106 protein-coding genes and 2 tRNA genes (2 of these 108 running past the window's edge) are annotated in these 115,343 nt (G+C 54.9%); 53 read left to right on the top strand and 55 right to left on the bottom strand.

Features of this window, described 5'->3' with window-relative positions; translation table 11 throughout:
* Together BVC71_RS03100 and BVC71_RS03105 are read right to left on the bottom strand one after the other, a co-directional pair.
* Nucleotides 1–550 carry the 5' portion of an FAD:protein FMN transferase gene (locus BVC71_RS03100; protein WP_165767713.1) on the bottom strand. 317 nt of this gene lie to the left of the window's left edge, so 550 of the gene's 867 nt are visible here — the first part of the coding sequence; it begins with the start codon at nt 548–550; its stop codon lies beyond the left edge, outside the window.
* On the bottom strand, nt 547–2,607 hold the full coding sequence (locus BVC71_RS03105; RefSeq protein ID WP_086450150.1) for a 4Fe-4S binding protein: 2,061 nt from the start codon (nt 2,605–2,607) through the stop codon (nt 547–549). Before BVC71_RS03105 ends, BVC71_RS03100 begins: the two co-directional genes overlap by 4 nt.
* Nucleotides 2,608–2,722: 115 nt before the next feature.
* Between BVC71_RS03105 and BVC71_RS03110 the strand changes: the two genes are divergently transcribed.
* Nucleotides 2,723–3,487, top strand: a complete 765-nt coding sequence (locus BVC71_RS03110) for an ABC transporter permease (RefSeq protein WP_086450151.1) — start codon at nt 2,723–2,725, stop codon at nt 3,485–3,487.
* A gap of 84 nt (nt 3,488–3,571) precedes the next feature.
* Nucleotides 3,572–3,952: a c-type cytochrome gene (locus BVC71_RS03115; protein WP_086450152.1), complete on the top strand. Its 381-nt coding sequence runs from the start codon at nt 3,572–3,574 to the stop codon at nt 3,950–3,952.
* A gap of 54 nt (nt 3,953–4,006) precedes the next feature.
* On the opposite strand, the gene nhaA is transcribed toward BVC71_RS03115, so the two are convergent.
* Nucleotides 4,007–5,191: a Na+/H+ antiporter NhaA gene (gene nhaA / locus BVC71_RS03120; RefSeq protein WP_086450153.1), complete on the bottom strand. Its 1,185-nt coding sequence runs from the start codon at nt 5,189–5,191 to the stop codon at nt 4,007–4,009.
* Nucleotides 5,192–5,301: 110 nt separating this feature from the next.
* Here nhaA and BVC71_RS03125 point away from each other — a divergent pair, with 110 nt between their 5' ends.
* Both BVC71_RS03125 and BVC71_RS03130 read left to right on the top strand, forming a co-directional pair.
* Nucleotides 5,302–5,982 (top strand): molecular chaperone DjiA, encoded by a 681-nt coding sequence (locus BVC71_RS03125; RefSeq protein WP_086450154.1) that lies wholly within the window; start codon nt 5,302–5,304, stop codon nt 5,980–5,982.
* The gene (locus BVC71_RS03130) at nt 5,983–6,996 is read left to right on the top strand and encodes an endonuclease/exonuclease/phosphatase family protein (protein WP_086450155.1); all 1,014 of its coding nucleotides are present in this window, start codon (nt 5,983–5,985) and stop codon (nt 6,994–6,996) included.
* On the opposite strand, the gene BVC71_RS03135 is transcribed toward BVC71_RS03130, so the two are convergent.
* From BVC71_RS03135 to BVC71_RS03210, 16 genes are all read right to left on the bottom strand, one after another.
* The gene (locus BVC71_RS03135) at nt 6,993–8,540 is read right to left on the bottom strand and encodes a Ppx/GppA family phosphatase (protein ID WP_086450156.1); all 1,548 of its coding nucleotides are present in this window, start codon (nt 8,538–8,540) and stop codon (nt 6,993–6,995) included. The two genes, BVC71_RS03130 and BVC71_RS03135, sit on opposite strands and share 4 nt — an antisense overlap.
* 46 nt (nt 8,541–8,586) lie before the next feature.
* Nucleotides 8,587–10,752 carry an RNA degradosome polyphosphate kinase gene (locus BVC71_RS03140; protein WP_086450157.1) on the bottom strand — a complete coding sequence of 722 codons (2,166 nt, stop codon included), beginning with the start codon at nt 10,750–10,752 and terminating at the stop codon, nt 8,587–8,589.
* Nucleotides 10,753–10,792: 40 nt separating this feature from the next.
* Nucleotides 10,793–11,467 (bottom strand): P-loop NTPase family protein, encoded by a 675-nt coding sequence (locus tag BVC71_RS03145; RefSeq protein ID WP_086450158.1) that lies wholly within the window; start codon nt 11,465–11,467, stop codon nt 10,793–10,795.
* The gene (locus BVC71_RS03150) at nt 11,467–12,600 is read right to left on the bottom strand and encodes an AI-2E family transporter (RefSeq protein ID WP_086450159.1); all 1,134 of its coding nucleotides are present in this window, start codon (nt 12,598–12,600) and stop codon (nt 11,467–11,469) included. The genes BVC71_RS03145 and BVC71_RS03150 overlap by 1 nt, the downstream gene beginning before the upstream one ends.
* A 72-nt stretch (nt 12,601–12,672) precedes the next feature.
* Nucleotides 12,673–14,049 (bottom strand): siroheme synthase CysG, encoded by a 1,377-nt coding sequence (gene cysG / locus BVC71_RS03155; protein ID WP_086450662.1) that lies wholly within the window; start codon nt 14,047–14,049, stop codon nt 12,673–12,675.
* A gap of 11 nt (nt 14,050–14,060) precedes the next feature.
* Entirely contained in the window at nt 14,061–15,020 is a 960-nt protein-coding gene (locus BVC71_RS03160) for a glycosyl transferase family protein (protein WP_086450160.1), read from the bottom strand.
* Nucleotides 15,017–17,614, bottom strand: a complete 2,598-nt coding sequence (locus tag BVC71_RS03165) for a nitrate reductase (RefSeq protein WP_086450161.1) — start codon at nt 17,612–17,614, stop codon at nt 15,017–15,019. The genes BVC71_RS03160 and BVC71_RS03165 overlap by 4 nt, the downstream gene beginning before the upstream one ends.
* Nucleotides 17,614–17,949, bottom strand: a complete 336-nt coding sequence (gene nirD / locus BVC71_RS03170) for a nitrite reductase small subunit NirD (RefSeq protein WP_086450162.1) — start codon at nt 17,947–17,949, stop codon at nt 17,614–17,616. Before nirD ends, BVC71_RS03165 begins: the two co-directional genes overlap by 1 nt.
* Nucleotides 17,946–20,384 carry a nitrite reductase large subunit NirB gene (gene nirB / locus BVC71_RS03175; protein WP_086450163.1) on the bottom strand — a complete coding sequence of 813 codons (2,439 nt, stop codon included), beginning with the start codon at nt 20,382–20,384 and terminating at the stop codon, nt 17,946–17,948. The genes nirD and nirB overlap by 4 nt, the downstream gene beginning before the upstream one ends.
* A complete protein-coding gene (locus BVC71_RS03180) occupies nt 20,381–20,806 on the bottom strand; it encodes a globin family protein (RefSeq protein ID WP_086450164.1) in 426 nt (141 codons plus the stop codon). The genes nirB and BVC71_RS03180 overlap by 4 nt, the downstream gene beginning before the upstream one ends.
* Before the next feature lie 5 nt (nt 20,807–20,811).
* Complete coding sequence (locus BVC71_RS03185; RefSeq protein WP_086450165.1) at nt 20,812–22,497, bottom strand: ABC transporter ATP-binding protein; 1,686 nt, start codon at nt 22,495–22,497, stop codon at nt 20,812–20,814.
* A 6-nt stretch (nt 22,498–22,503) separates the two neighbouring features.
* On the bottom strand, nt 22,504–23,583 hold the full coding sequence (locus tag BVC71_RS03190; protein ID WP_086450166.1) for an ABC transporter permease: 1,080 nt from the start codon (nt 23,581–23,583) through the stop codon (nt 22,504–22,506).
* 58 nt (nt 23,584–23,641) lie between these two features.
* Entirely contained in the window at nt 23,642–25,009 is a 1,368-nt protein-coding gene (locus BVC71_RS03195; protein ID WP_086450167.1) for a CmpA/NrtA family ABC transporter substrate-binding protein, read from the bottom strand.
* 263 nt (nt 25,010–25,272) lie between these two features.
* Complete coding sequence (locus tag BVC71_RS03200; protein ID WP_086450168.1) at nt 25,273–26,448, bottom strand: CmpA/NrtA family ABC transporter substrate-binding protein; 1,176 nt, start codon at nt 26,446–26,448, stop codon at nt 25,273–25,275.
* On the bottom strand, nt 26,445–27,029 hold the full coding sequence (locus BVC71_RS03205) for an ANTAR domain-containing response regulator (protein ID WP_086450169.1): 585 nt from the start codon (nt 27,027–27,029) through the stop codon (nt 26,445–26,447). Before BVC71_RS03205 ends, BVC71_RS03200 begins: the two co-directional genes overlap by 4 nt.
* Nucleotides 27,030–27,151: 122 nt before the next feature.
* A complete protein-coding gene (locus BVC71_RS03210) occupies nt 27,152–27,811 on the bottom strand; it encodes a GntR family transcriptional regulator (protein ID WP_086450170.1) in 660 nt (219 codons plus the stop codon).
* 298 nt (nt 27,812–28,109) lie between these two features.
* Between BVC71_RS03210 and BVC71_RS03215 the strand changes: the two genes are divergently transcribed.
* The 9 genes from BVC71_RS03215 (at nt 28,110) to BVC71_RS03255 (ending at nt 35,866) form a co-directional block, all read left to right on the top strand.
* Nucleotides 28,110–29,363 carry a Zn-dependent hydrolase gene (locus BVC71_RS03215; RefSeq protein ID WP_086450171.1) on the top strand — a complete coding sequence of 418 codons (1,254 nt, stop codon included), beginning with the start codon at nt 28,110–28,112 and terminating at the stop codon, nt 29,361–29,363.
* 155 nt (nt 29,364–29,518) lie between these two features.
* Complete coding sequence (locus BVC71_RS03220; RefSeq protein ID WP_086450663.1) at nt 29,519–29,914, top strand: tautomerase family protein; 396 nt, start codon at nt 29,519–29,521, stop codon at nt 29,912–29,914.
* A gap of 103 nt (nt 29,915–30,017) precedes the next feature.
* Nucleotides 30,018–31,472, top strand: a complete 1,455-nt coding sequence (gene hydA / locus BVC71_RS03225; protein ID WP_086450172.1) for a dihydropyrimidinase — start codon at nt 30,018–30,020, stop codon at nt 31,470–31,472.
* Nucleotides 31,473–32,246, top strand: a complete 774-nt coding sequence (locus BVC71_RS03230; RefSeq protein WP_086450173.1) for an ABC transporter ATP-binding protein — start codon at nt 31,473–31,475, stop codon at nt 32,244–32,246.
* Complete coding sequence (locus BVC71_RS03235) at nt 32,239–32,490, top strand: hypothetical protein (protein ID WP_086450174.1); 252 nt, start codon at nt 32,239–32,241, stop codon at nt 32,488–32,490. The genes BVC71_RS03230 and BVC71_RS03235 overlap by 8 nt, the downstream gene beginning before the upstream one ends.
* The gene (locus BVC71_RS03240) at nt 32,487–33,437 is read left to right on the top strand and encodes an ABC transporter permease (protein WP_086450175.1); all 951 of its coding nucleotides are present in this window, start codon (nt 32,487–32,489) and stop codon (nt 33,435–33,437) included. The genes BVC71_RS03235 and BVC71_RS03240 overlap by 4 nt, the downstream gene beginning before the upstream one ends.
* Nucleotides 33,434–34,276 carry an ABC transporter permease gene (locus BVC71_RS03245; protein WP_086450176.1) on the top strand — a complete coding sequence of 281 codons (843 nt, stop codon included), beginning with the start codon at nt 33,434–33,436 and terminating at the stop codon, nt 34,274–34,276. The genes BVC71_RS03240 and BVC71_RS03245 overlap by 4 nt, the downstream gene beginning before the upstream one ends.
* A 20-nt stretch (nt 34,277–34,296) precedes the next feature.
* Nucleotides 34,297–35,280: an ABC transporter substrate-binding protein gene (locus BVC71_RS03250; RefSeq protein ID WP_086450177.1), complete on the top strand. Its 984-nt coding sequence runs from the start codon at nt 34,297–34,299 to the stop codon at nt 35,278–35,280.
* Between the two features lie 94 nt (nt 35,281–35,374).
* Complete coding sequence (locus tag BVC71_RS03255) at nt 35,375–35,866, top strand: DUF2867 domain-containing protein (RefSeq protein WP_086450178.1); 492 nt, start codon at nt 35,375–35,377, stop codon at nt 35,864–35,866.
* Here BVC71_RS03255 and BVC71_RS03260 read toward each other — a convergent pair.
* Nucleotides 35,863–36,447, bottom strand: a complete 585-nt coding sequence (locus tag BVC71_RS03260) for a YdeI/OmpD-associated family protein (protein ID WP_086450179.1) — start codon at nt 36,445–36,447, stop codon at nt 35,863–35,865. The genes BVC71_RS03255 and BVC71_RS03260 overlap by 4 nt on opposite strands.
* A gap of 61 nt (nt 36,448–36,508) precedes the next feature.
* Nucleotides 36,509–38,701, bottom strand: coding sequence for an NADP-dependent isocitrate dehydrogenase (locus tag BVC71_RS03265; RefSeq protein ID WP_086450180.1), 2,193 nt, complete (start codon nt 38,699–38,701; stop codon nt 36,509–36,511).
* 191 nt (nt 38,702–38,892) lie between these two features.
* On the opposite strand from BVC71_RS03265, the gene BVC71_RS03270 reads away from it, so the two are divergent.
* Together BVC71_RS03270 and arsH are read left to right on the top strand one after the other, a co-directional pair.
* A complete protein-coding gene (locus BVC71_RS03270) occupies nt 38,893–39,195 on the top strand; it encodes an ArsR/SmtB family transcription factor (RefSeq protein ID WP_086450181.1) in 303 nt (100 codons plus the stop codon).
* 44 nt (nt 39,196–39,239) lie between these two features.
* The gene (arsH, locus tag BVC71_RS03275; RefSeq protein ID WP_086450182.1) at nt 39,240–39,938 is read left to right on the top strand and encodes an arsenical resistance protein ArsH; all 699 of its coding nucleotides are present in this window, start codon (nt 39,240–39,242) and stop codon (nt 39,936–39,938) included.
* On the opposite strand, the gene BVC71_RS03280 is transcribed toward arsH, so the two are convergent.
* Nucleotides 39,935–41,041 carry a THUMP domain-containing class I SAM-dependent RNA methyltransferase gene (locus tag BVC71_RS03280; protein ID WP_086450664.1) on the bottom strand — a complete coding sequence of 369 codons (1,107 nt, stop codon included), beginning with the start codon at nt 41,039–41,041 and terminating at the stop codon, nt 39,935–39,937. The genes arsH and BVC71_RS03280 overlap by 4 nt on opposite strands.
* Nucleotides 41,042–41,181: 140 nt before the next feature.
* On the opposite strand from BVC71_RS03280, the gene BVC71_RS03285 reads away from it, so the two are divergent.
* The 4 genes from BVC71_RS03285 to BVC71_RS03295 all read left to right on the top strand — a co-directional run bounded on the left by BVC71_RS03285 (nt 41,182) and on the right by BVC71_RS03295 (nt 45,111).
* Nucleotides 41,182–42,618: a mannose-1-phosphate guanylyltransferase/mannose-6-phosphate isomerase gene (locus BVC71_RS03285; RefSeq protein WP_086450183.1), complete on the top strand. Its 1,437-nt coding sequence runs from the start codon at nt 41,182–41,184 to the stop codon at nt 42,616–42,618.
* 3 nt (nt 42,619–42,621) lie between these two features.
* Complete coding sequence (locus BVC71_RS03290) at nt 42,622–43,752, top strand: phosphohexomutase domain-containing protein (RefSeq protein WP_338036450.1); 1,131 nt, start codon at nt 42,622–42,624, stop codon at nt 43,750–43,752.
* Nucleotides 43,753–43,815: 63 nt separating this feature from the next.
* Nucleotides 43,816–43,992, top strand: coding sequence for a hypothetical protein (locus BVC71_RS15630; RefSeq protein ID WP_338036451.1), 177 nt, complete (start codon nt 43,816–43,818; stop codon nt 43,990–43,992).
* 108 nt (nt 43,993–44,100) lie between these two features.
* Nucleotides 44,101–45,111 (top strand): NAD-dependent epimerase/dehydratase family protein, encoded by a 1,011-nt coding sequence (locus BVC71_RS03295; RefSeq protein ID WP_086450184.1) that lies wholly within the window; start codon nt 44,101–44,103, stop codon nt 45,109–45,111.
* Nucleotides 45,112–45,144: 33 nt separating this feature from the next.
* Here the strand turns inward: BVC71_RS03295 and BVC71_RS03300 are convergent, their stop codons facing one another.
* The 4 genes from BVC71_RS03300 to BVC71_RS03315 form a co-directional block, all read right to left on the bottom strand.
* Entirely contained in the window at nt 45,145–46,773 is a 1,629-nt protein-coding gene (locus tag BVC71_RS03300) for an acyl-CoA synthetase (protein WP_086450185.1), read from the bottom strand.
* Nucleotides 46,774–46,965: 192 nt separating this feature from the next.
* Nucleotides 46,966–47,736, bottom strand: a complete 771-nt coding sequence (locus tag BVC71_RS03305) for a phage head spike fiber domain-containing protein (RefSeq protein ID WP_086450186.1) — start codon at nt 47,734–47,736, stop codon at nt 46,966–46,968.
* Between the two features lie 143 nt (nt 47,737–47,879).
* Entirely contained in the window at nt 47,880–48,146 is a 267-nt protein-coding gene (locus tag BVC71_RS03310) for a spike base protein, RCAP_Rcc01079 family (RefSeq protein WP_086450187.1), read from the bottom strand.
* A gap of 150 nt (nt 48,147–48,296) precedes the next feature.
* A tRNA-Cys gene (locus BVC71_RS03315) sits at nt 48,297–48,370 on the bottom strand.
* Nucleotides 48,371–48,510: 140 nt separating this feature from the next.
* Here BVC71_RS03315 and BVC71_RS03320 point away from each other — a divergent pair.
* From BVC71_RS03320 to BVC71_RS03330, 3 genes are all read left to right on the top strand, one after another.
* Nucleotides 48,511–49,164, top strand: coding sequence for a protein-L-isoaspartate O-methyltransferase family protein (locus BVC71_RS03320; protein WP_086450188.1), 654 nt, complete (start codon nt 48,511–48,513; stop codon nt 49,162–49,164).
* Nucleotides 49,165–49,217: 53 nt separating this feature from the next.
* Nucleotides 49,218–50,573, top strand: a complete 1,356-nt coding sequence (locus BVC71_RS03325; RefSeq protein WP_086450189.1) for a TolC family outer membrane protein — start codon at nt 49,218–49,220, stop codon at nt 50,571–50,573.
* Nucleotides 50,574–50,657: 84 nt separating this feature from the next.
* On the top strand, nt 50,658–51,374 hold the full coding sequence (locus tag BVC71_RS03330; RefSeq protein WP_086450190.1) for a hypothetical protein: 717 nt from the start codon (nt 50,658–50,660) through the stop codon (nt 51,372–51,374).
* Here BVC71_RS03330 and BVC71_RS03335 read toward each other — a convergent pair.
* Nucleotides 51,365–52,822: a cobyric acid synthase gene (locus tag BVC71_RS03335; RefSeq protein WP_086450665.1), complete on the bottom strand. Its 1,458-nt coding sequence runs from the start codon at nt 52,820–52,822 to the stop codon at nt 51,365–51,367. The two genes, BVC71_RS03330 and BVC71_RS03335, sit on opposite strands and share 10 nt — an antisense overlap.
* A gap of 125 nt (nt 52,823–52,947) precedes the next feature.
* The gene (locus BVC71_RS03340; protein ID WP_086450191.1) at nt 52,948–53,271 is read right to left on the bottom strand and encodes a DUF6280 family protein; all 324 of its coding nucleotides are present in this window, start codon (nt 53,269–53,271) and stop codon (nt 52,948–52,950) included.
* Between the two features lie 226 nt (nt 53,272–53,497).
* On the opposite strand from BVC71_RS03340, the gene efp reads away from it, so the two are divergent.
* Nucleotides 53,498–54,061: an elongation factor P gene (gene efp / locus BVC71_RS03345; RefSeq protein WP_086450192.1), complete on the top strand. Its 564-nt coding sequence runs from the start codon at nt 53,498–53,500 to the stop codon at nt 54,059–54,061.
* 51 nt (nt 54,062–54,112) lie between these two features.
* Here efp and BVC71_RS03350 read toward each other — a convergent pair whose 3' ends face one another.
* Nucleotides 54,113–55,294 (bottom strand): pyridoxal-phosphate-dependent aminotransferase family protein, encoded by a 1,182-nt coding sequence (locus BVC71_RS03350; protein ID WP_086450193.1) that lies wholly within the window; start codon nt 55,292–55,294, stop codon nt 54,113–54,115.
* A gap of 127 nt (nt 55,295–55,421) precedes the next feature.
* Between BVC71_RS03350 and BVC71_RS03355 the strand changes: the two genes are divergently transcribed.
* Both BVC71_RS03355 and ygfZ read left to right on the top strand, forming a co-directional pair.
* Nucleotides 55,422–57,170 carry an ABC transporter ATP-binding protein gene (locus BVC71_RS03355; protein WP_476738573.1) on the top strand — a complete coding sequence of 583 codons (1,749 nt, stop codon included), beginning with the start codon at nt 55,422–55,424 and terminating at the stop codon, nt 57,168–57,170.
* A gap of 36 nt (nt 57,171–57,206) precedes the next feature.
* Entirely contained in the window at nt 57,207–57,935 is a 729-nt protein-coding gene (ygfZ, locus tag BVC71_RS03360; RefSeq protein ID WP_086450195.1) for a CAF17-like 4Fe-4S cluster assembly/insertion protein YgfZ, read from the top strand.
* Here ygfZ and BVC71_RS03365 read toward each other — a convergent pair.
* From BVC71_RS03365 to BVC71_RS03375, 3 genes are all read right to left on the bottom strand, one after another.
* On the bottom strand, nt 57,932–59,134 hold the full coding sequence (locus BVC71_RS03365) for an MFS transporter (protein WP_086450196.1): 1,203 nt from the start codon (nt 59,132–59,134) through the stop codon (nt 57,932–57,934). The two genes, ygfZ and BVC71_RS03365, sit on opposite strands and share 4 nt — an antisense overlap.
* A gap of 66 nt (nt 59,135–59,200) precedes the next feature.
* The gene (locus BVC71_RS03370; protein WP_086450197.1) at nt 59,201–62,116 is read right to left on the bottom strand and encodes a valine--tRNA ligase; all 2,916 of its coding nucleotides are present in this window, start codon (nt 62,114–62,116) and stop codon (nt 59,201–59,203) included.
* 69 nt (nt 62,117–62,185) lie between these two features.
* Nucleotides 62,186–62,653, bottom strand: coding sequence for an Lrp/AsnC family transcriptional regulator (locus tag BVC71_RS03375; protein ID WP_240516764.1), 468 nt, complete (start codon nt 62,651–62,653; stop codon nt 62,186–62,188).
* Between the two features lie 84 nt (nt 62,654–62,737).
* Between BVC71_RS03375 and BVC71_RS03380 the strand changes: the two genes are divergently transcribed.
* Together BVC71_RS03380 and BVC71_RS03385 are read left to right on the top strand one after the other, a co-directional pair.
* A complete protein-coding gene (locus BVC71_RS03380) occupies nt 62,738–63,892 on the top strand; it encodes an alanine racemase (protein WP_086450198.1) in 1,155 nt (384 codons plus the stop codon).
* 76 nt (nt 63,893–63,968) lie between these two features.
* A complete protein-coding gene (locus tag BVC71_RS03385) occupies nt 63,969–65,024 on the top strand; it encodes a DUF2235 domain-containing protein (RefSeq protein WP_086450199.1) in 1,056 nt (351 codons plus the stop codon).
* Here the strand turns inward: BVC71_RS03385 and metF are convergent, their stop codons facing one another.
* Entirely contained in the window at nt 65,025–65,891 is an 867-nt protein-coding gene (gene metF / locus BVC71_RS03390; protein ID WP_086450200.1) for a methylenetetrahydrofolate reductase [NAD(P)H], read from the bottom strand.
* A gap of 91 nt (nt 65,892–65,982) precedes the next feature.
* Between metF and BVC71_RS03395 the strand changes: the two genes are divergently transcribed.
* Nucleotides 65,983–66,897, top strand: a complete 915-nt coding sequence (locus tag BVC71_RS03395; RefSeq protein ID WP_086450667.1) for a LysR family transcriptional regulator — start codon at nt 65,983–65,985, stop codon at nt 66,895–66,897.
* Here the strand turns inward: BVC71_RS03395 and BVC71_RS03400 are convergent.
* Nucleotides 66,851–68,812: a putative bifunctional diguanylate cyclase/phosphodiesterase gene (locus BVC71_RS03400; RefSeq protein WP_086450201.1), complete on the bottom strand. Its 1,962-nt coding sequence runs from the start codon at nt 68,810–68,812 to the stop codon at nt 66,851–66,853. The genes BVC71_RS03395 and BVC71_RS03400 overlap by 47 nt on opposite strands.
* 150 nt (nt 68,813–68,962) lie before the next feature.
* Between BVC71_RS03400 and BVC71_RS03405 the strand changes: the two genes are divergently transcribed.
* A complete protein-coding gene (locus tag BVC71_RS03405; protein WP_086450202.1) occupies nt 68,963–69,754 on the top strand; it encodes an inositol monophosphatase family protein in 792 nt (263 codons plus the stop codon).
* Here BVC71_RS03405 and BVC71_RS03410 read toward each other — a convergent pair whose 3' ends face one another.
* Nucleotides 69,755–70,501, bottom strand: coding sequence for a rhomboid family intramembrane serine protease (locus tag BVC71_RS03410; protein WP_086450203.1), 747 nt, complete (start codon nt 70,499–70,501; stop codon nt 69,755–69,757).
* 71 nt (nt 70,502–70,572) lie between these two features.
* Entirely contained in the window at nt 70,573–73,935 is a 3,363-nt protein-coding gene (gene putA, locus BVC71_RS03415; RefSeq protein ID WP_086450204.1) for a bifunctional proline dehydrogenase/L-glutamate gamma-semialdehyde dehydrogenase PutA, read from the bottom strand.
* Nucleotides 73,936–74,046: 111 nt separating this feature from the next.
* Between putA and BVC71_RS03420 the strand changes: the two genes are divergently transcribed.
* Together BVC71_RS03420 and BVC71_RS03425 are read left to right on the top strand one after the other, a co-directional pair.
* Nucleotides 74,047–74,532, top strand: a complete 486-nt coding sequence (locus BVC71_RS03420; RefSeq protein WP_086450205.1) for an Lrp/AsnC family transcriptional regulator — start codon at nt 74,047–74,049, stop codon at nt 74,530–74,532.
* Between the two features lie 45 nt (nt 74,533–74,577).
* A tRNA-Leu gene (locus BVC71_RS03425) sits at nt 74,578–74,662 on the top strand.
* Nucleotides 74,663–74,677: 15 nt separating this feature from the next.
* On the opposite strand, the gene BVC71_RS03430 is transcribed toward BVC71_RS03425, so the two are convergent.
* The 4 genes from BVC71_RS03430 to BVC71_RS03445 form a co-directional block, all read right to left on the bottom strand.
* Nucleotides 74,678–75,199, bottom strand: a complete 522-nt coding sequence (locus BVC71_RS03430; protein ID WP_086450206.1) for a tetratricopeptide repeat protein — start codon at nt 75,197–75,199, stop codon at nt 74,678–74,680.
* A gap of 124 nt (nt 75,200–75,323) precedes the next feature.
* Nucleotides 75,324–77,063 (bottom strand): SulP family inorganic anion transporter, encoded by a 1,740-nt coding sequence (locus BVC71_RS03435; protein WP_086450207.1) that lies wholly within the window; start codon nt 77,061–77,063, stop codon nt 75,324–75,326.
* Nucleotides 77,064–77,120: 57 nt separating this feature from the next.
* Nucleotides 77,121–78,794 (bottom strand): bifunctional protein tyrosine phosphatase family protein/NAD(P)/FAD-dependent oxidoreductase, encoded by a 1,674-nt coding sequence (locus tag BVC71_RS03440; protein WP_086450208.1) that lies wholly within the window; start codon nt 78,792–78,794, stop codon nt 77,121–77,123.
* Between the two features lie 26 nt (nt 78,795–78,820).
* Nucleotides 78,821–79,705 (bottom strand): MBL fold metallo-hydrolase, encoded by an 885-nt coding sequence (locus tag BVC71_RS03445; RefSeq protein ID WP_086450209.1) that lies wholly within the window; start codon nt 79,703–79,705, stop codon nt 78,821–78,823.
* Nucleotides 79,706–79,978: 273 nt separating this feature from the next.
* On the opposite strand from BVC71_RS03445, the gene BVC71_RS03450 reads away from it, so the two are divergent.
* Together BVC71_RS03450 and BVC71_RS03455 are read left to right on the top strand one after the other, a co-directional pair.
* Nucleotides 79,979–81,235 (top strand): MGH1-like glycoside hydrolase domain-containing protein, encoded by a 1,257-nt coding sequence (locus BVC71_RS03450; RefSeq protein WP_086450210.1) that lies wholly within the window; start codon nt 79,979–79,981, stop codon nt 81,233–81,235.
* A gap of 192 nt (nt 81,236–81,427) precedes the next feature.
* Complete coding sequence (locus BVC71_RS03455; protein ID WP_086450211.1) at nt 81,428–81,682, top strand: hypothetical protein; 255 nt, start codon at nt 81,428–81,430, stop codon at nt 81,680–81,682.
* On the opposite strand, the gene BVC71_RS03460 is transcribed toward BVC71_RS03455, so the two are convergent.
* Nucleotides 81,675–83,306 carry an alpha-D-glucose phosphate-specific phosphoglucomutase gene (locus tag BVC71_RS03460; protein WP_086450212.1) on the bottom strand — a complete coding sequence of 544 codons (1,632 nt, stop codon included), beginning with the start codon at nt 83,304–83,306 and terminating at the stop codon, nt 81,675–81,677. The genes BVC71_RS03455 and BVC71_RS03460 overlap by 8 nt on opposite strands.
* 78 nt (nt 83,307–83,384) lie before the next feature.
* Nucleotides 83,385–84,032, bottom strand: a complete 648-nt coding sequence (locus BVC71_RS03465) for a nucleoside/nucleotide kinase family protein (protein WP_086450213.1) — start codon at nt 84,030–84,032, stop codon at nt 83,385–83,387.
* Nucleotides 84,033–84,138: 106 nt separating this feature from the next.
* Between BVC71_RS03465 and BVC71_RS03470 the strand changes: the two genes are divergently transcribed.
* From BVC71_RS03470 to BVC71_RS03520, 11 genes are all read left to right on the top strand, one after another.
* Entirely contained in the window at nt 84,139–84,948 is an 810-nt protein-coding gene (locus BVC71_RS03470; protein ID WP_086450214.1) for a YihY/virulence factor BrkB family protein, read from the top strand.
* 141 nt (nt 84,949–85,089) lie between these two features.
* A complete protein-coding gene (locus tag BVC71_RS03475; protein ID WP_086450215.1) occupies nt 85,090–88,545 on the top strand; it encodes an Ig-like domain-containing protein in 3,456 nt (1,151 codons plus the stop codon).
* A 70-nt stretch (nt 88,546–88,615) separates the two neighbouring features.
* Nucleotides 88,616–89,941: a TolC family protein gene (locus BVC71_RS03480; protein WP_165767714.1), complete on the top strand. Its 1,326-nt coding sequence runs from the start codon at nt 88,616–88,618 to the stop codon at nt 89,939–89,941.
* A complete protein-coding gene (locus tag BVC71_RS03485) occupies nt 89,938–92,151 on the top strand; it encodes an ATP-binding cassette domain-containing protein (protein WP_086450217.1) in 2,214 nt (737 codons plus the stop codon). Before BVC71_RS03480 ends, BVC71_RS03485 begins: the two co-directional genes overlap by 4 nt.
* On the top strand, nt 92,151–93,323 hold the full coding sequence (locus BVC71_RS03490) for a beta-barrel domain-containing protein (RefSeq protein ID WP_086450218.1): 1,173 nt from the start codon (nt 92,151–92,153) through the stop codon (nt 93,321–93,323). Before BVC71_RS03485 ends, BVC71_RS03490 begins: the two co-directional genes overlap by 1 nt.
* Before the next feature lie 207 nt (nt 93,324–93,530).
* Complete coding sequence (locus BVC71_RS03495) at nt 93,531–94,151, top strand: ATP-dependent Clp protease proteolytic subunit (RefSeq protein WP_086450219.1); 621 nt, start codon at nt 93,531–93,533, stop codon at nt 94,149–94,151.
* A 109-nt stretch (nt 94,152–94,260) separates the two neighbouring features.
* On the top strand, nt 94,261–95,529 hold the full coding sequence (gene clpX, locus BVC71_RS03500; RefSeq protein ID WP_086450220.1) for an ATP-dependent Clp protease ATP-binding subunit ClpX: 1,269 nt from the start codon (nt 94,261–94,263) through the stop codon (nt 95,527–95,529).
* A 100-nt stretch (nt 95,530–95,629) separates the two neighbouring features.
* On the top strand, nt 95,630–95,989 hold the full coding sequence (locus BVC71_RS03505; protein ID WP_086450221.1) for a RidA family protein: 360 nt from the start codon (nt 95,630–95,632) through the stop codon (nt 95,987–95,989).
* An 82-nt stretch (nt 95,990–96,071) separates the two neighbouring features.
* The gene (locus BVC71_RS03510; protein WP_086450222.1) at nt 96,072–96,455 is read left to right on the top strand and encodes an NADH:ubiquinone oxidoreductase subunit NDUFA12; all 384 of its coding nucleotides are present in this window, start codon (nt 96,072–96,074) and stop codon (nt 96,453–96,455) included.
* A 13-nt stretch (nt 96,456–96,468) separates the two neighbouring features.
* Nucleotides 96,469–96,915, top strand: a complete 447-nt coding sequence (gene mlaD, locus BVC71_RS03515; RefSeq protein ID WP_086450223.1) for an outer membrane lipid asymmetry maintenance protein MlaD — start codon at nt 96,469–96,471, stop codon at nt 96,913–96,915.
* A complete protein-coding gene (locus tag BVC71_RS03520) occupies nt 96,912–97,268 on the top strand; it encodes a DUF2155 domain-containing protein (RefSeq protein ID WP_086450224.1) in 357 nt (118 codons plus the stop codon). Before mlaD ends, BVC71_RS03520 begins: the two co-directional genes overlap by 4 nt.
* Here the strand turns inward: BVC71_RS03520 and aat are convergent.
* The 8 genes from aat to BVC71_RS03560 all read right to left on the bottom strand — a co-directional run bounded on the left by aat (nt 97,232) and on the right by BVC71_RS03560 (nt 105,228).
* Nucleotides 97,232–97,882, bottom strand: coding sequence for a leucyl/phenylalanyl-tRNA--protein transferase (gene aat, locus BVC71_RS03525; protein ID WP_086450225.1), 651 nt, complete (start codon nt 97,880–97,882; stop codon nt 97,232–97,234). The genes BVC71_RS03520 and aat overlap by 37 nt on opposite strands.
* 65 nt (nt 97,883–97,947) lie before the next feature.
* Nucleotides 97,948–99,297: an acetyl-CoA carboxylase biotin carboxylase subunit gene (gene accC / locus BVC71_RS03530; protein WP_086450226.1), complete on the bottom strand. Its 1,350-nt coding sequence runs from the start codon at nt 99,295–99,297 to the stop codon at nt 97,948–97,950.
* A gap of 10 nt (nt 99,298–99,307) precedes the next feature.
* Nucleotides 99,308–99,808, bottom strand: coding sequence for an acetyl-CoA carboxylase biotin carboxyl carrier protein (gene accB / locus BVC71_RS03535; protein ID WP_086450227.1), 501 nt, complete (start codon nt 99,806–99,808; stop codon nt 99,308–99,310).
* Nucleotides 99,809–99,997: 189 nt separating this feature from the next.
* Nucleotides 99,998–100,747, bottom strand: a complete 750-nt coding sequence (locus BVC71_RS03540) for an ABC transporter ATP-binding protein (RefSeq protein WP_086450228.1) — start codon at nt 100,745–100,747, stop codon at nt 99,998–100,000.
* Between the two features lie 11 nt (nt 100,748–100,758).
* Entirely contained in the window at nt 100,759–101,517 is a 759-nt protein-coding gene (locus BVC71_RS03545) for an ABC transporter ATP-binding protein (RefSeq protein ID WP_086450229.1), read from the bottom strand.
* 12 nt (nt 101,518–101,529) lie between these two features.
* A complete protein-coding gene (locus BVC71_RS03550; RefSeq protein WP_086450230.1) occupies nt 101,530–102,726 on the bottom strand; it encodes a branched-chain amino acid ABC transporter permease in 1,197 nt (398 codons plus the stop codon).
* A gap of 2 nt (nt 102,727–102,728) precedes the next feature.
* Entirely contained in the window at nt 102,729–103,760 is a 1,032-nt protein-coding gene (locus BVC71_RS03555) for a branched-chain amino acid ABC transporter permease (RefSeq protein WP_086450231.1), read from the bottom strand.
* Between the two features lie 106 nt (nt 103,761–103,866).
* Entirely contained in the window at nt 103,867–105,228 is a 1,362-nt protein-coding gene (locus BVC71_RS03560) for a substrate-binding protein (protein ID WP_086450232.1), read from the bottom strand.
* A 223-nt stretch (nt 105,229–105,451) separates the two neighbouring features.
* On the opposite strand from BVC71_RS03560, the gene BVC71_RS03565 reads away from it, so the two are divergent.
* From BVC71_RS03565 to BVC71_RS03585, 5 genes are all read left to right on the top strand, one after another.
* On the top strand, nt 105,452–106,738 hold the full coding sequence (locus BVC71_RS03565; protein WP_086450233.1) for a helix-turn-helix transcriptional regulator: 1,287 nt from the start codon (nt 105,452–105,454) through the stop codon (nt 106,736–106,738).
* A gap of 101 nt (nt 106,739–106,839) precedes the next feature.
* Nucleotides 106,840–107,208: a response regulator transcription factor gene (locus BVC71_RS03570; RefSeq protein WP_086450234.1), complete on the top strand. Its 369-nt coding sequence runs from the start codon at nt 106,840–106,842 to the stop codon at nt 107,206–107,208.
* Between the two features lie 9 nt (nt 107,209–107,217).
* The gene (locus tag BVC71_RS03575) at nt 107,218–107,478 is read left to right on the top strand and encodes a hypothetical protein (RefSeq protein ID WP_086450235.1); all 261 of its coding nucleotides are present in this window, start codon (nt 107,218–107,220) and stop codon (nt 107,476–107,478) included.
* Nucleotides 107,478–110,147: a sensor histidine kinase gene (locus BVC71_RS03580; protein ID WP_086450236.1), complete on the top strand. Its 2,670-nt coding sequence runs from the start codon at nt 107,478–107,480 to the stop codon at nt 110,145–110,147. The genes BVC71_RS03575 and BVC71_RS03580 overlap by 1 nt, the downstream gene beginning before the upstream one ends.
* A 49-nt stretch (nt 110,148–110,196) precedes the next feature.
* A complete protein-coding gene (locus tag BVC71_RS03585) occupies nt 110,197–111,138 on the top strand; it encodes a FliM/FliN family flagellar motor C-terminal domain-containing protein (RefSeq protein WP_165767715.1) in 942 nt (313 codons plus the stop codon).
* Here BVC71_RS03585 and BVC71_RS03590 read toward each other — a convergent pair.
* Genes BVC71_RS03590 through BVC71_RS03600 form a run of 3 tightly spaced genes read right to left on the bottom strand, consistent with a single transcriptional unit; the run spans nt 111,103 to nt 112,412 of the window.
* Nucleotides 111,103–111,528: a protein tyrosine phosphatase family protein gene (locus tag BVC71_RS03590; RefSeq protein WP_086450238.1), complete on the bottom strand. Its 426-nt coding sequence runs from the start codon at nt 111,526–111,528 to the stop codon at nt 111,103–111,105. The two genes, BVC71_RS03585 and BVC71_RS03590, sit on opposite strands and share 36 nt — an antisense overlap.
* A gap of 9 nt (nt 111,529–111,537) precedes the next feature.
* A complete protein-coding gene (locus BVC71_RS03595; RefSeq protein WP_086450668.1) occupies nt 111,538–111,969 on the bottom strand; it encodes a DUF6691 family protein in 432 nt (143 codons plus the stop codon).
* The gene (locus BVC71_RS03600; protein WP_086450239.1) at nt 111,969–112,412 is read right to left on the bottom strand and encodes a YeeE/YedE family protein; all 444 of its coding nucleotides are present in this window, start codon (nt 112,410–112,412) and stop codon (nt 111,969–111,971) included. The genes BVC71_RS03595 and BVC71_RS03600 overlap by 1 nt, the downstream gene beginning before the upstream one ends.
* Nucleotides 112,413–112,627: 215 nt before the next feature.
* Here BVC71_RS03600 and BVC71_RS03605 point away from each other — a divergent pair, with 215 nt between their 5' ends.
* From BVC71_RS03605 to BVC71_RS03615, 3 genes are all read left to right on the top strand, one after another.
* The gene (locus BVC71_RS03605; protein WP_086450669.1) at nt 112,628–112,945 is read left to right on the top strand and encodes an ArsR/SmtB family transcription factor; all 318 of its coding nucleotides are present in this window, start codon (nt 112,628–112,630) and stop codon (nt 112,943–112,945) included.
* An 88-nt stretch (nt 112,946–113,033) separates the two neighbouring features.
* On the top strand, nt 113,034–113,246 hold the full coding sequence (locus BVC71_RS03610; RefSeq protein ID WP_086450240.1) for a hypothetical protein: 213 nt from the start codon (nt 113,034–113,036) through the stop codon (nt 113,244–113,246).
* A gap of 126 nt (nt 113,247–113,372) precedes the next feature.
* Nucleotides 113,373–114,707 (top strand): enoyl-CoA hydratase-related protein, encoded by a 1,335-nt coding sequence (locus BVC71_RS03615; protein WP_165767717.1) that lies wholly within the window; start codon nt 113,373–113,375, stop codon nt 114,705–114,707.
* On the opposite strand, the gene BVC71_RS03620 is transcribed toward BVC71_RS03615, so the two are convergent.
* Nucleotides 114,704–114,919, bottom strand: coding sequence for a hypothetical protein (locus BVC71_RS03620; RefSeq protein ID WP_086450242.1), 216 nt, complete (start codon nt 114,917–114,919; stop codon nt 114,704–114,706). The genes BVC71_RS03615 and BVC71_RS03620 overlap by 4 nt on opposite strands.
* A gap of 107 nt (nt 114,920–115,026) precedes the next feature.
* Here BVC71_RS03620 and BVC71_RS03625 point away from each other — a divergent pair, with 107 nt between their 5' ends.
* Nucleotides 115,027–115,278, top strand: a complete 252-nt coding sequence (locus tag BVC71_RS03625) for a DUF2312 domain-containing protein (protein WP_086450243.1) — start codon at nt 115,027–115,029, stop codon at nt 115,276–115,278.
* 27 nt (nt 115,279–115,305) lie between these two features.
* Here the strand turns inward: BVC71_RS03625 and BVC71_RS03630 are convergent, their stop codons facing one another.
* Nucleotides 115,306–115,343: the end of a hypothetical protein gene (locus BVC71_RS03630; RefSeq protein WP_086450244.1), read on the bottom strand. Its footprint extends 838 nt past the window's final position; 38 of the gene's 876 nt are visible here — the last part of the coding sequence; the start codon falls outside the window, past its right edge; its stop codon occupies nt 115,306–115,308.

Here is a 115,343-nt window from a genome sequence, read left to right on the forward strand (position 1 = left end):
CACGGTATTCGCCGATATTGACCAGCACGTCTTGTAGCCCAAACTTCTTCAATAGGTCTGTAATCCTGTCTGTAGCGTAGCCTTGGGCGATGCCGTTGAGCGTGATGGATTGCGTGTCACCGATGGAAATTCGGGAAGGGTTGAAACGAACCTGATCCCAGCCCATTGATTGTAGACTAACGGGGCCACCCGACGCCATATCGCGCCACATTGCGCCAATCGTTGGATCGAACAATCCGCCCGTGTCACGATAAGCGCGATCAGCGTGGTCCATGAGGTCAACAAACATTTTATCGGGCGCGTTCAGGGCTTTGCTGCGATTGAGTTCGCGAATAGCGGATGTGCTGTCGAACAGGTTAAATTGCGCCTCTAACTTGCGGATTTCGGCAATGGCGGCGCGCAATGCTGCGTCGGCGGTTTCATCTGGGGCATCCAGCCTGATCGACGTGTCAGCGCCAAAGGCATAGCCCGTCCATTCATGTGCTTGCGCCGTTCGGGGCAGCATAGATGCAGCGGCAATGGTGATGAAACGGCGGCGGGATAGTATCATGGACGGGCCTGTTTTTTCGCCTGAAGGATCAAAGGAACACATTTCGTTGGATCGTCATGGATCGTCACGCAGTCGAGGCATTGAAAACATTCAGAATATTGGATCGATCCATCTTTGCGGATTGCATCATAGTTGCATTTGACGCGGCATAATTGGCAGGGCGATCCGCATTCAGCGCGTCGGGCAATCCACTCGCGTCCTCGGATCAGGCCGCCGATCGCCATAACAGCGCCTAAAGGGCAGACATATCGGCAGAATCCTTTGAACGTGACCATGGATAGGATCAACAATCCGGCAGCATAGACGACGTAGTACCATTCGCGGATGAAAAACGTTGTGACGGCGGTTTTAAAGGGTTCAACTTCGATCGCGGTGTCCAGATGCGCGGGGGCTGACACAGCCATCACGACAAGCAACGCTAGAACGCCGTATTTGATCCATTTCAGGCGGTCGTCCCATTTGCTGCTAGGGTTCCACGTTGGTAACCACAGAATGCGGCCCAGATGATGTGCAAATTCCTGCATCGCACCAAAGGGGCACAGCCAGCCGCAAAACAGCCCACGACCCCACAGCGCAAATCCAAAAATCGCGATTGCCCAGATCAACAGGGAAAACGGATCGTACAGCAAGAAAGCAAAACTGCCGCCCGATGTGGCCGTTCGAATGATAGCCAAAGGTGTTGCAATAGATAACTGTCCTTGGCCCCACCAGCCGATAAATCCCATGACAAAGGCAAGGATGGTTAGCCGTATCGCCGTGAAATATTTGGCCCCGGCCAAGCGGTTCAGGTTCAAACCCAGCCCAGTGACGAGTGCCGCCAAAAACAGGCCAAGCACGACCAAATCAGCGCTGCGATCAAGAATCGCCTGTTCCCATGGGGCGCGTTGTTTCGGTGCGGTGGGTTTGATGTAAAACCGTTCGGGCGACTGCACAGTTGTTTCAAACGTGGTCGAACCGATTTCGGGTTGGAATACGCCGTGTTCGCGTAACGCTTTGATCTGTATTGTCCATTCAGTTGTGGGATCAAACCCCAGTCGTCGATCCGTGCGCAGGATCAACGCGGGTGCATCTTGCAACGCGGCAGGCGCGTCATCCGACAGTCCGACCAAAATATCGGCATCCCGCAAAGCGATCGGAAATCCAGATTGTTCTGCGCTGATCAGGTCCGGCGCGGTGTTGCGAATGAAATCATCGGTGATCAACCCATGGCGACCAGCGTCGATGACAAGGATCGGTTCGTCCATATCAGCAATGGCCATGAACGCCTGCAATTCGTCTAATGCGTTATCATCCAAAACGGCGCGGGCGACGGACGGTGGGCCAATGTCGATGACCCATAAATCCAGATACAAATCGTCTGGGTTTGCGGTCGCAACAGGATCGTCGTTTTGCCATTTCGTGCCTTCAAATGCCTGATTTACCTCGGCGTTTGTGACCTGCAACCGATGCGCGATGCCGTCCAGATCATCCCAAGTCAGCGTTTCATCGATGGATGGATCGGGGTAGGCGGGCGGTCCTGCCGATACGCCCTGCATCTTTTCTCGGGCGACTTTGAGCGTGGCCGCCAATAGGCTTTCGTGTGCGATACGGATGGAGGCCGTGGCTTTGGTCACGCCGTCTAAATAAATCAATGCCGACCCGTCGGAGGCCCCCCCATAGGGCGTTCCCACCACCAAACTGTCCGAAATCGAAAGACCCCGATATTGTTCGAAAAATGCATGAAACGGCGCTTCGCCTAGGCCAGATACAAAAATAGGTTCGTTATGTGAAAGCAGACGCACATCCAAGAAACGCCCGTCCAAATCTAACACAACCAGCATATTGATTGGCGCGCCTGAAAAACCAGGTAGGGGGGCCATGTTTTGGGTTTCGAAAACATATCCCGCGACCGCGCCGCCCGAATTCAATAGCTCCCATACGCCATCTTCGGTCAATTGGTCGCCGATAGACATTGGCGGCGTCACATAAGGTTCCAAGGCTGATTTCGGCAAAGCGTCAGCCTGCAACAGCGTCGCAATGCTGATCAACGCCGCGCATAAAATCCAAATAAGTTTCATTCGTCCGTACATGGTTGAAACACTATGGATCGATCGTGAATGTCCCTATGCGACTTAGGTCTTGGGCGGTGCGAAACGTTTTGGATCGCGCGGACAAATATGCGACCAATTTGCTATGGCACAACCGTCTGACCCCAAATCCGTTCCCATTGTCCTGCTGTCTATTGCGGGGTTCATCGTGTTTTGGGCGCTGTTATCCATCGCAAAGGCTGATCCCATGGTATTGCCGTCACCTTTGGCCGTTGCGCAAATCATTGGGGATGAATGGACCAAAGGGGCGTTGCAAAAACACCTTTGGGCCACGTTGGTGCGTGTAGCGGCAGCCTTTGGTTTGGCAATGGTGCTGGGCACTGTGATTGGGATTGTCATGGGCGCCAGTAAACAGGCAGACCGTTGGTTCGGGGCGTGGTTGGTTGTGTTTTTGAACATCCCTGCCTTGGTGGTGATTGTGCTGTGCTATCTATGGATCGGACTGAATGAAACCGCGGCGATCACGGCAGTTGCGTTGAATAAAACCGCTATGGTTGCTGTCACAATCCGCGAAGGCACACGCGCGTTAGATCGCAGGTTGTGGGAAATGGCACATGTGTTTCAAATGCCCCCAGTGCGGCGGTTTGTTCATGTGACCTTGCCTCAGTTATGGCCCTATATCGCATCGTCTATGCGCAACGGGATCGCAATCATTTGGAAAATCGTGCTGGTCGTTGAATTTCTGGGCCGCAGTAGCGGGGTCGGATTCAAAATCCACCTGTATTTCCAGCTGTTCGAAATTGGTCATGTTCTGGCCTATTCCGTCAGTTTCGTCGCGGTCATGTTATTGATCGAATACACGGTTATTTCGTCCATCGAACGCCGCGCGACGCGGTGGCGCAGCCCATAGAGACTAAGAGACTATGGTCGGATAGAGCGCACCATATCGCTACGATAGTGTCCCCAGCGGGAGATAAACCAAGGGGAGCTATCTATGATCCGTACATTCGTATTGGCTGGCGCATTGGCAACTGTTTCGTCTTTTGCACTCGCCGAAGGTGATGCCGAAATGGGCGAACGCGTATTCCGTAAATGCCAGTCCTGTCACCAAGTCGGTGAAGGCGCTGCAAATCGCACCGGTCCGACGCTGAACAACATCGTAGGAGCCCCGATGGGCGCTCATCCTGATTTCGGGTATTCGGATGCTTTGGCTGATATGGCTGCCGAAGGCGGCGTTTGGGATCTCGAAACACTGACCGCATTTCTGGCAAATCCGCGCAGCGCGATGCCGGGGACTCGTATGTCCTTTGCCGGTTTGCGCAAGGAACAGGAAATCGCGGATGTGATCGCGTATCTGGCGACATTCAGCGAATAAGCTGAACAGGTTCTAAAATGAAAAGGCCCGCCAATTTGGCGGGCCTTTGTGGTTTTATGCTTCTTTCGCTTTCGGCTCTTCTTTGGCGGGGGCGCTTTGCAGCACCAGATAGCCAGTGATTGCCGAAATGATCGAACCGCCCAGAACACCGATGCGGACTTCGTTCATTAGCGTACCTTCGCCAAAGCTAAGGCCACCGATGAACAGCGACATGGTAAAGCCGATGCCAGCCAGACAGCTGACGCCGTAGATATGCCGCCAAGTTACACCATACGGCAGCTGCGCCAGTCCCGATTTAACCAACAGCCATGTCGTTCCGAAAACACCAATCTTTTTGCCCAAGTACAGACCCAGTGCGATACCGATCGGAAGCGGAGCAAACACCTGATCCCAAGTGATACCAGCCAGAACCACACCTGCGTTCGAGAAAGCAAAGATCGGTACGATCAGGAAAAACACATATGGGGATAGACCGTGTTCAATCGAATGTAGTGGGGATTTGCCGTATTTATCTTTGAGCGGGATAAAGAATGCGGTGATCACACCAGCCAGCGTTGCGTGAACGCCAGACTTCAGGACAAAGAACCACAGGATAACGCCTAGCAAAATCGACGGCGCGATGCGGTGCAGACCATAGTAGTTGCGCAGCCACAGACCCGTCAGCGGGATAAGCGATAGCCACAGATAGTCGATTTTCAGATCAGCGGTGTAGAACAGCGCAATGATGACGATGGCACCCATGTCATCCAGAATAGCAAGCGTCAAAAGGAAGATTTTGATGCCTGATGGCGCTTTGGACCCGACCAGAGCCAAAACACCAATCGCAAATGCGATGTCGGTTGCCGCCGGAATGGCCCAGCCGTGGATTGTTTCTGTGTTGCCCCAGTTAAAGGCCACGAAAATCAGTGCTGGAACGACCATGCCGCCAACGGCTGCCATACCTGGCAAAAACACGTCGCGAGGGTTCTTGAGTTTTCCCTCTAGCATCTCGCGTTTCAATTCGAGACCGATCAGGAAAAAGAACACAGCCATCAAACCGTCGTTGATCCACAAGATCAGCGGCTTTTGCAGGCCTTCACCACCGAATTGGACGGTGAAATAGGTGTTCAAGAAACCATGATAAGCATCGGTCAAGCCAGAGTTGGCAATGATCATTGCCAAAACCGCCGAAACCATCAATACGATACCACCAGCGGCATCGTGGCTAAAAAAACGGTCCAAAGCCCGCGCAAGTGACATATCATTCCCCATAAATTTAGTGCATGCTAGCTAGGACTTAGTGGCTTTTTCGCCTGCATCAACGCGATACGGTCCAAAACCCGAGTAAAACGAAAGGAATTTTGTCGCATATGTCGATTTGGTCACGAATTGCGGATGCTTTGGCAGCTTTGCGAAGCGGGGAAAGCCTGTCGACGGTGTTTGACCGGTTACGCACGCCGCCCGAAAAATCGGTCGGTTTTACCATTGCGGTGATCGCGCTGGGCGCAAAAATGGCCAAAGCGGACGGCCAAGTGACGCGCGATGAAGTTGCGGCCTTTCGTGAAATTTTCACCATTGCACCCAAAGACGAAGCGCAGGCAGGGCGTTTGTTCAATCTGGCCCGCCAGGATGTTGCCGGATACGAAGAATACGCCAAACGCGTCGCCGCAATGTTTCGCGATGACATGGACCCGCTGTGCGACCTAATGGAAGGTCTGTTCCACATCGCTATGGCGGACGGCGTTTATCATGATGGCGAGGACGCGTATTTACAAAATGTTGCCGAAATTTTCGGGTTTGATGAGGCAAAGTTCAAAGCGATACGCGCGCGGTTTGTCCCTGATGCCGAACGGGATCCCTATGATGTATTAGGGGTGACACCAGACACGCCGATGGACGACATTCGCAAAGCTTGGCGTAATGCCGTACGTGCAACGCATCCAGATCAGATGATCGCCCGAGGTGTGCCAGAAGAGGCGGTTAAACTGGCTGAGGCGCGATTGATCGCCGTGAACAATGCTTGGGAAACCATCGTCGGGCAGGCGCGGTAAATGCGGATCGCGACCTATAACGTCGAATGGTTCAACAACCTGTTCAACAACCAAGGAACGCTGTTGCGCGACAGTGAATGGTCTGGGCGGTACAATGTGACACGCGGCGATCAGGCGGACGCTTTGGGCGCTGTTTTTGCAGCTATGGATGCCGATGCGATTATGGTGATCGAAGCGCCAGATGATAATCGCCGCAGGTCGGGTGTAACTGCCCTGAAAAACTTTGCCGCCTTTTATGGTTTGCGGACAACCGAAGCGGTGATTGGGTTCTCCAATGACACCCAGCAAGAAATTTCATTGTTGTTCGACCCAACATTGATGACCGTTCAGCACGATCCCATCGGGGACACCTCTGACCCCTATGCGCCCCGTTTCGACGGGCGGTTCATGTACGATCTGGATACGGATGCCGCGCCGGAACCCGTGCACTGGTCGAAACCTCCGTTCGAGGCGCGGCTGGATACGGCATCGCAAGTAACGGTGCGGTTGATCGGTGTTCACGCCAAATCCAAAGCGCCGCATGGGGCCCGCAATGCAGATGAGGCCATGCGCATTTCTATCGAAAATAGGCGCAAGCAGCTGGCGCAATGTGTTTGGTTGCGCCGGCGCGTAGATCATCACGTAGAGCAGGGGGATCATCTGATCGTATTGGGTGATTTCAATGATGGCCCCGGTTTGGATGAGTATGAAAAACTCTTTGGCCGGTCTGGGGTAGAGGTGGTCATGGGCGAAGGGAACAAACAGTGCCTGTATGATCCCCATGCGCGCATGGCCCTGTCGCAACGGGTAGGCGCGGCGCCGACCACAGCCCGATTTAGCGTAGGAAAAGATCAGCCCTATCTAAATGCGCTGTTGGACTACGTTATGGTGTCACCGACGTTGATGGACAAATCGCCCCGTTGGACGATTTGGCACCCCTTCGATAACCCCAGGTGTTATGCAGACGTTCCACTGCGCGAGGCTTTGTTGGCGGCCTCGGATCATTTTCCGGTGACGTTGGATATTGATCTTTAGTCTACGAATTCGATGTTTTTATCGATCGCCGACAAAGAATTTGCCAAGGAATTAAACCGCGATGCGGGCACTTCGCCCCATAAGGCGTGCGCATGTTCCGTCAGGCGCAATTCCAATTCGCGTTTTTTGGGTTTCCAGACCAATTCACCCGGCAATTCGTCGTCTTTGAGCCAAAGCATTGCACCAAGCCGCATGGCTTTACCCAAGATTTCGGCCTCTTTGATTTCTTGTTCTGTCAATAACCCGAACAATGGTTCAAAGCGCGACCCTTCGCGTTTGTTTTTATAGCGGTGAAACAACGACAGACCGACGAAAACGCGTTCGGAATGTTTCAGGCCGCCAAGGTTCGCGCGGGTGACGTTTTCAAAGGCAACTTCGTCGCGGTAATCAGGGTGCGCGCGCCAGCTAACATCGTGTAGCAGCGCGGCCGCTTTGATCAGGCGTTTTTTCTGCCAACTGACATTCGGGAATAGGGGGGTGACGAAATCATACATCACCTTGCCAAATCCGGGCAGACGGGAATCTTTGGCTTCGGCATAGCGACAGGCTTCGATCAGCGGGTCGCGATCGCGCAGTTCCTGTGGCATTTGCTGATACAGCAGGCCTTCGCGTATGCCGTAGGATGATACTGTGATGTCTTTGGGTTTAAAGGTTTTGACGACTTCGCGCAGAACCTGAACCGCGATTGGGACCAATGCCATACGGTCCGATGAAATGCTGCAACGTCCGCGCAGATCATCCAGATTCGCCGCACCGATATAGTCTGCGGTGGTCGAAATGGCGCGGCTGGTCATGCGGTATTCGTGCAGAACGGTCATCGGATAGCCGCGGCGTTCCATATCTACGCGGGCAATAGCGCGCCATGATCCACCCACCAGAAACAGACGTTTACCCGTTTCATTGCCCATCTGGTCATGCAGGCCTTTGACGATGGATTTGATGTGCTCTTTGAGCTGTTTCTTACCCTTGATGTCTCGCAATTTCAGCGGGCCCAGCGGCGATGTCAGGCGATTGCCTACCTTGCCTTCTGCGATCACAGCCAATTCCATCGACGACCCGCCGATGTCGCAGACCAGACCATATGATCCGGGCCAGCCTAGCAACACGCCTTGGGCGGATAGGCGGGCCTCTTCAGCGCCGTCGATGACGTGCAGTTTTACGCCCGTTTCGCGCAGGACTTCTTCTTGGAATTCGGGGCCATCTTCGGCCTCGCGCGCGGCGGCAGTGGCCACTGCGGTCAGTGGTAGGGCGCCCATGCTTTCGGCAAGCGCCGCAAAGCGTTTGATAGCAGACAGGGCGCGTTCGCGGCCTTTGGGGTTCAGGCGGCCCGTTTCAGATAGGCCAGCGCCCAAACCTGCCATTACCTTTTCGTTAAAGAAATAAGCTGGGCTGCGTGCGGCGCCATCAAATACGACCATACGGACAGAGTTGGACCCAACGTCCAAAACTGCGACCCGCGCCAATGCCTTGGCCAGATCTTTGTCGAACAGCGGACGGCCAAAGGGCCCCCAATCGGTCACGTCATCTGTGGTCGTATCGGTCATTTGATCTCCGGTCTTGTCAGAGGTTTGACCCGACCGGCCACTGGTGTCAATCGTCGGCGTGGGTAAGTTTTACCACGTCAGACGCGCCAGCCGATCCGCGACCCGACAAAGACGGCGTTTCCATAAAGAATTTATGGCAATTAAACGCGAATCCGTCTTCGGGAATTTTGGCACGAATGAATTTGCCATTCGGCTGCATTGTCCAGCTTTGGGCGATGTCGGCCATGTTGGCGGCCATGATCTGATCGACGATCTGCGCCTTAACCGTTGGGTTCATCGCCTCGACCAGCGTTTCGACACGGCGGTTCAGGTTGCGGCTCATCCAGTCGGCAGAGCTAAAGAAAACGCGCGCCTTTTTACCGGGCAGGCCGCCGCCATTGCCGAAACATACAATGCGGCTGTGTTCCAGAAAACGACCCACAATGGATTTGACGCGGATGTTTTCGGACAGGCCTTTGATCCCTGGGCGAATGCCGCAGATACCGCGCACAACAAGGCTGATTTTCACGCCCTCTTGGCTGGCGCGGTATAGGGCGTTCATCACGTCCTCTTCGATCAGGCTGTTCATTTTTGCCCAGATGGTTGCAGGGCGCCCCGCGCGGGCATGTTCGATTTCAGCGTCGATCATTTCGATCAGGCGGGGTTTTAGGGATTTTGGCGAAATCGCCAAATTTTCCAGTCCCACAGGTTCGACATAGCCCGACAGATAGTTGAACACTTTGGTAGCATCCCGGCCCAATGCAGCGTCGCAGGTAAAGAATGACAGGTCGGTGTAAATCTTAGCCGTGATTGGGTGGTAGTTTCCCGTGCCATAGTGGGTATAGGTGACCAATTGGTCGCCTTCGCGGCGGACCACAGTGCTGATTTTGGCGTGGGTTTTGTACTGCGTGAACCCGTATACCACATGCGCGCCTGCGCGTTCCAAACGGCGCGATTGGCGGATGTTCGCGGCTTCGTCAAAGCGGGCTTTTAGTTCGACCAGCGCGGTGACCGATTTGCCGTCTTCGGCGGCTTCGCACAAGGCTTCGACGATCGGGGATTTTTTCGACGTGCGGTACAGCGTCTGTTTGATCGCCACGACATTCGGATCGGTCGCCGCCTGATTTAGAAACCGCACCACCATGTCAAAGGTTTCATAGGGGTGGTGCAGCAGCATGTCCTTTTGTTTGATGGCGGCAAACATATCGCCGTCATAGTCTTGAACGCGTTCGGGCACGCGCGGCGTGTAGTTGGGCCACAGCAGATCAGGGCGGCTGTCTAGAACCAGTTCGTTTAGGTCCGCCATGCCGATCAGGCCATCAACCTCGATCACTTCGGATTCATTGACGTGCAGTTCGTCCATGATCATCTTGCGCAAACCTTTGGGCGCGCCTGACGTCATTTTCATCCGCACAACTTCGCCGCGGCGGCGACGTTTCAGGGCGACTTCGAATTCGCGAACCAGATCTTCGGCTTCGTCTTCGACCTCTAGATCGCTGTCACGCAGCACGCGGAACGCACAGCTACCTGTCAGGCGATAACCGGGGAACAGCTGGTGAATTTGCATCAACAGCAATTCTTCTAGCGGAAGGAACCGTTTTTCATCACCGGGTAGGCCAATGAAACGGTCAATCTGTGCAGGCACAGGCAGCAGGGCCCGCATAACGCGTTTGTCCGATGTGCGTTCTAATTCCAACGCCAGCGCAAAGCCCGTGTTTGGAATAAACGGGAACGGGTGTGCTGGGTCCACGGCCAATGGGGACAAAACCGGAAACACGTTATTCAGGAATACGTTTTCCAAATATCCTGTATCGCCATCGGCCAGTTCGTGACGGGTCAGGATGCTGATCTGTTCGGTTTTTAACAGTGCCTTTAGGTCGTTGAAAACAGCCTGCTGTTTAAACATCAACTGGCGGGCGTCTTCGTCGATCAGGGTCAATTGTTCCGATGGTGACAGACCATCCAAGGCGGGCGTCGTATTCCCCGCATGGGCCAATTCGCGCAGGCCCGCGACACGGACGGTATAGAATTCATCCAAATTCGTCGCCGAAATCGACAAAAACCGCAGCCGTTCCAATAGCGGGACACGCGGATTTTCGGATTCCTCTAGCACGCGCCAGTTGAACGATAGCCAGCTGAGTTCGCGGTTATAAAAACGCGCGGGGCTGTCCAGATCGAAATCTGGGTCTACGGGGGCGGGAAACGGGGCGTTTAGAAAATCAGCGGTGTTCATGGGGTGCTTATGCTGCGGGATTGCAACGGATTGGTGACGATTATGCGTCGTGTTCGCCAGAAATGTCCAGAATAGCCCGCGCGAGGCTAACGGTAACCTTGGAACCTTTGGCCAATGCCTCTTTATCCAGCAGCGCGACCACGTCGGCGGCGGATGTATAAGACCGCTCCATGTTCTTTAGCAGGTAGGCGATCACATTGGGTTTGGGGAACAACTGCCTGTCGGCAAAGAGTTTCATCAGTACCGCCGACAATAGCCGGTCATCAGGGTTGCCGATGTCGACTGCGGGGGCAGCTTGCATGCGGCTGGCCAAATCGGGCAGGGCGATGTCCCAGCGGGCAGGCGCAGATTGCGCGGTCATCAGCAGTGGTTTGCGCCGCGCCCTTAGATGGTTGTGCAGGTGGAACATGTCCTCTTCTGCTGTGCGGGGCAGGGTTTCCATGTCTTCGACGACAATGGCCGTATCGGGCAGATCATCCATGTCCGCCAAATCGCTGGCCGTTAAAATCGCAGCGCCGGTGACATGCTGGAATACGCGGGCCAGATGGGATTTCCCGCTGCCTTTGGGGCCAACGACAACCAATTTACCTTCGGCCCAGCCGTCGGGCAGTGTCGCCATTGCATAGGCATGTGCATTCGCACCTGACACGAAATAATCGTCAGGGCCCAACGACACTTGTGCAGGCAGGTCAAAAGATAACTGTTTGGGGGTCATTATTCGTCGGCGTCTTTTTCAGCAAAGCCTTTGTACAGGCGTCCGTCTTTGTAGCTGCGCACGGCATGACGTGCAACGACGCCGATCATTGCGGCGACAGGCACAGCAACCAACATGCCCACAAATCCGAACAACGTGCCGAACAAAGACAGCGCAAAGATCAGCCAAACAGGGTGCAGACCAACGGAACTGCCGACCAATTTCGGGGTCAGGAAATTCCCTTCTAGGAACTGGCCAATACCAAAAATGGCGGCAACGATACCGATGCGGATCCAATCAGGGTGGGTTGTTGTAATGTCGCCCGATGTGACCTCGACCCCGTTCCAGAACTGAAACAGCGCAAGACCGATAGACAGCAGGCCGCCAACCAAAGCGCCAACATAAGGAATAAACGTCAGCAGACCCGCGATCGCGCCTGCGACCAGTCCGAATTGCAGACCGACCAACATCAGGCCAAGGGCATAAAAGACGCCCAAAATCAGGCAAACGGTGCCTTGACCGCGAATGAACGATGCAAGCGTTTGGTCAATTTCTTTGGCAACGTCGCGGATTGTGCCCACGTGATCACGCGGTAGCAGGCGGTCGATTTCGGCCACCATGCGGTCCCAATCATACAGCAGGTACACGGCAACGACCGGCACGATAACCAATAAAACAACGACGTTCAGGAGGCTCATCGCTGAGGTCAGGATGCCGTTCATCAGGTCGCCGCCTTTGGATTGAACAGCCTCTGCTACAGTTTGTAATTGGCCCGATAGGGTGATGTCGTATTGCGCCAGCATCGGGAATGTCTGTGACAGCCATTCATCCAGATCCTGCAACATGGATGGTGCACCATCGACAGATGTGCCGATGAATTCAAACAGCGATGCAGTTTGTTGCAGCAAAACCGGAATAATCAGCAGAACGCCCAAAACAAAAATCAGGGTTCCGATAAAGGAAATGATTGCCACGGATGTTGCGCGGGAAAAGCCAGCGGCTTCGAACCTGTCAGCGACAGGGTCCAACATATAGGCTACCGCACCGCCCAGCACGAATGGCAGGATTACGTCGCCGACGAAATACATCAAGAAAGCAAAGGCAGCCGCAGCAAAGCCCCAATATTTGACTTGATCCCTGACCGGCAAACCCATGGCAGTGTCCCTAGAAATTAATTCGCGCAATACACAACGACTTAGGGGGCAAAGCCTATGCCTGCAAGTAAATCAGGCTTTTTTCGCTTGATCGGCTGAAAATTCGCCCTTGCGCCATGTGAACATGATGATCGCGCAGCCGCCGACATCATGCGATTTCAGGTCTTCGACCAATGTGCCCAATGCCACGTCGAAAATATGTTCGGATTTATGGGTCACATTCGCGCAAATGTGGCCTGTTGCATCGGCAGGCAGACCCGATTCCAGCAATTTGTCACGCAGCGCTGCCGCCTGAGACACCGCCATGTAGTAAATCATCCGGGTGCCAGGGTGAACGTGGTGATGCCACAATGGCGCGTCCGCGCCTTGGCGGCTATGGCCAGTTGTGAACACAACGCTGTCGATTTCGCCGCGTTCCGTCAGGCTGCGGCCCATCGCGGCGGCAGCGGCGCTGGCGGCGGTGACACCGGGGATGATTTCAGTGGGGATGCCCAGTTCGCGGGCGGATTCCAATTCTTCGGTCGCGCGGCCAAAGATCGACGGATCACCCGATTTCAGGCGAACAACACGGCGGCCTTTGCGAGCTTCGTTTACGATCAGTTGGTTGATGTTGCTTTGCGGGATGGCATGAGCGCCCACGACTTTGCCAACATAGACGCGTTCGGCGTCGCGGCGGGCCAGTTCCAGCACGTCAGGATCAACCAGACGGTCATAGAATATCACATCAGCCTCTTGCAGGCGTTCAACGGCTCGCAGGGTCAGTAGATCACGCGCACCGGGGCCTGCGCCAACCAGAGAAATCTGACCTTCGGTCTGTTTAGCACCCGTTTCAATGGCGGTTTTCAGCAGCTCGGCTGCCTCGCGTTCTGCGCCGCGTTTGAATGCCTGCCAAGGCGCATCGTTAAACGCCCAACGCCAGAATTCGCGGCGGTTTTCACGGGCGACCTTTTGCGCGACGCTATCGCGCAAGCGACCCGCCAGCGCGACGTAATTCCCCAAACGCGGGTCCAGCATTTTTTCGATCTGGGTTTTGATCGAACGGCCCATGACGGGCGCGTTGCCTTCGGTGCCGATGGCGATGACGACGGGGTCGCGGTCAACGATCGACGGCGTTGTCGCATCGCAAAGGGCTGGTTGGTCGACAACGTTGACCAAGGCGTTCACGGATTTCGCAATCGCATGGATCGAAGCGTCCACCGCAGGGCAGCCCGTGCCGATCAGAACCATCGCGACATCGCGGAATAGATCAGCGGTAATCGGGCCTGTGTGATGATCGGCGCGGCCTTTGTCGACCAGCGCCTGTAGTTCGTCATCCAGTTCGGGCGCAGCGATGGTGATCGCGGCATCCGTTTTCAGCATAAGACGCGATTTTTGCGCGGCTTGTTCGTCCCCTCCAACGATCACAACGCGGCGATCGGCCATTTTGATAAACATTGGAAAGGACTGCATTGGGATGGCTCCTAGTTGGCTATGCGGCGATTGCGCGCCGCCCATAGATCAGCGGCCGTTTCAGACGCGCCAATCGTTTGCAGCGCCAGATCCGCCGTGCCCAGCACGACCGACAGCGCGAAATCATCGGTTAATTCCCCTGTCCACAGCGCAGGCAGCGCGGCAGGGTTGGTGTTTTCTGTCCCTTCGGCTAGGCGAACGTGGTCGGCGTTAATCACGGGGGCGTCTGCCTCCCACGCTTTGCCGCCCCGCAGGCCGAATAGGGCGACGCCTTTGGATGGGTTGCGTTCAAATTCGCCACCGCCGCCTTTTAGGACTGTCATGGATTGCTGGCCCAGAATGACGCCTGCATCCATCTGCAATTCGCGATAGGGCGGGTGGAATACGCCCTGAACGGACGCAGGGGCGGATGCTGGGTTCAAAACGCGCAGCACAGTGTTCACGCAGGACCGCAGGTTGAACACATCGCGCAGGCGCAGCAGGTCGAACATGATCGGCGACAGGGTTTCCAGCGGCAGATAGCCGATGTTGCCGTCCAATTTGTCGAATGTGGCCGATGCCAGCGTCGGGATGCCAATGCCGTCCAACGCGCCGCGCACGGATGCAACGGGGTTCTGGTGGCTGTTCCAGCCGTGCATCAAAACAGGATACCCAGCCGAGGCAACCAATTTCGCCGACAACAGGAACCACGGCAAACCGCGTGTACGGCCCGCCGCATATGACGGCCAATCTAACGCGACATTGCCGACGGCAGGTGCCACAACGCGTGCAGCGCGCACGAACCCCGCGATTTCCTGTGCCTCTTCGCCCTTCATCCGCATGAGCATCAGCATGGCGCCTACCGCTTCGGGGGCTGCTTCTCCGCGCAAGACGATTTCCATCGCCTCTTGGGATTCCTCGAGCGTCATGGAACGGGACAGGTTGGCCCCACGTCCTAAAATGCGGACATAGGGGGCAAGGGCGGTTTTCATTCGGCGGCCTCTTTGACGGTGCATTTCGCAATCAGCGCCGCCAGTTCAGGTTTACACGAACCACAGTTCGTTCCCGCAGAAAGTGCAGCGCCAATAGCGTCTACAGTCATCAGCCCGTCCGCTTCAATAGCGTGCAGAATGGAATTCACCCCGACCGAGAAACAAGAACACACAATCGGCCCCGGATCAGGGCGATCGCCACCCGGACGGCCCGCCAATACATCGGCATAATCGCCGCCCAGCAGACCCGCCAAATGTTCGCGCGATACGGCGACAGGTTCGCGGCCCGCGAAAAGCGCGCCGATCAGACGTCCGCCACTGACCACCGCCACACGAGCGATCCCGCGGGCAGGGTCAATGACGGACACGGTTTCGCCGTCCCCAAACAGCGATTTGGCGTATGCGTCCCAATCTGTCGGAGCTGTGCCAGCCAGCTCCATACGCCAACCGTTTTCAACCCGCGCTTTTGCCCAATAGGTGCTGTCGGGTGTAATTTCCTGCGCCGAAACCGCGAAGGCATAAAATTCAGGATCAAATGGCGCAACAGCGACAGTCGATGCTTTGCTTTCTGGTTGGCCCGATACGGGGTCAACATATCCTGTGACCAAAGCATCAACGCGGCCCGTAGGGGCTGTTTCGCCTGTCCAGTGGATCGGCACGAATACCTCGCGACGGCGCACGCGGTCGGTGACCAGCGCGCGAACAATCGCGGTGCCATGATCCGACGTCAGTTTTACAAGATGCGCAGGTTTGATGCCCAAACGGCTGGCGGTATCTGGGTGGATTTCAACGAATGGTTCGGCCAAATGTTGCGACAAACGTGGGCTGCGCGCAGTACGGGTCATTGTATGCCAATGGTCACGCACGCGGCCCGTGTTCAGGCGGAATGGACGGTCGGTCGTGATCGCCGATTTCGGTGCGCGCGATTTCAAGGGCAGCATTTTTGCCTTTTTATCAGCGTGATAGAAGCCACCGTTTTCAAAGAAACGTTCAGTGCCCCAGCGGCGCGGGAACATGGCGTTGTAATCGTCGGTCCAGTCCGAGATGTCGAAATCGCGTTCAAATTTTGTGGCGATCCCCGATAGGGCGGCGTATTCGCGGAACACGTCTTCGGGCGTGGCATAGTCGAATGCGTCTTTCCAGCCCATACGCCGACCAACATCTGCCATGATGTCCCAGTCGTTGCGGGCCATTCCCGGTTTGGGCAGGAACGGACGTTGGCGGCTGACGGTGCGGTCCGAATTGGTGACCGTGCCGTCTTTTTCGCCCCAGCCCGTGGCGGGCAGCAGGACATCGGCGCATTTCGCGGTATCGGTGGTGGCGAACATTTCGGACACAACGACAAAATCGCAATCCAGTAGCGCCTGACGAACTTTGTCCGCCTCTGGCAGTGACACAACAGGGTTGGTGCACATGATCCAGATCGCTTTGATCGTGCCATCAGCGACGGCGTCGAACATATCGACAGCCTTTTTACCAGCTTGCGTTGGCATCGTTGGGCTGTCCCAGAACGTGCGCACAGCATTGCGGTGTTCAGCGTTTTCGATGTCCAAATGGCAGGCCAGCATGTTAGCTAGGCCGCCAACTTCGCGGCCGCCCATAGCATTTGGCTGACCCGTGACGGAAAACGGCCCCATGCCAGTGCGACCGATACGGCCCGTGGCAAGGTGACAGTTGATGATCGAGTTGACCTTGTCGGCACCCGAGGTGGATTGGTTAACGCCTTGGCTGAATACCGTGACGACCTTTTCTGTCGAACACCACATATCCAGAAACGCCATCAGATCAGCGTCGCAGATATCCAACGTTTCGGTTACATCGGCATGGGCTGCGGCGACGGCATCGTCAAATCCGTTCACGTGCTGCGCAACGTAGTCGGCGTCAACCAGACCGCGGTCGACGATTTCAACCAGAAGGCGGTTAAACAGGGCAACGTCTGATCCCGGCGCGATGGACATATGCAAGTCTGCCAGATCGCTGGTCGCAGTGCGGCGCGGGTCGACGTTGATGATCCGCATGTTCTGGTTCGCGTCCTTTGCGGCCGAAATGCGTTGGTACAGAACTGGGTGACACCACGCCAGATTGGACCCTACCAGAACGATCAGATCGGCTTGTTCCAGATCGGTATAATTGCCCGGCACGGTATCGGTGCCAAAGGCGCGTTTATGCCCCGCAACGGTCGAGGCCATGCACAAACGCGAATTTGTGTCGATATTCGCGGTGCCCATGTAGCCTTTGATCAATTTGTTGGCGACATAGTAGTCTTCGGTCAGCAATTGGCCGGACACATATAGCGCAACGCTATCGGGGCCGTGCTGTTCGATGGTGGATTTGAAACGTTCGGCGACCAGCGACAGGGCCGTATCCCAATCAGTGTCCTGATCCCCGATCCGAGGGGCAAGCAAACGCCCGTCGGTCGAAACTGTTTGGCCCAGTTGCGATCCTTTGGAACACAGGCGGCCAAGGTTGGCGGGGTGGTGTGGGTCTCCTTTGACCGTCACACCGCCATTGCCGTCTGGCGTCGCGATGACGCCGCAACCGACCCCGCAATAGGCACACGTGGTCCGCACCGTTTTTACAGGGTCGTTTGTCATTATGCTGCGCTCCGTGCCATGATCAGTTCGATATCCAGCAGGATACGGCCGTTTTCGACCTTGGCTGGATAGGTGGGAACGGAACCTTCATCGTTGCCCTGAGCCTCGCCCGTGTTCATGTCGAACACCCAGTTGTGCAGGGGGCAGGTGACTTTGCTACCGTGAACGATGCCTTCGGACAGGGGGCCGTTTTTATGTGGGCAGCGATCCTCTAATGCGAAAACGTCGTCGTTCAGCGTGCGGAATACCGCAACGCAGCCTGACTGAGTTTTCACAACCCGCGCGCCTTGGCGCGGGATGTCGTTTAGGGCGCCGATATCGATCCAGTTGCTCATTCTGCTGCCTCCAGTGCGAGGTTGGCGATAGGGGTATAACGCGCCTTTTCTTTTTCGACGTGTTCGGCCCATGGGTCTTTTTGGTAAACAGTCTGCGAAATCGCGAAACGTTCGTTCAGCGCCTTGCGGTTTGCCTCATCGGTGACCTGTTCGGTGACCCATTCCAGACCAACCTTGGCGACCCATTTGTAGATGCGGTCCAGATATTTCGCATTTTCGCGATACAGCTGCATTACCGCCTGAACGTATTCCAGAACTTCCTCTTCCGAGGTCGCTTTGTGCAGGAATTCCGTTTCTTTCACGTCCATGCCTGCGGCGCCTGCGATGCTTACTTCGTAGCCAGAGTCGACGCAGACAACGCCGATGTCTTTACAGGTGGCTTCGGCGCAGTTGCGTGGGCAGCCGGTCACGGCCAGTTTCACCTTGTGCGGTGTCCACGAACCCCACAGGGCCTTTTCCAGTTTGATACCCAAACCGGTCGAGTCCTGAGTGCCGAAACGGCAGTGATCTTTGCCGACGCAAGTTTTCACCGTACGCAGACCTTTGGAATAGGCGTGACCCGATACCATGCCAGCGGCGTTCAGATCGGCCCAGATCGCGGGCAAATCTTCGCCTTTGGCACCCAAAAGGTCGATACGCTGGCCGCCCGTGACGTGCAGGGTCGGGATCGCGTATTTTTCCGCCACATCCGCAATTGCACGCAGTTCGTCAGGCGTGGTCATGCCGCCAAACATCCGAGGCACAACCGAGAAGGTGCCGTCTTTTTGGATGTTGGCGTGTTTACGTTCGTTGATGAAACGCGACTGAGGGTCGTCCTGATATTCCAGCGGCCAATCGGCCAGCAGGTAATAGTTCAATGCAGGGCGGCAAACGTGGCAGCCATCAACCGTTTTCCATGCCAGTTCTTGGAACACAGCAGGCATGGATTTCAGTTCTTGGGCTTTGATCAAACGGCGCACGTCTTCGTGGGTGTGATCGGTACATTTGCACATTGCGGCAGCGGCTGGGATGACGAAATCGTCGCCCAAGGTCGATGCCAGAACTTGTTCTACAAGACCCGAACAGGTCCCGCAGGAAGCAGATGCTTTGGTCGTCGCGCGGATATCGTCCAGTGTGCTTGCGCCATTGTTAATGGCCTGAACGATTTGACCTTTGCATACTCCGTTGCAACCACAGATTTCCGCGTCATCCGGTAAGGCTGCAACGGCTGCTAAAGGGTCTGCGGCTCCGCCACCCTGATACGCCGGTCCAAAGATTAAGGTGTCACGCATTTCGGTGACGTCGGTGCCGTCTTTGATGTGGCTATAGAACCAAGCCCCATCAGCGGTATCGCCGTACATCACAGCGCCGATGACTTTGTTGCCCTGTAGGATCAGGCGTTTGTAAACGCCGCGGGCAGGGTCACGGAATACGATGTCTTCGCGGTCTTCGCCTTCGGCAAAGTCGCCCGCGCTGAACAGATCGCAACCTGTGACTTTCAGTTTGGTAGATACCTCTTTGTTAACAAAGGCATCTTCGATCCCCATTAAGGTGTTGGCCAGAACGTTTGCCTGATCATACAGCGGGGCCACCAGACCAAAGATCGCGCCGTTGTGTTCTACGCATTCACCCAAGGCCAGAATGTTTTCGTCGCTGGTGACCATCTGGTCGTCAACGTGGACACCTTTGCCAACAGCCAGACCAGCGTCTGCCGCAAGTTTGGTGTTCGGACGGATGCCGACCGCCATCACAAGAAGGTCGCAAGGGATTTCGGTCCCATCATCCAACAGCAGCGCGCGCGCCCGTCCGTTCTCATCTGCCAGGATCTCTTTCGAGTTCGCTTGGCACATGACCTTGATACCCTTTTCGGTCAGCGATTTACGCAGCAGGTAACCCGCCGCTTCGTCCAGCTGACGTTCCATCAGGTGACCCATGATGTGGATGACAGTTACGTCCACACCGCGGGCTGCCATGCCCGCTGCGGCCTCTAGGCCCAGCAGACCGCCGCCGATAACCACGGCTTTGGCGTCTGGTTTGTTGCCCAGATCCATCATCTCTTGGGTGTCTTCCAGATCACGATATGGGATAACGCCCTCGAGATCGTGTCCGGGCAGCGGGATGATGAATGGGTTCGAACCTGTGCCGATGACCAGTTTGTCATAAGCAACTTCGCCTTTTTCACCGACTACGACTTTGCGTTCGCGGTCGATCGACACGACCTTTTCGCCAAAGCGGCAGTTGACGTTGTGTTCGGCGTACCATGCGTCATCGTGGGTTACGATTTCTTCGTATGTTTTTTCGCCAGATAGAACGGGCGACAACATCAAACGGTTGTAGTTGCCGCGCGGTTCTGCGTTGAACAGTGTGACTTCGAAATCGGCGTTAGCATCGAATAGTTTTTCGAGCATCCGCCCCGAGGCCATCCCAGCCCCGATAACGACGAGTTTCTGTGTCATTGTGCAGCTTCCTCTGTAGGGTAGGCAGCGTCGATCATGACGCCTGACAATGTTGTGTATGCAGTGACCCAAGCGTCTTTCGTCTCGGGTGTGAAATCGTCGCCCAGACCTTTTTCCAATGTGTCCAAAAGGGCCTGGCCGACTGGTGCGTAGTGTTCGGCCGTCACGCCGTAATCGACGTGTTTGACGGCCAATTGCTGCGCAACGGGAACAATTTTGGGAAGATCGCGCAGGCTGTTCACGACAACGCCCAAAGTCGTCATCAGCTTTTTGCCTTGATCAGCCATGTCGCCTTTGAACATGGGCTGCACCTCTGGTGCGATTTCAAATAGGCGTGCGTAGAACAGTTCTGCTGCAGTGTCTGCAATCGGAACGACTTTGGCGAAGCTGGATTGAACGAGGTCTATCTGGCGATCTTCCATTTGAATTACTCCGCTGCGATGGCTTTGGTGGGTTTCGACTTTGGTTTTGGTTTTGCGCCGTGTTCGTATTCCTCTAGGAAATCCAGAACCTCTTGGCGGTAGTGGTAGTAATCTGGGTGTTCCAACAGCGCCTTGCGGGTGCGTGGGCGCGGCAAGTCTACTTCGGTGATTTTACCAATGGTCGCCTGAGGGCCGTTGGTCATCATCACAACGCGGTCCGCCAGCAGGATCGCTTCGTCCACGTCGTGGGTGACGCAGATGGCGGTCACTTTGGTGCGCGACCAGACTTCCATCAGCACTTCTTGCAATTCCCAGCGGGTCAAACTGTCCAACATGCCGAACGGTTCATCCAGCAGCAGCAGTTTCGGCGACAGGGCGAACGCACGGGCGATACCGACGCGCTGCTTCATGCCGTTAGACATGGAGTGAGCAGGGCGGTCCATCGCATCTGCCAGACCCACACGTTCCAGATAGTATTCCACAACATCCTGACGTTCAGCCTGCGACGCTTTGGGGTATACTTTGTCCACACCGATCGAAACGTTCTCTTTGGCGGACAGCCACGGGAACAGGTTCGGCGATTGGAACACCACAGCGCGTTCTGGGTCGGCGCCTTCAACGTGGCGACCGTCCAGTTTGATCGCGCCTTTGGAAATCGGGTTCAGACCCGCAGCCATCGTCAAAACGGTGGATTTGCCGCAGCCAGAGTGACCGATCAGGCTGATGAATTCGCCACGGTTCACCTTCAGGTTAAAATCTTCGACCACGGTCAGCGGACCCTTAGGCGTTGGGTAGATTTTGTGCAGTTGGCTGAAGTCTAGGAAACGTTCTTCGATCAGGCCTTCTTGGGCGGCTTTGACCGCTGCAGGAACGCCGTGGATCGGGGTGACTTCTGGCAGGGTGCGGGTTTCTTCGACCTTGGCCTGAACGCCCACGTCCATCAGATAGTTGGTTACCTGAGCGCGCAGTTTATGGAACCCTTCGTCTGTGTTCATCGCCATACGGTCACGCGGACGCGGGATGGTGACGGTGACAGGGTCGCCCAAGGTGCCATCAGGGTTCAGCGGGATGATGCGGTCGGCCAGTAGGATGGCTTCGTCCACGTCGTTTGTGATCAGGATACAGGTCTTTTTGTCCTGTTCCCAGATGTGCAGGATTTCGTCTGCCAGATTTGCGCGGGTCAATGCGTCCAGCGCCGACAGAGGTTCGTCCAGCAGCAGCATTTCAGGCGACATTGCCAGTGCGCGGGCAACCGACACACGTTGGCGCATACCGCCCGACAGTTCGGCAGGGCGACGGCCAGCCGCGTGCGACAGGCCAACCATTTTGATGTAGTGGTCTGCTTTTTCGTCTTTTTCCTTGGCGGAAAGTTTTGGGAAAACAGAGTCGATGGCGACCATGATGTTTCCCTTAACCGTCAGCCACGGCATCAACGAATAGCTTTGGAAAATCAGGCCGCGTTCTGGGCCAGGGCCGGTGATTGGCGCGCCTTTGAATGTGACCGAACCGGTGTCTGGCATTTCCAGACCTGCGATCAGGTTCATCAGGGTCGATTTACCAGTGCCGGAGAAGCCGAGGATCGCGATGAATTCGCCTTCTTCGATGTCGACGTTGATGTTTTTCAGGACCTCGGTGCGGGCTGTGCCCTCACCGAAACCTTTGTTGACGTCTTTGAAACTCAGAATAGCCATGTGCGATTACCGGTTTGCAGAGAAGGTGAAGAAGGATTGGATGGCGTACATAACGCGGTCCAGCAAGAAGCCGATGATACCGATGGTGAATACAGCAACCATGATGCGTGCCAGCGATTGGGAGGAACCGTTCTGGAATTCATCCCAGACGAACTTGCCCAGACCAGGGTTTTGCGCCAGCATTTCAGCTGCGATCAGAACCATCCAGCCCACACCCAGCGACAGACGCAGGCCGGTAAAGATCAGTGGCAGCGCCGAAGGCAGAACCAGTTTGGTGATCTTTTTCCAAGTCGACATTTTCAGAACCTTGGAAACGGACACCAGATCTTTGTCGATGGATGCAACGCCCAATGCGGTGTTGATCAGGGTTGGCCATAGCGAACACAGGGTCACGGTGATCGCGGACACAAGGAACGATTTGGCGAACAGGCCGTCGTTTTGAACAGTTGCCGAAATGATCATGGTCACGATCGGCAACCAAGCCAACGGCGACACTGGTTTAAAGATTTGAACCAGCGGGTTGATCGCAGCGTTCGCAATCGGCGACAGGCCAGCGATGATGCCCAGCGGGATCGCAACCGCAGCTGCGATGATAAAGCCAAAGAACACGGTGCGGATCGATGTGCCGATTTGGTCGTAATAGGATGGCGCGCCAGTGTAGGTCATGACTTTGACCTCGTCCGCGCGGCCAGCTTCGATCAGGCGTTCGTTGCGCATTTCGACGCGTTCATAGAAAACGGCCTCTTTTTCGGCCTTTTCAAGAGCGTCCTGATGCAGATCAACCGCGCTGGACCAGACTTGCGCTGGACCGGGGATCGCACCCAAGGACGTTTGCACTTTGGGGGCTAAGAAGCCCCACAGCGCGATAAAACATAGGATCGCCAGCACAGGTACACCCAGTAGGCGCCAGACTTCTTTCATCTGGGCGCGTGGGTTGTCGCCCAATGCGGCCTTTAGCAGAGGTGTAATCCAAGCCAGACCCAACACGGTGAACCATGCGTCGGCTTTGTTGATGCGGGTGAAAAGACGGGCGCGGCGAGCTTCGCGTTCAGCGTCTTTCTGGAAATTGGTGTCAGCGGTGGTCATGGCGGTCCTCAAAAGGGGCTGATGTGGGCGACCCTAAGGTCGCCCAGCAAGTGTTTGATTAACCTTGGATTTCGTTTCCAACGACAGTCTGGCCAGACTTTAGGCCGATTGGCAGGCTGTCGATGTAAGCGTTCGGTGTGCGGCCGTCGTATGGAACACCATCGATGATGTCGGCAGCAGGGGTTGGTTCACGGTAGCCGTCGCTGTCCCATGGGAAATCAGCTTCGGATGCCAGGCCTTCGTCCACCAGCATACGGGCGGCTTCTAGGTAGATTTCTGGCTTGTAAACCGACTTTGCGACTTCGTCGTACCAGCTATCAGGCTGATCTTCGGCGATCTGGCCCCAACGGCGCATCTGGGTCAGGTACCAAACAGCGTCCGAATAGTATGGGTAGTTCGCGTAGTAACGGAAGAACACGTTGAAGTCAGGAACGTCACGAACGTCACCTGGTTCGTATTCGAACGTACCAGTCATCGAGTTGTCGATAACGTCAGCGTCTGCACCTACGTACTCAGGCTTGGACAGGATGTTTACAGCTTCAACGCGGTTTGCGTTGTCGTTTTCATCCAGCCACATTGCCGCGCGGATCAGCGCTTTGGTCACTGCCAGCGTGGTGTTTGGGTTTGCTTCTGCGAATTCAGCCGAGATGCCGAATACTTTCTCTGGGTTGTTTTTCCAGATTTCGTAGTCGGTGATCACAGGAACGCCGATGCCTTTGATAACGGCCTGCTGGTTCCATGGCTCACCCACGCAGTAACCGTTGATGGTGCCTGCTTCCAGCGTTGCTGGCATCTGAGGAGGAGGGGTAACCGACAGGAATACGTCTGCAGCGATCTGGCCAGTCACGTCTTCTGGCGAATAGTAACCTGGGTTGATGCCGCCCGACGCCAACCAGTAGCGCAGTTCGTAGTTGTGGGTGGATACAGGGAAAACCATACCCATGTTGAATGGTTTGCCGTCAGCGTTGAACTGTTCGATCACAGGCTGCAGCGCTTCTGCGGAAATTGGGTGCTGTGGGCGACCGTCATCCATCGAAGGGATGTGAGGGCGCATCATGTCCCAAACTTCGTTCGATACGGTGATGCCGTTGCCGTTCAAGTCCATCGAGAATGGAGTCACAATGTGCGCTTCGGTGCCGTAGCCGATGGTTGCAGCCAGTGGCTGACCTGCCAGCATGTGCGCACCGTCCAATGTGCCGTCGATCACGCCGTCCAGCAGAACCTTCCAGTTTGCTTGCGCTTCCAGCGTTACGAAAAGGCCTTCGTCAAAGAAGTAGCCTTGTTCATAGGCAACGGCCAAAGGGGCCATGTCGGTCAGTTTAATAAAACCGAAAGTCAATTCGTCTTTTTCCAGTTCCAGCATTTCGGCAAAGGCCGGAGTGGTCAGCAGCGTTGTCGCTGTAAGAATGGCAGATAGCCGTTTCATATCCCTGTCGTTCCTTTGTTTGTGCCCCATTTTTGGGGTTTTAAGACGCAAAAAGCCGCTGACCGTACACTGCGAGGGAGGAGGTTCGCAGCAGGTCGAGCGGCTTTGCTCTATCTCCCTAGACACTGGGAGAAGTCGGATTTTGGGTGGCGCCATTGCTACCCTGAGTCGACGTTGACCTATACTTTTGACGCTGTCGATTGGTTAAAGGTCGTTAATGCTGCTTTGCGGCAATCGGGCCCGCCAATGTGCCTGTTTTTTAATCAGTCGACCGTTTCGGGGTCAAAAAAGCGGCGGTCGAAAAACGCACCTGGCTCTAAGTACAGCTTGCCTGATTCCGATGACACGGGTGTGCGGCTGTCCAAAAGGCCTTCGACTTTGGATGATGCAGACGGCAAATCGGCAGCCAGCCCAGCAAGCGCAGCGCGATATAGGTCACTACGGAAAATCATGCGCGTGCTGGATCCAACCGTTTTGCGGTCTAACCCCAGTCGAGACGCCAATTGGGACGCGATCCACGCACTTTGCGATGCCCAAGGAAACCCTGCCGCGCCACGGTGGAAGACAACAAAATCGTCGCGATGCCGTTCTTCGCCGCGGCCGTTGATAACGATCTGACCAGATAGGGCGCGATCGATAACCTCTGCGGGGACATTTACATACTGTGGACGCGCAAGGATTTCGGATGCGGTCATGTGGTTTTCGGGTTGGTCCAGCCAACGCCCCGCGCGCCAAACGGCACGTATTAGGCGTTTGGACAGTTCTGGTTCGGATTCGACCCAATCGTGACGCGCGGCCAAAACCTTTTCAGGGGCAAACCCCCAGATGGCGGCGCCTGGGATCAACAGTTCACCAACGCCATTGTTGACGGCAATTGATCCCCAAGGTTCGCCGACGCAGAACGCATCAATGTCACCATTCGCAATGGCTTCGGCCATGAGCGCAGGTGGGACGGTATGAATTTCGACCGATTGCGGTGCAGGCAGGCCCAACGCGTTCAGCCAATAATACAGAAGTTCTGCGTGCATCGAAAAAGGAAACGGAACGCCCAAACGCAATTTACCCGTCGCAGCCGCAATTAATGCGCGACCTGCATTTTCCGCATCGGTGAAGTCGAACGTGTATCCGCTGTCACGCATACGTTGTGCAAGGTCGGTAGAGACGCCAATGACAGTACCGTTCACTGACAATACTGACAGCGCATCGAATTTGATGCCGCTGCTTAGCCCCATCGACGTGGCAATGGGCACAGGGGCCAGCATATGCGCAGCCTCAATCCTGCCTAGCGCCAGCATATCGCGCAGGGTGGACCATGACGGCGCTTTTTCTAGGGTCAGGTTTAACCCTTCTTGTTTTGCAAACCCCAGTTCCTGCGCAACGATAACCGGTGCGCTGTCGACCAGCGCCATAAAGCCGATGTTCAGATCAATTCCGTTCATGACAGCAGCCCCGCAGTCGTAACAAGTGCTTGGGCCACATCCACGACCTTGCGGCCTTGGTCCATTGCTGTTTTGCGCAGCAACGCATAGGCGGCGTCTTCGTCCAGACCTCGGGCTTTCATTAAGATGCCTTTCGCGCGGTCAATGAGTTTGCGTTCTTCCAACGCCTTTTTGGTGGCTTCCAGTTCCTTGCGCATGCTTTGGAACATATGAAACCGCGTGATCGCCGCATCCAGCACGGGTTTTAGGCGATCCGCACGTAGGCCGTTCACTACATAGGCGCTTAGCCCTGCTTCGATGGCTGCTTTGGTCAGACCATCGTCGCTTTGGTCGACGAACATTGCGACGGGGCGATCCATTGGGCCCGACGCCAATGCCAATTCCTCTAGCGCGTCACGTGACGGGCTGGCGACGTCGATCAGCACGACATCGGGGTTGTATTCGGCAATGGTGCGGGCAACTCGGCTGGATTCAGCTACGATGTGGATATTGTAGTCGCCCGCATGATCAAGGCTCGCGGCGATAAGTTCGGCGCGGTCGCGATCAGGTTCAACAACAACGATAGATAGGCGGTCTGTCATAGCGCCTGTCTGCGCTTAGATCTGACTTATTTCTATCGCGCGTGCGTGAGAGTAGTTTGTTTTCACACTTGTTTTGTGCGGTGTGGTTAAAAAATGTGCGAACTGTCCGATATTTGGGCGATTTAGTTTATCACCCCGTTGAGCGCGGTTCGGAACCGTTCGCCCGCGACCTCGATTTGTTGGCGTAGCAGGGCGGTGGTTCTGTCGGTATTGCCTGACACGGCTGCATCTGCGATGGCTTTGCACGCGTCGATAGTGGATGCGCTGGGCGGCAAACCTGCCTTGCGTGCCATACGGCGATAGCGATCATTCTGGTTCGTCAATATCCGCCAAAATCCAATCAATGTGGGCATTTGGCAGCCTTGAACCAAGGTTTCCAAAAACGCCAAATAGGCGCGGTCCCAATCGTTTTTGTCCTGCTCTGCTGATCGTCTAAGTCTGTGAAAGGCTGCCAAAATGTTGCTTTCCCATTCCAGATCGTTGTGGGTCATCGCGTGGGATACGGCCAGCGTCGATATTGATGCGACCAGCGATGTGATCTCGGCAAGGTTGGCGGCGGATACGGGCGCAATGCGATAGCCGCGCTGGTCCTCGAACGTAATCAGCCCTTCGTTGACCAAACGTGACATGGCTTCGCGCATGGGGGACAGCGATACACCAAAAACATGGCGTGCTTCTTCCAAGTTGATTTTTGACCCCGGTTCAAAGTCCCCGCGCAAAATCGCCTCTTTCAAATCTTGCGATACGCGGCTGGCGCGCGTCAATTTGGTGCTGTCTTGCATGTGGGGTCCAAAAAACGGTCTGTCCTGTGTTCTTCTTTGTCATTGTTGGGGTGGTGCCGCAACTAAATCGGGTTTTTACGCCGTCTGGGGTTGGGTTCGTTGGTCATGAGACCGAAAACAAATGTTGCGCGATCGCATAGTTTTTGTGCAACCTGATCAAATAATGACGCAGTTTGCTGAACCAATTAGCGATTGAAACGAATTTAGGCGCATTCCTTTGACCGCAGATGCGGGCGCAGTAGCGTTAATTTGATCCTTTGGTCAAACAATCAATAGCACGTCCTAATAGGAGATATGTATGCCAGCCCTTAGCGCGAATTTGACGATCAATTCGGACCGTCTGTGGGACAGCCTGATGGAAATGGCCAAAATTGGGCCTGGTATCGCAGGCGGCTGTAATCGCCAGACTCTAACGGACGAAGATGCCGAAGGTCGCGAATTGTTCCAAAAATGGTGCGAAGACGCAGGTATGACCATGGGCGTAGATACCATGGGCAATATGTTCATGACCCGCGCAGGTACGGACCCTGATGCATTGCCTATCTATGTCGGTTCGCATTTGGACACCCAGCCGACGGGCGGTAAATACGACGGCGTACTGGGCGTGCTCGGCGCGTTAGAGGCTGTGCGCACCATGAACGACATGGATATCAAAACCAAACATCCCATCGTGGTCGTCAACTGGACCAATGAGGAGGGCGCGCGTTTTGCCCCAGCTATGTTAGCCTCGGGCGTGTTTGCGGGCGTTCTGGATCAGGATTACGCCTATGACCGCACCGATCTGGACGGCAAACGGTTCGGTGATGAATTGGTACGCATCGGCTGGAAAGGCGAAGAAGAAGTCGGCGCGCGTAAGATGCACGCCTATTACGAATTGCACATCGAACAGGGCCCGATCCTAGAGGCAGAGGGCAAAGACATTGGTGTTGTCACCCACTGTCAGGGCCTGTGGTGGCTCGAATTTACTCTGACAGGGAAAGAGGCGCACACAGGGTCCACCCCAATGCCTTTGCGTGTAAACGCGGGCCTTGCCACTGCACGGATCATGGAGATGGTCCAAGAGGTCGCCATGAAAAACGCCCCGGACGCTGTGGGCGGTGTGGGGCAGATGAAATTCAGCCCCAATTCGCGCAACGTTCTGCCCGGCACAGTGGTGTTCACGGTCGATATTCGGTCCCCCAACCAGGACAAACTAGACGATATGCGGGCCGAAATTGAAAAACGCGCTGCGGAAATCTGCGCCGAAATCGGTGTCGGCTGTTCGGTCGAGGCTGTGGGCCATTTTGACCCTGTCACCTTTACCCCCGAACTGGTCGCTAATGTCCGCAATGCCGCCGAACGTCTGGGCTATAGCCATATGAACCTGGTCTCTGGCGCTGGGCACGACGCCTGTTGGGCGGCCAAGGTCGCGCCTGCAACGATGGTGATGTGCCCTTGCGTCGATGGTCTGTCCCATAACGAGGCCGAAGAGATCAGTCAGGACTGGGCCAAAGCAGGAACCGATGTTCTACTACATGCCGTGTTAGAAAGCGCCCAGATTGTCGAAGGTTAACGCGCATATGGCGGGTTCTGAACGAACAGGGACAATGCAAAGTCGTTTTGCATTTTTGGGCCTACGTTTGGAATATTTCGCATCCTACATTGCAATTGTGCAGCGGGCATCCGGCCCGTTTGCGCAAGACGCAAATGATTATGGGGGGCAAAATTATGCCGCTATTGAACTTTCACATCACCGAAGGCAGCCGCAACGACGAAGAGCTGCAACTGTTTCTGGACATCGCCCACGAAGCGGTGGTCGAAGCCTTTGGTGTGCCGCAGCGCGACCGCTATCAGATCGTGAACGAGCACAAGAAAGGCCACATGATTTTGCAGGATACGGGGCTGGGGTTCGAACGGGACGACAGCGCGGTTTTGGTGCATATCTTTACCAGCAACCGGCCCGAGGAACAGAAACACAAATTCTACGACATTCTGTCGTCGAAACTTCAGGCTGCGACGGGGCTGGACCCCAAAAACCTGATGATTGCGCTGTTCGAAAATACCCAAGCGGACTGGAGCTTTGGTTTCGGTCGCGCCCAGTACATCACCGGCGAATTGGGCTAACCAGCCCGACACAACCGAACACATTTTTAGCCGCCCACGCGCCTGACCAGATGTCAGCGCGGGCGGCTTTTTCTATTTCAAATACCCCAAAGGAGACCACGCCATGACCACCGTGATCAAAGGCGGCACCATTGTAACCGCCGACCTGACATACAAAGCCGATGTTTTGATCGAAAATGGCGTCATCACCGAAATCGGGCCGAACCTGTCGGGCGATGAAACGCTGGATGCGACGGGCTGTTATGTGATGCCCGGCGGGATTGATCCGCACACCCATTTGGAAATGCCGTTTATGGGCACCTATTCGGCCGATGATTTTGAATCGGGCACGCGGGCGGCACTGGCAGGCGGGACCACAATGGTCGTCGATTTCGCGCTGCCCAGCCCCGGTCAGGGCCTTCATGACGCGCTGCAAATGTGGGACAACAAATCCACCCGCGCCAACTGTGATTATTCGTTCCACATGGCTGTGACGTGGTGGGGCGAACAGGTGTTTAACGAAATGGAATCCGTGGTGCGTGATCGCGGGATCAATACGTTCAAACATTTTATGGCCTACAAAGGCGCGTTGATGGTGAACGACGATGAAATGTATGCGTCTTTCCAACGTCTGGCCGAATTGGGCGGCATCGCGATGGTGCACGCAGAAAACGGCGATGTGGTGGCCGAATTGTCCGCCAAACTGCTGGCCGAAGGCAACACAGGCCCCGAAGCGCACGCCTACTCCCGCCCATCCCAAGTCGAAGGCGAAGCCACCAACCGCGCGATCATGATTGCCGACATGGCTGGCGTGCCTCTGTACGTGGTGCATACCTCCTGCGAAGAGGCGCACGAGGCGATCCGCCGCGCACGTCAGAACGGCAAACGCGTGTGGGGCGAACCGTTGATCCAGCACCTGACGCTGGACGAAAGCGAATATTTCAACGCCGATTGGGACCATGCCGCGCGGCGCGTTATGTCGCCGCCTTTCCGTAACAAAAAACATCAGGACAGCCTGTGGGCGGGTCTGATGTCGGGGTCGTTGTCGGTTGTTGCGACGGACCACTGCGCGTTCACCACTGATCAAAAACGATATGGCGTTGGCGATTTCACGAAAATCCCGAACGGCACTGGCGGGCTAGAGGATCGTATGCCGATGCTATGGACGCATGGCGTTGAAACGGGGCGCATTACACCGAATGAATTTGTCGCGGTAACCTCAACCAATATCGCGAAAATTTTGAATTGCTACCCACGCAAAGGCGCGGTTCTGGTGGGCGCTGATGCTGATCTGGTTGTGCTGGACCCGAACAAGGAAAAAACCATCTCGGCTGCGACGCAGCAGTCGGCGATTGATTACAACGTGTTCGAAGGCCACAAGGTCAAAGGCCTGCCACGCTTTACCCTGACACGCGGCCAAGTCGCCATTTACGACGGCGAAATCCGCACCCAAGAAGGCCATGGTAAATTCGTCAAACGCGAACCAAACACGGCTGTGAATAAGGCTCTGTCGACGTGGAAGGAACTGACCTCTCCGCGTCCTGTCGAACGCACAGGCATTCCTGCGACGGGTGTGTAAATGACGGTCATACAGGCCCAAGGGCTCGATCTGACATTCCAAACCAACGATGGTCCGGTTCAGGCGTTGCGCGATGTGAACCTGACCATCGATAAGGGCGATTTTGTGTCGTTCATCGGCCCGTCGGGCTGCGGCAAGACGACGTTCTTGCGCTGCATCGCTGGGCTGGAAACACCGACGGGCGGCACGCTGACCGTGAATGGAATGACACCGGACGAGGCGCGAAAATCCCGCGCCTATGGATACGTATTTCAGGCCGCTGGCCTGTATCCGTGGCGCACGATTGGCGGCAATATCAGGCTGCCGCTGGAAATCATGGGGTTCAGCAAAGAGGAACAAGCCAAACGCGTGGCAAAAACGCTGGATCTGGTGGATCTGTCAGGGTTTGAAAAGAAATTCCCATGGCAATTGTCAGGCGGCATGCAGCAACGGGCATCCATCGCGCGGGCGCTGTCGTTTGATGCGGATATTCTGCTGATGGACGAACCCTTTGGCGCGCTGGATGAAATCGTCCGCGACAAACTGAACGAAGAGTTGCTGAAGCTGTGGGATCGCACGGGCAAAACCATCGGCTTTGTCACCCATTCCATCCCAGAGGCCGTGTACCTATCGACCAAAATCGTGGTCATGTCGCCGCGTCCTGGTCGGATCACGGACGTGATCGAATCGACCCTGCCGCGCGAACGCCCGCTGGATATCCGCGATAGCGCCGAATTCATCGAAATTGCCCATCGCGTCCGCGAAGGCCTGCGTGCGGGGCATTTAGATGACTAACGATCCAGCCATCCGTTTTGCGCAACAAGCGACCCGCAAAGAGGCGAAAAACGCCGACAGACGCGCCCGATCTCAAAAGAACTCTCCGACATGGAGCCTAATCGCTGCCGTTTTGTCCGTTGGGTTGTGTGTATACTGGGCGACGTCGCAGCAATGGCTACTTGCCGCAATTTGGTTCATCGTCGCGATTGTGCATATGCGGGAATTTGTCCGCGTGCGTGCGCAGGGAAGGGGCGCTGCATGAAACAGCGGATTGTTCCCATATTAACAGTCGTTTGCGCGATCTTTGCCTTTTGGTACGTGGCCTGCATTCCGATGAACGTGCAGGAAACGTTGACGGCGGCGGAACGGGCAGGGGCCGTTGTCACCCCCGACAACGCACGCGATCGGGCCGAGGTTGGGCGTTTTGCGCTGATGGTCCAGAACTTGGACACTTTGGGCGGCAGTTGGTCCGTGGATCGCGCCCGTCTACCCGCACCACATCAGGTCGCGGTGGAACTGTGGGACAGCACATGGAACGAAGAGGTTCATGGCCGCCGCGGAATCGTGAAATCCGGCAGCCTGTCGAACAGGTCCTTGATCTATCACGGCGGGGTCACCTTGGGGGCGACTGTCGTTGGTTTTCTGATCGGGTCGGGGCTGGGCGTATTGCTAGCCATCGGGATTGTGCATAGCCGGACGATGGATATGTCTGTGATGCCTTGGGCCATTGTTAGCCAGACCATTCCGATTGTTGCGCTGGCCCCGATGATCATCGTTGTGCTGTATTCCATCGGCGTACAGGGCCTGATCCCAAAGGCCGTGATCAGCGCCTATCTGTCATTCTTTCCTGTCGTCGTCGGCATGGTCAAAGGCCTGCGCAGCCCCGATGCGATGCAAACCGACCTGCTGCGGACCTATAACGCCAGCAAATCCGACGCGTTCTGGAAACTACGTTTGCCGTCGTCCGTGCCGTACCTGTTTACATCGCTCAAGGTCGGGATCGCGGCGTCGCTGGTCGGCGCAATTGTGGGCGAATTGCCTGTGCAGCGCGGCGGATTAGGCGCGCGGATGTTGGGCGGATCGTACTATGGTCAGACCGACCAAATCTGGGCAGCCCTATTTTTCGCGGCTGCATTGGCGGCAATTTTAGTCGCCATCATCGGCTGGATCGAGGCACGCACGTTAAAACGCATGGGGGTACAGCAATGACCCTGATTTTCGTTTTGATCGTGTGGGCCGCAGGCTGGGGCCTGAATGTTATGATCGCACGGTCCAAAGGCGCAAATACCGCCGCCGCTCGGTTTGCTGTGCCTGTCATTTTTGGCGTCACCGTTTTGGCGATCTGGGAAATACTGGTGCGGGGTTATGATATCTCGGCCGTTATTCTGCCCGCGCCTTCGGCCATTTGGACGACGTTGACCAGCACGACGGACGTGCTGTGGGGCGATTTTGTTCAGACGTTCCTAAAGGGCGCGTTGTCGGGGTATATCATTGGCTGCGCATCGGCTGTTATCATGGCGGTGATCGTGGACCGCTATGATTTCCTCCGCCGCGGGCTACTGCCTGTCGGGAATTTCGTGGCGGCGCTGCCCATCGTCGGCACTGCGCCGATTTTGGTGATGTGGTTCGGGTTTGACTGGCATTCCAAGGCGGCGGTGGTCGTGGTCATGGTGTTTTTCCCGATGCTGGTGAACACTGTTGCAGGACTGCGCGACACATCGGTGATGCAGCGCGATTTGATGCGCACCTATGGGGCGTCTTACATGCAAACCCTGTTCAAATTGCGCCTGCCTGCGGCGTTGCCGTTTATGTTCAACGGTCTGAAAATCGCGACCACCTTGGCGTTGATCGGTGCCATTGTGGCCGAATTTTTCGGTTCGCCCGTGCGCGGAATGGGATTTCGAATTTCGACCTCGGTCGGGCAATTGGCGCTGGACATGGTCTGGGCCGAGATCGTGGTCGCTGCCATCGCGGGCAGCCTGTTTTACGGGCTGATCGCAACTGTCGAAAAGGGCCTAACCTTTTGGCATCCAAGTCAACGAAAATAATTACCAACAAGGAGATACCAATGAAAACATATATGATGGCCGCTGCTGCGGCGCTGACAACTGCGACGTCTGCTTTTGCGGCGGATGACGTGACACTGCAGCTGAAATGGGTGACCCAAGCACAATTCGCGGGTTACTATGTCGCGCTGGAACAAGGGTTCTACGAAGCCGAGGATCTAAACGTTGAAATTCTGGCTGGCGGTCCTGACATCGCACCAGGTCAGGTGCTGGCTGGTGGTGGCGCTGACGTGATGATCGACTGGATGCCTTCGGCGCTGGCAGCGCGTGAAAAGGGCCTGCCGATCGTGAACATTGCGCAGCCTTATAAATCGTCGGGCCTGATGCTGACCTGCTGGAAAGACAGCGGTATCACTGGACCGGAGGATTTCGTTGGAAAAACCATCGGCGTCTGGTTCTTTGGTAACGAATATCCGTTCCTGTCGTGGATGAGCCAAGAAGGCATTTCGACCGCTGGCGGTGAAGACGGCGTAACCGTTCTGAAACAAGGCTTTAACGTTGACCCGCTGCTCCAGCGTCAGGCTGAATGCATCTCCACCATGACCTACAACGAATACGGTCAGGTGCTAGAGGCAGGCGTTTCCCCTGACGAACTGGTTACCTTTAAATACGAAGACGAAGGCGTATCCACGCTAGAGGATGGTCTGTACGTGCTAGAGGAAAATCTGGCCGATCCAGAGTTCGCAGACAAAATGGTTCGTTTCGTCCGCGCATCGATGGAAGGCTGGAAATGGGCCGAAGAAAACCCAGAAGAAGCAGCCATGATCGTTCTGGACTACGACGAAACCGGCGCCCAGACCGAAGAGCACCAGATCTATATGATGGGCGAGGTTGCCAAACTGACCGCGGGTTCGGACGGCACTCTGGACGTCGCGGACTATGAACGCACGGTTGCCACGCTGCTGGCAGGCGGTTCGGACCCAGTGATCACCATGGAGCCTGAAGGCGCATGGACCCACGCGATCACTGACGCTGCACTGCAGTAAACATATCTCGGGGGGCGGATTACGTCCCCCGATTTCGCTTGCGCCTATGGGTTGCAAATGCACATGATGACATCGCCAAATAAAGGTGGTTGTTATGTACAGCAGTTTCCCTGTGGACGGGTCAAACGCCCGTATCCTTGCCCCTCAATCCGAACTTTCATTCTATTGCCCGCAGTCCGTCGATGTGCCGCGCGATATCACGCCGTTGCAGGTTTGGAATCTGATGATGGCAAAACCTTTGCCGTTTTTGAAAACGGCGTTTTTAATCCGCGATAAGGTGTCCGCGCTATTTGGTGTGAAACAGATCGGCGGGTTTGAACGCCGCGCGGTTGATCAGGTTGAGGTGGGCGAAAAGCTCGATTTCTTTTTGGTTGAATATATCGATGATCAGGTGATGTTGCTGACAGAACGGGACAAACATCTGGATGTGATGACCTGTATTTCGGTTCAGGATCGGCAGCTGACGATCACGTCGTCCGTGCGGACGCACAATGCGTTCGGTCGTTTATATATGATCCCCGTCGCGCCTGCGCATAAATTGATTGTGCGAACTATGCTGAACCGTCTGCAAAAGGCGATGGCCTAACGTTCGTTCAGGCCTTTGCCTGTGATAATGGCTGGGCGGGCCTTTTCGATGCGGTTGAAACGGGTTTGCACCTGTTTAGCGCCCGCGACATGCAAAAACCAACTGCGCTGACGGCCTGGGGTTAGGGCGTGGAAAGCCTCGGCCAATTCGGGGTCGGCGTCCAAAGCCTCGGCCAGTTCTTCGGGCATTTCGCGTTCGGGCGCGGGGGGCAGGGGAATTGCGGCGCGTTCGACGCGCACAGCCTCGGCCATGAGTGCGGCGATGGCATCGGCGTTGGCAATCAGATCATCCATCGACGACAGCTTCACAACGCGGCCCGCGTGCCCGTTTTCGCCCTGTTTGACCAGCAAACCGTTGGGGTCATCCATGATGATCCCTTTGAAAAAATTCACTGTGGCGAAATCTTTGAACGCGCTGATGATGAACGTGTTTTTGCCATCAACGGCATAGCACGGCTGCCACCACTTTTTCTCTTCTGTGACTTCCAATTCCAGCGCCATCGCCCGCAGGCGGCGGTGAATGTCCTGCCACGGGCCGGTTTTGTCGAAATAGAAATCTAGGTCAGGGTTCGGTTGCGCCATGGGTCACCATACGAAAAAGGGCGGGGAAAGTCCCCGCCCAAATTCATGAATGTCAAACTGATTAGCCGATGATTGCGTTCAGCGTCGCCGATGGGCGCATCACTGCTGCAACTTTGGCTGGGTCCGCGTGGTAGTAGCCGCCCAGATCAACTGGTTTGCCTTCGCCAGCGGCCAGTTCGGCCAGAATGGTTTCTTCTTTGTCAGCCAGTTCTTTGGCGATTGGCGCAAAGTGAGCCGCCAGATCAGCGTCTTTACCTTGTGCTGCCAGTGCCTCTGCCCAGTAACGTGCGAACCAGTAGTGCGAAGTACGGTTGTCGTTCTGGCCAACTTTACGTTCAGGCGAATTGCCGTTCAGCAGAACCTTTTGGGTCGCGTCTTCGATTGCGTCGCCGAATACGCCAGCCTTTGCCATGCCTTTATCAGCAAGGAAGTTGAAGGATTCACCCAGCGCACAGAATTCGCCAAGGCTGTCCCAACGCAGGTGGTTTTCTTCGACCAGCTGCTGAACGTGTTTCGGAGCCGAACCACCAGCGCCGGTTTCGAACAGACCGCCGCCCTGCATCAGGGACACGATCGACAGCATCTTCGCCGAGGTGCCCAGTTCCAGAATTGGGAACAGGTCGGTCAGGTAGTCGCGCAGAACGTTACCGGTGATGGTGACAACGTCTTTGCCCTGAACCATGTTTTCCAGTGTGAAACGGGTTGCTTTTTCTGGGGACAGGATAGGGATGTCCAGGCCTGCTTCTTTCAGGGCTGGTTCAACGTATTTGATCAGTTCGGCGTCGTGGGCGCGGTTTGCGTTCAGCCAGAATGCCGACGTGCCGGTTGCCTTGTGACGGCGGATCGCCAGTTTGATCCAGTCTTCGATCGGAGCCTGTTTTACAGTTGCCGAACGCCAGATATCGCCTTTGCCTACGGTCAGTTCGTGCAGAACGTCGCCGTTGTCCAGAACGATGCGGACGGTGCCCGCTGCTGGCATTTCAAAGGTGGTTGGGTGCGAACCATATTCTTCGGCTTTTTGTGCCATCAGACCGACGTTGGAAACCGCGCCACAGGTGGTCACGTCCAGTTTGCCGTTCTCTTTGAAGTAGTTGATGGTTTCCGCATAAACACCTGCATAGGAATTATCAGGGATACAGCATTTGGTGTCTGCTGGTTTGCCGTCTGGACCCCAACCGATGCCGCCTGCGCGGATCACTGCAGGCATGGATGCGTCAATGATAACGTCCGATGGTACGTGCAGGTTGGTGATGCCTTTGTCGCTGTCTACCATGTACATTGGCGGACGTGCGTCCAGTGCGGCTTTCAGGTCTGCTTTCAGCGCGTCGTCGCCAGCAATCAGTTTTTCCAGATCGCCGATGCCGCCGTTCGGGTTGAAACCCAGCTCAGCCAGTTTTTCGCCGTGTTTCGCGATGAAGTCTTCAAGGTAGACCGATACAAAGTGACCAAAGATGATCGGGTCCGAAACCTTCATCATCGTGGCTTTCATGTGGACCGAGAACAGAACGCCTGGTTCCATGCTGTCGATTTCTGCTTTGATGAAATCGCGCAGGGTCGCAACGGACATGTAGGTCGCGTCAACGATGGTGCCTTCTTCGTATTTCAGGCCGTCCTTTAGAACGGTTTCGGTGCCGTCTTCAGCGGTGAAGGTGATTTTGGCGCCGCCAGCTTGGGCTGCGGTGATGGTTGCCGATACTTCGTTCGCAAAGAAATCGTTGCCTGGCATAGACGCAACGCAGGTTTTGCTGTCGGCGGTCCATTCACCCATCGAATGCGGGTTCGCTTTTGCGTATTCTTTAACAGCTTTGGCCGAACGACGGTCAGAGTTGCCTTCGCGCAGAACAGGGTTCACGGCCGAACCTTTGATCGCGTCGTAACGTGCGCGGATGTCTTTTTCTTCGTCGGTTTTTGGTTCCGACGGATAGTCTGGCAGGGCGTAGCCTTGGGACTGCAGTTCAGCGATCGCTGCGTTCAGCTGAGGAACCGAAGCCGAAATGTTCGGCAGTTTGATTACGTTGGCTTCTGGTGTTTTTACCAGCTCGCCCAGTTCCGCCAGATCGTCGGAAATGCGTTGTTCTTCGGTCAGGTAATCAGGGAAAGCCGACAGGATGCGGGCTGCAACCGAAATGTTGCGGGTGTCTACGGAGATGTCCGCAGCACTTGCAAAAGAACGGATGATCGGCAGCAGGGACCCGCTGGCCAATTCTGGGGCTTCGTCAACAATGGTGTAAATAATATCAGGCGTCTTTGCCATGGGTCGCTTCTCCGCTTTAGTCGCTGGCGCGATGGGCATTTAGCATAGAACGCCAACCGTCCTATACCGTTGCGCACGGGATAAATGGCCCCCGCGCTCAAGTCAATGTGTGCAATTGTATACCGAGAGGTTTTGCGACGATTTGTACAAATATGGGTTGATGTTTTCTATATTTCCAGAATAATTGAATTATGGAAAAGAATGAAGCATTGGCAGCTTTGTCTGCATTGGGCCAAGAAACGCGATTGGATGTGTTCCGATTGCTGGTCGTCGCTGGCGAAGAAGGCTTGTTGGCAGGTCAAATCAGCGACGCATTGGACCTGCGCGCGAATACTTTGTCCGCCAATCTAACAATTTTGCTGAACGCGGGGCTTGTACACAACAAACGCGAGGGCAGGGCGATCCGCTATTTTTCCAACATGCAGGGGATGCGCGGATTGCTGGATTACCTAACCAAAGATTGTTGCGGCGGTGCGCCTGACGGATGCCTGTAACCGCAACGAAATTTACCAACTACCCAACGAAATAGGATTATACCGTGGCCGACCCGATAGACACGTGTCTCAACCCAATTGACCCGACTGCGTTGTTCCCAACTGAACAGAGCACCCACGCGCCGCGGATTTTGATCCTGTACGGATCCCTGCGCGAACGCAGCTTTTCGCGCCTATCGGCCGAAGAAGCCGCCCGCATTCTGGAACGGTTTGGGGCAGAGGTGAAAATCTACAACCCATCCGGTCTGCCTTTGGTCGATGATGGCGTGGACGCGTCCCACCCAAAGGTGCAGGAACTGCGCGAACTGGTGAAATGGTCCGAAGGCATGGTCTGGTCGTCGCCCGAACGTCATGGCGCGATGACGGGATTGATGAAAACTCAGATCGATTGGATTCCGCTGTCAGATGGCGCGGTACGACCGACCCAAGGCAAAACGCTGGCGGTAATGCAGGTTAGCGGTGGCAGTCAGTCGTTCAATGCTGTCAATCAGATGCGCATTTTGGGCCGCTGGATGCGGTGCCTGACCATTCCGAACCAGTCTTCGGTCGCTAAGGCGTGGAAAGAATTCGACGACGATGATCGGATGAAACCATCCGCCTATTACGACCGCATCGTGGACGTGATGGAGGAGCTGGTGAAATTCACGCTACTCACTCGCGATATCAAGGACCATCTGGTTGATCGCTATTCCGAACGCGTTGAAACCGCTGAACAGTTGATGAACCGCGTCAACAATACCTAAGGCAGCGGCCCCGTTTGCCACAGCTGAATGCGCAGCCCGCCGTGTGAAATCGGCGGGTTTTCTGGCTCAAACGGTAGGCCCGTTGTTTTCGCCAGTGCGGGCTCTGACGTGATGATCCCCACGCGCCATCCCGAAAACCGATCCAGCAGGGTTTTGCCCAGTGCGCCGTAAACCGCGTACAGCAGTTTTTTGTTACCGATCCGTGCGCCGTAGGGCGGGTTGACGATCACGATGCCTGGCGCTCCGTCAGGGCGGGGCAGGTCGCTAACCGCGTGGTGTTCGAACGTTACCCAGTCATCTACACCCGCGCGGGCGGCATTTTCGCGCGCGCCTTTGATCGCGCCAGCATCGCGGTCGGATCCGTAAAACACCTGCGTTGGCGTGCCATTTGTTGCGCCGCTGCGGATTTTGTCGAACGCCGCCTGATCAAAAGACGCAAATTTTTCAAAAGCAAAGCTGCGGTCGCGGCCCGGCCATAGGTTTGCGGCGATCTGCGCAGCCTCGATCGCAAAAGTGCCGGACCCGCACATTGGATCGACTATCGATTGCGTCCCATCATAGCCCATCTGTTCCAAAAACAGCGCCGCCATATTTTCACGCATCGGCGCCTTGCCCACGAATGATTTGTGGCCACGTTTGTGTAGGCTTTCACCTGAGCTATCTAGCGATATTGTGCATAGATCATCCTCAATCCGCACCTTGAGCGTGATGTCGGCTTTGTCCGACAGCGTCGCGCCAAAGCTTTCGGTTAGCGCGGTTTCGATACGCTGTTTGGCGGCTTTGGCATGGTAGATTTTTGATTTGCGGCAGGTGACATCGACCTTGATCGGGACATCTTTGCGCAGAGTGTCGCCCCACGGGAATTTGCGCGCGCGTTTGTCCAGCTGCGCCAGATGCATCACGCGGAACGATCCGATCCGAACCAAAACGCGGGCGGCGCCGCGCAGCACCAAATTGGCGCGCCACACGTCAGGCCAGTCGCCGTTTACGGTCACGCCGCCTGTGGATGTGCCTTGTACGGAAAACCCCGCCCGGGCAGCTTCGGCAGCTAGCGCGTTTTCAAAACCGGGGGCGACAGAAAGGAATAGTTCTAGATCAGACATGCGCCTACCTACCGCGAAACGCATCCCTGCGCCATATTGGGAAACGTTAATAAAGTTGAAATGTTTGATAGGCTTTATTATCAAAACATGAACGCGTATCGGATTGTTTTTTCGATATTTCTTTGGGGTAGGGCGACGATATGGCCATCCATCCGGTGATTTTATGTGGCGGGTCGGGCACGCGGTTGTGGCCGCTGTCGCGACAATCATATCCCAAACAATTCGTTCCATTGGTCGGCGAAGAAACGTTGTTTCAGGCATCTGCACGACGTTTATCCGGCCGCGATTTTGCCGCGCCTTTGATCCTGACGGGATCTGATTTTAGATTTATCGTCGTCGAACAGCTGCAATCTATCGGAATTGATCCGGGTGCTATTCTCATCGAACCCGAAGGCCGCAATACAGCCCCCGCGATTTTGGCGGCTGCGATGTATCTGGCTAAATCTGATCCAGATGCTGTCATGCTAGTCGCCCCTTCAGATCATGTGTTGCCCGATACCGAAGCATTCCATGATGCCGTGCAACAGGGTTTGGCTGCGGTAGAGCAGGGGCGATTGGTGACATTCGGCATCCACCCAGCAGGACCGAACACGGGCTATGGATATCTGGAATTGGCAGCGGAACCCGATGGAACGGGGGCTGCGGTCGCGCTGAAATCCTTTGTTGAAAAGCCTTGCATTGATACCGCAAAAACGATGGTGGACGCAGGAAATTTCCTGTGGAATGCAGGAATTTTCTTGTTCAGGGTTGGTGATGTTCTGGATGCCTTTAACCAACTGGCGGCTGATCTGGTTGCGCCAGTGCAGGGCGCGGTGGACGGCGCGAAACCCGATCTGGGTTTTCTGCGGTTGTCCCCTGAACCATGGCAGAATTGCCCCGATATTTCTGTCGACTATGCCGTGATGGAAAAGGCGACCAACCTATCGGTTGTGCCATATAGCGGGGGCTGGTCCGATTTGGGCGGTTGGGATGCCGTATGGTCAGAATCGCAGCCGACCGACCGCGGCGTTGTACTAAGTGGCAGCGCAACGTCGATTGACTGTGCTAATTCGTTGCTGCGATCAGACAGCGAAAATTTGGAATTGGTTGGCATCGGACTCGAGAACATTATCGCCGTGGCAATGAATGATGCAGTGCTGGTGGCCGATAAATCACGAGCGCAGGATGTGAAATTGGCGGTTTCGGCGCTTAAGTCGAAAAACGCACCGCAAGCCACTGATTTTCCAAAGGATCACCGCCCTTGGGGCTGGTTCGAAAGTTTGGTTAGCGGCAGCCGGTTTCAGGTCAAACGCATTCACGTACACCCAGGTGCATCACTCAGCTTACAAAGCCATTTTCACCGATCAGAACATTGGGTTGTTGTTCAAGGCACAGCGCGTGTCACCTTGAATGATGCATCGAAATTGGTGACGGAAAATGAATCCGTCTATATTCCTGTCGGATCGGTTCACCGTTTGGAAAACCCGGGCAAAGTGCCGTTGGTCGTCATCGAAGTGCAAACAGGCACCTTTATGGGCGAAGACGATATCACGCGCTACGACGACAAATACGCGCGCGGCGAAGGCGCAAAGGGGTAGGGGATGGCGCCTGCCTTTGGCACCAGCGGTTTGCGCGGATTGGTTTCGGATTTAACCGATGAACTGGTGCGCGACTATGTGCGTGCTTTTCTGACGACCGTAACCGTGACAGCGGTTTATGTAGGTCGTGATTTGCGGGAATCGTCGCCGCGTATTTCGCAGGCCGTCATATCAGCTGTTAGGGAGGCGGGCTTGATCGCGGTTGATTGCCGCGCGGTCCCGACGCCTGCATTGGCCTGCGCAAGCCTACAAAATCAAGCCGCTGCCATCATGGTCACAGGAAGCCATATTCCCGCGGATCGTAACGGCCTAAAATTCTACACCCCGCTCGGTGAAATTACGAAAAGGGACGAGGCGACGATTAACGCAGCTTTGGGTGCCGTGTTTGTTGCCGATGACGGGCGCGTTGAAGCAGCAGAGGTTTTGGGCTCATTCGCCAAACGCTATGTCGATGCGTTCGGTGCCAACGCGCTGAAAGGGTTGCGGGTCGGGGTGTACCAGCACAGTTCGGTCGCGCGTGATCTGTTGGTTGATGTGATTGCTCAACTTGGTGCGATTGCCGTTCCATTGGGGCGTTCGGAAAATTTTGTTCCCGTTGATACCGAAGCTGTCGATCCTGATACGCGACAATTGCTGGCCCAGTGGTGCCAAGACCATGAATTGGATGCAATTGTATCGACAGACGGTGATGCCGATCGCCCCATGGTCGCGGATGCAACAGGGCAAGTGATTGCTGGCGATGTTTTGGGTGTTCTGACCGCCTTGGATTTGGGTGCCGAGGCTGTGGTCACCCCCATTAACGCCAATTCAATGGTCGAAAAGGTCGGCTTTGCCGAAGTTCGTTTCACCCGCATCGGTTCGCCATATGTCATCGCAGGCATGGATGAATATCGTGGGCGGCAGGTCGTGGGGTTTGAACCCAACGGTGGTTTCTTGCTTGGCTTTGACGCATATGGCGGTGCGACGAAGGCTTTGCCCACCCGTGACTGCATGCTGCCGATATTGGCGCCTTTGTGCATGGCTGCAAGGCGCGGGGTTAAAATCGCTGAACTGGTCGCCGAATTGCCGCAGATATTTACGGCGGCTGATCGTTTGAAGGATATTCCGACACCGCAATCCAAAGCGTTCACTTAGCAGATTGTGGGCGATCCGCAGTCTACGTTCTTTCGTCAGTTTGGTAAAACGGACTACATCGACATGACAGATGGGGTTCGGGCAATGTTTGAAAACGGGGACGTTCTGCATCTGAGGCCGTCCGGAAACGCGCCAGAATTTCGCATTTATGCACAGTCCACATCGCGCGAATTGGCGAATGATCTGCTGCTGCGTGGTTTGTCGGCTGTTCGGGCTGCATTGATCGACACTGTCGCATAATTACTATGCCAGCGTGCAAAGCCCGATGTTTTGAACGGTCGATTGTTGCGCTTGGCCCTTATTCGCCCAACAAAGCAACGTAATAGATAGCTGATAAAAGGGTTTTCCATGCCTACCGCCTTAGTCACCGGCGCTGCCGGATTTATCGGATCGTTCGTTTGCCGTACCTTGCTAGAGGAAGGTTGGCGCGTGATCGGGCTGGATTGCATGTCGGATTACTATGACGTCAGCCTGAAAGAACGCCGCGAAGACATCTTACGCGCTTACGACAATTATCGGTCGGTCCATGACAAGGTGGAAACACCTAACCTATTGATGTCGCTGTTTGAACAGGAACGCCCCGATGCGGTGATCCACCTCGCAGCCCAAGCTGGCGTGCGCTATTCCATCGACAATCCGCGCGCATATCTAGAAAGCAACATCGTCGGCACCTTTGAACTGCTAGAGGCCGCCCGCGCGTTCCCGCCCAAACACATGCTGCTGGCGTCCACGTCGTCGGCCTATGGCGCGAACACCGAAATGCCATACGTCGAAACGCACAAGGCCGACCACCAGATGTCATTCTATGCGGCGACCAAAAAATCGACCGAAAGCATGGCGCATTCCTACGCGCATCTGTTCGACCTGCCGATTACGATGTTCCGCTTTTTTACGGTCTATGGCCCGTGGGGTCGCCCCGATATGGCGCTGTTCAAATTCACCAAAGCGATTTTGGAAGGCAAGCCAATCGACGTCTATAACTATGGCGATATGAAGCGCGACTTTACCTATGTCGAAGATCTGGTTCACGCGATCCGCCTGCTGATCGACGCGGTGCCCGTACGTCCAGCCGATGGTGTGGTGCCCGAAGGCGACAGCCTGTCCCCCGTCGCCCCGTTCCGCGTTGTGAACATCGGCAACAACGACGCCGTCCAACTGACCGATTTTATCGAAGCGATCGAGGCCGCGACCGGCCAAACCGCCGAACGTAACCTAATGCCAATGCAAGCGGGCGATGTGCCTGCGACTTGGGCCGACGCCGACCTGCTGAAATCCCTGACGGGCTACGCCCCCAAAACATCCGTGCGCGACGGCGTTGCGAATTTCGTCAGGTGGTATCGCCAGTTCTATCAGGTCTAATGCAAAACGCCGGCCACTGGGCCGGCGTCTCTACTATGCCTCTCGGGCGCGATCGCGCAGGATGAATTTTTGAATTTTACCCGTCGATGTTTTGGGTAGGGGCCCAAAAATAACGGTCTTGGGGGCTTTGAACCGTGCCATGTGATCGCGGCAAAACGCGATGATGTCCGCGTCGGTGACGTCTTGGCCTGGTTTTAGATCAACGAAAGCGCAGGGCGTTTCACCCCATTTTTCGTCTGGCTTTGCGACGACTGCGGCCTCCATCACGGCGGGGTGACGGTACAGGACGTCCTCAACCTCGATCGACGAAATGTTTTCACCGCCGGAAATGATGATGTCTTTGGATCGGTCTTTGAGTTCGATGTAACCGTCAGGATGCATGACGCCCAAATCACCCGAGGCGAACCATCCGCCTTTGAACGACTCTTCGGTTGCTGACGGGTTTTTCAAGTACCCTTTCATCACAACGTTTCCGCGCATGAAAATTTCGCCCATAGTCTGTCCGTCAGATGGAACAGGGGCCAATGTATCTGGGTTCGCGACCATTAGATCATCCAGCGCAACGTTTTTCACACCTTGGCGGGATTTCTTTACGGCTTTGTCGTCCCCGTCTAAATCGTCCCAAGTTTCTTTCCACGCGCAGACAACCGAAGGGCCGTATGTTTCGGTCAGGCCATAGACGTGGGTTACCTCAACGCCCATCGCTTCCATCTTTGCAATAACGGCTGCGGGCGGAGAGGCGCCTGCGGTCATCACTTTCACCTGATGGGAAAAATCCTTTAGCTCATCTGGCGCATTTGCAAGCATGTTCAGAACGATAGGCGCGCCGCAGAAATGAGTGACCTGTTGATCGCGGATCAATTGGAAAATCGGTTCGGCACGTACGGCACGCAAACACACGCAGACACCCGCATTCGCCGCGATGGTCCAAGGGAAACACCATCCATTGCAATGGAACATTGGCAGGGTCCACAAGTACCTAGAATGCTGCTGCATGCCCCATGTAACGATATTCGACATGGCGTTCAGGTGAGCGCCGCGATGGTGATAAACGACGCCTTTGGGATTGCCTGTGGTGCCTGATGTGTAATTCAGCGAAATGGCGTCCCATTCATTGGCGGGCCCAGACCAGTCAAAATCGGTATCACCTTCGGCAATCAATTCATCATAAGTCATCGACCCGATTTTGCGCCCGCCGTCGAATGTGTCATCGATGATATCAACGACCAAAGCATCCGTCAGGCCCGCCATGTGAATAGCGCGGTCTACTACGTCTGAAAATTCGGGATCGACGATGATAACTTTGGCTTCGGCGTGGGATAGAATAAAGGAAATCGCTTCGGCATCTAGGCGCGTATTGACAGTGTTTAATACAGCGCCTGACATGGGTACTGCGAAATGCGCTTCGAACATTTCAGGAATGTTGGCCGCAATGATTGAAACCGTTTCGCCTTTTTTGATGCCCCGCTTAACCAAAGCCGAGGCCGCGCGTTTCATTCGATCATAGGTTTCCCCCCATGTCTGACGGCGGTCGCCGTACACGATGGCAGGATATTCTGGATAAATGTGCGCGGTTCGTTTTGCGAACGAAAGGGGCGTTAAGGCCTCATAATTTGCGGGGTTTGCGTCTAAACTGACGTCATAGATACTTTGATGTTTCATATTCCTCCCTCCACCAATGTGCATCAGTCTCCTCACTGTGCGCATGGCGCCTGTTATCAGGTCGTTATCAGATTGGCGGATCAACCCATTCGAGTAAATGGGGGTGGGCGTCTTTCTGAAAACGAGAAGGGTGCGTTAAAGTGTAACAGGCCAAAGCGCCTAATCGCGTCGCCCGATTGGGCGACGCCGTGTTTAGGCCGGATATGCAATCATAGATCGGACGCAGTGCTGTGATAATGCAGGCCAATATCCATCACCGATTACCTGTGATGGGATCGTTTCAGTTGAACCATCCCCATACGTCACCAGCAGATCGAAAACGCCTGATATCCCGCGCACGGTTGCAATATCGGCAGGGCGCGTATGTTCGGCGCCGTCTGTTGGAATATAGGATGTCGGCACAGTTCCCTTTTCCAACTGCATGCCCAGAATGACGATATCATTCCCTGCTGTAACGCTATGGGGACCTGCCCCAATCGAATGCAATTTGGTCGCGCTGGGCACGAATGACAATCTAACGCGTAATGTCCCATCGGAATGCCGATGCTGATCAATGAATTCGAGCGCCCCTGCAGTATTCGTGCTGACCTTTGCGTCTGCGAATGTTCCGCTCAACGTGGTGCTATTGCCGTCTGATGTTCGGAACGTGACCCTGTAGGTTTCAGATGTCGATGGACGCAACCACAGCGACAGGCAATAGGTTTCGCCTTGCTCTAACTCCACAGAGGGATGGATCAGACGGTGGAATGACGCACCGTTTGATGCACAAAGCACGCCGTCAAATTGCCCTAATGCGTTCAGGGACAATTGCGAAACCGTCGCTGATGACACGGCCCAAGTGTCAACAGATGCACGTGAGTGGATTAACATATTGGTTCGGGCAGGCTCGATCAAAGTTCCGATAACCGCCCCTGTGGTTGGGTCATGGTCCAGCCGCGGAATATCAGTACCGTTCGCAGTCATTATCCCGTCAGCTGCTAGGGAATAACCTGTTCCCGAACGATTAAATTGGACGTTGTTCGTTGGGCCGTTAGGTGTGATCAGGCTTATACCCCGACGTTCTGATGATCGGCTCGTGGCCCAGCAATTCGTTGCGAATCCCAGCATCAATTCACCGTCAACGCATGAATGCCCGAAGCGGTCGTGCCCATATTCAAAACGCGCGTTGCGCCTACCGGTAAAATCGTGAAATCCGCGACCTGAATGTTGCGGGTTTCGCCTGTGACTGTGACGAAGGACAAGTTGCCACCCGTTTCAATATACAGTGCGACTGCGACCTTGCTCAAATCCACGGTGTCGGATGGCGTTACAGGCAACATATCCGTGGCTGGGCCAGACAACGACGGGCTACGATTTGCGAATGGGTTGTTCATGTCTATCTCCTGCATGGTTCTGAAAAGGCAAAGAACTTTGCCAAACAGAATGTGATCGAAGACAGATATAGGAACCGCTGGTTAATGCGTGATTTTCTAACCGTTCGCTAAATAGCGCAACGTACTGATTAGTATTTTGGGAAAACCCAGTGGAGGCGAGTACCGGAATCGAACCGGTGTACACGGATTTGCAATCCGCTGCGTCACCACTCCGCCAACTCGCCGCCAGTGGTGAGCCGTTCTCTATACTGCTTTTTCTGGGGGTGCAAGCGGTTGAAAAAGACATTCTTTGGCTTTCCGCCATTGCAGGAAATGGGTAAGTATGGTTAGACGCAAACTGGAACTGAACGAAAGAGTTTAGATCGTGGCAGATTATTCCACCCGCCGGACCATGATGGTCGACACGCAAATCCGTCCTTCGGACGTGACCAAATTTCCGATTATCGACGCGATGCTGTCGGTCCCGCGCGAGGCTTATGTGCCGGATGATCAGCGCGAAGCGGCCTATGTAGGTGAAAACCTGCCTTTGTCCGCTGGCCGTGTTGTGCTGGAACCGCGCACGCTGGCAAAAATGCTGGACGCGCTGGACCTGCAAGCGAACGAAGTCGTTTTGGATATCGCTTGTGGCCTAGGCTATTCGACCGCTGTTCTGGCACATATGGTCGATTTCGTTGCCGCAGTCGAAGACGACGAAACCCGCGCAGAAGAAGCACAATCGATTCTGTCCGAACAAGGCGTCGATAATGCGGCTGTTATTGCGGGCCCACTGACCGAAGGTGCTGCAAAGTCTGGCCCTTATGATGTCATCATCTTGCAAGGCGCGGTCGAGGTTCTACCTGATGCGCTGTTAAGCCAGTTGAAAGAAGGTGGTCGTATCGCTGCATTGTTCGCCGAAGGCGAATTGGGCACCGTTCGCGTCGGATATAAACTGGATGGCCGTATAAACTGGCGTATGGCGTTTAATGCCAATGCTCCGGTTCTACCGGGTTTTGAACAAAAGGCGTCCTTCGCCCTGTAAGACAACAATGTCAGGGGCGGTGGCAGCATGAATACGAAAGAAAAGGACCTTTCATGTTTCGTAAGTCTATCGTCGCAGCGACTGCTGTAATCGCCCTTGTCACAACGACGTCGGCCGCTTGGTCCGAAACATTGGGGGATGCATTGGTATCCGCCTATAATTCCAGCGGCCTTCTTGATCAAAACCGCGCAGTTTTGCGTGCCGCCGACGAAGATGTCGCTAGTGCTGTTGCCGCGCTGCGCCCAACGCTAAGCTATAGCGCATCAGCATCCATCAATGACGCCACCGAAGTCTGGAGCGAAACCTACGCTTTGGTCGCTGGTTTGACGTTGTATGATGGCGGTGCAAACCGCATGGCTGTTGATGCAGCCAAAGAGGCAGTGCTGGGCACTCGTCAAGAATTGCTAAGCGCAGAGCAAGATGTCCTACTAACAGCCATTCAGGCCTATTTAGACGTCCAAACCGCCCGTGAATTTGTAAACCTGCGTCAAAGCAACGTACGCGTTCTGACCCAAGAATTGCGCGCGGCCCGCGATCGTTTCGATGTGGGCGAGGTGACTCGTACCGACGTATCGTTAGCCGAGGCAGAGTTGGCATCCGCTCGTTCGCTATTGGCTGTGGCTCAGGGCAACCTGATTACAGCAGAAGAGTCTTATCGCGTGGCCGTTGGTCATGCGCCAGGATCTTTGGCAACAGCACCAAACGCAAATATCGGTATGTCAGTGGCCCAAGCCCGCGATTTTGCTGTACGCAATCATCCCGCGATCCGTTCGTTACAGCATTCGATTGCAGCAGCAGAATTGGCGATCCAAATTGCAGAATCGGCCGCTGGTCCATCGGTCAGCGCTCAGGCCCAGATGGGGGCAGGTCGGTCTGATTTCAGCGAATTCAGCGTGGCACGACAGTTTAGCTTGTCGATGTCAGGTCCGATTTATGCAGGTGGCGCGCAATCCAGCGCAGTCCGTTCTGCACAAGCGACCCGTGACCGTCTGCGCGCGGCACTGCATGTTGCAACTCTATCCGTTGAACAAGCTGTCACTAGCGCGTTTGCCAGCTATCAGGCTGCCGTTGCCGCTAGCGAGGCCTATCGTCAGGGCGTGACCGCGTCGCAACTGGCGTTTGACGGTGTCCGCGAAGAGGCGAACGCAGGTTCACGCACCACAATCGACGTGCTGAATGCCGAACAAACGCTGCTTGATGCGCGTGCGAACCTAGTTGATGCGCGCGCGGCCGTGGTCGAAGCGACATATGGCATTCTTTATGCAGTTGGATTGCTAAACGTTGATCATTTGGACCTACCTGTCCAAACTTATGACGTAATTGGCCACTATAATATGGTCGAAAGCGCGCCAATTCGCATTTCGCCTCAAGGTCAGGCAATCGAACGTGTGCTCGAGGCAATTCGCTAAGAGTTTAACCATCGTTAATGTGGTGTCGGTTGTGTGGTTGGTGTGCTTTGGGTAAACTCTAACCCCAACGAGCAGGGAAATGACATGTCCGATCCACAGACGAATGTTGAAATCGAAGACGTTCTGACATCGATCCGCAGGCTTGTGTCTGAGAGCGAATGGACACGCCCTGCGGCACCGTTGCAGCAGCAAAATAAGGCGTCCGAGCCTGTCGCCGAGGCGACACAAAGCGAGCCTGCTGATAAATTCGTCCTGACACCTGCGTTGCGCGTTGTTGAAGATACGCCAACCGAATCGACCGAATCTGTATCCGAAGACGTCGATGAAAATGCGACCGATCTAGAGCGTATGATCGCAGAACTAGAGGCCGCAGTTCATACCGAACAGACCAGTTTCGAACCCGAAGGCGACGAAATCGAAGATTTGGCCGCGACACCGCTCAGCTTTGCATCGGTGGATATGGCTGAAGTCCCTGACGCCGATTTAGTGGAAACCGTTGTTGAACAACAGCTTGCTGCACCAGTCGCCGAAATGGTGGCCGAAGCAATGGCCGAAGAATTCAACACTGATGACGAACATGATGTCGAAAGCGATGACCCCGATCTGGGTGAATTGGATGAAAACATCGACGACTATCTGACCGCGACGCCGCAGTTCGATGAAACGATGCTGCGCGAATTGGTTACAGATATCGTGCGGTCCGAATTGCAAGGCGCGCTGGGTGAACGGATCACCCGCAACGTCCGCAAATTGGTGCGCCGCGAAATTTATCGCGCCCTGTCGTCAAAGACTTACGAATAATCGACCGTTTCAGCGAGCGACGCGATCAAATCGACATCCAGATGGGTTTCGATGTGTTGTGCTAATGCGTCCAATGCGTTCTCAACTGTGTCGCCATAGGCCGTTTTTGATGACCCGCCCAAGTCACGCAAAAATGCCGCCCGAAAGGCGTCTGACGCAAACAATCCGTGGATATAGCACCCCATGATCCGTCCATCGGATGATGTTGCGCCTTCGGGATTGCCATCAATCGTCAGCCATGGCCGCGCTGTGTCAGGCCCAGTGGTATCGCCCAAATGGATTTCATAGCCTGACACCGCGCAGCCTGACACAATGTGCTGTGCATTCGTTATTTTAACGCGCTTTTGCGACTGCATGTGTGTCGTGGTGTTTAAGTGCCCTAGACCTTCTATTACCGACGGCGGACCCTCTAACCCCTGATCATCGTGGATCATTTGTCCCAGCATCTGATAGCCGCCGCAGATACCCAAGACCAGGCCGCCGCGTCTGATGTGGGCTTTTAGGTCGATGTCCCACCCCTGCGCGCGGAAATAGGCTGTGTCAGCAACGGTGGATTTGGTCCCCGGAATAAGCACTAGATCAGCATCCGCAGTTAGTGGGTGACCGTGTTCAATGATCTCAACCGTTACGTCCGGTTCTGCGGACAGTGGATCCAGATCATCAAAATTGGCAATCCGCGATAATTTTGGAACTGCGATTTTAATATGCCCACCTGGGCGACCATGCAGATCCAATACGTCTTCGGCTGGTAGGCGCCAAGCTTCCATGAACCACGGCAGAATACCGACGGCAGGCCATCCGGTGTGGTCTGTAATCGCTGTCATGCCATCCGCAAACAACGATGTGTCGCCGCGAAATTTGTTGATGCCAAAAGCGCGGATGTGGGCGCGATCTGCGGCTGGTAGGACAACATGAGTCCCAACAAGCTGCGCGATGACGCCGCCGCGATCAATGTCGCCGAATAAGATGACCGGAACCCCTGCAGCCTCGGCAAAGCCCATATTGGCGATGTCGCCTTTACGCAGGTTTACCTCGGCGGGGGACCCAGCGCCCTCGACGATGATCAGGTCATGGGCGCGGGCCAAACGATGAAAGCTGTCCAAGACCGGCCCGATCAAGGTTTCTTTCTTTTTGCCATAGGCGTGCGCCTCTTGGGTGTCGATGCGTTTGCCCTGAACGATGACCTGTGCGCCCGTTTCCGATTCTGGTTTCAGCAAAACGGGGTTCATGTCGACGTGTGGGGGCAGGCCGCAGGCCAAAGCCTGTAATGCTTGTGCGCGGCCAATTTCGCCACCATCTGGGGTGACGGCTGCGTTGTTCGACATGTTTTGCGGTTTGAACGGGGCAACCGATAATCCGCGCCGTTTGAAGGCGCGGCACAATCCAGCCACCAACATAGATTTGCCGACGTTCGAACCGGCGCCTTGAATCATAATCGCTTTGGTCATGGCGAATGTGTAGGCGCCGCAGACGGCAATGGATAGCCCCAGAATCAGAAACGCGGCCCGAGCAGAGGACCGCGTTTCCGAAACCAAACGGGCAGGAGGGTGCCCGCGAATATTACAGCGATAGTTTATGCAGCTTCGTCAACTGCAGCAGCGGCGTTGCGACGTTCGGATTCTTCGCGCGACAGCGCGACAGAGGTACGAACACCCTTTGCAACAAATTCCATCAGACCCGACACAACACGTTCGTTCGGATCAATGCCCGCACAGGACAATACTTCGCGACCATCGCGCGAACGTGCCCAGCGAGCGATCTGTTCAGGACCGTTGCCGTATTTTTTATCGTCGGCAATTGCATCGTCCAACGCGGCCAAAACAACAGCAGCAAACAGTTTGCGTGCGCGGTTGCCTTGCTCGTTGTTGAATGCGGTGCCATCAACGAAATCAGCCATTTCGTATCCTTTGTTGTTTTTGCTCTTGTGATTACGGCGTGAAGCGCAATATGCCTATTTTGAACCGATTCTGGGGTTCTCTTTTGGAATGTCTGCTATGCAATTTGTGCATAGGTAATTTGCCAGACTTCGCATATTTAGCTCCGGAACGCCCGTCACAACCATCGATATAGGTGGGAGTGCCGTAAAAACAACCAAACTGACACAAAACTGAGACAAAACACCGATGCCAAAAATCAACGGTAATGAAATTAAGCCAGGTAACATCCTTGAACATGACGGCGGTTTGTGGGCTGCGGTCAAAGTTGGCCACGTCAAACCAGGTAAAGGCGGTGCTTTTGCTCAGGTCGAAATGAAAAACCTGCGTGATGGCCGGAAACTGAACGAACGTTTCCGTTCGGACGACAAGGTTGAAAAGGTCCGTCTGGAACAAAAAGATCAGCAATTCCTGTACGAAGACGACGGCATGTTGATTTTCATGGATTCGGAAACGTTCGAGCAGACCCAGATCGACGCTGAACTGCTGGGTGAACGCCGCCCGTTCCTGCAAGACGGCATGATCGCTACTGTTGAATACTATGAAGAAGAGGCACTGAACGTGTCCCTGCCGCAGAAAGTCACCTGCACTGTTGAAGACACAGAGCCTGTCGTCAAAGGCCAGACCGCTGCGAACAGCTACAAACCAGCGGTTCTGGATAACGGCGTTCGTATCACTGTGCCTCCGTTCATCGCGACGGGTGAGGCGATCATCGTGAACACCGACACAATGACCTATTCGGAACGCGCATAATTTTAAGCGAATCCGTGAATTGAAAAGGCGCCCAATCGGGCGCCTTTTTTTTTACGCTTTGGCGATGACTTGGGTCGCGGCTTCTAACGCGCCAGGGCCGTGGGGGATGCCCAAAGCTGTTAGCCCAGATTGGACGACGGCCAGAACACCCAACGTCATATGTGCATTTACGTGGCCCATATGCGCGATGCGGAACCAGTCAGAGGTGGGCGCGCGGCCCAAACCGATGCCCAGCGTCACACCTGCCTGATGTTCACACCAATGCCGCAGGCGATCGCCGTCGCCATTGCCTAGGTAGATCGACGTGACCGAACGTCCGCGCATGTCGGGATCGGCCACATTCAACCGCATGTCGCCAACGGTGCCCCACGCATCAACGGCGGCCCAAACAGCGCGGGCCAGTGTTTCATGGCGCGCCCAGACGTTCTCCAGGCCTTCTTCTTTGATCATGTCCAGTGCGGTGCGTAGCGGATAAATTAGGTGGGTGGGCGCAGTCCCATTAAAGTGTTGGTAGAACAGTTCAGGTTTGACCCGCGGTTTCCAATCCCAATAGGGCGTTGCCAGATCGGCAGTTTCGCGGGCTGCTGCGGCGCGGTCGTTGAACCAGACAAATGATAAACCTGGGGGTGTCATCAGACCCTTTTGACTGGCCGCAAGCGTCACATCTGCGCCCCATGCGTCCATTTCGAACTGATCGCAGCCCATGGTCGCGATGCAATCCACTTGCAGCAGCGCAGGGTGGTTCGCGTCGTCCATCGCACGGCGCAGCGCTGGAATGTCTGTTTTGACACCCGTTGACGTGTCCACATGGACCGCAAGCACCGATTTGATCTTATGATCTTTGTCCTGAGACAGTATTTCCGCCACGCGTTCGATATCGACGGTTTTGTCTTGGCCGAAATCTTCGACCACGACATCTAATTGCAGTCCTCGCGCGGCTTCGGACCAGCCATGGCCAAAGCGGCCCGTGGTCAATGCCAGAACGCGGTCACCGCGTGAATGCGTGTTGGACAGCGCGGCTTCCCATGCGCCATGCCCGTTTGAAATATAGATAGCCACTTTGCCTTTGGTGCGGGCGATGTCGCGTAAATCTGGAATGATCGTCTCTACGGTTTGCGATAATTCGCCTTCGTAGATATTGGCCGAGGGGCGAACCATCGCCTGAATAACACGGTCGGGCAGAGGCGACGGGCCGGGAATGGCCAGATAGGGGCGGCCGTTGGCAAGTGACATTATTGACTACCTATTCAAAATTCTGACCAGACGATAACGCAGGCTTTCGCAGCGTCAATCGGCGATGGGTTTCCATCGGGCGGGTTTGTCGGTATCCGATAGGGACGTGAACACAAAAGGTGCAGCCGTGGCTGATAAAAATACCTCCGTCGCAAAGTTGTTAAAATGGCTTTGGTCTGGATATCTGAAATTCCAATGGTCAGGTCTGGCGGTTGCCATGCTGTTCATGATGATCGAAGGGTCAATGCTGGGCCTTTTGTCCATGGTCATTCGGCCGATGTTCGATTCCGTTTTTATCGAAGGACAAAGCGGCGCAATCTGGATGGTCGGGTTGGCTGTGATGGGCATTTTCACCGTGCGCGCAATCAGTTCGGTTGTGCAAAAGGTCATGATCAAAAGGGTCAGCGAAAAAACCAACGCATCCATGCGTATGGATATGCTGCGACATTTGATGTGGTTGGATACATCGTTTCACCAAAATCACCCGCCCGGTCACCTGATTGAACGGGTACAAGGCGATGTAAACGCCATCGGACAGGTATGGACCGGTATCGTCACCAGCCTATCGCGTGATCTGATTTCTGTAATCTGGCTGTTTGGCGTTGCGATTTCGATCGATCTGAAATGGACCGCTGTGGCGTTGGTCGGAATCCCTGTGTTGGTTTTGCCGTCTTTGATGGTTCAAGGCTACGTGCGCCGTAAATCCAAAGCGGCGCGCGAAATTGCAGGTCGGATGTCGACCCAGCTGGACGAAGTGTTCCACGGCATCAACCCGATCAAACTGAACACGTTGGAAACCTACCAGTCGGATCGTTACGCCACCCTAGCCGATACTCGCGTAAGGGCTGAGGTGAAAGCCACATTAGGCATGTCATCAATTCCAGCGTTAATCGATATCATGACAGGCATCGGATTCACCTTCGTTCTGTTTTTTGGCGGCACTGAAATCATTGCAGGCGAAAAAACGGTTGGTGAATTCATGGGGTTTTTCACGGCCATGGCATTGGCATTTGAACCGCTGCGCAAATTGGGCGCGGTATCAGGGCAAGTCCAGAATGCTGCGGCCAGCGTGGAACGGGTGCAAAAGATTTTGCAAACGCAGCCAACCTTAGTATCGCCCGCATTGCCGAAACCTCTGCCAACAACGGCCCCAGATATCACCTTGGATGATGTTGAGCTGGCCTATGGTGACTTGCCTGTTCTACGCGGCACTAGTTTCGTAGCTGAGGCTGGAAAAACAACGGCTTTGGTTGGGGCTTCTGGCGCGGGTAAATCCACTGTTTTCAATATATTGACGCGTTTGGTTGAACCGCAATCGGGCCGCGTCATGGTTGGGGATGTCGCCACGAATGAGGCCGATTTGGCAGACCTGCGGTCGTTATTTTCCGTGGTCAGCCAAGACGCGGCGCTGTTCGATGAAACCATTCGCGAAAACATTGTGTTAGGCCGCGATGTGGATCCAGACCATCTGGATCAAGTGTTAAAGGCTGCGCATGTCGCAGATTTCCTGCCGCGCATGCCCGATGGTTTGAACAGCCCAGCAGGTCCGCGCGGCATGAATTTGTCAGGCGGTCAGCGTCAGCGCGTGGCCATCGCGCGGGCACTCCTGCGGAACACGCCAGCGCTGTTGCTTGATGAGGCAACCTCGGCCTTGGATACAAAAAGCGAAAAGATTGTTCAGGATGCGTTAGAAACCCTGTCCAAGGGGCGCACCACGTTGGTCATTGCGCACCGTCTGTCGACTGTGCGGAATGCCGACAAAATCGTCGTTATGGACAAAGGCCGCGTGATGGATCAGGGCACCCATGATGAATTGATAGAGCGGGGCGGTATTTACGCAGATTTGTACCGCCTACAGTTCCAGTCCGAAGATTAAGACCTATATCGGCTAAAGCAGATTAAAGGATACGACATGACCAATCGCCAAATTTTGGAAATTACAGGAAATGACCGCGTCAAATTCCTGCAAGGTTTGGTCACCAATGACGTGAACAAAGCGGCTGGTGGGATCATCTATGCGGCGCTGTTGACGCCTCAGGGTAAATATCTGGCCGATTTCTTTATCATCGGCGAACCTGACCGCATTTTGATCGATGTCGATGCGTCTCTTGCGGCTGGTCTGGCGCAACGGTTGTCTATGTACAAACTTCGTGCCGACGTCGTGATCAGTCCCATTGATATGTCCGTGTCTTGCGGTGCGGGTGATGTGCCTGATGGGGCCTATTTGGACCCCCGTAGCGCCGATTTGGGCTGGCGACTGTATGGTGTTGATGTGCCTTCGGATGTGGATTTCGACGCGCTGCGGGTAGCGAATGCTGTTCCCGCGACTGGCATCGAATTGGGTCCAGACAGTTACATTCTGGAAATGGGGTTCGAGCGTTTGAACGGCGTTGACTTCAAAAAAGGCTGCTATGTCGGCCAAGAGGTCACCGCGCGTATGAAACACAAAACCGAACTGAAAAAAGGTCTGGCTCAAGTCGCAGTCTCTGGCTCCGTCGCGCCGGGCACGACGATCATGGCGGGCGAAAAAGAGGCTGGGACGATCCACACTGTTTCAGGCGACCGCGCGTTGGCCTATTTGCGGTTTGACCGTGCGGACGGTGAAATGACAGCGGGCGACGCTGTCGTCACACGTATCTAAAGCCGCAACAGGTCGCGCGGCATCAGCAAAACCAATGCAATCGCGCCCATTTTTAAAACGCAAGGTAGCAGCGCGTATGCTGCTGCCAATGTGGTCAGGGCCGTTTCATCATTGGCTTGCCCTGCAACAAATCCAGCCCAACCCAAGGCGGGCAGAACGATCAGCGCGGCACAGGCCAACGAAGCCTTGGTCGCAAAAGACCACAGGCCGAATGCCGCGCCGCCCGCAATATTATTCCTCGCCAGCAGCGCCGTGAACAGCGTTGGCAATAAAACCAGATCGGCGCCGATCACAAAACCGGACGCGGTGCAAATGATCGCAAATCCTGTCGCATCGCCTGTGTTCAGGTAAAATGCACCGACAAAGGCGGGGATCGACAGGCACTGCGCCGTTAGCAATATCCTTTTAGCGCCGAACTGCGCGGCAAGGCGGCTCCAGATCGGGATGGCGATGCCTGATGCGATAAAGAACAGGATCAAATAGGGGCCAGCCAACTCTGGCAATGCCAGACGGTCCTCGACATAGAATAAGAAAAGTGTCGAACTGATCGCCACGGGTAGGCTGTTCACCAAAGCGAGCGCGATGAGCCAAACCGCGCCGCTGTGGCGCAACGCCTGCAACGTGATCGGCGTATCTGGCGGAGCAGGCTGCCTCCACAGTGGGGCCGCACAAATGGCAGCGATGATCGCAATGGCAGCGATCCCCCAACCAAATGCGCGGTAATCGCCTAAAACACTGGGGGCAGCGGCAGCGACTATGACGCCCACCAACAATCCAGTTTCACGAAAAATCGACAAGCGCAGCTGCCTTTTGTCGCCGATGGCTCGGCTTTGGCCGTACATTAGGATTGTGCCCAGCGAATAGCCTGTGAAAACAACCATCAGCGATAGCAATAGCCACGCTGTGACGGGAATTGGGGCAGGGACGGAAAACACCATGGCAAACCCGCCACCTAATAAGATCATCGCAGCCCACCCGAAGGCAACGCGCCATTGCGGGTAACGGTCGATCATGCGGCCTAGCAACGGGTCCTGTACCAGATCAAACAGGCGGATCGCCATCAGCAGGGCGCCCAGTGTTGTCAGCGGCACGCCTAGGTCCGCCGCCGCATAACGGGGCAGGTGGATGTAGATTGGGATGCCTGCGGCAGCAAGGGCCAGCGCGAAAACGCCAACCCGCCAGAAACTGGGTTGGGTCATGCATTAAGTACGTAGTGCAAACCGCGACAGATCAAAGAAAAGGGCGCCAATTGGCGCCCCGTTCCGTTATCCGATTTCTGCCAGTCGGGCCAATGCGGCCTTTAGCTGGGCGTCTTCTTCCTCGCGTAGGGCAAGGTTCGCTTTGGATTCTTCGATGACTTCCTCTGGCGCGCTTTCGACGAATTTAGGGTTGTTCAAACGCCCCTTTAGGCCGCCGATTTCTTTGGCCAGTTTGCCGATCGCTTTTTCGATGCGGGCCTTTTCTTTGTCCACGTCGATGATGTCCGCCAATGGTAGAGCAAAGGTCGCGCCAGTTGTGGTGATGGTGATCGACCCCTTTGGCGCCTCGGCGGCTTCGGTGATGTCACCAACGCGGGCCAGACGTTTGATCAGGGTTTCGTTGTTCGCCAGCGCCGATTTTGCATTTGCATCAGCGTCCTGCATCACAACAGGGACGTACAGACCAACAGGCACGTTCATCTGCGCGCGGGCCGAACGGATGCCTTCGATCATCGAAATCGCCCAGTTCATTTCCTGATCTGCCGATGCGTCAACCAGTTCCGCCGCCGTGTAGGTTGGCCAATCGGTCAGTGCCAGCATGTCAGAACGGTCGCCCAGCGTGTCCCACAGCTCTTCGGTGATGAATGGCATAATCGGGTGCAACAGGATCAAACATTGGTCGATGACCCAGCCCATTACCTTTTGGGTTTCGGCTTTGACATCGTCCGCGCCGTCCATCAGCAATGGTTTCGAAAATTCGACGTACCAGTCGCAAACCTTGCCCCAGACAAACCCGTACAGAGCTGATGCCGCATCGTTAAAACGATAGGCAGCGATGGCTGCGTCTACCTCTTCGCGGACGCGAGCGGTTTCGCCGATGATCCATTTGTTCACCGTTGCGGTCGCCGCAGGGATACCATCGTGACCATGCACTGCGCCATTCATTTCGGCAAAGCGGGACGCGTTCCACAGTTTGGTGGAGAAGTTGCGGTAACCTTTGATGCGGTCTTCGGACAGTTTCAGAACGCCGCCGATCGCCGCCATGGACGCGTTGGTGAAACGCAGGGCGTCTGCACCGTATTCGTCGATGATCACCAGCGGATCGATCACGTTGCCGGTGGTTTTCGACATTTTCTTGCCCTTTTCGTCGCGGACAAGCTGGTGCAGATAAACCGTGTGGAACGGAATTTCGTCCACGACAGCCAGCTGCATCATGATCATGCGCGCAACCCAGAAGAACAGGATGTCAAAGCCGGTGACCAGAACGTCGGTCGGGAAATACTTTTGCATTTCCGCGGTGTCCTCCGGCCAGCCCAGCGTGCCGATCGGCCACAGGCCCGAGCTGAACCACGTATCCAGAACGTCGGGGTCGCGTTTCAGCGTTTTGCCGCCAGATTGTTCGATGGCTTCGGCTTCGGTCGGGGCGCAATAGGCGTTGCCTTCGTCGTCGTACCAAACAGGGATCTGGTGACCCCACCACAGCTGACGCGAAATACACCAAGGTTCGATGTTTTCCAGCCAGTGGTAATAGGTCTTTTCGCCCGATTCAGGCATGATTTTGATGTCGCCGTTGCGGACCGCGTCCAGCGCAGGCCCAACTATTTTCGACGTTTCAACAAACCATTGGTCGGTCAGCATCGGTTCGATGACAACCTTGGAACGGTCGCCGAACGGCTGCATGATTTTCTTGGCTTCGACCAGCGGGACGTCGGTGACCTCTGGGGCTTCTTCGCCCTTTTTCAGCTTTGGCTGAGGGCCAAGGCGCGGGTCGTCCGATTTGGTCATCACGGCCAGACCTTCGGCGGTGATGGCGTCGATGACTTTCTGGCGAGCTTCGAAACGGTCTAGGCCGCGATATTCGTCGGGCACCAGATTAATCGCGTCGATTTCTTGAACGGTGAATTCTTTGCCCTGCGCGTATTCAGCGGCCTTTGCGGCCTCCTCTGCATAGGGGGCGCCGTCGGCCCGCATCGCGCCGCGGGTGTCCATCAGGCGGTACTGCGGGATGTTGCCACGCTTTGCGACCTCGTGGTCGTTGAAATCATGCGCGCCGGTGATTTTCACCGCGCCCGAACCGAATGCCATGTCTGGATATTCGTCGGTGATGATCGGGATCAGGCGGCGCTGTTCCTTTGGACCAACAGGGATTTCGCACAGTTTGCCAACGATTGGCGCATAGCGTTCGTCGTCGTGGTGTACAGCAACCGCGCCGTCGCCCAGCATGGTTTCAGGGCGGGTGGTCGCGATGGAAATGTAATCCCGCTCTTCGCTAAAGATGACATTACCGTCTTCGTCTTTTTCGACGTAGGTGTAGGTTTCGCCGCCAGCCAGAGGGTATTTGAAATGCCACATATGGCCGTCGGTTTCGATGTTTTCGACCTCTAGGTCCGAAATCGCGGTTTCGAAATGCGGGTCCCAGTTTACCAGACGTTTGCCGCGGTAAATCAGGCCTTTGTTGTACATTTCAACAAAGACTTTGATCACGGCGTCGTGGAAATTGCCTTCGTTGCCTGCTGGGGCGTTCGGCGCGCCAGACATGGTGAACGCGTTGCGCGACCAGTCACAGGACGATCCCAGACGTTTCAGCTGGTTGATGATGGTCGAACCGTATTCGCCTTTCCATTCCCAGACTTTTTCCAGAAACGCATCACGGCCCAGATCACGGCGACCTAGTTGGCCGGTTGCCGCCAGCATTTTTTCAACCTGCAACTGGGTTGCGATGCCTGCGTGGTCTTGGCCCGGCTGCCACAGAGTGTCGAACCCGCGCATGCGGTGCCAGCGGATCAGGATATCCTGAATGGTGTTGTTGAATGCGTGACCCACGTGCAGCGCGCCCGTCACGTTGGGCGGAGGGATCATAATGGTGAAGCTGTCAGCGCCTTCTTTGGCATTTGCACCGGCCTTGAACGCGCCAGCGGATTCCCATTTTTCGTAAATGCGGGCCTCGGCTTCGGCCGCATTGAACGTCTTTTCCATCGCCATTTTTCTGATCCCTTGTGGTCTTGGGCCTTGGATTATCCAATCAGCGCCCAAAGTGAAAGGGGCAAGGCGTCACGTCGGGCGGTCAATCTTGGTCGATAGGTGAATTAATGTCTCCATCGACTGGACGCCGTCGATTTCTGCGATGCGATCCAGCGTTTGGTCCAATTCCAGCGTGGTTTCCGTGCGCAATTCGCAACACAGGTCAAACCGCCCGCTGGTGGTATGCGCCATTTCGACCTGCCGCAGTTTTTTCAACTGGCTAACAATCGCGCCTTGGGCCGATGGGCGGATGTCCAGCAACACGGTCGCGCGGATCAATCCGCGCTGCGCGGTTTCGGACAGACGCAGGGTATAGCCGGCAATCACGCCCGCGCGTTCCAAACGGTCAATCCGCGCCTGAACGGTGGTGCGGGCCAGCCCTAATATGACCGCCAGTTTCGCAACGGGCAGGCGGGCGTTTCGGGATAATTCGGTGATCAACGCGCGATCTGTATCGTCAATTTCGGTCATAGTGACGATGATGACGTCAGATTGCATGAATTGCGAGTCATTTTGTGCAATTTGACACGATGAATTGACGTGTGTGCGACCCATACTGAACCAGCAGAACAGGAGAGGCACATGTTACAACAAGCGATTAAAGCTGCGACGATCAAAGATATTCTAACAGGCCGCGATGACGGCGCGCCTATTCATTTCTTTTCTCCGACCGCTTTTATTGACCGGTTGAACGAATTTCTGCGCGGCTTTCCGGGGGATGTGACCTTTGCTGTTAAAGCCAACCCAACAGACGAAGTTCTGCAGACCCTTTGTCAAAATGGCATCAACGGGTTTGATGTAGCCTCGCCGGATGAGATCGAACAAATCCGTCGTATCTGCCCCAATGCACCCATGAATTATAATAACCCTGTACGCAGCAAATCCGAAATCGCGGCAGGGATCGCTGGGGGTGTGACCTCTTGGTCTGTTGATACGGTGGCAGAGTATCAGAAATTGATCCAATACGGCGTTGCTGCCGACGCGGAAATTGCCGTACGGATTAAACTGCCGGTCGCGGGTGCCTTGTATGATTTCGGTGCCAAATTCGGTGCGAACGAAGAAACGGCCATCGAAATTCTAAAGATGGTTGATGCCCATGGCCACCAGAACGCAATGACGTTCCACGTAGGAACGCAGTGTACTGATCCGAATGCCTATGTCGCCTATATCCATGCCTGTGCGCGGATCGCAGAAATGGCAGGAGTGACGCTTGTTCGCCTGAACGTGGGTGGCGGCTTTCCATCGGGGCGCGATGGGCAGCATCGCCCGTTAGAGCCATTTTTCGCTGCTATTCGGGACGCAATGTCCGCGTTTGATGAACGCCCTGTACTGCTATGCGAACCGGGGCGTGGCTTGGTTGGTGACGCATTTTCCTATGCGGTGCAGGTCAAATCGCTGCGCGGAAACGCGGTGTTTTTAACCGACGGTATTTACGGTGGCCTATCTGAAATGGTGATGTTTGATGCCCCGGCTTGCGCTGTTTTGGGCGAAGACGGTCTCTTTAAATCTGGGCCGCGTGCGCCGCGCCGCGCGTTTGGTCCGACCTGCGACAGTGTCGATCTGCTGAAATCAGATTTGTGGTTGCCAGATGATGTTGCCGAAGGCGATTGGATTATTTTTCGATCAATGGGAGCATATGTAACTGGTGTCACGACCCGTTTTAATGGCTATGGCGCTTTTCAAACTCAGGTTGTTCGCGATATTGATGCACCATACGAGGCAGCCGGACAGGTATAGCATGCGGGGTATGTGGGTGGCATGATCTTCGCATCTGACTGTTGGGCGTACACGACAACGTCACAGGCGGAAATTCATGCGTATTCGCAACTGGATACTTGATCGGCTAGGCCGCAGCCCCAAAACCAAAGACGGCCACCAGCGCCTGCGCGGACCGGCGACGCATGTTGTGATCCTAGATGGGACGATGTCGACGTTGGAACCGGGCCGCGAAACCAGCGCAGGGTTGACCTATAAACTACTGCGCGAAGTCGGCCATAACGCGAACATGTCCGTCTATTACGAGGCGGGCATCCAGTGGCGCGACTGGAGCGAAACCTTTGGCGTCATCGCGGGGCGGGGTATCAATCGGCAAATCGAACGGGCCTATGGCGTGCTGTGTTCGCGTTGGCACCCCGGTGATCGTATTTACCTGATCGGGTATTCGCGGGGGGCGTTCGCGGTGCGATCGCTTGCTGGCGCGATTGATAAAATGGGCCTCATCAAACCCAGTTTTGCCACCGTTCGAAATATTCGCCAATCCTATCGCTATTATGCGCAAGGCGGAAATACATATCATGCGGAACGATTTTCGGAATTATATTGCGACCGTTCCGTGACGATTGATGCGATCGGCGTTTGGGACACGGTTAAATCTTTGGGGCTTAGGCTGCCGCTGATTTGGAAACTAGAGGAAAAGCGCCACGCATTCCATTCAGACGGTCTGGTGCCCAGTGTGAAATCCGCGTTTCACGCATTGGCGCGGGATGAAAAACGTGTTGTATTTGCACCCGAAGTTTGGACCACACCTGAAAATTGGACCGGCACAATCGAACAGGTTTGGTTTCGCGGTGGTCACGGCGATGTTGGCGGACAGTTGGGTAATTTCCAGCAAGCGCGACCACTGGCGAATATTTCGCTGGTTTGGCTGTTGTCACGCCTGCAGGATCAGGGGCTTGATCTGCCCGACGGCTGGCAGGATCGGTTTCCCCAAGATCCGAATGCTCCGGCGGTTGGGGCGTGGCACGGTTTTGGAAAACTGTTCCTCGTTCGCCGGTCACGTACTGTGGGCCATGATCCGTCAGAGCGGCTTCATGAAACGGCTGTGCCCCAAAATGGAAATGCCCCACCTGTTGGCGGGGCACCTGCCTAATTAGGCAACGTTTTCCAATTTCGCCGCTGGCGTCACACCCAATGCATGGCACACATCGCGTGTTAGCTCGGGTTTGTTCAGCGTGTAAAAATGCAGATCGTTCACGCCGCCACGGATCAGATCATCGCATAGCTCGGTTGCCAAAGCTGTCGCCAGTAGGTCCGTGTCGCCGGTTTTCGCAGCGTTTTCAAACGCGTCCGAAACGACCTGTGGGATGGACGTACCGCACATGTTCGCGAATTTCTTTGCGCCGTTCCAGTTTTCGATAGGCAGGATGCCCGGGATGACCGGGGCATCAATGCCTGCTTTTTCGCAGGCATCACGGAAACGGAAAAAGGTGTCTGCTTCGAAAAAGAATTGGGTGATTGCGCTGTGTGCGCCCGCATCCAGTTTGCGTTTCAGCCATTCAACATCAGCTGCAGCATTTGCCGATTCTGGGTGTTGTTCAGGGTAGGCGCCAACGCGAATTTTGAATTTTCCGGTGTCCGCCAAGGCTTCGATCAATTCCACCGAAGATTGGAAACCGTCCGCTGCAGGTGCAAAACCATTGGACCCTTTTGGTGGGTCGCCGCGCAGCGCAACGATTTCGGTCACGCCAGCATCTGCATAGGCATTGGCGATATCTAGGGTTTCGGCGCGTGTTGCCTCGACGCAAGTCAGGTGAGCCGCGACGGTTAGGCCAATATTTTTGTGAATTGCGCCAACCGCTTCGTGGGTTAATTGGCGGGTTGTGCCGCCAGCGCCGTAGGTCACGGATACGAACGTCGGATCAAGCGGCGCAAGCGTGGTCGCGCAGTTCCATAGACGGAACGATTGGTCCAAGGACTTTGGCGGGAAAAATTCGAACGAAACGTTTGGGCGGGACATGGGGCACCTATTTGCTGTTACCCCCTTGTCGCAGATTTAATGATGTGAGACAAATTCATAATTTTCACTAAAATCATGAGGTTCTTTCATGATGCACATCGAATTCCGCCATCTGCGGACGATCAAAGCGATCCATGACACGGGCGGGCTCGCGCGGGCTGCGGATTTGTTGAATATCACCCAATCCGCGCTGAGCCATCAGATCAAAGGAATCGAGGAACAGGCCGGAGTCGAATTGTTTGTACGCCGGTCCAAGCCTTTGCGGTTGTCAGCCGCTGGGTTGCGTATGTTGGCGGCAGCGGAACAGATCATTCCGATCCTGAACGATCTAGAAGTTGAATTTCAGGGTCTCCAAGACGGCCGGACAGGTCGATTACACATCGCGTTGGAATGCCACGCGTGTTTTGAATGGCTGCTACCGGTTTTGGAACAGTTCCGAAAAATCTGGCCCGATGTGGATGTAGATATCAAATCCAGCCTAGCATTTGACGCGATGTCGGCGCTGCGCCGCGAAGAGGTTGATCTGGTCATTTCGTCCGATCCCGAAGACGAAGGCGGCACGGATGTGAACCCGCTGTTCGACTATAGCCCTGTGTTTGTCGCCTCTGCTACGAACGCTCTCGCGAATAAATCGGCGATCGAGGCGCGTGACTTCGTTGGGCAGACATTGATCACATATCCTGTCGATAAATCGCGTTTAGACGTGTTTAAAATGTTGCTCTCCCCTGCGCGGGTTGAACCAGCGGCAATTCGTCAGGTCGAACTGACTGCGGTTATGCTTATGTTGGTGGCCTCTAACCGCGGCGTTGCGGTGATGCCTGATTGGGTGGTTAGGCAGGTGCGGAAATCGGCGGACTATGTCACACGCCCATTGGCCCGCAATGGAAGCGTCGGCCTGACGCGCCGTATGTATGCTGTGACGCGCGAAACCGAAAATACGCGCCCGTATATGGCCCACTTTATTCGGCTGGCTCGGCAAGAGGCTGTGAAGCTTCAGAGAGACTAGCAGTATCGGCAAATAGTCGGATGCGCGTTTCATCAATTGGCATCGCGCGTCCGAACAGAAATCCCTGACCGTAGTTATAGCCTAACTCCCTCAGGTGTTTGGCTTGTTCTTCGGTTTCGACACCTTCGGCGATAACAATCGCGCCGAGGCCCCGCGCAATGCCCAAAAAGCCACCGATCAAGACTTCGGTGGTGTCTTCGCGCCCTAGATCTGAAACGAATGATCCGTCAATTTTCAACTCGTCAAATTCCAATTCGCGCAAATGTTGGAATGAGGCAAAGCCGGTGCCAAAATCATCCAGCGACACGCGCAGTCCTTTGCCGCGGAAGTACGCGATGCTTGACCGGATCATGTCGGCAGACCGCGTGATAAACACATCCTCTGTGATTTCGAGCGTTATCTTTTTGGCGGCTTTGGGGTGGCGCGCCAACAGATCATCCAGATCACTGCGGCCGGAATGGGTGGCTAAGGCGACTTCTGGAACATTGATCGATACTTGGCCCGGATCCAAACCTTCGGCGATCAGTTTTTCAACGTCATTTAAAACGCACGACGCCATGTGAATTAAAAAATCACCATGAAGTCCCAATTCATTTACCATCGGAATGAACGTTTTGGGAAATTGCAGCCCATTTGTCGGATGTTCCCAACGGGCAAGCGCCTCGAACCCAATGCAGCGGCGGGTCTTTAGGTTCACCTTTGGCTGATAATAGGGGCGGATTTCGCCGTTCTTCATCGCGCTGACGATATCAATTCGATCTTCGAGCGATAGGCGTTTTTGGAATTGTTCGGGGGTATATAGAACCTTGTTAATGCCTGCGGTGCCTTTGGCGCGATACATCGCCTGATCCGCTGCAGCGCATAGGGATTCGGTTGCAGTGCCTGCGTAGCGCGTCATCCCGATCCCGATCGAGGCAGAGATATTCAATTCTTTTTCACCCCAAGTAATGGGTAAATTCATTGCCCGAACAATTTCGTCGGCCAGCTGGTTTGCGTCGGCTTCGGATGCGATTGATCTGCAGGCCAGCGCGAATTCATCGCCGCCCAGACGCGCCGCAACACCATAATTTTCGGCGATTTTTGAAAGGCGGTTCGCGACAACTTGCAGAACGCGGTCGCCCGCTTCGTGGCTGTAGGTGTCGTTGATTGGTTTAAAACCATCCAAGTCGATCAGGTAAACAACAACCTCACCGGTGGGACGGCGAAGGGAGAGTTGCAGTTCCAGTTCATCGTCAAATGCGCGGCGGTTCAAAAGACCCGTCAAAGGATCATGGCGCGATAGGTGTTCAAGGGCACGAAGGCGTGAATTTGCTTCCTCTCGGGCGGCATTTAGCGCCCGCTGTGTGTCCTTTTGTTTGTGTAGCGTTTCGTAGGTGTTAAAAATATACGCCAGCATCATCATGGATGTGATGATCCATTCGCCATCAGACGACGGGGGGAATGTGTTTTTCGATGCCAGCCAGAACACGACAAAAGCCGACCCAAAGGACGGCAGCATTAGTGTCCAGTTGTAAAATGGCAGCGCGGCAAAGGTGTTGGTGATGTGTACGAATACTCCAAACAGCCACAAAAAACCCGCAAGCAAGATCGCAGAGGACGGTTGAGCCGCGAGGATTAGGGCAGGGGCCAGATAGACTAAAACCGATGTGCAATTCACCAACCAGATTAGAAAAACATAGGCTGCGCTCATGTCTTCGTCGCGTTCTGGCAGCTGGCGGGTTAATAGATGCGCGATCACTTCGTAAACGATGACGACGCCCCACATCGCGGCGGCGATTTTTCCGTACCCCAACCACCACAAAATTCCCATCATCATCGCGGCAGAGGCTAATCGTTTCGCGATGTCGCGGGTTGCAACGTGGATCGCAAACCGTGTTTGGTACCGAATTTTATCGAAATTGTTAACGAATTGCATGCACCACCACCTATTTAACGCAGCTATAGCGCGAGAATTGCAAACAAAAGGTTAACGCCGTTAATTTCCGCGCTTAATGTGCGTTCAAACTCTTGCCCGATGGTGATGATTTGCCTATACGCGCGGCTTGGACGGTGAACGGAGGCCAAGATGGCGGCAAGTGCAAACCTGAACGTGATGATCAAAACCGCGCGCCGCGCTGGCCGCGCGCTGCTAAAAGATTTTACCGAAGTCGAGCAGCTTCAGGTCGGGACGAAAGGCCCTGGCGATTTTGTCAGCCGCGCTGACCGTCAGGCTGAAGAAACCATTCGCACGCTGCTGATGGAAGCCCGCCCAACCTATGGTTTCCTAGGTGAAGAAGGCGGCGAAATCGAAGGCGAAGATCCAACCCGCCGTTGGATTGTTGACCCGCTGGACGGCACCACCAATTTCCTTCACGGCCTGCCGCAGTGGGCGGTGTCCATCGCACTGGAACACAAAGGCCAGATCGTTGCGGGCGTTGTGTATGATCCTGTCAAAGACGAATTGTTCCATGCCGAAAAAGGCAATGGCGCATGGATGAACGAAAGCCGTATTCGCGTCTCTGGCCGTCATCGTTTGATCGAATGCATCTTTGCAACGGGTCTGCCGTTCGGCGGTAGCACCGATTTGCCGCAAACATTGAAAGACCTGAGCCAGCTTTTGCCTGCGACTGCTGGCGTGCGTCGTTTCGGCGCTGCGTCTTTGGATCTGGCGTATGTCGCTGCCGGCCGCTTTGACGGGTTCTGGGAACGTCGCCTGAAGTCATGGGATATTGCGGCTGGTCTGATCATCGCAAAAGAAGCAGGCGCATTGGTCGAAACCATCGTTCCAGAAGGCAACCCGCTGGACGGTAACGTGATCGTTTCTAATGAACCTGTTTTCGCAAGCTTTGCGAAAATTATCCGCAAAGCAGCGGAATAATTAACGCTTTCGCGTGACCCGCGGAATGCGGGTCTGCGAAATTTGATACTGCGCTTCGGGGTGGGGTGGATGGCCGTCGTTACGCCGCCAAAAATTGCCTGCCCCGCGCGATAAAAACATCGGAATGGTCAGTATCACACCTGCAGCAAACCCGCCTGCATGCGCCCAATAGGCAACGCCGCCCGTATCGGCGCTGGATGCCAGTCCCCCAAATATCTGCATACCCATCCATAGACCCAGCATGATCCATGCGGGCAGCGGGATGATGCGGATAAAGATCACAAAAAAGATGAGTATATCGACCCGCGCCTTGGGGAATAGCAGGATGTAGCCCCCCATAATGGCGGCAATCGCGCCGGATGCTCCTACCATTGGCACCATCGAATTCGGGCCAGATGCGACCTGCGCCATAGCTGCAGCAGCACCACCAGCAAGGTAAAACAAAATAAACCCGGTGTGGCCAAAGGCGTCTTCCATGTTGTCGCCAAAGATCCACAAAAACAACATGTTACCGGCTAGGTGCATAATGCCCCCGTGCATGAACATCGACGTCAGCACGGTGCCCCATTCGCCGCGCATCATTAGGTCGCGCGGGATCAACGCATAGGTATCATACAGCTGATAGGTGGCGTAATCGTTCGGCGTGGCCGCAATCGACAGGACGTAAATCGCTATATTGGCAACGATTAACGCATAGGTCACGAATGGTATGCGGTCGGATGGATTGTGATCTTTGATCGGAAACATGCAGCGCCCAAGGTTGATTTGCCTGTAACCCTACTGGATTACAGGCCAGTTGCACGCGTCAAATTACCGGATCATTCAATCGCGTCCGCCACGGCAGCCAATAGCGATGCGTTGCCGCCTGCTGCCGTCGTGTCGATGCAGACATGGCGTTCATGGAAAACATGGCCAATGTCTGGAACGGTAGTGATCAAGGGTATGATCGGACCGCTGCGTTGCGATAGCGCGCGTTCGATTTCCCTTGCCGTTTCCGTGTCGCCCCACCACATGACCGCAGAAATGTCCGCCACATGCGCAAGGTCGATTTCCGATTTGTAGCCGCTAATCGATTGCCCACCCAGCTGTGCTATGATGGCCGACTGTTTCGATGTATCAGCGTCAGTCGGGCCAAGGCACAGGATGGGTTTTCGCGGCTCTAGGTGCAGCCTATTGGATTCACCTGTCGGGCCGGGCATTGACTGGTCTGGCTTCGCTTTGACGTTTGGGGCCGCGTCGTAGAAACGATGCAGGTAATAGGGGCCGCCGGCCTTTGGTCCGGTGCCGGATAGGCCCTCTCCGCCAAAGGGTTGGCTACCAACGACGGCGCCAATCTGGTTCCGGTTCACATAAATATTGCCTGCCTCAACCCGATCTACGATGTGCTGCACGCGGTCATCGATCCGTGTGTGAAGCCCAAAGGTCAGCCCGTAGCCCGTTTCATTGATGTCTTGGATCACTTGATCCAATTCATGGGATTTGAAACGCGCCACATGCAAAACAGGACCAAAAATTTCGGTGGTCACATCGCGGATGCTGTCGACACGCAAAACGGTCGGCGGGATGTAATGCCCAACGTTAGGTGCAGCCAGCTGTCGTATCAATTGGCCTTTATCCCGTGCTTGGTCGATGTAGGTATGAATGGTGTTGAACGCGGTTTCATCAATCAGAGGCCCCACATCGGACGCCAAGCCCCATGGATCGCGGATACATAATTCATCCATTGCACCGCATAACATCTCGATCAGCTGATCCGCGATGTCGTCTTGCACATACAGCACTCGTAGCGCGGAACAGCGTTGCCCAGCGGATCGAAACGCGGACATCACAATGTCGCGCACCGCGTGTTCAGGCAAAGCGGTGGAATCAACGATCATCGCGTTGATCCCGCCTGTTTCTGCGATCAGTGGCGTTCCAGGGGCTGCGTTTTCGGCCAATGATTTGCGGATGATCTGCGCTGTTGCGGTCGATCCAGTGAAGGCGACGCCGTTGATCATCGGATGCGATGTGATCGCTGCGCCTACATCTGCCCCGCCGATGCAGAGCTTGAGAGCAGTTTCTGGAACGCCCGCTTCATACAGTGCGGAAACAGCCAGCGCCGCGATCAAAGGCGTTTGTGGCGCAGGTTTCGCGATGACAGCATTTCCGGCCGCCAGCGCCGCCGCGATTTGCCCTGTGAAAATAGCCAATGGGAAATTCCATGGGCTGATACAAACCCAAATGCCGCGCGGTTTGTTATCTGGGTATTTCTGACATTCGGCAGCGTAATAGTTCAGGAAATCAATGGCTTCTCTTAGCTCTCCGATCGCGTCAGGCAACGTTTTGCCTGCTTCTCGGGCCAGTAGGGCGTAAATTTCAGGGGCTTTGGACTGTAGGATTTCGCCCGCGCGAACCAATGCCGCCGCCCGAGCGTCCGGCTGCGCCGCCCAAGGTTCACTTGTCTCAAACGCCGTTGTGACGCTGTCCGGTGTGGCGACCGTGCAGGTGCCGACAACATCGTTCGGATTTGCAGGGTTTGTAATTGTGATCGTTTTGCCCTGCGTATCGCCATAGGTGGCCGCGTGCCATTGATAGGGCGCTGCAAACTTTTCACGCAGAGGCAAAATTTCGGCCGCCGCGGTCCGATGGGTCGGGTCAAAACCGACCGAATTGGCGCGATCAGGCGCAAACAGTGACGCCGCTGTTTGAACGGGGGATTGGCCTGTGAGGGTTTCAAACGGGCAGGGCGCAACCTGATCTGCTGGAATATCCGTGTCGATGATACGGTTCACAAAGCTAGAGTTTGCCCCGTTCTCTAGCAGTCGCCGAACCAGATAGGCCAATAGGTCACGGTGGGCACCTACAGGCGCATAGATACGGCAACGGGTGGAGTTATTAGATTTAACGATCGTGTGGAGCGCTTCTCCCATCCCATGCAGTCGCTGAAATTCGTATGCGTCAGTTGGTACGTTCATTTGATGCGCCATTTTCAGAACGGCACAAACGGTATGGGCATTGTGCGTTGCGAACTGCGGATAGATGCGGTCGGTTTTATCCAACAAACGCCGTGCGTTCGCGATGTAGCTGACATCGGTCGCCGATTTTTCTGTAAAGACTGGGAACCCGTCGATGCCTTCGACCTGGGCGCGTTTGATTTCACTGTCCCAATAGGCACCTTTGACCAGTCGGATCATAATCTTGCGGTCCAGACGTGTCGCTAATTCATGCAGATGTTCGATGACGCCGCCAGCGCGTTGTCCATAAGCCTGAACAACCACGCCAAATCCATCCCATCCAGCAAGGTCCGGCGATTCCAGAACCCGTTCAATGACATCCAAGGACAGCGAAAGCCTATCTGCCTCTTCTGCGTCGATATTCAGACCCATACCGTTTGCTTTGGCCTGTTTTGCTAATGACAAAACCAGCGGCGGTAGCTCTGACAACACGCGTTTCGATTGCAGTTCTTCGTATCGTGGATGTAGTGCGGATAGTTTGATGGAAATGCCGGGGTTTGTGCGAATGTCAGCACCGGTCGCGTGCCGGCCAATAGCGGTGATCGCTGCGCTATACGCATCAAAGTACGCCTGTGCGTCTTTGGCGGTTTTTGCGGCCTCACCTAGCATATCATAGGAATAGGTGAGCCCTTTGGCCTGCATTTTTGCGGCGCGATCCATCGCTTTATCAATGGTTTCACCCAACACAAACTGGCGCCCCATTTCCTTCATCGCGCGGCTGACAGCGCTGCGTATGACCGGTTCACCCAGCCGCTTAATCGCCCCGCGCAATAAGCCCGCAGCGCCGGGGTGTTCATCGTCTAACACCTTGCCCGTAAGCATAAGTGCCCATGTCGATGCGTTGACCAAAGATGATGAAGAATGGCCCAAATGTTTGCCCCAGTCGGAGGGGGCAATTTTATCTTCGATCAAAGCGTCGATCGTGGGTGCATCGGGCACGCGCAACAATGCTTCGGCCAAACACATCAGGGCCACGCCTTCGTCCGTCGATAGACCGTATTCAGCAAGGAATACCTCCATCAATCCGGGTTCGGAATGGGTGCGTATTTGATCAACCAGTTTGGCAGTAGAGCGTGCAATCTCGGCCCGCGTTTCGGCAGATAGGTCAGCGAGTTTGATTAGCTGGGTTAAACTGACCGAAGGATCGGCGTAAGTTTGTGCATCAATAGCGGGTCGCAGGGTGGTCATTGAAGCCTCCGAGGTAGAAAATCATTTCTCCTTGTATAGAGGTAAAATTTCGGTATGAACGACTAACTTTGACCGGTATTATGATCGGTTGTTTTGAATATGTGGTAAAAAATGGTCAATTCGACTTCTGAGATGGATCAGTTTGATAAACGGATTCTCGACATCGTTGCGGTCGAGGGCCGCATCAGTGTCACCGAACTGTCGCGGCGTATCGGTTTATCCAAATCCCCGACCCAAGCGCGTCTGAAACGGCTAGAGGAGACCGGCCTGATCCGCGGCTACCGTGCGCTGTTCGATCCCATCCGTTTGGGACGCGATCACGTTGCCTTTGTCGAGGTTAAATTAACCGAAACGCGCGAAGCTGCATTGGAAGAGTTTAACGACGCTGTTTTAAGAGTGCCAGAGATCGAACAGTGCCACCTGATCGCAGGTCAGTTTGATTACCTACTAAAGGTGCGGACATCTTCTATGGCGGCATATCGTTTGGTTTTGGCCGAAAAAATTTCGACGCTTCCGTATCTGGCAAATACTTCGACATATGTGGCGATGCAGGCCGTAAAAGAAGAAGGTGTTGGTCCAGCTGGCGGAAATGTGTGAATGCCTCTTGCCCATCTCGTCAGAGACAGGCAAATAGGGTCCCGTGCCCGCGTGGTGGAATGGTAGACATCGGAGACTTAAAATCTCTTGGCCTTAGGCCGTGCCGGTTCGAGTCCGGCCGCGGGTACCACCCCAACTGACTATATCAACTATGACGCTGCGCGTAGGGCGTTGTTAGCTGCGGTGCATTCGCTGGTTTTGGGGCAAGGCGGCTTTGTTGTTGGGCCGTGTCGGCCGTCTCGCACGCTACACGGTATGCAATCGACAGCGTTTCGGTATCCTCTGGCAGTTCTTGCAACGCTGCTGCGCAGCCTTCCCAGTCGCCCAAGCGCATTCGCAAACGCGCGAGGTGCCGCCAGCAATCTTGATCCCCAGGGGATAGTTTCGCAGCAGTCGAGAATGATTTTTCAGCGGCCTGCGGGTTATGCGCCATTTGTGCGCGACCCAGTTCATACCATGCCATTGAATGGTTCGGATCCACGGCCACCGCTTTGCGTAGCCATGGGATCATTTCATTGTCTTTGCCCTGTGCTTCTAGCACACGGGCCAGATTGTAGAAAACGCCTGCTGTCGCGCCGCGCTGTGATGCGGCGTCCATCAGGACGTTTTCGGCAGCGGACCAATCGCCGCGTGCCAAAAGGGGTGATATGTTTTTTAGTGTGCTCATGGACTATAATTACGCCCGATGAGTGAAAAGTAACTGTAAACTCGCCGTGCAGTCGCAGTGATTTCACCACGACTGCACAAAATTTCATACCTTTTGGTCAAATTGGCGAAAAATCGTTCGACTTTTAGACTGATTTTGCCAGCGGCATTTCAGGGGCGAGCGATCGCAGCGCGTCATATTGCGACAGGAACACCTGTCCTGACATTTCTTCTAGGAAGTGGCCAGTTTGCAGGCGGTCCATCACGGGACCTTTGACTTCGGCCATGTGCAGCGTGACGCCCATATCCGTCAGGCGCGAATTGATCGCCTCTAGGCTTTCTAGCGCGGAAAAGTCGATGGCATTTACGGCCGACATCATCAGCACCACGTGGTCGATGCCGCAGTCAGGCTGTACGCGGTCATAGATGTAATCCTCCATATAGCGCGCGTTGGCGAAATATAGGCTTTCGTCGACGCGGATCATGACCAGACGCTCGTTGGTTAGCACAGGATGTCGTTTGATGTTGCGGAAGTGTTCGGTGCCTTCCATTAGGCCAACCTCTGCGATGTGCGGGCGGGATGTTTTGAACAGGAACAGCAACACAGACAGACCGACACCTGCCGAAACGCCCGTTTCCACGCCAAAGCCCCAAGTCAGCAGGATTGTTGCAGCCACTGCGGAAAAGTCTTGTTTCGAATAGCCCCAAGATTTTTTCAGGATCGAAAAATCGACCAGCGATAGAACGGCGACGATGATTGTCGCGGCTAGCGTTGCTTTGGGCAGGAAATACAGCAGCGGTGTGAGGGCCAGCGCAGCAATCGCCAGACCAACGGCTGTAAAGGCACCCGCAGCTGGTGTTTCAGCACCGGCATCGAAATTAACGACGGAACGCGCGAAACCACCTGTCACTGGGTAACCGCCTGTGAATGCAGCGCCTAGGTTTGCCGCACCCAAACCGATCAATTCCTGATCGGGATCAATACGCTGGCGTTTCTTTGCGGCCAAGGTTTGGGCGACCGAAATGGATTCTACAAAGCCGATGATCGAAATCAGCAGGGCAGGGACGAACAACTGGCCTAGCAAGCTTGGCGATAGGTTGGGCAAGGTGAATGGCGGTAGCGACTGCGGAACTGTGCCGACAATTTTAACGCCGTAATTATCCAGCCCAAACAGCGCGACAATGCCAGTCGTCACAACCACAGCGGCAACAGGGCCTGCTTTGGTCAGAACATCAGCCAGCTTTGGTGGCACACCTTTGGATAGCAACAATGGTTTCAAACCTTTGCGGACCCAGAACAGGAACGAAATCGCTGCAACACCGATCAACAGAGTGATCAGATTCAGGTTGCCTAGGTTGTGAAACAGGCTTTCGATCATGTGGGGCAGCGAATGCCCAGAGATGGAAATGCCCAGAACATGACCCAACTGGCTGGCTGCGATCAGAACGCCAGATGCGGTGATGAAACCCGCGATCACAGGGTGCGACAGGAAATTCGCAATCCATCCCAGCCGAAACAGGCCAAGGATCAGCAGCATCGCGCCCGATAGGAACGCAAGTGACAGCGCAGCCGTTGCGTATCCCATGGTGCCGGATTCAGCGATATTGCCAATCGCCGCGGCGGTCATCAAAGACACCACAGCAACGGGACCAACGGCCAGCGACCGCGATGTACCAAAAATGGAATACAGGATGATCGGCACGATCGACGCATAGATACCTGCCTCGGGCGGTAGGCCTGCCAATAGGGCATACGCCAACGACTGAGGCACCAACATGATCGTAACGATCACTGCGGCGACTAGGTCATTTTGGAACGTATTTTTATCATAGCGCCGACCCCATTCCAGCATGGGGACGTATTTTTCATAAGCTGATCGTGCCATTGGATTGTCTTTTCATCAGAGGAAAAACGGGGCGCCGTTTTCGCGCCCCAATTTGGTTTATTTGGCTGTGATGCTTTCTGGTTTGGCCATCCATTCACGGCCTCGTAGCATCGCTTTCCAATAGATCGGGGGGAGGGCGGTTTCTTTCAGGAACCACGCCGCGCGGGTCGGTTTGGTGCCATTCAGCAGCCATTTTGGGAACGATGGTTTCAACACACCGCCGTAACCGAATTCGGCCAGAACGATTTTGCCGCGTTCCACGGTCAGCGGGCAGGAGCCATATCCGGTGTATTGCGCGACCGCCGATTTGCCGTCGATGTCTGCGCAGACGTTTTCGGCCACCACAGGTGCCTGAACGCGTGCTGCCGCTGCGGTTTTCGCATTCGGTGCGTTCATCACGTCGCCAAGCGACCAGATGTTGTCGAATGTTTTGTGGCGCAATGTTGCCTGATCCACATCGACCCAGCCCGCCGCATCAGCCAAAGGCGACACGCGGATGAAATCAGGTGCGACTTGTGGCGGCACCACGTGGATCATGTCGAAATCAACGGTCACGGTCGTCTTGTCCGTGTCCGGCTTTGCGACTTCGAATGTTGCCTTTTTCGCCTCACCATCGATCGACACAAGGTTATGGAAGAAGTTGGTGTTTACGCCATACTTTGCAATGTAGGTTTCCAGCGCAGGAACGTAATCTTTGACACCAAACAGAACGCCGCCGGCGTTGTTGAAATCAATCTGGATGTTTTTCAGCGCGCCGTTTTTGTACCAATGGTCACCTGACAGATACATCGCTTTTTGCGGCGCGCCTGCGCATTTGATCGGCATTGGCGGCTGGCTAAATACTGCGCGGCCCTCTTTCATTTCTTGGACCAGTTTCCAAGTGTAGGGCGCAAGGTCATAGCGATAGTTCGATGTCACGCCATTGCGGCCCAGCGTTTCAACCAGACCTTCGATACGGTTCCAGTCCAGTTTGATACCGGGTGCAACGATCAGGCGTTTATATCCGACAACGCGGCAACCATCCAAAATGACGGCGTTATCTTTGGGTTCAAATGCAGCAACGGCTGCTTTGATCCAATGGACGCCTTTGGGGATCAGGCTGCCCATGGTTTTTGCGGTATCTTCGGCGTGGAAAACACCGCCGCCAACCAAAGTCCAACCAGGTTGGTAATAGTGGATGTCAGCGGGATCGATCACCGCGATGTCTAGATCGGGCTTGCGCGATTTCAGTGACGATGCGACCGAAATACCGCCCGCGCCAGCGCCTACTATAACGACGTCGTATGATGCATCGGTCTGATCGGTCGGCGTTTTGCCGCCATTTACGATGCGGCGGACTACGCCGCCCATGTCATATCCAGCGGCTTTGGTCGCGGCCAGAATGTCAGCCGTTGGCGACGACGTCGCAGCGCTTAGCGACCACAGGGTCGCAGAACGCGTACCGGTGCGGCAATACGCAAACACCGGACCGGGCAGAGTATCCATGGCTTCACCAAAATCAGCGGCGTCTTCGTCGCGGACCTTGCCCGAAGTGACAGGCATGTAGACGGTTTTCAGACCCGCTGCCTGTGCTGCCGCGTCGATCTCCTCAAATGTGGGTTGATCGGCGCCTTCACCATCAGGACGGTTGCAGATGATCGCACGGAAACCCGCGTAGGCGATCGCCTTTACATCGTCCACTGTGATTTGCGGCGACACGGTTAGGCGTTTGTTGATTTGGTTCAGTTCCACGGATGTCTCCTCCGGACGTGGGGTGATTAAAGGCCGTTTACAGGCACTTTGAGCATCGGATTGCCGTCTTTATCGCGAGGGATTTCACCTGCGCGCATGTTGACCTGCAGCGATGGGATAATCAGGCGCGGCATAGCCAGTTGCGCATCGCGTTCGGTGCGGAACTTGACGAAATCCTCTTTGGTTTTGCCTTCGCCAACATGAATGTTGTGCTTCTTTTCGTCGCCAACGGTGGTTTCCCACTGAATGTCACGGCCGTTCGGGCCGTAGTCGTGGCACATGAACAGGCGCATGTCGTCAGGCAGCTCCAGAACCTTTTGGATGCTGTCGAACAGGATGCCCGCATCGCCACCCGGGAAATCGGCACGGGCCGAACCGCCGTCTGGCATGAACAGTGTGTCGCCAACAAAAGCCGCGTCACCGAATACATGCACCATGCACGCTGGGGTGTGGCCGGGTGTATGCATTGCAAACACTTTCATCGAGCCGACCTCGTATGTGTCGCCATCGGTGAATAGTGCGTCGAACTGCGATCCATCACGCTGGAATTCGGTGCCTTCGTTGAACACTTTGCCGAACACATCTTGAACAGTTTTGATGTGTTCACCGATGCCGATCTTACCGCCGGTTTTCTGCTGGATGTACGGCGCAGCGGACAGGTGGTCGGCGTGTACGTGCGTTTCGATCAGCCATTCGACTTCCAGATCGTTGTCCTGAACGTACTGGATGATTTCATCGGCCGATTCATATGTGATGCGGCCGGCGGCGTAATCGATGTCCATTACTGAATCTACGATAGCGCATTTATTCGATTCAGGATCTTTGACCACATAGGAAATGGTCCAAGTTGCTTCGTCGAAAAAGGCTTTTACCTCTGGCTTTACGGACATATTCACTGGGTAAGTGGTCATATTGATCTCCTTCCAAGGGGCGAGACCCCAATACATTTCATTTGTTTGATATATGGGGCCAGATCGTTTGCCTGTCAACGGGGGGAATGTGAGTGCAGAAAAGAAATATCTAAAAAACAGAATATGTTTTTTGATTTAGATCAAATGACCATGCCTAATTATTAGGCAGACGCGGATTTGTGGTGCGAAATTTGGCTCTCAGGGGTGGTTCTTTGAGGGGCACAAGTGTCCAATAGGGTAAAGCGCAGCCCAATGCGCCCCAAAGGACGGACGATGAACTACGACAAGATCGACAAGAAGGCCCGCAAGATTCTACAGGAAAACGATCGCGGGCTATACACCGTGCCGACAAAGGGGCTGTATCCGTACCAGTGGAACTGGGATAGCGCATTTGCAGCCTGGGGTTTTTCAAGCTTTAACGTGCGCCGTGCGTGGGCCGAATTGGAAACGTTGTTTACGGGGCAGTGGGACAACGGCATGGTTCCGCATATCGTGTTTCACAAACAGGCTATTGGCTATTTTCCGGGGCCCGATGTTTGGAACCTAGAACGCGTGCCGCATACGTCAGGCATTACGCAACCGCCCATCGCGGCCACCATGGCTCGTGCTGTGTATGAGGCGGATAAACACTATGGCCGCGTCCATATGGAGCTGTTGTTCGGTCGTTTGGTCAGTTGGCACCGTTGGTTTATGAAAAACCGTATCGAAGATGGGATGGTGGTTATTACCCACCCATGGGAATCCGGTCGGGATAACGCCATCGACTGGGATGATGCGCTGGCAAACGTCGATGGATCGAATGTTGGTGAATATCACCGCCGCGATACTGATCACGTCGACCCTTCGATGCGCCCCAAGAAAGAAGACTACGATAAATATCTGGCACTGGTGCAGTTCAGCCGCGATGCTGGTTACGATGAAAAGGTAATTAAATCCGACGGCCCGTTCCGAGTTGGCGACGTTGGTATGACATTCCTGTTTTTGAGGGCGTGTCGTGACCTGTTGCATATCGCGGTCGAGCTGGATCACGAAGTCGATGAAATCGAAGGCTGGATCAAAATCCTCAAAAAAGGTGTCGAGCGACATTGGAACGAAGATCGCGGTCATTATGACTCGGTCGATGTGCGTACGGGTCAATTCACCAATTCGCTGTCATGCGCGTCATTCCTGTGTTGGTACGCAGGGATCAAAGACGATCGCATGCTGACGCATTACGACCGGATCATGCAAACGGTCGACTTTGGGATTCCGTCTAACGATCCCGACGATCCGCATTTCAACCACCTGCGATATTGGCGTGGACCAGTGTGGGGCATGTTCAATTCACTGATCGGCATCGGTTTAGCTGAAACCGGTCACACCGTACATGCCGAACGCCTGCGTAAACGGACGCAAAAGTTGATCGCCGAACACGGGTTTTATGAATATTTCAGTCCACTGGACGGTGCGCCCGCGGGCGGCACGCATTTCACATGGACGGCGGCAATTTGGCTGACGTGGGCATCGCCACACGCCAAGGGGCGTTTCTAACCGATTCGAAAATCTAGGCAGGGTCAGGGTTTACCCGACTTTTTCACGCACACCTTATTGTGGAAAAAGGGTGGTTGCGGTGTCACAGTTTTGGCGAATTAGGATAGGTTTAGCGCTAACGGGCTATCTAAAAGTACATGCATATATACTGTTGCTATTGCTGAATAGACTGCTGCCTCGGGAATAAAAACTATGCGCAAGCGCAACGTAAAAGTATCGATGGGCAAAACGGGCTTTCACTTTTTTCAAGTGAAAGTGGGAAACACGCCTCGACCATCCATTCGTGTGATGAACTATGACTTCCGTCCGAACACCGGAAAGAAACCGTTCACTCAGGCTTTGATCAACGTGTCTGCAATTGGGGATGCTCAACGTCGCCCTGTTATTGAATTCCACGGCGACGTTGAAATCGTTCCAGCACAGCCAGTGCTGCAATTGGTCAAGTAATCACATCTGGTGCGTCACGGCCGGTATGGGTGGTGATGCCAGCAATCGCGTCAGCGGCTGCGATGATGTCCGATAGGGCTGCTTGGGCATCATTGTGCAGGGCAGATGGATCGGTTTCATAGCTTTCCAGATAGACACGGATTGTTGCACCTTGAGTGCCTGTTCCAGACAATCGGAACACCACGCGCCCGCCTGAAGTAAACCCGATGCGGATGCCCTGACCGGCAGAATGGCTGCCATCAACTGGATCGTCGTAGGCAAATTCGTCTGCCGTCGAAACGGTCAGTGGGCCGACCGATTGACCTGGCAGCGACGCGAATTGCGAACGCAACCCATCCATCAACGCATTGGCGCGATCCGTTTCAACAGCCTCGTAATCGTGGCGGCTGTAATAGTTGCGACCATATTCGGCCCAGTGGTCCGACATCAGATCAGCCACGGATTTGCCCGTCACGGCAAGGATGTTCAGCCAAAGTAGAACAGCCCATAGACCGTCTTTTTCGCGGACGTGGTTGGACCCCGTGCCTGCGCTTTCTTCTCCGCACAGGGTGGCGCGGCCAGCATCCAGCAGGTTGCCAAAGAATTTCCAACCAGTCGGCGTTTCGAACGCATCAATCCCTTTGGCGGCTGCAACACGGTCAACGGCGGCAGAGGTTGGCATGGACCGCGCAACACCCGCCAATCCGCCCGCATAGGCAGGGGCAAGATGTGCGTTTGCTGCCAGCACCGCCAAACTGTCGGATGGCGTTACGTATTGGCCGCGTCCCACAATCATATTGCGGTCACCGTCCCCGTCTGACGCCGCGCCAAAATCAGGCGCGTTTTCGCCGGTCATGATATCCATTAATTCATGCGCCCAAATGGGGTTCGGATCAGGGTGGCCACCGCCAAAATCGGGCAGGGGCGTGGCGTTCATCACGGTGCCTTTGGGCGCGCCCAGTTGGTTTTCCAGAATTTCAACAGCGTAAGGGCCAGTGACCGCATGCATGGCGTCAAATTTCATGGTGAAGCCAGATTTGAACAGGCCCGCAATCGCATCGAAGTCAAAGATCTGGTTCATCAAGGCAGCGTAGTCGCTGACCGGGTCAATGATTTCGACGGTCATGCCCGCAATTTCGGTTGTCCCGAGCGTGCCCAAATCAATGTCACCTGCATCGACCGAGTAATAGGTGTCAATGTCAGTGGTGCGGGCATAAATTTTGTCGGTGACGCCTTCATTCGCGGGGCCACCGTTTGGACCATTGTATTTCAGCCCGAAATCTTCGTCGATGCCGCCGGGGTTGTGGCTGGCCGATAGGATCAATCCGCCGTCAGTTTTTAATTTACGGATCAGGTTTGACGCGGCGGGGGTCGATAAAATGCCTCCGCGGCCAACGGTGCATTTGGCGGCGCCATTCGCAGCGGCCATTCGCAGGATGACCTGAATGGCTGTGTCATTGAAATAGCGACCGTCGCCACCGACGATCAGGGTTTTGCCTTTGACACCGCCAATGCCATCGAAAATGGATTGAACGTAGTTTTCCAGAAAACCTGGTTCCATGAAAACACGGGTTTTTTTCCTCAGGCCACTAGTGCCTGGTTTCTGACCCTCAATCGGTTGGGTCGAGATCGTCAAAACAGTCATTTAAAATCCTTGGGTCGGAATTATAGCCGATAATACCCCGAGTTTATGACAGTTCTGCGCGACCTCAACCGCAATCGGTCAGTCTTCGACGCCTTTTAGGATCAAATCGCAAGGCAAAGTGCGATCAATGATACGTTTTGCGTTGGGAATGTCGTTTCCTTCGGCGCGGCGCAGGGCATTTGCGCTGGAATGGTTCAAGGATAGCCAACGTTGAATAAGCCGCGCGCGCAGTTCGGGCAGCGGCACATCCCAGCGGATCGTGAAATCCCACAGGTCGGCCAGATCGCGCCATGGGGCTTCGTCGAACATCAGGTAATTGCCTTCGACGATAATGACCTGAGTGTTCGGGGAAACATATCCTTTGCCTGCGATGGAAATATCACGTGGGCGATCAAATTCAGGGTAGTAAACGGGTTCTCCGGATTTGATCCGCCGGATCATATGGATAAAGCCATCGGCGTCGAATGTTTCGGGCGCACCTTTACGGGCGCGCATGCCCATTTCATCCAGAATGTCGTTGTCCAAATGAAACCCATCCATTGGAACCACCGCAGCCGAGATTTTTTTCAAATGCAATCGGCGCAACAGTTCTGTTGATAGGGTGGATTTTCCCGATGCTGGGGCCCCTGTCAGGGCAACGATAATGCGGGGCGCATTTTCCAGCCGCGTTTCGATTTCATCCAGCGCAAGATTGACCTTTGGGGTCAGGTTTAGATTGTGTGCCATTGGTGTGCCTGTTCGTTTTCCGCTCAGCTGTGGCCTCGTTACACACTTGAAACCCGCGAGGCAGCATTACAATGTCACAGTTATGAGCGGGGCTTTTTCAAAATTAATGGCAGCGGTGTCTGCCTTTCGCAAGGTGTGGTCGGCAAACGATCTGGATCTAATTTCGGCGGGTGTGGCGTTTTATGGGCTTTTTTCCATTTTCCCTGCAATCGCGGCGTCAATCGCAGTTTTCGGGCTGATTGCTGATCCGGTTGTTATTTATGATCAATTAAACCTATTGCGTGAATTTATACCTGCTGACGTATTCAATCTATTACGGGCACAGGTGAACCGATTGCTTTCAGCGGAAAGTACAACGCTGGGTTGGGCGTCAATCGTGTCATTGGGTATCGCACTTTGGTCTGCGCGGGCAGGGGTTGGTGCGCTGATCCGTGGATTGAATGCGATCACGGGTGTCCAGTCGCGCAGCGGTGTTCGGCATCTGATGACGGCGGTGGGATTAACTGCTGCCCTGATCGGGGTTGGAATTGTTGCGCTAATTATGGTTGTGATCGCGCCTGTGGTGATCGCATTCGTCCCATTGGCGTCAAAGATTGAAGGCTTGCTTCTGGCTTTGCGCTGGGTCGTGGCCTTGTTGGTTTTGCTAATCGCGCTTGGCTTACTTTATCGCTATGGACCGAACGGGGACGGCGTAAGCCGAGGCCGGATTTTTACAGTGGGCAGTGTGGTGGCTGTTGTGCTGTGGTACGGCGCATCGTGGCTGTTCTCGTATTATCTGGCAAATTTCGGCAATTATAACGAAGTTTACGGATCTATCGGCGCCGTCGCTGCGATGCTGATGTGGCTCTATATCAGTTCTTATTTGGTTTTGCTTGGGTGTGTTCTGAATGTCGCATTGTTGCGAATTCGGGCATAAACTTTGTGTAGAAACCCATAAACTGGACCTCTTTGGAAAAAACGCACTAGAAATTGTGGCGCTTTTTGGGTAGTAAATTATCAAAAGTATAGCCGAACCATCGTCAAAAAGAATGGTCGGCATTGAGGCGGAGTAGTAGTTATGTCGGCGATTAATTTCGTCGCTCGCAATGTTGCGGGCGAAGTGTATCATGGTTCTGTGGCTGGTGACGGTGCGTCGGCATCCATTATAGCAACTCAAGATCAGCAAATTTCCTTAAATCTATCTCGTGCGCAGGTTCAGTCCTATTCGCGCGAAGGCCAAGCGCTGCAAGTTGCGCTGATTGATGGCCGTGTGATCATGATCGAAGGGTTCTTTTCCCCAGAGGGTATCCCTGAAAACAACCTGTATCTATCTTCGGGCGGTGTGCTGGCCGAGGTGGAGCTGTCCGCAGCGGATGGCGCATATTACTATGCCAATTACGCAGAGGCCGAGGCCTTTGGTAAGTGGAGCCCTAACGACGATCTGTTTTTCCTAGAAACGCCAAATGTTCAGGTTGCGGGCTACAATCAGGTCTACGGCACTGACGAAGAAGTCGGCATGCTGGCTGCGCCGCTATTGACCGGTTTGGGCGGTCTGGGGCTCGCTGGTGGCGGCGTGGGTGCGGCGGTTTTGGGCGGTACGCTTTTGGTGGGCGAAACCGTGAATGGTGGGGGTTCTGGTCCATCGGTCGAGGTGACTGAAGGTACAACAACATCGGACGGTACTGTCGTTTCGGGTGATGATTATTCTGACGGGGTGGTCATCACGGGTACGGGTACTGCTGGCGGCGAAATCACCGTAACAGTCGAAGGTGAAACCGCGACCACGACAGTGGGTGACGATGGAACATGGACCGTTGTATACGAGCCGGGTCTATTGCCCGAAGGTGAATACACAACCGAAGCAACGGTTACGATTACGGTCGGTGATCAGACAGAAACAGTCACGTCTGAAATTCAGTTCGACACGCAAACCACTGTTTCCATGGATGAAACCACAGGTGGCGACGGCGTTGTAAACAGCGAAGAATTCGAAGGCGGCATTGTTCTGTCGGGTGCGGTCGAAGAAGGTTCGACTGTTATCGTCACGATTGATGGTATGTCCCACGAGGCGACAGTGTCTGGCGGTACGTGGACGCTGACTCTATCCAATGACCAGTTGGCCGAAGGTGAATACGATCTAAACGTCACGGTCGAAGCAACGGATGCTTATGGCAATGTCGCAACGACTACTGGCACCGTTACGATTGATACTGTGACCGAAGTGACCCTGAGCGATGCAACGATCGCGGGCGACGGTGTTGTGAACGCTGTTGAACATTCCGAAGGTTTCGACATTTCGGGGACCGCTCAACCGGGTGCGACCGTTGATGTAACCATCGGTCTGGTGACACACACTGTCACTGCGGACGCGAATGGAAACTGGACAACCACGTTCACTGAAAATGACATTGAACCAGGCACTTATGCTGCTGACGTTAATGTTGTTGCGACGGATGCTGCTGGAAACACGGCCTCCACAACGGGGACCATTCAGATTGATACTGAAATGGGTCTGTCGATTGATGCCGCTGCTGGTGGTAGTGATAGTGTCATCAACGCAGCAGAGGCCGCATCGGGCCTAATCCTGACGGGTACGGCAGAGGCTGGCTCGACCGTTGAAGTGACCATGAACGGTGCAACGCGCACTGTGACCGCTGGATCCAATGGATCTTGGTCCGCGACTTGGACTGCTGCTGAGCTGCCTTCGGGTGAGGGCGCGATCGCAGTCACCGCAGTCGCGACTGATGCATCGGGCAACGTCGAAACCTCTTCGACTACGATCGATTACGATACTGTTGTGAACACATTGACCCACACGAACGGCGCTGTTGGCGGTGATGGTGTGATCAATCTGGATGAACAGGGCCAAGCGATCACCGCATCGGGTATGGTTGAACCAGGTTCGACGGTCACAGTCACCTTGGCTGGTGTATCGATGGCGGCAACTGTTTCGGCATCGGGTGCATGGTCGGTTACGTATCCTGCGGGTTCGATCCCAACGGGCGAATATGATACCGAATTGGTTATTTCCGCGACTGACGCGGCTGGTAATACATCGTCGCTAACCGAAAGCGTTCTCGTTGATACCGTGGCAGGTGATGTCGCGTTGTCGTCGGCTCCGATTGAAATCGACGATGTCATCAACGCGGTTGAGGTCGCCGACGGTGTGGTCATCAGCGGCACAGCGACGCCGGGCCTGACTGTCACTGTGACACTGGGTGCTGCATCGCATCAGGTTGTGGCTGCTGCTGATGGTAGCTGGTCGTCGACCTTCCTGTCGTCCGAAATTCCATCTGGCACCTACACAACAGACGTGACTGCGACGATCACCGACGCTGCAGGTAACAGCAAAACGGTCACTGACACAGTGGACGTCGATACCCACGTTGATGACTATGCATTTTCTCAGGTGCAGATCGAAGGCGACGGAATGGTCAGCGGCGCCGAGGCATCGGACGGAATTTCGTTCTCTGGCACTGTTGAACCAGGTTCGATTGTCGTTGTTAACTTTGCGGGTGCAAGCCGCACCGTTCAGGCTGGTGCGGACGGTACATGGTCTGTTGATTTTACGGCATCCGAAATTCCGGGCGGCGAATATGAGGCCACGTTGACTGCGCGCGCAACCGACCCTGCTGGTAACGTCAGCACGATCACCGAAACGGTCGAAGTTGATACCATCGTAAACACCCTGAACATGGCGGCTGCGGAAACCGACAACGTGGCAAATGCAGCTGAACTCGCGGACGGTCTGACCCTCACAGGGCAGGTTGAACCAGGATCGACAGTTGTTGTGACCTTTGACGGAATCACGCGCGTTGCGACCGTGGATGCGAATGGAAACTGGACCGTTCACTATGACGCGGATGAAATTCGCGCGGGTGAATACGATGCAAATGTCACTATTGTGGCAACGGATGCTGTTGGCAACCAGCGCACCGAAACAACGACCGTGGAAATCGACACCCTTGGTCCAGATGCTCCTGTCGTGACATCGTTGGATCAGGGCCGTGATGGACTGCGTTCGATCGGTATCGCAGACGAAGATACGGACCTAGAAGTCTTTAAAGTGTCGGGTACTGGCGGCGTGACCGAATTGACGGCTGATGCAGTCCAAGACGCCCGTTATGACGAAGTCGACCTGTATTTCGATCAGGCTGTACCCGATGGATCGCAGCTGGTTCTTGCATCGACCGATGCGGCTGGCAACGAAACATCGACTTTGTTTGTACTGGATGAAGCAGGGACCAACATCGTCAATATTGATAACTCTGGCCTAGACGGTTTTGATATCCGTTCGATCGACCTGCAGTTTGCAGAAAACAGCGAATTGGAATTGTCGGCCCAAGATATCGAAGATCTGACCGGCGGGATGGGCGAATTGACCATTCTGGGCAGCAACGACGATACGGTAACTATGACTGGTGCAACCGACACTGGTTCGACCCGCGACGTGGATGGTTCTACCTACAACATTTACACGCTGGGCGATGACGGCACCGTTCTGGTGAACGAAGACATCAACGTCATCATCTAAATCATTGACGGGGCGCCTGATTTTAGGTGCCCTTTCTGATCCAGACCCCGACGATATGGGCGATTATACTGTGACTAACTATGCATTTTTCAAAACAGCTATCTCGGCGATCACGCTGACAACTGTTTTGGCGGGATGCATGGAAATGCCGCCTATGCCGTCTATGGGTGAATTGCCGTTCATGAACAAAACGGCCGAAGACGCGCCGCAAAACGTTTTGTCGCCTGAAATGGCGACAGGCGAAGAAAGCGTTGTCATCAACAGCCTGTTAGAACGTAGATCGGTATTGCCCGACGGACCGTTCGCGACTGTTGCGGATGCTGTTTTGGATGCAAATTCCCGCGCTGCCGAAGCTGAATTGCGCGCCGCGCGTTTGCGGGCAGAGGCCGCCTCGACCAATTGGCTACCGACTTTGGGGCCGCAAATCAGCCTGACCTCTTTGGGGTCGGTTGTTGCAGGTCTGGTGGTTGAACAGGCGCTGTTTGATAATGGTCGCCGCAAGGCTGAACGTGAATACGCAGTCGCCGATGTCGAGGTCGCAGCGGTTGCGCTGGCCCAAGACACAAACCAACGTGTTTTGACTGCGCTAGAACTGTACCTGCGCGCCGAAGAAAACCGCGCCACTGCGGCGGTCAATGCCGCCGCGATGGAGCGTATGAACCATTTCGCTTACATCATGCGCGAGCGCGTGCGCGGCGGTGTGTCGAACCGTGCGGATCTGCAGATCGTGGAACAAAAACTGAACCAGATGCAGTCCGATCTGATGTCTGACCGCGAAGAGGCGGACGCCGCCATTGCCGAACTAAACGCCATGTCTGCATATTCGGTTTCGGATGTCTCTGGCCTGTCGGCGCTTGCGGCGACGTCAATCATTTCGATCCCGTTGTCTGTTGCCAAATCTCAAGCCGAGGCAAGCCGCCAAATCGCTGAAGCCAAAATCGCGCGGGCCGGGTATTTGCCAGGCTTGTCCGCAACAGGATCAGTGACGAACAGCGGTTCTGATTTCAATTTGGGCGCAGTTATTCCAAACGGAATTGGCTTTGGCAACGCTGCCGCACGCGAAGCGATCGAAGCGCAGTCGCAAGCGGCAGAATCCAAGGTTGCGCAGACTCGCGAAGATACAAACCGCCAACTGCGGGCGCTGGAATCGGAATTGGCCAGCCTACAGCGTCAGGCCGAACAGGCGCGGTCTATTGCATCGCAAGCTGCTGCAAACTACGACATCTTCGCAAGCCAACTGCGCGAAGGTCAGCGTACCGTAAATGACGTCGTCGGCGTTTTTGAAACCAAGGTGCGGACCGAACGGGCAATGGTTGCGTTCCCCTATCAAATCGCGTTGGTAGAGCTAAAAATCGCCGCAATCCAAGGCGCATTGGTCGACGGAGGCCGGATATGAAGGGTCCTGTAATCGCGTTTGATATCAACGCAGGTAAAGGCGCGCGGATTAAGCGTGTGGAAAAACCAGCCGAACCTGTCGCAGAACCCGCAAAATACGAAGACCGTTTTTCAGACCGCGCCCGTCATCGCGCGGATCTTGCCTCGGTTTATGCAGGTATTTTGGGCGTCGATGTGGTGCGTGCGGACCTGCTGGAAAAAATCGTCAGCGAAGGCAGCGATGACGTGACGATGGCAGCGATTGCTGATGCGTTGTCCTCGTCAGGATTGGTTGCGGCGCAAAAGTCGATCAAAACACCTGTCGCATCGCTTTGGCCGGCTTTGGCTGAAATGACCTCGGGGCAGATGGTGTTGGTGCTGGAACAGCAGGGCAACACGTTATTTGTCTATGACACCACCTGTGCTGGAAATCGGGCCGAGGTCGCGTTGAATGAATTCATGCCTGTGTTCGCAGGTACGATTGTCCGTGCGGATGTTGCGGTGCGTGAATTGTCGCGCCGCCACGCGTCGAAGGGAAAACAGTCACACTGGTTCTGGGGCGAAATTCGTAAATTCCGCCGCCACGTGGCCGAGGTCGCGTTGGGATCATTTGTGGCCAACCTGTTAGCTGTGGCTATCGCTTTGTTTTCTCTGCAAGTGTATGACCGAGTCATTCCGCATCAATCGACGGCGACCTTATGGGTTCTGGCTATCGGTGCGGGTCTGGCCATGGTGCTCGAGGCGTTTTTGCGCATCGCACGTGCCCGTCTGATGGATGGGGCAGGCCGCCAGATTGAACTAAAGGTTCAACAGTTGCTGGTTGATAAAATTCTGGGGATGCGCGCCAACGCGGGCAACAGCCAATCGCAGACGTTTTCGGCTGTACGCGAATTTAGCACGATCCGTGAATTCTTTACCGCGTCAACCATCGGCACGATGACCGATTTGCCTTTCATTGTGCTGTTCTTGGCGCTGGTCGCGTCGATCGGTGGCAATATTGTTTGGGTGTTGTTCGCGGGTGGTTTGCTGATGGTTTTGCCCAGCTTTTTCATGCAGCGCCGCATGATCAAACTGACGCGCCAGACCCAAGGGGCCAGTACCAAAGCCACGCGTTTGCTGCATGAAATCGTTTATGAAAGCGACACGATCAAAGCGACCCGCGGCGAAGACCGTTTCCGCCGTCAATGGTCCGAACTGTCCGCGCTGAATTCGTTGGCGACCAGCGAACAGCGCAAACTGGCATCGACCCTGACATTCTGGAGCCAAGGCGTACAGCAAGCGACCTATATCGCGGCAGTTGTCGCCGGCACCTTCATGGTTTTTTCGGGTGAATTCACCGTGGGTACGATCATCGCGGTTGGTATTTTGACATCGCGCACCTTGGGGCCGCTGACGCAATTGGCAGGCACAATGGCGCGATGGTCGAATGTGAAAACAGCTCTAGAAGCATTGGATAAAATTGCGGATGCCCCGCAGGACACAGATGAATCGCGCAGCTATTTGCGCCGCGATACGATTGATGGGGCTTATGAAATCCGTGATCTGATGTTCAAATACAACGAAGAGAGCGACCGCGTTGTTGATATTTCGGGCCTCAAGATCGAGGCTGGCCAGCGCGTTGCTATTCTGGGTGCGAACGGGTCGGGGAAATCGACTTTGATGAAAATCCTGTCGGGTATTTATCCGCCAACAGCTGGCCGCGTTATGATCGACGGCGTAGATATGGTACAGGTCATGCCGCGCGATTTGCGCCGCAACATCGGTTATTTGGGTCAAGAGGTGCGCCTGTTCGCGGGTACCCTGCGTGATAACCTGAACATGACGATGCTCGAGCGTGATGACGACCGCCTTCTGCAGTCGCTGGATTTCGCTGGACTAGGCCAATTTGTGCGTAGCCACCCAAAAGGCCTGGATATGCCGATTTCGGATGCCGGAGAGGGCCTGTCAGTCGGTCAGCGTCAATCGATTGGTTGGGCGCGCCTGTGGCTACAAGATCCAAAGGTGTGCCTGCTGGATGAACCCACGGCTGCTTTGGATCAAACGTTGGAACAAACTTTGGTGACGCGTTTGGACCATTGGCTAGGACAGCGCACCGCGATTATCGCAACCCATCGTTTGCCCATCTTGCAGCTGACCTCGCGCACTGTCATTTTGCAGAACGGACGCTTGGCCGTTGATGGGCCGCGCGAAGAAGTGCTTGCGCATCTGCGCAACAAAAAGGCGACGGGGTAATGCCGACTACGGTCGATACGGAATTAGACAGTGGATTGAAATCGTCCAGCAGGATCATCTGGATCGTCGCTGCGGCGGTTTTGATTTTTATCGCTTGGGCGAAATTTGCTTGGATCGATGAAATCGTCCGCGCAGATGGAGAGATTATTTCTGGCGCGCGTCCGCAGGTCGTTCAAAACCTAGAGGGCGGCATTTTGGCAGAATTGCTGGTTCAACCGGGTGACGTTGTCGAACCAGGGCAGGTCATTGCGCGTCTTGCGGGTACACAATTTCAGGCGCGGGTGGATGATTTGGGCGATCAATTGGTCGCCGCCGAAATCCGCCGCATCAGGTTAGAAGCCGAAATGGCAGGGCAAAGTGATTTTGCCGTAGATCCGTTAATCGAATCCCATAGCCCTGCCATCGTCGCATCGGAACAGGCGTTATTGGCAGCGCGTCAGTCGGACTATCAAAGTAAGCTTCGCGGCGCGTCGGCGGTTTTGGCTGAAACGCAGCGCGAATTGTCGTCGATGGAGGATATGTACAGCCGCGAAATCGTCGCCTTGTTCGAAGTCACCGACGCGCGCAAGGCGCATTCCGATGCGCAAATCCGTTACAACGATATCGTGACTGGCGCTGAGCTGGAGCGTGCGAACCTTTATTCCGAAACGCTACAGATCATGGCAACGCTGACCCAAGAGTTGCGTACGGCGCAGGACCAATTGTCGCGGACCGTTATCACTGCGCCCATGGCTGGCATTGTGAACAATCTGGGGGTCACGACGATTGGCGGTGTTATTCGACCCGGTGAGGAAATTTTCCAGATCATTCCTATCGACGATGAACTATTCGTTGAAGCGCGCGTTCCACCTGAAGATATCGCCAATGTGCGGGCAGGGCAGACGGCGACCGTCAAATTGTCTGCCTATGACTATACAATTTATGGAACGCTGTCGGGCGAGGTTACATTAATTTCGGCGGATACTTTCAAGGATGACCGCGTTGCGGATGGCGATCCGCACTACAAGGTGACATTGGCTGTGGATCTAACAAACCTGACCGATCGTCAGCGCGAAATTGAAATCAGACCGGGAATGCAGGCGACGGTAGAGCTGCACACAGGCGGGAAAACCGTCCTACAATATCTGACAAAGCCCCTGTATCGCGGTCAAGAAGCGCTCCGAGAGCCGTAGAGAGAGCTGTTAAATTGCGTGGGGGCCAGATGGCCCCCACATTATTTTTACGCACGCCTTGTGGGCGCGCGCGTTTGGCGCTCTAATCATTATGAAACGAAACACTGACGCGGGCGGTCTTGAAGCCCCCGTATATGGCCACTAAGACTCTGTAGAGAATTACCGATTATAGATTAACTACGTGTCACCAACTTTGAGGCAGTAAGAATGCAAGACCCGATCGAAACATATGCCAACCTGGTTCCTATGGTTGTCGAACAGACGGCCCGCGGCGAACGTGCCTATGACATTTTTTCGCGCCTGCTGAAGGAACGTATCATTTTCGTGAACGGTCCAGTTCATGACGGGATGGCGCAATTGATCGTGGCGCAGCTGTTGTTCCTAGAATCGGAAAACCCGAAAAAAGAGATCAGCATGTACATCAACAGCCCTGGCGGCGTTGTGACGGCTGGTTTGTCGATCTACGACACGATGCAGTACATTCGTCCGAAAGTGTCGACCTTGGTTGTTGGTCAAGCGGCATCGATGGGATCGGTTCTGTCCATGGCAGGTGAAAAGGGTATGCGTTTTGCGCTGCCAAACGCACGTATCATGGTGCACCAGCCATCGGGTGGCTATCAGGGGCAAGCGACCGACATCATGATCCATGCGCGCGAAACCCAGAAAATCCGCGAACAGCTATACGGTCTGTATGTGAAACACACCGGTCAGCCGCTGGACGTTGTTGAAAGCGCGCTGGAACGCGATAACTTTATGTCTCCTCAGGAAGCGAAAGACTGGGGTCACATCGATGAAATTCTAGAAAGCCGTGGCGACGCAGCTGAATAAGCTGTGAAACCGTTTTCGGTTTTTTGACATTGTGGAGCGGGTCGGGCTGTCTTAGTCTATCCAGACGGGGCACCCGACGATGTTACGATTTACCGCCCGAGGGACCAATATGGCGAATACGACTGGCAGCGATAGCAAAAACACTCTTTACTGCAGCTTCTGCGGCAAAAGCCAGCACGAGGTGCGCAAGCTTATCGCGGGCCCGACGGTGTTTATCTGTGATGAATGCGTCGAACTGTGCATGGATATCATCCGCGAAGAAACGAAATCTTCGGGATTGAAGTCCACAGAAGGTGTACCAACTCCAACCGATATTTGTAAGGTTCTGGATGATTACGTCATCGGTCAGGCCCATGCGAAACGGGTTTTGGCGGTTGCTGTACATAACCACTATAAACGCCTGCATCATTCGTCGAAATCCGGCGATATCGAGCTGGCGAAATCCAACATCATGCTGATTGGCCCGACCGGTTGTGGTAAAACACTGCTGGCACAGACGTTGGCGCGCATCTTGGATGTGCCATTCACTATGGCTGATGCAACCACCCTGACCGAAGCCGGTTATGTGGGTGAAGACGTTGAAAATATCATTTTGAAGCTGCTTCAGGCGTCGGAATACAACGTTGAACGTGCGCAGCGCGGGATCGTCTATATCGATGAGGTCGATAAGATTACGCGCAAGTCGGACAACCCGTCGATCACGCGCGACGTATCTGGCGAAGGCGTGCAGCAGGCGCTATTGAAGATTATGGAAGGCACCGTTGCATCGGTTCCACCACAGGGCGGTCGCAAGCATCCTCAGCAGGAATTCCTGCAGGTGGATACAACGAACATTCTGTTCATCTGTGGTGGTGCATTCGCTGGTCTGGATAAGATCATCGCGCAGCGCGGCAAGGGCACGTCGATGGGCTTTGGTGCTGACGTTCGCGAAGAGGACAGCCGCGGCGTTGGTGAAGTGTTTAAGGATTTGGAGCCAGAAGATCTGTTGAAATTCGGTCTGATCCCTGAATTTGTCGGTCGTCTGCCTGTGATCGCGACACTGACCGATTTGGATGCGGACGCGTTGATTACAATTCTTACCGCACCGAAGAACGCGCTGGTCAAGCAGTATCAAAAGCTGTTCGAAATCGAAGGCGTGCAGCTGACCTTTACCGATGACGCGCTGCAGGCGATCGCAAACCGCGCGATCGAACGCAAAACCGGTGCACGTGGTCTGCGGTCCATCATGGAAGATATCTTGCTGGATACCATGTTCGACCTACCAGGCATGGACACTGTGACCGAGGTTGTCGTCAACGAAGAGGCTGTCGGACCGGACGCCAAACCGTTGATGATCTTTGGCGAAGACGCCAAAGAAGACAAAGCATCGGCAAGCTAATTCAAAACCGCCCTTCTGGGCGGTTTTTTTATGCGCATAATCCCTCTGGACTGTGGCGGCTGTTTACGGCAAAGCCATTGCAAATTTAGGGGAGTCTCAGATGACTATGAAACGTGTATTCACCGGCAGCCCGTTCGAAGAAAAAATGGCCTATTGCCGCGCTGTTGTTGCGGGCGGCTTCGTCCATGTTGCAGGCACCGTAGGTCAAGGCGACGATGTTGTTGAACAGTGCAAAGCCGCGCTGGCCACCATTTCTAACGCATTGAAAGAGGCAGGCAGCGACCTGTCCAAAACAGTGCGTGTGACCTACTACCTGCCTGATGCGGCAGAGTTTGAACCTTGCTGGCCAACCCTGCGCGAAGCATTCGGTGCGAACCCACCTGCCGCGACCATGATCGAGGCGAACCTGATCGACCCGAAATACCGGATCGAGATCGAAGTAACTGCGCTGGCAGGCTAATTTCTGCGCTATACCCTTGCGGGCACTGGACCTTTGGTGCCCGTTGGGACATAACGTGACTGACGAATTAAGGGAGCGGTCCATGGGCCTACTGAACTTCATTAAACGTGTTCTGACTTGGTGGGACGGTCAAACCATTGGCACCCAACTGTTTACTTGGCGCAAAGGCGTCAAAGTGGGCGAGGACGAGCAGGGCAATGTGTTCTACAAAACTCGTGACGATTCCCGCCGCTGGGTCATCTTTAACGGTGAAATCGAAGCATCGCGCATCGCGCCTGAATGGCACGGATGGTTGCATCGCACGTGGGATGAAACCCCATCTGAAAAACCTTTGGCACATAAAGCATGGGAAAAGCCGCATCAGGAAAACCTGACCGGTACTGCCTTTGCTTATGCGCCTTCCGGTTCGATCCGCCGCAATGACACGGTGGAACGTTCGGATTACGAGGCTTGGCAGCCCGAATAAGGATACCGCCTGAATGGCAACTTCCGTAACAGAAACCATAGTTGGGGCGGCTGTATTGGCCGTCGCCGGTGGTTTTTTGGCGTATTCATCGCAATTCGCGGATCTGGGCGGATCGGGTAGTTACGAACTTACCGCGTCGTTCCGTTCGATCGAAGGCGTCAGTGTCGGCACTGACGTTCGCATGGTTGGCGTCAAGGTTGGCCGCGTAACAGACATCGCGCTAGATACCGAATTATTCCGTGCCACGACCGTATTATCTCTACAGTACGGTGTGCCTGTGCCTGATGATAGCACCGCGATCATTGCGTCCGAAGGTTTGTTAGGTGGTAATTTCGTCGAAATTCTACCGGGTGCATCGTTCGATAACTACGCGGCTGGGGCCGAGATTTTGGATACCCAAGGTTCGGTAAGCCTTATGAATTTGCTACTAAAATTTGTATCGGGCGGAGGCGACGAATGATCCGCGCTATTGCTTTTGTAGCTGCTATGTTGGCAACCCCTGCGTTTGCACAGGATGCGGCCAATGCGAATGGCGCTGATCTGCGTTTGTTGGACAAAATCTCAGGTCAAGTGACCACGCTGAACCTATCGGTAGGGGATCGTGCGACAGTTGGCCATTTGCAGGTCGTTCTGAATGAATGCCGCTATCCCGTGGATAACCCGTCGGGTGATGCTTTTGCAGAACTGACAGCCTACTATAACAACCAAGCAGACCCCGTATTTGATGGTTGGATGATCGCCTCTGCGCCTGCGCTAAGCGCGATGGAACACCCCCGTTACGACGTTTGGGTTGTCCGCTGTATCACGTCCTGAGCGGACGCGACCGTTTCCACAGAATAAAAATCAGCCGGTTTTTGCAGGGCTTTGAATAATTGCGCGCGATAGTCGACGCGAGGAATTTCAATGCCACCCAATGACGCCAAATGCGGTGTCAGGAATTGCGTGTCAAACAGGGTATAGCCGCATTCCCGCAAATGATCGGTCAGCCAAGCCAGCGCCATTTTCGATGCATTTGTTCGGCGTGAAAACATGCTTTCACCGAAAAACGCGCTGCCTAATGCGATACCATAACTGCCACCAACGAGCGTTTCGCTTTCCCACACTTCGACACTATGGGCGACGCCTAGATCAAACAATTGGCTATATAGGTCAAAAATCGTATCGCTGATCCACGTTTCTTCGCGGTCTGCACAGCCTGCCATCACGTCCCGAAATGCGGTGTCATAACTGATGCGCCATTCGGATTTCCGCATCGCTTTGGCCAATGATCGCGAGATGTGGAATTGGTCTAATGGGATAATGCCACGCAGTTTGGGATCGACCCAGAAAATTTCAGGATCATCGCGGGATTCCGACATCGGAAATACCCCCGCCGCGTAGGCGTTGATCAATAATTCTGGGGTCAAGGCAGGGGGCGTGTCGCGCATGTTTGAACTTTACGCCCAAACGTTCCGCAAAAAAAGAGCGCGCCCCAATTTGGGGCGCGGTCTGATTAGTTTTCGATGTTGGCAGCCAGCCATTTTTCCAGCCAGTGAATGTTGTAATTCCCTGTTTGGATGTCTGGTTCAGCCAGCAGTGCGTGGAACAGCGGCACAGTGGTTTCGACGCCATCGATGATCAATTCGCCCAAGGCGCGGTTCAAACGCGCCAGCGCTTCGGTGCGGTCTGCGCCGTGAACGATCAGTTTGCCGATCAAGCTGTCGTAGTAGGGCGGGATGGAATAGCCCTGATACAGCGCCGAATCCATACGAACGCCCAAACCACCCGGAGCGTGGTACTGCGAAATCTTACCCGGACATGGGGTGAAATTCGGCAGACGTTCCGCGTTGATACGAACCTCAATCGCGTGACCGTTGATTTTCAGGTCGTCTTGGGTGAACGACAGTTTGTTACCAGCGGCAACATTGATCTGTTCGCGCACCAGATCGACACCAAAGATGCCTTCGGTCACTGGGTGTTCCACCTGCAAACGGGTGTTCATTTCGATGAAATAGAACTCGCCGTCTTCGTACAGGAATTCGATGGTGCCTGCGCCGGAATAGCCCATTTTGGCAATCGCGTTGGCACAGATGTCACCGATGCGCTTGCGCTCTTCTTCGGTGATGCAGGGGCCTGGGGCCTCTTCGAATACCTTTTGGTGGCGACGCTGCAGCGAACAATCGCGTTCGCCCAAGTGCACGCCGTTGCCCTGACCATCGCCGAACACCTGAATTTCGATGTGGCGTGGCTTCTGGAGGTATTTCTCCATGTAGACTTCGTCGTTACCGAAGGCCGCTTTTGCTTCGGAACGGGCGGTGCGGAACGCGGTTTCGATTTCTTTTTCCGATAGGGCAACCTTCATCCCGCGGCCACCGCCGCCGGCGGTCGCTTTGATGATGACGGGGTAACCCATGTCTGCCGCAACTTTTTTCGCGGTTTCCAGATCAGGCACACCGCCGTCAGAACCGGGCACAACTGGGATACCCAGCTCTTTTGCGGTTTCTTTTGCGGTGATTTTGTCGCCCATCATACGGATGTGCGCAGCCGACGGACCGATAAAGGTCAGGTCGTGATCTTCGACCACCTGAACAAAGGCCGCGTTTTCAGACAGGAAACCATAGCCCGGGTGGATCGCTTGGGCGCCGGTGATTTCGCAGGCCGAAATGATCGCAGGAAAGTTCAGGTAGGATGACGCGGACGAAGGCGGGCCGATACAGATCGCTTCGTCCGCCATGCGGACGTGCATCGCGTCGGCGTCAGCGGTCGAATGGACCGCTACCGATTTGATACCCATTTCGCGGCAGGCGCGCACGACCCGAAGGGCGATTTCGCCGCGGTTCGCAATGAGGATTTTATCGAACATTGGACAGGCCTTATTCGATGATAACCAGAGGCGCGCCGAATTCGACAGGCGATCCGTCTTCGACCAGAATGCGTTTCACGGTGCCCGATTTTGGCGACGGGATCTGGTTCATGGTTTTCATCGCTTCGACGATCAGCAGGGTGTCGCCTTCTTTGATGGACTGACCAACCGAAATGAATGCAGCTGCGCCTGGTTCTGGCGACAGATACGCGGTGCCGACCATTGGCGAAGTCACGGCGCCCGGGTGCGATGCTGGATCGTCGTTCGATGCAGCGGCAGGTGCAGGGGCAGCAGCGGCTGGCGCGGCGGCAGCAGGAGCTGCGGCGGCTGGGGCAGGGGCGGCAGCAACGGTTTGTACAACGTTCTGCTGACGGCTGACGCGGACGTTCAGGCTGTCGTTTTCACCGTAATCGCGAACAACCTCTAGTTCGGTCAGTTCGTTTTCGCGCAGTAGTTCCGCCAGTGCGCGGATAAAGCTCACATCGCCGTCGTGGCTGCGTTCTTTGCTCATAAGTGTCCTCGGCCTTTTTGCCATTACGTTGCGTCCGCAAGACGTTTTGCGGTTGATACGGGCTTATACGCCAAGGAACGGGGGCTGCAAAGCATATCCCATATCAAATTAGGGGGAATAAACGCGAACTGGCCCATGCACTGCACGGGCCAGTAAGAATGTTTCACATGAATGTATCTGCGTGAAAGATCAGATCGCCAGGTATTTGGCGCGCAGGGCTTCGTCCTCTAGCACCTCTTTGGCAGAGCCGTCGAACACCACGGTGCCCGTGTCCAAAATCACCGCGCGATCCGCCAAAGTCAGCGCCGCAACAGCGTTTTGTTCCACGATAATGGTCGTGATGCCCTGATCTCGGATGATGTTCAGCGTTTTCGCGATTTCCTGAACGATCACCGGTGCCAGACCTTCGTATGGTTCGTCCAGCAAAAGCACTTTGATGTCGCGGGCCAGAGCCCGTGCGATGGCCAACATCTGCTGTTCGCCGCCCGAAAGGGTTACGCCTTCTTGGGTGCGGCGTTCTTTTAGGCGCGGGAACAGTTCATAGATGCGGTCCAGCGACCAACCGATTGGCGGGGCGATTTGGGCCAGTTTCAGGTTTTCTTCGACCGTGAGGCCGGGGATGATGCGGCGGTCTTCGGGGACCAGCGCGATACCAGCGGCGGCGGCCTGATGCGATTTCATGTTGTGCAATGGCTGGTGGTCCAGCCAAATTTCACCATGTTTCAGTTCAGGATCATCCATGCGCGCCAAGGCTCGCAAGGTAGATGTTTTGCCCGCGCCGTTACGGCCCAGCAACGCCAGAATTTCGCCTTCGTGGATGTCAAAGCTGACGCCCTGCACGATATAGCTTTCGCCATAATAGGCCTGAATGTCCCAAACGCTGAGGTATTTGGGATGGGTGGCGGCGTTGTTCACATTTTTGTCGAACGGTTTGTTCATAATCAGCCCCCTTAGACCTGCGCCTCACCCAGATACGCTTCGCGTACTTTGGGGTGGCCTTTGATGTTTTCTGGCGTTTCTTCGACCAGCGGCGTGCCTTGGGCCAGAACGGTGATGCGTTCGGCCAAGGAAAACACAACGTGCATGTCGTGTTCGATGATCGCCATGGTGATGTCGCGCTTTTCCTTGATCTCTTTTAGCAGATCGATGGTGTTGTTGGTGTCAGCGCGCGCCATACCTGCGGTTGGTTCGTCCAGCAGCAACAGTTTCGGGTTCTGCACCAGACACATCGCCATTTCCAAACGACGTTTGTCACCGCGCGACATGGACCCTGCATGCATGTTGCGTTTGTCCAGCATGTTCACGTCAGCCAGCATTTGTTCGGCCTGTTCGACGATGTCTTTTTCGCTAGCCACGGCTTCGACTGCGTGCAGGCGGAATGCGCCGTCACGTTTGGCAAAGCAGGGGATCATCACGTTTTCGATCACCGACAGATCGGTAAAGATTTCCGGTGTTTGGAACACGCGGGAAATGCCCATCTGGTTGATTTCATGCGGTTTACGCCCCAGCACCGATTGCCCGTCGAACATAACCGAACCCGAATCCGGGATCAGTTTGCCCACCAGACAGTTCAGCAGGGTGGATTTACCGGCCCCATTCGGGCCGATAATTGCGTGAACGGTGTTTTCTTTGATGCTTAGGTTCACATCACCCAGCGCTTGCAAACCACCAAAGCGTTTGTTGACGCCTTTGACTTCTAGAATACCCATTTTGGTGTCTCCTTATTCCGCAGGCGTCTGCGATGTTTCTTCTTTGGATTTGCCGCGGTTTTTCATCCAGGAGCGAACGCGTTGACCGCCTTCGACCAGGCCACCAGGCAAGAAGATAACAACAAGCATAAAGATCAGACCCAAGGTGAGGTGCCAGCCTTTACCGATGAACGGGTAGATGATCGCAACGATCAGATCCTCTAGGCCGTCAGGCAGGAACGCGAACCAGCTGTGCAGGATGTCGCTGTTGATCTTGGAGATGATGTTTTCCATGTATTTGATCATACCAGCGCCCAGAACAGGGCCGAACAGGGTGCCGACACCGCCCAGAATGGTCATCAGAACGACTTCGCCCGATTGTGTCCAGAACATGCGTTCCGCACCAGCCAGAGGGTCCATCGATGCCATCAGTGCGCCAGCCAAACCGGCATACATGCCAGAGATGACAAAAGCTGCCAGCGTGTATGGTTTTGGGTTCACACCAGTGTAGTTCAGACGCTGCTGGTTCGATTTGATCGCACGCAGGGTCAGGCCGAACGGCGACCGGAAAATGCGGACGGACAGATAGAATGCGACCAGCATGATAAGAGCGCAGAAATAGTACCCAAAGTTAAAGGTAAATTCCCATGCGCCCACAGGCACCGTGGTGGATGCACGCATTTCGACGCCAAACAGCGATGGGGTCGGAATATTGCCTTCGGGCGTTGCGGAAATACCCAAGATGCGTGGATCGTCCAGCGCCAGCTGTAGGCCCGTTTCACCGCCCGTGATCGGTGTCAGAACCGAATAGGCCAGTGCGAACATCATCATCGCAAACGCAAGCGTCAGGATCGAAAAGTAGATGCCCGAACGGCGCAGCGACACATAACCAATGACCACAGCGAACAGGCCCGACATGATAACCGCCAGAATGATCGCAGGGATGACGTTCATGCTCAGCAGTTTGAACATCCAAACCGCCGAATAGGACCCAATGCCCAAGAATGCGGCGTGACCGAACGATAGGTAGCCTGTCAGGCCGAACAGAATGTTAAACCCGATGGCAAAGATGCCAAAGATAACAAAGCGTTGCATCAGGTCAGGGTAGCCCGCGTTGAACTGCGCCATGGCAGAGTCGACGGGGAACGGGTTCAGGATGAAGGGCGCGAAAATAGTTAGCGCCGCAACAACCAGCAAAATAGTGGTGTCTTGTTTGTTTAGACCCAGCATAATTATTCCTCCATCACGCCTTTGCGACCCATCAGGCCACGTGGACGCGTAAGCAGAACGATGATGGCGACCAGATAGATGATGACCTGGTTGATACCTGGGATGAGGTCGATGACTTCACGCATCGAGGCAAAGCTTTCCAGAATGCCCAGCAGGAACCCTGCCAGAACGGCGCCGCCCAGACTGCCCATGCCGCCGACAACAACCACAACGAACGACAGAACAAGGAAATCCATGCCCATGTGGTAGTTCGGCGGGTTAATCGGCACGTACATAACGCCAGCCAGACCAGCGACTGCAGCCGCGATGCCGAACATGATGGTGAAACGTTTATCGATATCGATACCCAGCAGACCTACAGTTTCACGGTCAGCCATACCAGCGCGTACAACCATGCCAAAGGTGGTGAATTGCAGGAATGCAAAGACACAGCCAATAACGATTGCAGCAAAGCAGAAGTAGATCAGGCGCCAGTAAGGATAGATGATGGTGTTAGGGTCCAGACCGATCATAGCGCCAAAATCAAACGATCCTTTGAACGCCTCGGGGGCGGCAGTTGGGATCGGGTTTGCGCCAAAATAGTACTTGATGACCTCTTGCAGCACGATCGCCAGACCAAAAGTCACAAGGATTTGGTCAGCGTGTGGGCGTTTGTAGAAATGTTTGATCAGACCGCGCTCCATGATGACGCCAACAAGGATCATCACAGGGATCGCAAACAGGATCGACAGCGGAACGGACCAGTCGATGATCGCAGCGCCGGCGGATTCGCCGAACCAATCATAGACATAGGGCACGTCTTCCTTGAGTGGATTGCCCAAAAAGTCGGTTTTGCCTTCGACCAGCACTTCGTGGCTGGCAGACAGGATACGGCTAAGCGTGACCGCGCAGAACGCGCCGATCATGAACAGCGCCCCATGCGCAAAGTTCACAACGCCCAGTGTGCCGAAGATGAGTGTAAGCCCCAGCGCAATCAGCGCATAGGCCGAGCCTTTATCAAGCCCGTTTAGAATTTGAAGAATAATAGCGTCCATTGTCCCACCTCTGAGGGTCGGATTGCATCATGCAGCCCAGTTTGTGCCGTAGGGGATTTGTTGATTGGCAGGCAGCGGTTGTGCTGCCTGCCTTTCGATAGGTCGATTAGGCGCCGTTGTTACAGGTGCCCAATGCGCCGCCCGCGAACTGCGGGTGATCGGATGCATAGGTGACCTGATCAACTGGCGTGACTTCGACGATTTCCACGAGATCGAATTCGTTCTCTGGGTTCTCTTTACCACGCACAACCAGAACGTCCTTGAAGCACTGGTGGTCTTCTGCACGGTACAGGGTTGGGCCGTTGCCCATGCCGTCGAATTCGAAACCTTCCAGAGCTTCGACAACTGCGCATGGTGCGAACGATCCTGCGCGCTGAACAGCATCTGCGTACAGCAGGGTCTGAACATAGCAGGTGTGTGCAGCCTGGCTTGGTGGGAAACCGTACTTTTCGCCGAACGATTTGACGAAAGCGTTGGTGCCCGAGTAGCGCGAACCCAGCTGGTTTTCGATTTTCCAGTCCCAGTTCTGCGAACCCAAGATGCCAGCGATGTTTTCGCCCGCACCGCGAGCCATCAGCTCCGAGTACAGTGGAACAACGATTTCGAACTTCTTACCGGCGACTTCTTGTGCGCGCAGACCGAACTGAACAGCGCTGGTCAGCGAGTTCACCATGTTACCGCCGTAGTGGTTCAGAACCAGAACGTCAGCACCCGACGAGATAACAGGAGCGATGTAGCTCGAGAAATCGGTCTGGGTCAGTGGTGTTTTAACGGTTGCAACAGTTTCCCAGCCCAGAGCTTCGGTCGAGGAACGAACCGCTTCTTCTGTGGTGTAACCCCAGTTGTAGTCAGCGGTCAGGTGGTATGCCTTACGGTCGGCGCCGTACTGATCAACAAGGATCGGAGCAAGTGCAGCACCCGACATGTAGGAGTTAAAGAAGTGGCGGAAACCGTTTGCACGGCGGTCTTTACCGGTGGTGTCGTTCGAGTGGGTCAGACCCGCCATGAACATAACGCCGGCTTCTTGACACAGTGCCTGAACAGCCACAGCCACACCCGAGGACGAACCGCCGGTGATCATGATTGCGCCGTCTTTTTCGATCATCGACTTTGCCGATGCGCGCGCTGCGTCCGATTTGGTCTGGGTATCACCCGTTACGTATTCGACTTTTTTGCCCAGAATACCGGTGCCGTCCAACGCCTTGGACGAGAAGGTCTGCAGCATACCGCCGTCGCCTTCGCCGTTCAGGTGTTCAACAGCCAGTTCATAGGCGCGCAGTTCGTCTGCGCCTTCATCAGCGTATGGGCCAGTTTGCGGTACGTTAAAGCCCAAGGTCACGGTGCTGCCGGTTGGCGCATTGGTGAAACCTTCGTGGCCAGCGGCACGCAGATAGGTTGGCAGTGTCAGACCAGCGCCAGCAACGGCACCGGTTTTCAGCACACCACGACGTGTGAAGTTTTTGGACATGTATATATCCTCCCTGATTTTGAAAAATCGCAGCCGGGCTCCTCTTCCCAACGGCGAATGCGCTTTACACGCCAGTCCAGTATCGGTGGCTTTTGGAAAATCTCGCAACAAACCGTTTGGATATAATGACTTTTTTGTAAATTTTGTCACAATACCGTGGTATGCATTGTAAATTGTTTTTCTCGCACCTGCGGAAAGGCACTGAAAACGTTAAAGGAATTGGATGCCACAGCGTCAGTTAACCGGAAGCCGGATTCGCGAACGGCGTATTGATTTGGAAATGCGGCAAACTGATCTTGCGCAGGCCGTTGGTATTTCCGCCTCCTATCTAAACTTGATTGAACATAACCGGCGCAGAATCGGCGGAAAGTTGTTGAATGACCTTGCGCGCGCCTTGCAGGTTGACCTTGCGGCGTTGACCGAAGGGGCCGAGGTCGCGCTATTGGATCAGTTACGCAGCGCCGCTGCGCAAGACCGTGGGGCAGGGGCGGAACTGTCCCGAACCGAAGATTTTGCAGGACGTTTTCCAGGCTGGTCCGGCTTGGTCACGCGTCAGGCCAAACGCATCACTGACCTCGAAGCACGTGTAAAAGTGTTGACCGACCGATTGGCCCATGACCCGCAGCTGGCAACGTCCCTGCACGAAGTCATCACGGCAGTGACCGCCATCCGGTCGACCGCGTCTATCCTTGTGACGGACAATGATATCGACCGCGATTGGGAAGAAAGGTTTCACCGCAATATATATGAGGACAGCCTCAAGCTTGCTGAATCGTCGCGCGCGCTGGTGTCTTACCTAGACACGCCTAGCGACGAAGGCGCCGCAGCGCTGTCCCCCCATGAAGAGGTCGAGGCCTATCTGGATGCCCAAGGGTTCCATCTACCTTACCTAGAAGAGGGCGGAGCGGCACACCACGCGCCGACCCTGCGATCCAAGGCAGCAGCCAGTATTTTGGCCGAATACCGTGCGACCTATTCCCAAGATGTGCGCGACATGCCTTTGGTCGTGTTTTCGCAGGCAGCGACTGAATTGGGGCATGATCCCGCGCTTTTAGCGGCGCGTTTTGGTGTGTCATTGGCGGCGGCAATGCGGCGTTTGGCGACTTTGCCCGAAACATTGGGGCATCCTGCATTCGGATTGGCGATGTGTGATGCAGCAGGCGCGATCACGTTGCAGCGATCAATCCCAGGGTTCAGTTTGCCACGGTCTGCAGCATCATGCCCGTTATGGCCGCTGTTTTCTGCGCTGAGCCAGCCAATGCAGCCAATCCGTCGCGACGTGCAGTTGCCCATCGAAGGTGGGGGCCGGTTCCGCTGTTATGCGATCGCGACCCCCGCAGGTGCCTTCAGCTTTGATACAGCGCCGACCATGCAGGCCGTCATGTTGGTGCGTCCGATTACGGCATCGGGCAGTCCTGCGGACCCTGTTGGCACCTCTTGTCGCATCTGTTCTCGTTCTGGTTGTCGGTCCCGTCGCGAACCGTCGATCCTGAATGATGACGCGGTGTGACCTATGTGACTTTAGGCGCGGAATTTTTTGACAGCGCGGTCCATTCCCGCAATAGTCACAGCAATAAAAACAATAGCTGACGTCTTGGGAGGGACTGACGCATGGCCAAACGCGTATTGGTGATCGAAGACGAACCCAATATCATCGAAGCAATCAGTTTCATTCTGTCCAGAGACGGATGGACGGTGCACACTCATTCCGATGGCACAACGGCCAACGAAAAAATCAAAGCAACACCGCCCGATCTGGTGATTTTGGATGTCATGTTGCCGGGCAAAAGCGGTTTTGACATTTTGCGCGACCTGCGTGATACGCCTGAAACCGCGCATCTGCCAGTATTGATGCTAACGGCGCGGGGGCAAACCCGTGACCGCGAAATGGCAGAGCGACTGGGCGTGTCGCAATTCATGACCAAACCATTTTCCAATGCCGAAGTGTTGGAATCTGTTCGGTCGTTGGTTCAGGCCTAGGGGCGGCCTATGGCGCTGCCTTCGGGAAAATTGACGTTTCTAGAACGGTCTGGTTACCGCAAGCGACGGATGCGGGATGTGGCGCGCGTGCTGCCAATCTTTGCGCTGTTACTGTTCAACATTCCGCTGTTGTGGCCGCGCGGGGATGTCGGCGTCTATGGAACCAGCCGCGCAGTAATTTTTATCTTTGTTGTCTGGGCGTTATTGATCGTTGTTACAGCAGGTTTGCTGTATCTGATCGGTGCAAAACAGTCCGAGGATATGCGGTAATGCTGTCGTTCAACGTCGTTGTTGGCGTCGCGTTAGCCTATGTTGTTTTTCTATTCGCCGTTGCCTTTGCTGCTGAACGCAGCGCGGATCGGGGCCATGTGAAATGGCTGCGGTCGCCGATGATCTACACGCTGTCATTATCCATTTACTGCACCGCTTGGACGTTTTACGGCGCGGTGGGCTATGCAGCGCGGTCTGGTCTGGAATATCTGACGATCTATCTGGGCCCGACTGTGGTGATGATCGGCTGGTGGTGGGTGCTGCGCAAGTTGGTCCGCATCGGACGCAGCCAACGCATTACGTCGATTGCCGATCTGATTTCGTCGCGGTTCGGCAAATCGACCGCGTTGGGCGTTTTGGTGACATTGGTCATGGTTGTGACGGCGACCCCATATCTGGCGCTGCAATTGCAGTCGGTGACTCTGTCGTTCGCGGTGTTTGCCAACGCATCTGGCGCCGTTTGGGTGACCGAGGATTTGACACGTTCCGCGCTGTGGGTCGCGTCGGGTTTGGCCCTGTTCACAATCGTATTCGGCACCCGCAATCTGGATGCGAATGAACGCCATCATGGTATCGTTTTGGCCATCGCGGTCGAAGCAGTGGTCAAACTCTTTGCACTTGTTGCGGTGGGTGTGTTCGTTATTTGGGGGATCGCGGGCGGCGTTGGGGAAACCTTGCGGTTGATTGACGCCTCTCCTTTGGCGGCGTGGGAACAACGCGCGGACCGCTGGCTGGGGCTGACGTTTCTATCTGGGGCTGCATTTTTAACGCTGCCGCGGATGTTTCAGGTGCTTGTTGTTGAAAACGCGGATGAAACGAACCTGATCACCGCCAGCTGGGCGTTTCCTTTGTATCTGATGGTCATGAGCCTGTTCGTGGTTCCCATCGCGGTTGTCGGCCTGAATGTTTTGCCAACGGGATCAAACCCCGACTTGTACGTTCTGACCATTCCATTGGCCGAAGGCCGCACAGGTCTGGCGATCCTTAGCTTTTTGGGCGGCTTTTCATCGGCAACATCTATGGTGATCGTGGCCACCATTGCGCTGGCGACCATGATTTCCAACCACATCGTCACGCCCATTTGGTTGTCGTCCAAAGGTGCAGGCGCCGTGGTGTCGGGGGACGTGCGGCAGCTGGTCATCGGGGCGCGTCGTTTGTCGATCGCGGGCGTTTTGCTGCTTGGATATATCTATTACCGCCTGTCGGGCGGTGGTGCGGCTCTGGCCTCTATCGGGTTGATATCATTCACGGGTGCAGTTCAGGTGCTGCCTGCGCTGATCGGTGGGATATTCTGGCGCGGCGCAACGCGCTGGGGCGCGGCGGCAGGCGTGTCGGTCGGATTTATCGTCTGGGCGTGGACGCTGTTTTTGCCATCCTTTGGGGATGCGATCATTTCGCAGTCGGTCATCGAAAATGGCCCATTTGGTATCGGCCTTTTGCGCCCACAGGCATTGTTCGGGATCGAAGGATTGGATGCCCAAGTTCACGCTGTGATGTGGTCCATGCTGCTGAACACATCCGCGTTCTTTTTTGCCTCGGTTATGACGTTTCCATTGCCTTTGGAACGGCTGCAAGGGGCGCAGTTCGTCAATATATATGACCATTCAGACGGTGCGCGGGCGTGGACAACATCCTCTGCCGAAGCCGAAGATCTGTTGGTTATGGCGCAGCGAATTTTGGGTCCCAGCGACGCCCAAGCCCTGTTTCAGGCCGAAGCGCAGCTACAAGGCAAGGCAGGGTATTTACCCGAGGTCACGCCCGATTTCGTCCAGCGTCTGGAACGCGAACTTGCGGGCTCTGTCGGCGCTGCAACGGCCCATGCGATGGTCGGCCAATTCATCCAAGGCGCATCCGTGTCGGTTGAGGATCTGATCGCCGTTGCGGACGAAGCCGCGCAGATCATGGAATATTCCAACCGACTAGAGGCGAAATCGGCCGAACAGGAACGCACAGCGCGGCAGCTGCGTTTGGCCAACGAAAAACTGACCAAGCTGTCGATTCAAAAGGACGCGTTCCTTTCGCAAATCAGTCACGAATTGCGGACGCCGATGACCTCTATCCGTGCGTTTTCCGAAATTTTGGGCGAGGGCGGCATGTCCGACGACCAGATCGGAAAATATTCTGGCATCATCCATGAAGAGGCCAAGCGCCTAACCCGTCTGTTGGATGATTTGCTGGATCTAAGTGTGTTGGAAAATGGTCAGGTCACTTTGAATATCAGTCGTGGTGATCTGGGCGATCTGATCGAACGGGCCATTGCCGCTAGCAATATTGCGACAGACACAATGCGCATTCGTTATTTGCGAACGGATGTTCCTATTGAGCTTGAAACGGATTTAGATCGGTTAAGTCAGGTGTTTATTAACCTGATTGTAAACGCCGCGAAATATTGCGACGCGCCCCGTCCAGAACTAAGGATTGTTCCGCATCAGGTGTCAGGCCGCTGGGTTGTGGATTTTGTCGATAACGGCACAGGGATTTCCGAAGAAAACCAACAGGTTATTTTTGAAAAATTCTCGCGTCTTGCTGACTCTGTGACTGCGGGGGGGGCGGGGCTTGGGCTCGCGATTTGCCGCGAGGTGATGCAGCGATTGGGCGGGGAAATTTCCTATCTGCCCGGGCAGGGTGGCGCAGCATTCAGAATTGTTCTGCCGGTTTGGTCCGATTAACGATTTGCTAAAGGTCGTGCAGGTATTTCCATGATGAAAGGTCATGGTGATGCACGAATCCGATCCCTCCATTTTATCGCAAATGCTGCGCAATCCCATTCCGCCAGAGCCTGCGCCCGGGCCCGACAGACTGTTACGGGTTGCATTTGAACGGGCGGCTGACGGATGTGGCCCTTTGACCGATCAGGCGGTCGGGATTGCCCTGACCAAAGTCGCATTGGATGATCTGCATTGTTTAGTTGATGAAACCTGCCTGATCGCTTCAATAGATCGCGGAGGTAAAACAGTGGGCGCAGTGATGTTATGCGCGGAACTGCGCAACGCGCTGGTAGAATTGCAAACCTGCGGTGCGGTACAGCCACGTGTATCGCCGCTGCGTGCATCAACACCTGTGGATTGGGCCTTGGTCGCGCCATTCGTGACCCAAGCCCTTGCAGAGTTGGAAGCAGAGGCCAGTGATGTCAGCGCATTGCAGGGGGCTAAGGGCGCAAAAACTGGTGCGATCATTCGTGCGGCGCGGTCGTTGACGATGTTATTGGCCGATGCAGACTATGACGTGATCACCGCGACATTCGATTTGGGCCATGATCGGATTGGACGTGTCATGTTGGCATTCCCCCCTGCGATCAAACCAAAGCCTGAAAAACCTGAAACACCGCCCGCTAAGGTAACTTTATCCACGGCAGTATTGGATGCGCCAACCTGTCTGGATGCCGTGTTGCATCGGATGAAGTTGCCTATTTCCGAGGTTGAGGAGTTCGATGTGGGGCAATTGGTTATGTTGAACGGCGCGGCCATCAATCATGTCGAATTGCTGGGGCCTGATCGGTCCTGCGTCGGCATTGCCCGATTGGGACAGATGTCCGGCCAAAGGGCTGTGCGTCTGGATGCAAAAACGCCGCCGGAAATGACCGACGGCGGAATTCCTGTTTCTAAATCGGTCAAAACGCCGATTTTAGCTGCCAGCGATTGCGGTGATCTGGGGGGCTAGGCCCGACAGATCGTATCCTGCGTTGCCAGTGGCGGTCATGATCTCTTCGACCGACATTTCTTTGGCCATGCCTAGCGACCAGACGATCGAGGACCGTGTGCCCGATGCGCAATAGGCCAATACTGGACCACCCGCCGATTTCAACGCCGCGATTTGGGTTTCAACCATATCCATGTTCAGCCCTGCGTGGGTGACAGGATTGACGGTGAACGCCAATCCGGCTTCTTTCGCGGCGGCTTCCATCGCGTCGGCCTGCCATTCTGGCGGGATCTCTGCGTCTGGGCGGTTGTTGATGATCGCCACGTAACCGGCCGCTTTGATTGCGGCCATGTCCTCGGGGGCGATCTGCGGCGATACAGCGTAGCTGTCAGTAATCGGTCGAATATCCATGTCGAATCTTTAAACCGCTGCAGCGGCCGCGTCTAGACGGGCTTTGACCATTGGTGAAATGTACATCCCAACGCCCATTGCCAGAACAAAGGTCGCGCCTTGCAGGCCGCCAAAAGATAGCGATGCGATCGCCGGACCGGGGCACAGGCCAACCAGGCCCCAACCCAGACCAAACAGGGTCGAGCCGATGATCAGATTGCGACCGATCACAGGATCAGGTTTAGGCGGGAACATACCGCCCAGCGCAGGGGTGCGGTTATTGGTCAAACTCCACGCGATGAACATCGGGATGATCGCTCCGCCCATAACAAAAGCAAGCGTTGGGTCCCATTCGCCGAATACATCCAGCCATCCCTGCACCTTGCGGGTGTCAGTCATGCCAGAAATGAACAGGCCGGTGCCGAACAGTCCACCAGAGATAAGAGCAAAAAGATTACGCATTAGACCCATCCCAGCAGGTGTTTAAAGATAACCACACCAAAGCCGCCTGCCATGATGTAGAAAACAGTTGCGGCGATGCCGCGCAGGCTAAGCCGCGAGATACCACAGACGCCGTGGCCAGATGTACAGCCGTTCGCCATGCGCGTGCCAACGCCAACCAATAGGCCTGCAATAATCACAGCCGCCAGGTTTGACGTTGCATAGGTTTCCGCCGGACCATCGCCGCGGATGTCACCTAACAACAATGCCAAAACAGTCGGCACGCCGAACAAACCGACGAGGAACCAAATACGCTCTTTGGCTTGGGATCCTGCGCTGCCGTCAACCAGCCCGCCTATGATTCCCGATGCCCCCATGATCCGACCGTTCACCAACAGGTAAACCGCGCCGGCAAGGCCGATGATCACACCACCGGCCAATCCGAAAAGCCAATCAATCTGCATTTTCTTTTCCGTTCGCTTGTTTCTGGGCAGAAATTGCAGCTCTGCCCAGTTTGGTTATTTGAATTTATGCCCAAAACGCTCTAACACGGCTGGACCCACGAGTTCGGACAGGGTGTTCATAACCACTGTGAATCCCGCGTTCGGCTTGATATATATTTGGATATTGAAATATTTCAAGTCCATTATATATCTTGGGTATGAGTTATGAGGGTGCGATGACAGACCTAGCTTTTACTGCTGATGAAATGAACCAAGCCGCCGACGAAGCCGCAGAGGTTCTAAAGGTTCTTTCGAACCCCGCGCGTTTACGCATTTTATGTGCTCTTTTGCCGGGCGAACGGTGCGTGAGCGATCTTGAGGAAATGCTGGGTGCGTCTCAATCTTATGTATCGGGCCAATTGGCGCGTATGCGGTCTGAAGGTTTGGTAACATGCGATCGCGATGGTCGAACAATCCACTATCGCATTGCAGACGAACGTATCGGGCCGATTTTAGAACGCTTATACGAAGTTTTCTGTCCCAAATCGCTTTGAGGCATGACATAGGTCATAGCTTTGTGACCTTGCTGGTTTTACACTTGTTGACGTTGGGGAAGTCCAATTCCTTAAAGGAGGAGTCAATATGCTGAAGAACCCATTCGAAGCACGTCTGAACGAAGTCCTTTCCAAGATCCAAAACAGTTCGGCAGGCCGCTACAAACACCAGCCTGCACTAAATGCTGTTTTGACAAACATGCGCGATAGCGGCCTGCCGATACCGCATCGTCTGGTTGAATTGAACAATTCGATGCTGGACGAAGCCGTCGAAGCGCAGTTCGATAATCTGCCCGTGTGACCTCGCGCGCCCAATTTTGAACCAAATGGCGGCAATTTCAGCGAAAATTAACGTTGTGCCCTTGATATGATTGAACGCTTTGGCACAATTGCCGAAATTGTGTTCTAGGGCAGGCGGGATATTTCGGTGAAATTGGTAAAATTCCGTATTTCGGATGGTATCGCTGTCGTCGCTTTGGAGTCAGGCCCAGTAAACGCGTTGACCCATCCTGTGCGCGACGCATTGTCAGACGTGTTCCATCGGATCGCGAACCGCGATGATGTGCGCGCGGTTTCTTTGACTGGCGAAGGCGTGACGTTTTCGGCTGGCGCTGACCTGCGGGATACATCTGACGTTTCCAAATCGCCGACATTGAATGAAATTTGCGAACAGATTGAAAACTGTTCCGTTCCTGTTGTCGCGGGTCTGCATGGGTCAGTTCTAAGCGGTGGTTTTGAACTGGCTATGGCCTGCCATTACCGCATTGCGTCACCCGATACCCATCTGGCGATGCCAGAGGTGACGTTGGGCATGATCCCCACAGGCGGCGCCACTCAACGTCTGCCGCGTTTGGCGGGGTTGGGGGTCGCTATGGATATGCTGATCCAAGGCAAACCAATTGGCGCCGAAGCCGCGAAAAAAGCGTCGGTGATCGATGGTGTGATCAACGGAAATGTTCAGGCTGGCACCATTCGGTTTGCCCAAGCGATCGCAGAGGCAGGCAAACCGGTGCGCCGCACCAGTGATTTACCTGTTAAACCAGATGGGCGAAGCTATTTCGCATCAATCAAAACCCGCCGTGCTGTAGCAGCCACAAGCCCGCTGATCGCGCCAAAGGCCATTCTGGACGCGTTAGAGGCCGCGGCGATGATGCCGTTTGATATTGGCCTGTCATTTGAACAGGGCCGCGCCGAAGACGTAATGTCCGATCCACAGTCTGCGGCACTACGGCGTTTGTTCGCGGTTGAGCGGAGATTGTCCGACAGTCTGATCGCGCGCGATCCCGAAACCCGCAAACGTATATTGGGTCCAACGGGGCAAAAGGTCGTCGAACGGTTGCAACGCGCGTTGGAAACGGCGCAAACCGCGATGCAGCAGGCCGGTATTTCCGAAATTTCAATCCAGAATGCGATGGCATCTTTGGGGTTAACGTCGCCCGTTGATAGAGAAAGCGGCCCCGGAAATGGCGCTGTCGCGGATCAGGTTCTGGGGGCCTTGGTGGCCGAGGGTGGCCGCATCATTCAAGACGGATTGGTGAACCGCGCTGCCGAATTGGATGCTGTAGCCGTATTCGGGTTGGGGTTCAGTCGCTGGCTCGGCGGGCCAATACAGGTCGCACAAACGCGCGGTTTGTTGCACCTGCGCAATCAAATGCGCGACTGGCAACAACACAGCCCCGTTTGGGCCGTGCCGCCGATGATGGAAGAAGCCGTAAAATACGCCTCGGGTTTCGATGGTCTGGTTCTAAAACGCGCCAGTTAACTCAAGCTGATGCCCAAGATCACTGCCATCAGGCCCAAGATCGAAAACAGCAAAGCGCCCAAATTGATCGGAATGATTTTGCCCAATCGTGCGCGCAGATCTTCGTCGTCTGTTGCGGCCTTGCGGGCTTTGCGCACCAGAACAACGGTAAATAGCAATCCGCAGATGCCGATGACGCTGACGGCGGCGCCGATCCAGATCAAAAGGTCCATGTGTTTCTCCTTTGCTGCGGGTGTTCGCCTAACGTGGGGGCGGGGACTTGGCAAGGGGGCGGGCAACAGCTAGGGATTGCGGCAACCCGAAAAGAGCAGGAGCCACCATGTCCGATTCCGTTACCGAAAGCGTTGCATCCCAAGAGTTGCGCCAGTTCATCGAACGTGTTGAACGCCTAGAGGCTGAAAAGAAAGATATCGCTGAAGGCATCAAAGAAGTGATGGCCGAAGCCAAAGGCCGCGGTTACGACACCAAAGTCATGCGCAAAGTGATTTCTCTGCGCAAACGCGATGCCAATGATATCGCCGAAGAAGAGGCGATTTTGGATATGTACAAAGCCGCTTTGGGCATGTCGTAAAAAATCAGGGGGCCGCGGCCCCCTTTTTTATGGTTCGATGAAACGAACCCCGTCCATTGTGGCGA

It is taken from the genome of Marivivens niveibacter (assembly GCF_002150005.2).
Lineage (GTDB): Bacteria > Pseudomonadota > Alphaproteobacteria > Rhodobacterales > Rhodobacteraceae > Marivivens > Marivivens niveibacter.

Bases quoted from the DNA above. Each gene is read 5' to 3' on its own strand.
- BVC71_RS03105 (WP_086450150.1), bottom strand. From the start codon at position 2,607: ATGAAACTTATTTGGATTTTATGCGCGGCGTTGATCAGCATTGCGACG.
- BVC71_RS03110 (WP_086450151.1), top strand. From the start codon at position 2,723: ATGGCACAACCGTCTGACCCCAAATCCGTTCCCATTGTCCTGCTGTCT.
- BVC71_RS03115 (WP_086450152.1), top strand. From the start codon at position 3,572: ATGATCCGTACATTCGTATTGGCTGGCGCATTGGCAACTGTTTCGTCT.
- nhaA (WP_086450153.1), bottom strand. From the start codon at position 5,191: ATGTCACTTGCGCGGGCTTTGGACCGTTTTTTTAGCCACGATGCCGCT.
- BVC71_RS03125 (WP_086450154.1), top strand. From the start codon at position 5,302: ATGTCGATTTGGTCACGAATTGCGGATGCTTTGGCAGCTTTGCGAAGC.
- BVC71_RS03130 (WP_086450155.1), top strand. From the start codon at position 5,983: ATGCGGATCGCGACCTATAACGTCGAATGGTTCAACAACCTGTTCAAC.
- BVC71_RS03135 (WP_086450156.1), bottom strand. From the start codon at position 8,540: ATGACCGATACGACCACAGATGACGTGACCGATTGGGGGCCCTTTGGC.
- BVC71_RS03140 (WP_086450157.1), bottom strand. From the start codon at position 10,752: ATGAACACCGCTGATTTTCTAAACGCCCCGTTTCCCGCCCCCGTAGAC.
- BVC71_RS03145 (WP_086450158.1), bottom strand. From the start codon at position 11,467: ATGACCCCCAAACAGTTATCTTTTGACCTGCCTGCACAAGTGTCGTTG.
- BVC71_RS03150 (WP_086450159.1), bottom strand. From the start codon at position 12,600: ATGGGTTTGCCGGTCAGGGATCAAGTCAAATATTGGGGCTTTGCTGCG.
- cysG (WP_086450662.1), bottom strand. From the start codon at position 14,049: ATGCAGTCCTTTCCAATGTTTATCAAAATGGCCGATCGCCGCGTTGTG.
- BVC71_RS03160 (WP_086450160.1), bottom strand. From the start codon at position 15,020: ATGAAAACCGCCCTTGCCCCCTATGTCCGCATTTTAGGACGTGGGGCC.
- BVC71_RS03165 (WP_086450161.1), bottom strand. From the start codon at position 17,614: ATGACAAACGACCCTGTAAAAACGGTGCGGACCACGTGTGCCTATTGC.
- nirD (WP_086450162.1), bottom strand. From the start codon at position 17,949: ATGAGCAACTGGATCGATATCGGCGCCCTAAACGACATCCCGCGCCAA.
- nirB (WP_086450163.1), bottom strand. From the start codon at position 20,384: ATGACACAGAAACTCGTCGTTATCGGGGCTGGGATGGCCTCGGGGCGG.
- BVC71_RS03180 (WP_086450164.1), bottom strand. From the start codon at position 20,806: ATGGAAGATCGCCAGATAGACCTCGTTCAATCCAGCTTCGCCAAAGTC.
- BVC71_RS03185 (WP_086450165.1), bottom strand. From the start codon at position 22,497: ATGGCTATTCTGAGTTTCAAAGACGTCAACAAAGGTTTCGGTGAGGGC.
- BVC71_RS03190 (WP_086450166.1), bottom strand. From the start codon at position 23,583: ATGACCACCGCTGACACCAATTTCCAGAAAGACGCTGAACGCGAAGCT.
- BVC71_RS03195 (WP_086450167.1), bottom strand. From the start codon at position 25,009: ATGAAACGGCTATCTGCCATTCTTACAGCGACAACGCTGCTGACCACT.
- BVC71_RS03200 (WP_086450168.1), bottom strand. From the start codon at position 26,448: ATGAACGGAATTGATCTGAACATCGGCTTTATGGCGCTGGTCGACAGC.
- BVC71_RS03205 (WP_086450169.1), bottom strand. From the start codon at position 27,029: ATGACAGACCGCCTATCTATCGTTGTTGTTGAACCTGATCGCGACCGC.
- BVC71_RS03210 (WP_086450170.1), bottom strand. From the start codon at position 27,811: ATGCAAGACAGCACCAAATTGACGCGCGCCAGCCGCGTATCGCAAGAT.
- BVC71_RS03215 (WP_086450171.1), top strand. From the start codon at position 28,110: ATGCCAGCCCTTAGCGCGAATTTGACGATCAATTCGGACCGTCTGTGG.
- BVC71_RS03220 (WP_086450663.1), top strand. From the start codon at position 29,519: ATGCCGCTATTGAACTTTCACATCACCGAAGGCAGCCGCAACGACGAA.
- hydA (WP_086450172.1), top strand. From the start codon at position 30,018: ATGACCACCGTGATCAAAGGCGGCACCATTGTAACCGCCGACCTGACA.
- BVC71_RS03230 (WP_086450173.1), top strand. From the start codon at position 31,473: ATGACGGTCATACAGGCCCAAGGGCTCGATCTGACATTCCAAACCAAC.
- BVC71_RS03235 (WP_086450174.1), top strand. From the start codon at position 32,239: ATGACTAACGATCCAGCCATCCGTTTTGCGCAACAAGCGACCCGCAAA.
- BVC71_RS03240 (WP_086450175.1), top strand. From the start codon at position 32,487: ATGAAACAGCGGATTGTTCCCATATTAACAGTCGTTTGCGCGATCTTT.
- BVC71_RS03245 (WP_086450176.1), top strand. From the start codon at position 33,434: ATGACCCTGATTTTCGTTTTGATCGTGTGGGCCGCAGGCTGGGGCCTG.
- BVC71_RS03250 (WP_086450177.1), top strand. From the start codon at position 34,297: ATGAAAACATATATGATGGCCGCTGCTGCGGCGCTGACAACTGCGACG.
- BVC71_RS03255 (WP_086450178.1), top strand. From the start codon at position 35,375: ATGTACAGCAGTTTCCCTGTGGACGGGTCAAACGCCCGTATCCTTGCC.
- BVC71_RS03260 (WP_086450179.1), bottom strand. From the start codon at position 36,447: ATGGCGCAACCGAACCCTGACCTAGATTTCTATTTCGACAAAACCGGC.
- BVC71_RS03265 (WP_086450180.1), bottom strand. From the start codon at position 38,701: ATGGCAAAGACGCCTGATATTATTTACACCATTGTTGACGAAGCCCCA.
- BVC71_RS03270 (WP_086450181.1), top strand. From the start codon at position 38,893: ATGGAAAAGAATGAAGCATTGGCAGCTTTGTCTGCATTGGGCCAAGAA.
- BVC71_RS03280 (WP_086450664.1), bottom strand. From the start codon at position 41,041: ATGTCTGATCTAGAACTATTCCTTTCTGTCGCCCCCGGTTTTGAAAAC.
- BVC71_RS03285 (WP_086450183.1), top strand. From the start codon at position 41,182: ATGGCCATCCATCCGGTGATTTTATGTGGCGGGTCGGGCACGCGGTTG.
- BVC71_RS03290 (WP_338036450.1), top strand. From the start codon at position 42,622: ATGGCGCCTGCCTTTGGCACCAGCGGTTTGCGCGGATTGGTTTCGGAT.
- BVC71_RS15630 (WP_338036451.1), top strand. From the start codon at position 43,816: ATGACAGATGGGGTTCGGGCAATGTTTGAAAACGGGGACGTTCTGCAT.
- BVC71_RS03295 (WP_086450184.1), top strand. From the start codon at position 44,101: ATGCCTACCGCCTTAGTCACCGGCGCTGCCGGATTTATCGGATCGTTC.
- BVC71_RS03300 (WP_086450185.1), bottom strand. From the start codon at position 46,773: ATGAAACATCAAAGTATCTATGACGTCAGTTTAGACGCAAACCCCGCA.
- BVC71_RS03305 (WP_086450186.1), bottom strand. From the start codon at position 47,736: ATGACTGCGAACGGTACTGATATTCCGCGGCTGGACCATGACCCAACC.
- BVC71_RS03310 (WP_086450187.1), bottom strand. From the start codon at position 48,146: ATGAACAACCCATTCGCAAATCGTAGCCCGTCGTTGTCTGGCCCAGCC.
- BVC71_RS03325 (WP_086450189.1), top strand. From the start codon at position 49,218: ATGTTTCGTAAGTCTATCGTCGCAGCGACTGCTGTAATCGCCCTTGTC.
- BVC71_RS03330 (WP_086450190.1), top strand. From the start codon at position 50,658: ATGTCCGATCCACAGACGAATGTTGAAATCGAAGACGTTCTGACATCG.
- BVC71_RS03335 (WP_086450665.1), bottom strand. From the start codon at position 52,822: ATGACCAAAGCGATTATGATTCAAGGCGCCGGTTCGAACGTCGGCAAA.
- BVC71_RS03340 (WP_086450191.1), bottom strand. From the start codon at position 53,271: ATGGCTGATTTCGTTGATGGCACCGCATTCAACAACGAGCAAGGCAAC.
- efp (WP_086450192.1), top strand. From the start codon at position 53,498: ATGCCAAAAATCAACGGTAATGAAATTAAGCCAGGTAACATCCTTGAA.
- BVC71_RS03350 (WP_086450193.1), bottom strand. From the start codon at position 55,294: ATGTCACTTGCCAACGGCCGCCCCTATCTGGCCATTCCCGGCCCGTCG.
- ygfZ (WP_086450195.1), top strand. From the start codon at position 57,207: ATGACCAATCGCCAAATTTTGGAAATTACAGGAAATGACCGCGTCAAA.
- BVC71_RS03365 (WP_086450196.1), bottom strand. From the start codon at position 59,134: ATGACCCAACCCAGTTTCTGGCGGGTTGGCGTTTTCGCGCTGGCCCTT.
- BVC71_RS03370 (WP_086450197.1), bottom strand. From the start codon at position 62,116: ATGGCGATGGAAAAGACGTTCAATGCGGCCGAAGCCGAGGCCCGCATT.
- BVC71_RS03375 (WP_240516764.1), bottom strand. From the start codon at position 62,653: ATGCAATCTGACGTCATCATCGTCACTATGACCGAAATTGACGATACA.
- BVC71_RS03380 (WP_086450198.1), top strand. From the start codon at position 62,738: ATGTTACAACAAGCGATTAAAGCTGCGACGATCAAAGATATTCTAACA.
- BVC71_RS03385 (WP_086450199.1), top strand. From the start codon at position 63,969: ATGCGTATTCGCAACTGGATACTTGATCGGCTAGGCCGCAGCCCCAAA.
- metF (WP_086450200.1), bottom strand. From the start codon at position 65,891: ATGTCCCGCCCAAACGTTTCGTTCGAATTTTTCCCGCCAAAGTCCTTG.
- BVC71_RS03395 (WP_086450667.1), top strand. From the start codon at position 65,983: ATGCACATCGAATTCCGCCATCTGCGGACGATCAAAGCGATCCATGAC.
- BVC71_RS03400 (WP_086450201.1), bottom strand. From the start codon at position 68,812: ATGCAATTCGTTAACAATTTCGATAAAATTCGGTACCAAACACGGTTT.
- BVC71_RS03405 (WP_086450202.1), top strand. From the start codon at position 68,963: ATGGCGGCAAGTGCAAACCTGAACGTGATGATCAAAACCGCGCGCCGC.
- BVC71_RS03410 (WP_086450203.1), bottom strand. From the start codon at position 70,501: ATGTTTCCGATCAAAGATCACAATCCATCCGACCGCATACCATTCGTG.
- putA (WP_086450204.1), bottom strand. From the start codon at position 73,935: ATGACCACCCTGCGACCCGCTATTGATGCACAAACTTACGCCGATCCT.
- BVC71_RS03420 (WP_086450205.1), top strand. From the start codon at position 74,047: ATGGTCAATTCGACTTCTGAGATGGATCAGTTTGATAAACGGATTCTC.
- BVC71_RS03430 (WP_086450206.1), bottom strand. From the start codon at position 75,199: ATGAGCACACTAAAAAACATATCACCCCTTTTGGCACGCGGCGATTGG.
- BVC71_RS03435 (WP_086450207.1), bottom strand. From the start codon at position 77,063: ATGGCACGATCAGCTTATGAAAAATACGTCCCCATGCTGGAATGGGGT.
- BVC71_RS03445 (WP_086450209.1), bottom strand. From the start codon at position 79,705: ATGACCACTTACCCAGTGAATATGTCCGTAAAGCCAGAGGTAAAAGCC.
- BVC71_RS03450 (WP_086450210.1), top strand. From the start codon at position 79,979: ATGAACTACGACAAGATCGACAAGAAGGCCCGCAAGATTCTACAGGAA.
- BVC71_RS03455 (WP_086450211.1), top strand. From the start codon at position 81,428: ATGCGCAAGCGCAACGTAAAAGTATCGATGGGCAAAACGGGCTTTCAC.
- BVC71_RS03460 (WP_086450212.1), bottom strand. From the start codon at position 83,306: ATGACTGTTTTGACGATCTCGACCCAACCGATTGAGGGTCAGAAACCA.
- BVC71_RS03465 (WP_086450213.1), bottom strand. From the start codon at position 84,032: ATGGCACACAATCTAAACCTGACCCCAAAGGTCAATCTTGCGCTGGAT.
- BVC71_RS03470 (WP_086450214.1), top strand. From the start codon at position 84,139: ATGGCAGCGGTGTCTGCCTTTCGCAAGGTGTGGTCGGCAAACGATCTG.
- BVC71_RS03475 (WP_086450215.1), top strand. From the start codon at position 85,090: ATGTCGGCGATTAATTTCGTCGCTCGCAATGTTGCGGGCGAAGTGTAT.
- BVC71_RS03485 (WP_086450217.1), top strand. From the start codon at position 89,938: ATGAAGGGTCCTGTAATCGCGTTTGATATCAACGCAGGTAAAGGCGCG.
- BVC71_RS03490 (WP_086450218.1), top strand. From the start codon at position 92,151: ATGCCGACTACGGTCGATACGGAATTAGACAGTGGATTGAAATCGTCC.
- BVC71_RS03495 (WP_086450219.1), top strand. From the start codon at position 93,531: ATGCAAGACCCGATCGAAACATATGCCAACCTGGTTCCTATGGTTGTC.
- clpX (WP_086450220.1), top strand. From the start codon at position 94,261: ATGGCGAATACGACTGGCAGCGATAGCAAAAACACTCTTTACTGCAGC.
- BVC71_RS03505 (WP_086450221.1), top strand. From the start codon at position 95,630: ATGACTATGAAACGTGTATTCACCGGCAGCCCGTTCGAAGAAAAAATG.
- BVC71_RS03510 (WP_086450222.1), top strand. From the start codon at position 96,072: ATGGGCCTACTGAACTTCATTAAACGTGTTCTGACTTGGTGGGACGGT.
- mlaD (WP_086450223.1), top strand. From the start codon at position 96,469: ATGGCAACTTCCGTAACAGAAACCATAGTTGGGGCGGCTGTATTGGCC.
- BVC71_RS03520 (WP_086450224.1), top strand. From the start codon at position 96,912: ATGATCCGCGCTATTGCTTTTGTAGCTGCTATGTTGGCAACCCCTGCG.
- aat (WP_086450225.1), bottom strand. From the start codon at position 97,882: ATGCGCGACACGCCCCCTGCCTTGACCCCAGAATTATTGATCAACGCC.
- accC (WP_086450226.1), bottom strand. From the start codon at position 99,297: ATGTTCGATAAAATCCTCATTGCGAACCGCGGCGAAATCGCCCTTCGG.
- accB (WP_086450227.1), bottom strand. From the start codon at position 99,808: ATGAGCAAAGAACGCAGCCACGACGGCGATGTGAGCTTTATCCGCGCA.
- BVC71_RS03540 (WP_086450228.1), bottom strand. From the start codon at position 100,747: ATGAACAAACCGTTCGACAAAAATGTGAACAACGCCGCCACCCATCCC.
- BVC71_RS03545 (WP_086450229.1), bottom strand. From the start codon at position 101,517: ATGGGTATTCTAGAAGTCAAAGGCGTCAACAAACGCTTTGGTGGTTTG.
- BVC71_RS03550 (WP_086450230.1), bottom strand. From the start codon at position 102,726: ATGCTGGGTCTAAACAAACAAGACACCACTATTTTGCTGGTTGTTGCG.
- BVC71_RS03555 (WP_086450231.1), bottom strand. From the start codon at position 103,760: ATGGACGCTATTATTCTTCAAATTCTAAACGGGCTTGATAAAGGCTCG.
- BVC71_RS03560 (WP_086450232.1), bottom strand. From the start codon at position 105,228: ATGTCCAAAAACTTCACACGTCGTGGTGTGCTGAAAACCGGTGCCGTT.
- BVC71_RS03565 (WP_086450233.1), top strand. From the start codon at position 105,452: ATGCCACAGCGTCAGTTAACCGGAAGCCGGATTCGCGAACGGCGTATT.
- BVC71_RS03570 (WP_086450234.1), top strand. From the start codon at position 106,840: ATGGCCAAACGCGTATTGGTGATCGAAGACGAACCCAATATCATCGAA.
- BVC71_RS03575 (WP_086450235.1), top strand. From the start codon at position 107,218: ATGGCGCTGCCTTCGGGAAAATTGACGTTTCTAGAACGGTCTGGTTAC.
- BVC71_RS03580 (WP_086450236.1), top strand. From the start codon at position 107,478: ATGCTGTCGTTCAACGTCGTTGTTGGCGTCGCGTTAGCCTATGTTGTT.
- BVC71_RS03585 (WP_165767715.1), top strand. From the start codon at position 110,197: ATGCACGAATCCGATCCCTCCATTTTATCGCAAATGCTGCGCAATCCC.
- BVC71_RS03590 (WP_086450238.1), bottom strand. From the start codon at position 111,528: ATGGATATTCGACCGATTACTGACAGCTACGCTGTATCGCCGCAGATC.
- BVC71_RS03595 (WP_086450668.1), bottom strand. From the start codon at position 111,969: ATGCGTAATCTTTTTGCTCTTATCTCTGGTGGACTGTTCGGCACCGGC.
- BVC71_RS03600 (WP_086450239.1), bottom strand. From the start codon at position 112,412: ATGCAGATTGATTGGCTTTTCGGATTGGCCGGTGGTGTGATCATCGGC.
- BVC71_RS03605 (WP_086450669.1), top strand. From the start codon at position 112,628: ATGACAGACCTAGCTTTTACTGCTGATGAAATGAACCAAGCCGCCGAC.
- BVC71_RS03610 (WP_086450240.1), top strand. From the start codon at position 113,034: ATGCTGAAGAACCCATTCGAAGCACGTCTGAACGAAGTCCTTTCCAAG.
- BVC71_RS03620 (WP_086450242.1), bottom strand. From the start codon at position 114,919: ATGGACCTTTTGATCTGGATCGGCGCCGCCGTCAGCGTCATCGGCATC.
- BVC71_RS03625 (WP_086450243.1), top strand. From the start codon at position 115,027: ATGTCCGATTCCGTTACCGAAAGCGTTGCATCCCAAGAGTTGCGCCAG.